Below are 83,038 nucleotides of genomic sequence, written 5' to 3'. Positions count from 1 at the left end.
CTACGGAACTGCCGAGCGGCATTACCGCGACGCCCTCGGCCTTTACCGGAAGACTGGCAGTCCTCTCGGTCAGGCAACTGCCACCCTCGGCTTGGGCGGGCTCGCCCACGTCCGCTCTGACTACGGAACTGCCGAGCGGCATTACCGCGACGCCCTCGGCCTTTACCGGAAGACTGGCAGTCCTCTCGGTCAGGCAACTGCCACCCTCGGCTTGGGTGAGCTCGCCCAGGTCCGCTCTGACTACGGAACTGCCGAGCGGCATTACCGCGACGCCCTCGGCCTTTACCGGAAGACTGGCAGTCCTCTCGGTCAGGCAACTGCCACCCTCGCCCTGGGCGGGCTCGCCCGCGCCCGCGACGATAACGACACCGCCGAACAGCACCTGACTCAGGACGAACGGGCAATGTTGAGTTTGATGGACCCAAAAGCCCGCGCTCGGTATTTGCTGCAGAAGAGAATCAATGAGAAGGAGGAGATGGGCGTACTGCTGAACCAGCTTCAAGCGCTGCGCCATCAGACGGCTATGTCGGTTATCAACAATATTCGTTGACCAGCGCCTCTTCGCTCCGAGAGCTTCCCGGGCATTACACCCAAGCCGACCGCCCCCACCCCCGGCCTGGTATTTCGCGCCCCTGTGGGCGCGGGCGGGTGATGACGCGGGCCCGATGACGTAGGCATGGAGGGCGGCGCGTGTTGTCCGGCCGACGCCAGCCGCGCTGTGCAGCGTAGGCGTATTTGCCTGGGCTCCTACGAGCACAGCAACTACTGATCTTCAAAACGTGATGTCGTGAGGGCTGAACCAGGGCAGGTTGCCGAGAACACGACCCCGATACACCCCCGTTGATCGTGGCTGACCCCTGCATCTGGCACGACAGTGGTATGAACCTCAGCCGACGACAGTCAACCACGACGGCGGGTGCGCCAACCGACCACGCACGCGTATGCCTCGCTGTACCCCCACCGGTCTCAGCCACGCTATGGGGGTGTGTCGTCGACCAGAGCAAGCGGACACGGCCGGCCCGTGACGATGGCCGGAGACCTCAGCTTGGGAAGCTCAGGGCGTCTGGGGCGTACTCCGGGGCTGGCCTCCGGTGTGACCAGGCACCCTGACCGCGTGACTTGATCTGCTACCCGACATCATGATGATCCCGTGTCCGCTGAAACGACGTTCAACTTGATCAGCGTTGGGTTTTCGGCTCTAGGGCTGCTCAATGCTGCCGACGGCTTTCGCCGAACGTTCAAGAGTGTCGCTGCCCCTGGCGATTCGTTCTTCAAGCGCGTGCTCGCAACTGAAGCTGCGATGGTTGAGCGCTGGCGTTCTGGTCTCACCCGTGCCGTTCGCCGCGCATTTCGACGACCCGCTCCAACCATCACAGCCACCCTCGGCACGGCTCTGTCCGTGGAGGCCGCCATGAGTGTCCGTGGCCTCGTTCAGTTCGGGCCCTTGCCAGACGTAACGCAGGAGCCAGCAGCCTTCACGGCAGAGGTTGAGCGTCGGCTGAACCGCGTCTTCCAGTTGGCTCAGGACGTGCAACATGACCTGAGACAGGAGGAGCAGGTCCGAGACAAGGGAGATCAACAAGCTGCTTCGCACCTCGGAACGCAGATCTCGGCGCTCGATGAACAGGCGAAGCGTGATGCCCTCGAAGGCCTACATGAACAGGTGCTCGGTTGGTTCCTCATTGCTGTCGGGCTCATAGCCCAGATTGCGGCCCTCCTCGCCTCGTGAACCCAGATCTTGGCATCGCGTTCGGCGGAGTCTCACTATGCGAGTCAAGTGCCGCCGCGAGCGATCAGTAGCCGAAGAAGTGAAGGGCCGGGTCTCTGACCTGTGGCCGCGCAATCGATCAACGCTGCGACCTGCGACTTAGCTGTCGGTGGTTGTCAGCGTTGGTCGTCGTTGCGTACCTTCCGGCGGCCCCAAGACGGCCCGGAGGGTGCGCAACGCGGACCGACGCCGCGGCTTAGCGAGGGTGAATATCCGTGACCTCATTGAGGCCGGCCCTGAACCTCGGGTATGTGTCCCTCACTTCACGGCGACTTGCAACGAATCGGGCACTCGCAGGTCGCACGCGCGAAGGTGAGTGAGGAGTCGGTTTTCTGAAGACCCTAGCGAGGGCCCTGGCGAGATCCTTGGCGTTGATCACGACAAAGAGTAGGAAAAATATTGAAGCGTCAGCTATAAGGAGAATCCATAAGGGATCCACTAATACCCCCATGAAAAGTGTTCTTAGGGCATCCAGCCTCCTAGTTTGCCAGGCAGTTGAGGTCGCATGGAGGGCGCAACCAGCTCACTCGTGCAGCGCATTCGTGAGGTTGGCTCGCGCCCCCAGCCCGATCACGCGGTCGGTGGAACGACTTTGGGCTGGAGCTGCTTTGGGGCGAGTGATCATGGCCCATTAAGCTGATGGCGAGTCGGGCAGTCTGTGGACCTGCCCGTTAAAGCACGACGTTGGGCCATGATCTTCGAGGCTCGCCCCAAAGTGGCTGCCTAAAGTCGTGGAGCCGACCGCCCCAGCCACGACGTGTTCTGACTTCATGCCCGTATGCCTGCCTCTTGGGCGGGCGCGGGCGGCCGGCGGTGCCGAGCGGGGCGGAGACATGAGTGCGGGCGCCGCCGGTCGCCCGCGCCCGCCCGGAGGAGCGAAGCGACGACGGGTGCTTGAACCCGTAAAGAAGGTTGTAACTCAGTCGGTGCTGCGGGGCTTGAAGTCGTTCGTGCAGGCTGGGAGTTCGACGTCCTGGCGGTGCGCCATTGGCAGGAAGAGCGCTGGTCGGACTGTCCATGTGATGCGTGTGCTGACGTGGGTGATGGACACCGTCCACGGCTCCCGGTGCAAGAGGGCTCGTCTCGTGTCGATGCGGTGGTCGTGGAGTCGTGTCCAGGCTTCTTGGGAGGCGGCCGTGTCGAGGGCCGGTGAGATGGTGCGCAGGATCGCGGCCACCCAGTTGTTCGCCTCGACCGCCGAGTAGGCGTCGAAGGATCCGAAGAGGGTCGGCGGATGTTGTCCGTCCAGCTTTTCTGTCCAGCACTCGCACCAGAAGCCGCTCCTGGTCGTGATCCTCAGCATGGGTGGACTCCTCGGCGAGTCTGTGTGAAGAGCTCCGCGGTGACTGTGTGGCCGCCGTCGCTGTCGTGGATGACGACCCGGTGGGCGATCGCGCTGACCATGCCCAGGCCCCGGCCGTGTTCGGCGTCCTGGTCCTGGTGCTCGGCCTTGGGGGCCGTGCCCGTGCCTCCGTCATCCGTGACCGAGACCGCGACCACCTGCGCCGAGACCGCTACGGCCAGGTGGAAGCTGCCGGACTCCAAGCCGCTGGCCGTGTGGAGGATCGCGTTCGCGCTGAGCTCGCTCACGATCAGTTCGGCGTCTTCGGCAAAAGGGGAGCCGCGCAGGATGTCGCGCGTCCAGCGGCGAGCCCGGCTGACCTCTTCCGGGAAACCTGGGCAAGACAGTCCCCAGACCCGGGCAGTACTCGTATACTCGTGCATACAAGTTCCTTCATGCTGGTAGGCCGCCATGTGCAGCGGGTTCGGACTAGACGAGTTTCACGCCGTCGTGGGCGCGGATGGCCGGCGGAGACGCCGCGTCCAATGCGTCGATGACGCGGATCGCGTACGCCTCGTCGGCGAGTTCGGAGACTTCTTCACGGGTGACCCAGCGCAGGGCACGCGTCTCGTCGCCGGTGGTGGGCGTGCCGTCGGCCGCTTCGCAGCGGAAGACCAGCGAGACGATCAGGCCCGTCATGTTCTTGTAGACGCCGGTGAGGGTCGCGGGAAGCGCGATCTTGACGCCGGTCTCTTCGAGGACCTCGCGCTGAAGGGCTTCGGGGATGGTCTCCCCGCGTTCGAGGATGCCGCCCGGCGGTTCCCAGTGACCGTTGTCGCGGCGCTGGATCAGGAGGGCTCGGCCCCGGTCGTCGACGACGACCCCGGCCACGCTCACGGAGTGCGGGCGTTCTGCGCTCACGTTCCTCGGCCCTCTCGGATGGCTAGGCTCTCCACCGTAGCAACAACACTCACCCACTCGTCTAGATACCTAAAGGAGTACACGTGAGCCCTCTGTCTTCGGGCCTGCTCGGTGATCTCGACCCCACGAGCGATCGTGCGGTCTTTCGCCAGATCGCCGACCAACTACGTGAGGCCATCGACCGCGGGCGATTTCGTGAGGGCGAGAAACTACCCTCAGAGGCCGAGCTGGTCGACCACTACGGCGTCTCCCGCATGACGGTCAGAAACTCCTTCTCCATCCTCCAGGGCGAGGGCCTGGTCCACGCCGAGCACGGCAAGGGCGTGTTCGTCCGGCCGCGCCCGCCCGTTCGACGGCTCGCCTCCGACCGGTTCGCCCGGCGGCACCGCGAGCAGGGGAAGTCTGCCTTCATCGTCGAGGCCGATGCCGTCGGCAGTCACCCGCAGGTCGACAGTCTTGAGGTGAAGGAGGAGAAGGCCAGTCAGGACATCTCCACGCGGCTCGGGTCCGTGCGGCGGGTCCTTGCACGTCGGCGCCGGTATCTCCTCGACGGGCGGCCGGTCGAGTTCGCCACCTCCTACCTGCCGCTCGACATCGCGCGCGGTACGCAGATCGCCGAGCCGAACCCCGGTCCCGGCGGCATCTACGCCCGTCTCGAAGAGCTGGGGCACCGCCTCGACCACTTCGAGGAGGAGATCCGGGCCCGGATGCCCTCGCCCGTCGAGGTGAAGACGCTTCGCCTGGCGGCCGGCGTGCCCGTGATCCATCTGATCCGGACCGCCTTCGACACCGAGGAGCGACCGGTCGAGGTCTGCGACACGGTCATGGCGGCGGACGCCTACGTCCTGTCGTACCAGCTCCCGGCCACGTGAGCGCGGACCGCCTGATGCCTGGTGGGGCTTGGACAGGCGACGACCGCGAGCACAACGATGCATGTCATGAGCGCTGGTTGCGGGTGCAGAATAGGCGCACTGATCAGCCCGGATACCGGGATGAGTGGTTTGACGAGCAGTGCGGCGGTTGCCGGTTCTGGGTCGCGCTGAGCGGCGAGCTGGGGCGGGACTGGGGAGTCTGCACTGATCCTGACTCGACGTTCGACGGGCGGGTGCGCTTCGAGCATGACGGCTGCGATTCCTTCGCCATCCGTGAGGACGGTTCCTTCGGGTGACGTCGCTGGAGGGTAGGGCGGTGCGTGGAGGACGCTTCTCCGAACTCGTACACCCCAACACGCTTACTCGTATAGACGAGTGGGCAAGTTGTGCGGCAGGGTGATCGTCGTGAGCCCGAGAGATCGGGTTCGCAGATCGCATTTTGTATAGACGAGTAGATAGGAGCGCCACTGTGCGCACCATCCGTGTTGAGACCTCCGCCGCGACCGTCCTCCTGACGGAAGCCCTGAGCCGAAGGTCCGCGACCGTCAGACCGGCGAGATCGCCAAAAACGCCGTCAGCGGTGAGGCGCTGATGACCATCGGCGTCGTCTACATCGAGGACGGCGAGTCCTCGCTGATCAAGGTCACCGTCCCGGAAGGCGGTGTCTCCGAGGGGCTGAACCTCGGGGCTCCGGTCTCGCTGCCGGGGCTCATCGCCCGGCCGTGGGAGTCCGTGTTCAACGGGCAGCAGCGTCACGGCATCGCCTACCGCGCCGCCGCCGTCACTCCGGCCGCCTTCCCGGCCTTCATGGGGGCCTCGGCCTGATGTCCGACCTGACGACGCTCCTGGAGGTGGGCGGTCCTGTCGCCGCGCTCGGTGGCGGGGCCGCCTACACCCGGGCCAACCACCCGGGTCTCTACTGGTCGGCGGTCGGCGGTCCGATATCCACCGTCCGCCTCCTCAGCTCGTACGCCTCGGTCATGGAAGCCTGCGGCCTGACCGTCGCCCCCTCCCGACTGCGAGTCCTCGCCGTCAAAGCCACCACCCGCCGTGAGGTCCGGCCCGTACCGCCCCGCCGGGGCATCATCCGGCCGACCACTACCGGCTTACGGCTCCGGCTCCGCCTCGCTCCGGGGCAGGAACCCACCGACGTCGCCGCCTCGGCCGAACGGCTGCGGCACACCTGGGGCGTCCATGCCGTGTACGTCTCCACCGTCAAGCCGGGTGTCGTCGAACTGCGGCTCGTCGGCTTCGACGTCCTGCGCAAGGTACGGATGCCCCGCAAGGTCGAAGGCGGCTTCCTCAAGGTGCCGGTCGCGCTGCGGGAGGACGCCATGCCCTTCATACGGGACTACCGGGCCGTGCCCCACCAACTCACCCTCGGCGCAACGCTCTCGGGCAAGTCCATGTACCTCCGACACCTGGTCGCCGGGCTCGCCCCTCAGAACGTCGCCCTCGTCGGCGTCGACTGCAAGCGCGGGGTCGAGCTGGCCCCGTTCGCGCCGCGTCTGTCGGCCCTCGCCACTGCCCCGGACGAAGCATCCGAGCTGCTGCCCGTCCTGGTCAAGGAGATGGAGGACCGATACGACCTGATCAAGGCCCGACAGGGCATCGCCCCCGATCTCCCCGACGAAGAGATCACCTCCGACATCTGGGGTCTGCCCGAGAGTGAACGGCCCGTGCCCATCGTGCTGTTCGTCGACGAGGTGGCCGAGCTCTTCCTGACCGCCACCCGCAAGGACGAGGAACGGCGCGACGAGATGGTCACCCACCTCATCCGCCTCGCCCAGCTCGGCCGCGCGGCCGGCATCTACCTGGAGGTCTGCGGGCAGCGCTTCGGCGCTGAGCTGGGCAAGGGCGCGACCATGCTCCGAGCCCAGCTCACCGGCCGCGTCTGCCACCGCGTCAACGACGAAGCCTCCGCGAAGATGGCCCTCGGCGACATCGCGCCCGAAGCGGTCCTCGCCGCCTGCGCCATCGCCCCTGAACGCCCCTGCCTCGCCGTCGCGGGCGACACCTCCGGCGGCTGGTCCCGCATCCGCACGCCGTACCTCTCCCTCGGCGACGCCGCCGACGTCTGCCGCGAGACGGCTCACCTGGTGCCCGAGCTGCCCGCGCTGAAGCCCTTCCGGCCCGACGTCCCCGTACGGCCCGTCGAGACCTCGGCCCCCGCAGTCCAGCCGCACCCCGTCACGGACTGACACCCCTCACCTCAACGGTCGGCGTGACCTCCTCGCGCCACGTCCCTACCCCTCCCATGCCTGATCCCGGAAGGAGCCGCCATGCGCGCCCAACTGGCCCGCGTCGACGCGGTGCTCGTACAGGCGCTCATCGCCGCCGCGCTGTCCTTCGCGCACATCCATGACGTCGCCGTCGCGGCCGGACAGGACGGCTGGAAGGCCTGGGCCTACCCCGTCTCTGTCGACCTGCTGCTCGTCGCCGCCTGGCGTCGACTGCGCTCCGGCTCGGCCAAGGGTGCGGCCTGGTGCTGGTTCGTCATCGCGCTCGCCGCGTCCCTCGGCGCGAACGTCGCCACGGCCGGCCTGCTCGACCTCGGCAACGTCCCGGCCTGGCTGCGCATCCTCGTCGCGGGCTGGCCCGCCGTCGCCTTCCTCGGCGGAACCCTCCTCGCCCACTCCGCACCCAAGGCGGCCGACGAAGTCATGACCATCGAGGGCCAGGAGGAGGAGCCCGAATCCGAACCCGAGCCGCCCGCCCCACCCGCCATCGAGGCACCGCCGGAACGTCCCGCCGTCCCGGTTCCGGCCGCCCTCATCGACCACGCCCGCAAGGTCGCCGCCGAGCACCACACCCGGACCGGCACCCCCATGGACGTCCCGACCCTGCGCGCCCGCCTCGGCGTCCCGGCGCCCATGGCCGAAGCCATCGCCGCCCACCTCTAAAGGGAGCTCTGATGACCGCCAACCGCCGCTTCCGCAACGTCACCCGCATCGGCCCCGTGCAGGTCGGCACCGCCTACGACCACCGGGGTCGCGAGAAGCACACCGTCGCCTGCACCGCCCCGCGCTGCAACTTCTCCGCCGACTACGACAGCCGCGCCGCCGCCGAGCTGGCCGCCCGCACCCACCGCTGTCCCGTCCGCTGAAAGGACCCCGTACCCCGTGACCGTCAGTCTTCCGCTCGTCGTCCTCGGCTTCTTCGCCTGGGCGGCCATCAAGTACCTCGGCGTCCGAGTGTGGATCGTCGTCCTGATCACCCTCTTCGGCTTCTGGCTCTCGCGCACCTTCCTCGCCCCCGCCATCGAATCCGGCACGCGCTCCGGCGTGACCGTCATAAACGGCCAACACATCTAGACGAGTAGACAGGAGATCGCAGCAGTGTTCCTGCCCAAGTACCCGGACAACCCCACCCCACCGCCCGCGCACACCCACACCCCGACCGACCCGACCCCCGTCCCGGTCCGGCGCTCGCTCCCCTCGGTGTCCATCGATCAGAAGACCGTCGCGGCCGTCCTCGTCGGCGGAGTCGTCCTCACCGCGCTCCTGGCCGCCGTCGCCGTCACCGCCATCTCGGTCGCCGTCGCCGCCGTGGTCCTGCGCTCCCTGCTCCGCGACCACAACCGCCGCTGACCTGCGGCCAGACCTCCGGGGCGGCGCGACACAGCCACGCATCCGCCGCCCCGGCGGCCCACCCCTCCCGAAGTGCCCGTCAGAAGGAGAACCGCCATCTTCACCCGCGCCACCCCGCCCCCACTCCCAGAACTCAGCAACCTCGCCGCAGGCGGCACCCTGCCCGGTATCCTCCGCCAGCTCTCCGGGCTCGGCGGCTGCACCCACCCGATCCGCCTCGACGGCCACCGCACCGAATACGACGTCGACACCGCCACCGGCGAGATCGGCCGCATCCTCCACCGCCTCGACTCGGGCGACCTCCCGGCCGGCCAACTCCTCGTCCGCTGCAACAACCGCCGCACGACCCGCTGCCCGGCCTGCTCCGAGGTCTACCGCCGCGACACCTTCCAACTGATCACCGCCGGACTACGTGGCGGCAGGGGCACCCCCGAACACGTCGCCACCCACCCCCGCGTCTTCGCCACCTTCACCGCCCCGGCTTCGGCCCGGTCCACAACCGCCGCACCGACGGCCGCCCCTGCCGCTGCGGCACCCACCACGACCAGGACGACGACGCCCTCGGCACCCCGCTCAACCCCGACACCTACGACTACGAAGCCGCCGTCCTCTGGAACGCCCACGCAGGCCCCCTCTGGCGACGCTTCTCGATCTACCTGCACCGGGAAGTCGCCAAGCGTGCAGGCCTCTCCCAGCGCCGTCTCCGCCACCACGCACGCGTGTCCTTCGCCAAGGTCGCCGAATACCAGAAGCGCGGAGCGGTCCACTTCCACGCCGTCATCCGCATCGACGGCCCGACCGGCGGGGACACCCCGCCCCCGGCCTGGGCCACCGCCGAGCTGCTCACCGACGCCATCGACGCCGCCGCATCCAAAGTCGCCGTCGACGGCCCGACCATCGACGGCCGCGCCCACACCTTCGCCTTCGGCCGCCAACTCGACGTCCGCACCATCCGCTCCGCCGACTTCAACGACGGCCAGGAGCTGACCGAACGCGCCGTCGCCGCCTACATCGCCAAGTACGCCACCAAGGGCGCGGAAACCGCCACGGGAGCTCTCGACCGCCCGCTCAAGTTCGCCGCCGAACTCGCCCAGCTCGACCTCAGCGAGCACGCCCGCCACCTGATCCGAACCGCCTGGGCCCTCGGCGCACGCAAGGACCTCGAACACCTCCGCCTGCGCGCCTGGGCCCACATGCTCGGCTTCCGCGGCCACTTCTCCACCAAGTCTCGCCGCTACTCCACCACCCTCGGCGCACTCCGCGACGCCCGCGCTGAATGGCGACGCGCACAGGCAGCAGCCACCACACCCGACAACGCGCCCGAGACGACGTACGTCCTCGCTCACTGGGTCTTCGCCGGAACCGGCCTATCCGACGCCGAAGCCTGGCTCGCCGCATCCCTCGAACCCGCCCCCGGAACGGAAGGAGAGCCCACCCATGGCTGAGCCCCAAGTCCGCACCTTGGCGACTGACCCCTACGACCCGTCCTTGGCCCTCCTGACCGTCGAGGAGGCCGCTCGACGCCTCCGTATCGGCCGTACGACGTGCTTCCGCCTCGTCCTCGCTGGAGAGATCGAGTCGATCACGGTCGGACGGCTCCGCCGAGTTCCGGCCGACGCCGTACCCGCCTATGTGGCCAAGCTCCGCCACCGACCGGCCTACGCGGCCTGAGGGAAGGGACGACATGGCAGAGAAGAACCGCACTCGTCAGCCCAACGGTGCCTCGTCGATCTACCTCGGCAAGGACGGCAAATGGCACGGGCGAGTGACCGTCGGCGTCCGCGATGACGGCAAGCCCGACCGCCGCCACATCGAGCGCAAGACCAAGGCGGAGGTGACCAAGGCCGTCCGCGAGATGGAACGGGCGCGGGACGACAAGAAGCTCAGGAAGCCCGGGCAGAGCTGGACGCTGCAAGCCTGGCTTGAGCACTGGGTCGAGAACATCGCCAAGCCGTACGTCTCCGAGAACACATACGACGGCTACGAGGTGGACGTCCGTGTTCACCTCGCCCCTGGCCTGGGCGCCCACAAGCTCGACCGACTGGAACCGGAGCACCTCGAACGCTTCTACCGGAAGATGCAGGCGTCCGGGAGCTCGGCCGGCACCGCCCACCACGCCCACCGGACCATCCGGGTCGCTCTCGGTGAAGCCGTCCGACGCGGTCACGTCACCACCAACGCGGCCGAGATCGCCAAAGCTCCGCGCCTCGAAGAAGAGGACATCGAGCCTTACACGATCGAAGAGGTGCAGAGCCTCCTCGTCGAAGCGGCCAAGCTCCGCAACAGCGCGCGATGGGTCGTCGCCCTGGCGCTCGGGCTCCGTCAGGGGGAAGCGCTCGGCCTGCACTGGGAAGACGTCGACCTCGCCTCCGGATACGTCCGCATCCGTAAGAACCGACTGCGCCCCAAGTACGCGCACGGATGCGGTCCCAACCCGTGCGGGCGGAAGGCGGGCTACTGCCCCAAGCGGGAGCAGACGCGTCGCGAGCACAAATCGACCAAGTCCCGGGCCGGGCGGCGCACCATCGGGCTGCCCGATCCGTTGATCAAGATTCTCCGCCAGCACCAGGAAGCCCAGGAGCGGGAGCGGATCGCGGCCGGTGTCGACTGGGAGGGCAAGGGGTACGTCTTCGCCTCGCCGATCGGCGGAGCGCTGAGCCCGAACACCGACTTCCACACCTGGAAGCGACTCCTGCGGGACGCGGGTGTCCGGAACGGCCGTCTCCATGACGCTCGCCACACCGCCGCGACCGTCCTGCTGATCCTCGGCGTCCCGGACGTCGTGATCGACTCGATCATGGGTTGGGAGCCTGGTGGAGCGGCCCGGATGCGCGCCCGGTACATGCACGTGACGGGGACCATGCTCCGAAAAGTCGCGCAGCAAGTCGGCGGCGCTCTGTGGGAACTCCCGAAGGCGAACTGAGACGGGCGAAGTCGAGAGCCTCGGCCCATCATGTGCCGGGGCTCTCGACTGCCTAAGGAACAGACGGAGGGTCTCGCAGGGGCGATATGCGCTCTGCGACTGTCAGCGGGTGACGGCCCTGAGAGCGGCCATCAGCGCCACCATCGTCATAACGTCACTCATCGCTACCTGGACCGACGCCGTCAGCGCGGGGCGGAAGGGCACCAGCCCACCGCGCGCCGATGCCACGAGCGGCGTGTGAACGACGACCACCGTCGCGAGCACGAGCATGATCAGGATCATCAAGAACAACCTTCGAGTAGGCGTGCGACCCGCACGTGAGAGGGGGAGCACGCGTGCTCCATCCCTTCCGAGGGCTGCGGGGGTCCCCGACAGCACGGCGAGAATCAGCGATGCGGGGGTTAGCCCCGCAACCCCTGCCTGAGCTGCGTCTTTGTCGCTTCGGTCGTATTGATCCGTTGGGCCCTACACCCTCAGATGGTTAGGTGCGCAACTCCTGGGACGGTGTGCTTCCACACCCGAATCCAGCGCGTTGGCGCATTGGCCGGCCGTGCTCCAGCCGTTGTTGGTAACCGGCGGTGGCATAGAACGTGGGCGCAGCGGATGACCGCTCAGCAAGCACCGGGAGCCCCTGGGCGTGAGCCGGGTACCTGTCCTGGAACCAACTGAGACGGAAAGTGAGACGGACAACGACGAAGGGCCCCGCTGCAAGCAGCGGAGCCCTTCGACATCGTGCCCGGTGAGGCACTGGCGGAGGATACGAGATTCGAACTCGTGAGGGGTTGCCCCCAACACGCTTTCCAAGCGTGCGCCCTAGGCCTCTAGGCGAATCCTCCGCCGCAAACAATACAAGACGTTGAGGAGTGCTCGCGAACTCGTTCCCCCCGCTCAGATCCTGTAGCCTGTGCGAAGCCCCTCACGCGGCGCTATCTGACTGAACTCCCCCAGGGCCGGAAGGCAGCAAGGGTAGGTTGGCTCTGGCGGGTGCGTGGGGGGCGCTTGCGTTTCCGGGCGGCTCGCAGGCTCCGGTAGCTCGGGCGGGGGCGGTGCGGTGGGGTTCGTGCGTGGGGCTCGATGTCAGTGGTCGCCTATAACCTCGTATGCGTGTCGTCTCTCGCGCTGTACCGCCGTTATCGCCCGGAGTCGTTCGCCGAGGTCATTGGGCAGGAGCATGTCACCGACCCGCTGCAGCAGGCGCTGCGGAACAACCGGGTCAATCACGCGTACCTGTTCAGTGGGCCGCGCGGGTGCGGGAAGACCACCAGCGCGCGGATCCTGGCCCGCTGCCTGAACTGCGAGCAAGGGCCCACGCCGACCCCCTGCGGGGAGTGCGAGTCGTGCAAGGACCTGGCCAGGAACGGGCCGGGTTCCATCGACGTCATCGAGATCGACGCCGCGTCGCACGGTGGTGTGGACGACGCCCGTGACCTGCGAGAGAAGGCCTTCTTCGGCCCCGCCCGCAGCCGCTACAAGATCTACATCATCGACGAGGCCCACATGGTCACGTCAGCCGGTTTCAACGCGCTCCTCAAGGTCGTCGAGGAGCCGCCGGAGCATCTGAAGTTCATCTTCGCGACCACCGAGCCCGAGAAGGTCATCGGGACCATCCGGTCGCGGACCCATCACTACCCCTTCCGCCTGGTCCCGCCGGGCACGCTGCGGGACTACCTCGGTGAGGTGTGTCAGCAGGAGGGCATTCCGATCGAGGAGGGCGTGCTGCCCCTCGTCGTGCGCTCCGGCGCGGGGTCCGTGCGTGACTCCATGTCCGTCATGGACCAGCTGCTCGCCGGCGCCACCGACGCGGGTGTGACGTACGCCATGGCCACCTCGCTGCTCGGCTACACGGAAAGCTCCCTGCTCGACTCCGTCGTCGAGGCCTTCGCCACCGGTGACGGCGCCGCCGCCTTCGAGGTCGTCGACCGGATCATCGAGGGGGGCAACGATCCCCGCCGCTTCGTCGCCGACCTGCTGGAGCGGCTGCGGGATCTCGTCATCCTCGCCGCCGTGCCGGACGCCGCCGAGAAGGGGCTCATCGACGCCCCCTCCGATGTCATCGAGCGCATGCAGGCCCAGGCCGGCGTCTTCGGCGCCGCGGAGCTGAGCCGCGCCGCCGACCTCGTCAACGAGGGTCTCACCGAGATGCGCGGCGCCACCTCGCCCCGTCTCCAGCTCGAGCTGATCTGCGCGCGCGTGATGCTGCCCGCCGCCTATGGGGACGAACGGTCGGTCATGGCCAGGCTCGACCGCATCGAGCGCGGCGTGAACTTCTCGGCGGGCCCAGGAATGGCGGGCCCAGGCATGGGGGCAGTGGCGCAGGGGGCACCCGCCATGCCGGCGATGGGCTACGTGCCCGGGCCCGAGGCGCACAGCAGTGCCGCCATGGGCCCGGGAGAGCCGGTTCCGCCCGGCGGCGGGGCTGCCGCGGCCCGTGCGGCCGTTCGCGGCCAAGGCGCCCAGGGCGGCCAAGGCGGCCAGCCGGGGCAGCCGAGTCAGCCGCCTGCCGCGCAGGCTCCTGCTCCCGCTCCTGCTCCCGCTCAGCCACCGGTAGCCGGTAGCCCGCCCGCAGCTCCCGCGACGCCGGCCCCCGCGACGCCTGCTCCCGCTCCCGTCGCGGCCCAAGCCGTCCCGCCCGTGGACGAGGGACCTGCCGCGCCCGCCCCCGGCGCCTGGCCCACCGCCACCGCGGCGGGCAGCGGGCGCCGACCCGGCGGCTGGCCCACGGCCACGCCCGCAGGCGGCGGCGGACGTCCCCCGGCGGCACCCACCCCCACCGGTCCCCAGGCGCCCACCCACACTCCCGCGCCGACTGCGCCGACTGCGCCGACCGCGTCGCCCACATCAGCCGCGCAGGCCGCCGCGTATGCGCCCCCCTCCGGCGGTCTCGACCCCCGCATGCTCTGGCCGAACATCCTGGAAGCCGTCAAGAACCGACGCCGCTTCACCTGGATCCTGCTCAGCCAGAACGCCCACGTCGCCGCCTTCGACGGCACGACCCTGCAGCTCGGCTTCGTCAACGCCGGCGCCCGCGACAACTTCGCGAGCAGCGGCAGCGAGGAGGTGCTGCGGCAGGCGCTGTCCGAGCAGTTCAGCGTCCAATGGAAGATCGACGCGATCGTCGACCCGTCCGGCGGCTCGGCGCCCCCGGCGGGCGGTGGCTTCGGCGGCGGAGGCGGCGGCGCCCCGGGCGGCTACGGCAACCCCGGCAACACCGGTGGTTACGGCGGTGGCTACGGCGGCGGTGGCGGGACGACCCCGTCGGCGCCGTCGGCCATGGCCGCACCCCAGCCCCCGCCCCCGTCCACGCCCTCACCGGCCGCCCCTGCCTCTCCTGCCCAGCACGCACCCCAGTCGACGTCGGCCCCGGCTCCCGCCCCGCCGCGCCCCCCGGCCCCGGAACCGGTGGCCCCCGAGGACGACACCCCTGAGGACGACGACCCCGACCTCAACGAGTCGGCCCTCTCCGGCTACGAACTGATCGTCCGCGAGCTGGGGGCCACGGTGGTGGAGGAGTTCACCAACGAGTAGCGAGTGGAACGTGTAGCGAGTAGAGCGAGCAGACCACCAAAAGCCCCCAAACGCCCCTAAATGCGCCCCAGCCCCGGCCCGGCACCGGCACTCATTTGGAGGAACGCACAAGGCCGTCGCCCCTCCGCCCTCGGAAGCCCGCACAAAACACCGCGGCCCCCGCCGGTTAGGCTGACCCCCGTGAACGTCCTCGTCATCGGCAGCGGCGCCCGCGAACACGCCCTGTGCCGCTCACTGTCCCTCGACCCCGCCGTCACCGCGCTGTACTGCGCGCCCGGCAACGCCGGCATCGCCGAGGTCGCCGAGCTGCACCAGGTCGACGCCCTGGACGGCAAGGCCGTGTCCGCGCTGGCCGTGGAGCTCGGCGCCGAGCTGGTCGTCGTCGGCCCGGAGGCGCCCCTGGTCGCCGGGGTCGCCGACGCCGTGCGCGAGGCGGGCATCCCGGTGTTCGGCCCCTCGAAGGAGGCCGCGGAGCTGGAAGGCTCCAAGGCGTTCGCCAAGGACGTGATGGCCGCGGCCGGCGTGCCGACCGCCCGCTCCTACGTCTGCACCACCCCCGAGGAGGTCGCCGAGGCCCTCGACGCCTTCGGCGCGCCGTACGTCGTCAAGGACGACGGTCTGGCCGCCGGCAAGGGCGTCGTCGTCACCGACGACCTGGCGGCCGCCGCGGCGCACGCGGCCGGCTGCGAGCGCGTCGTCATCGAGGAGTTCCTCGACGGCCCGGAGGTCTCCCTCTTCGCGATCACCGACGGCGAGAGCGTCGTCCCGCTCCAGCCCGCCCAGGACTTCAAGCGCGCGCTCGACGGCGACGAGGGCCCGAACACGGGTGGCATGGGCGCGTACTCGCCGCTGCCCTGGGCCGACCCGGAGCTGGTGCAGGAGGTCCTGGAGACCGTTCTCCAGCCGACCGTCGACGAGATGCACCGCCGCGGCACCCCGTTCTCCGGTCTGCTCTACGCCGGCCTCGCGATCACCCGCCGCGGTATCCGGGTCATCGAGTTCAACGCCCGCTTCGGCGACCCCGAGACGCAGGTCGTCCTGGCCCGGCTGCAGACCCCGCTGGCGGGCGTCCTGATGGCCGCCGCCACCGGCGAGCTCGCCGACCTGCCGGCCCTGCGCTGGAAGGACGACGCGGCCGTCACCGTCGTCATCGCCTCGCACAACTACCCCGACACCCCGCGCACCGGCGACCCGATCACCGGCCTCGCCGAGGTGGCCGCCGAGGACGCCCCGCACGCGTACGTCCTGCACGCCGGGACGAAGTACGACGGCGACGGCAGCGACACGGTCGTCAGCGCCGGCGGCCGCGTGCTGTCCGTCACCGCGACCGGCGCGGACCTCACCGAGGCCCGCGAGCGCGCGTACACGGCCGTCGCGCGCATCGGTCTGGACGGCTCCCAGCACCGCACGGACATCGCCGCGAAGGCGGCGGCCGAGGCGTAGGCACCCACGCCGACCAGGTATTTCCCAGGCCCCGGGCCGCCATGGAACTCCTCATCGAGGACCCATGGAACCCGGGGCCTGATCGTTGCCCAGCGTCATACACCTTTCCCCAAGGCCATTCCATCGAGTGAGCGCTGAGCTATCCGGCTGACGGGGGCCGGAGCGCCAACTAGGGTGCGGCGCAAGCCATCCGGTACTCGTTCCGGCACTTGGCCCACCGGCATTGCGATGTCAGTGGCGGGTGCCACAGTGGGGGAGTGACAACTGCGAAGACAGCCGGGGGAAACAGGACTGCAGGGAGGGGGTGAGGTCCGGTCGTGACCGGTATGGGTGTGGAGGTGGGCGCGCAGGCCGCGCGGGCCCGGGCGCTGGCGGTGCTGCGCATCCGCAGCCGGGCGCTCGCCGTCGCGCTGCTGCCCGCGGCCGCCGCCGTGATCCTGCTCGCGGGCGGTTCCACCGGCCAGTTCGTCGGCCCGGGCTGGGATGCCGCGCGCTGGACCGTGTCCGTCGTCGCACTCGTCGTACTGCTCGCCGCGGGTGTGATCGCCCTGGTCGTCGCCCGCGCGCGCCCCGCTGTCAGTCCCACGGTCGCTGTCGCCGAGGAGGCGGCCCCCGATCTGTACCGCCTGGTCCGTGACCTCGCCGACCGCCTCGACGTCCCTGTGCCCTCCGCGATAGCGCTCACCCCGGACTGCGACAGCTGGCTGGAGGACCGCACCCACCCGGCCCACGGCCCGCCCCCGCCCCGCGACGGAGACGAGATAGCCGGCGCGGGCGGCTCCAACGGCGCTCTCCACCGCCGTGCGACAGCAGCGCCCGTGCTCGTCATAGGCTCCCCGTTCCTGTGGTGGATGCGGGTCGGAGAGCTGCGCGCCGTCCTCGCCCCGGTGGTCGCCGGTACGGGCCCCTCGGCGCACCCGGACATAGCCGCGGCCCGGCGCTTCGTGCGTGGGCTGGACGCGGCGGTGGCCGGCTGTGCCGACCGAGGCAGCCGGTATCCCGTCCTGCGGCCGTTCTGCTCGGGCATCGGCTGGGTCGCCCGGCTGATGCTGCGCGGCTGCCAGGTCCACGCCGGCGAGATGGAGCGGGGCGTGGCCGCCGCGGCCGCCGAACGTGCACAGGCTGTGGACTACGGGCTGCGGATCGTCGCGCAGGAACAGGTGGGCCTGGCGTACGCGGGCTGGGACCGGCTGCTCACACGGGTGGCGCTGCCCGCCTGGCGGATGGGCCGCTGGCCGTCCCGGCTGGACGCGGGAGTCGTCGCCGCCCTGACCGAGCTGTCCCGGCGCGACCGGCTGGCCGAGGGCTTCGCCTCCCGGCTCGGCGAGCGCCCCGCCTGTGACCTGCTCGAAGAGCCCGGCGCCGTCGACGAGGCCGCCTCGCTGCTCGCCGCCCGCCTGTTCCACGGCGGCCCGGCGGAACCCGGCCCGGACTGGTCACCGGTGGCCTGGGAGGACTACCCGGACGAGGTAGTGGACCGCAAGTGGCGCACCGACGCGGCCCGCCTCCACCGAGTCCTGGACGCCCTCGGCGTCCGCCGCACCCCCGGCCCCACGAGCCACCTTGGCCCCACGAGCCACCTCAGCCCCACGAGCCGTCTCGACCCCACAAGCCATCTTGGCCCCACAAGTCACCTCGACCCCACGAGCAGCCTCGACCTCACGAGCTCTGCCCACTCCACCAGCATCACCCACCCCGGGGGCCCCACCCTGGCCCGAGTTCTGGACCACCTGGCGGACCGGCCCGACGCCGAGGAGGAGGACCAGGGCGCGGACGGTCCCCACACGGACACGTCCTACCCGACGGACCCGACGGACCCGGCCGCCCCGCCGCCCGAGCCTCCGTCGGCGGAGCCGCTCGGCACGCCCCCCACGGCCGACTCCGACCCCGCCCGCACTCCCGAAGCCCTCGACGGCGAGGACCTCCTGCCCCCCAACCCCCGCAGCGCCGCCCTTGCCGCCCGGCTCGGTGTCGAGGTCGGCCGGGAGGAGGCGGCGGCCGCGCCCACGGCTCCCGTCGGTCCCCCGACGCCCGGCCAGGGCCCCGACACGGCGCTCTGGAACGACGCCGCGCTCCCCCTGTTCCCCCTCCAGCCCCCGCGCACCGACCGCGAGCTCCTCGCCGATCACGTCACGGCGATGGTCTGCTGCGCCGCGATGGACACGGTCGGCGCGACCCCGGGCCTCGACTGGCTCGACGGCCCGACACTCATGGTCGACGGCGTTCGCGTGGCCGATCTGGCCCCCCGGATCCTCAGCCTCGTCGAGGACGGGGACGCGGTCCCGCTGCGCACCTGGCTCGTGGAGCTGGGCATACGTCCGGAGAAGCCGGTACGGCTCGGCTGAGCGCGGCGAGGCGCGGCGAAGCGGCAGCCCCGCCACCGCGCCGCCCGCCACCGCCACCCCGCCACCGCCACCGCGCCGCCCGCATCGCCACCGCAATGCCCTACCGGAGCACCCTCTTCCACTTTCGGCCAATTCGCAACGAATAGTGACTGTCTGCGCGCGTTATGTGATGTGCTGGGACCGATAGAGCCCATGGCAAGGGCTCGCGACATAAGACAAAACGCGAGACACACGCGAGGCACACGAAGTACGCGAGGCACGCGAGGTACACGAGACGAACGCGCACGGCGGTCACGTACGCACGAACCACCACGGGGGCACGAGGGAGGGGAGAACCATGGCACCCGGACCAGGACCCGGACCAGGACCGGAGCGCATCCGCCGATGGGAGTCGGGAGCACTGGCCCACGCCGTGACCGATCCCTTCGGACAGGGCCCCCTCCCCTGGCTGCGCGGCAGCGAGACGTACTTCGACGACACCGGCCAGGTCGTCCCCTGGTACATGGACCCGGCCCCCGCCTCGGCCCCTGCGCAGGGCGCCCCCCGCGTCCCCGCCCCCCGCACCGCCCCCGGGGCCGGAGCTCCCCGCTCCGCCGACGACGTCCGCCGCCAGATCAAGGGCTTCGTCTCCACCGGCGCGGTCGCCCCCGGCGACGCCGTCGACTTCCACATCACCGTCGACCCGCCCCAGGAATTCAGCGTCGACATCTACCGCATCGGCCACTACGACGGCGACGGCGCCGCCAAGATCACCACCAGCCCGCGCCTCTCCGGCATCGTCCAGCCCCCGCCCCTGACCGCCGACCGCACGGTCTCCTGCCACCACTGGTGGCTCTCCTGGCGCCTGCAGGTCCCGTCGTACTGGAACGTCGGCGCGTACGTCGCCGTCCTCACCACCGTCGACGGCTACCGCTCCCACGTGCCCTTCACGGTCCGCGACGACCACCCCGCCGACCTGCTCCTGGTCCTCCCCGACATCACCTGGCAGGCCTACAACCTCTACCCCGAGGACGGCCGCACCGGCGCCAGCCTCTACCACGCGTGGGACGACAGCGGCCGTCTCCTCGGCGAGGCGGACGCGGCGACGACGGTCTCCTTCGACCGCCCGTACGCCGGCGCCGGCCTCCCCCTCCACGTCGGCCACGCCTACGACTTCATCCGCTGGGCCGAGCGCTACGGCTACGACCTCGCCTACGCCGATGCCCGCGACCTGCACACCGGTCACATCGACCCCACCCGTTACCGAGGCCTGGTCTTCCCCGGGCATGACGAGTACTGGTCGGCGAGCATGCGCCGCACCGTGGAACTCGCCCGCGACAGCGGCACCTCGCTCGTGTTCCTGTCCGCCAACTCCCTCTACTGGCAGGTGGAGTTGGGGCCGTCCCCGTTCGGCGTGCCCGGCCGGCTGCTCACCTGCCGTAAACGCAGGGGGCCCGGCAAGCCCGTCCTGTGGCGGGAGATCGACCGCGCCGAGCAGCAGTTGATCGGCATCCAGTACGCGGGCCGGGTGCCCGAGCCGCATCCGCTGATCGTCCGCAACGCCGAGCACTGGCTGTGGGAGGCGACCGGCGCGGGCGAGGGCGACGGCATCGAGGACCTGGTCGCGGGCGAGGCCGACCGCTACTTCCCGCGCACCCCGCTGCCGTCCCACGAGGACCGCATCCTCCTCGCCCACTCCCCGTACACCGACGGCGACGGCGTCCTCCGGCACCAGGAGACCTCCCTCTATCGCGCCCCTTCCGGCGCCCTGGTCTTCGCCTCCGGCACCTTCGCCTGGTCCCCGGCCCTGGACCGGCCCGGCCATATGGACCCCCGCATCCAACGCGCCACGGCCAACCTCCTGGACCGCATCTGCAAACGCGACTGACGCCCGCGAGCCCGCCCACCCCGCCCGCCCGCTCCGCCCGTTCTCCCGCCCGCGTCCCGACCCGCTCGCCCCACCCGCTGTCCTCGACCAATCCCGATGTACGGGACAATCGATCCCCTAGGACAGAACCACGGGGAGGAACCGTGTCCGGATTCGTAGAAAAGCCCGAGCCCCTTCAGGTGCCGGGCCTGGTGCATCTGCACACCGGCAAGGTGCGCGAGCTGTACCAGAACGAGGCGGGCGACCTCGTGATGGTCGCCAGCGACCGTACGTCCGCCTTCGACTGGGTGCTGCCGACCGAGATCCCCGACAAGGGCCGCGTCCTCACCCAGCTCTCCCTGTGGTGGTTCGACCAGCTCGCCGACCTGGTCCCGCACCACGTCCTCAGCACGGAACTGCCCGCCGGCGCCCCCGCCGACTGGGCCGGCCGCACCCTGACCTGCAAGTCGCTGCAGATGGTCCCCGTCGAGTGCGTGGCCCGCGGCTACCTCACCGGCTCGGGCCTGCTCGAGTACCGGGAGTCCCGCACGGTCTGCGGCCTCGCCCTGCCCGAGGGCCTGGTCGACGGCAGCGAGCTGCCCGCCCCGATCTTCACCCCGGCCACCAAGGCCGCCGTCGGCGAGCACGACGAGAACGTCTCCTACGAGGAGGTCGCCCGTCAGGTCGGCGCCGACACCGCGGCCCAGCTCCGGCAGGCGACCCTCGCCGTCTACGGCCGGGCCCGCGACATCGCCCGCGACCGGGGCATCATCCTCGCCGACACCAAGTTCGAGTTCGGCTTCGAGGGGGACACGCTGGTCATCGCCGACGAGGTCCTCACCCCGGACTCCTCCCGCTTCTGGCCGGCCGACCAGTGGCAGCCGGGCCGCGCGCAGCCCTCGTACGACAAGCAGTTCGTGCGCGACTGGCTGACCTCGGCCGAGTCCGGCTGGGACCGCGCGAGCGAGCAGCCCCCGCCGCCCCTGCCCCAGCACATCGTGGAAGCGACCCGTGCGAAGTACGTAGAGGCCTACGAGCGCCTGACGGGCACCAGCTGGGCGTGACGCCCGACACACAACGAGAAAGGCCCCCGGAGAACCGGGGGCCTTTCCCAATGCCGAGCGGACGACCAGGTTCGAACTGGCGACCTCAACCTTGGCAAGGTTGCGCTCTACCAACTGAGCTACGTCCGCATCGCGCCGTGGTCACCGTGGTGCCGTGGCGCGAGAGCAACTATACCCAACCTCGCTCCCGGGCGAGCCGCACCGCCGCGTGCCGGTTCTCCGCGCCGAGCTTGGAGACGGCCGACGACAGATAGTTCCGCACGGTCCCCTGCGACAGCGCGGCCCGCTCGGCGATCTCCGCGACGGGCGCTCCGTCGGCGGCGAGTTCGAGCACCTCCGCCTCGCGCGAGGTCAGCGGCGAGTCCCCGGCGGCGATCGCGTCGGCGGCCAACTCCGGGTCGACGTAACGGTTCCCGGCGTGCACCGTGCGGATGATCTCCGCGAGCCGCTGAGCGCTGACCGTCTTCGGGACGAACCCGCGCACACCCGCCGCAAGCGCCCGCTTGAGATGCCCCGGCCGGCCATGGCTGGTGACGATCATGGCCTGGCAGCCGGGCAGTTCGGTCCGCAGGGATGTGGCGACCTTCACACCGTCGGCGCCCGGCATCTGAAGATCCAGGACGGCCACATCGGGCCGGTGCGCCCGTGCCATGGCCAGTGCCTCCGGTCCGGTGGCCGCCTCGGCGACGATCACCAGGTCGTCCTCCAGGGAGAGCAGCGCGGCCAGCGCGCCCCGGATGAGGTGCTCGTCGTCGGCGAGCAGCACCCGCACCGGCACCGGCACCGTCATGAAGTGACCTCGCTCACAATGGCCTGGGCGGGTACGGAAGTCTGGGGAGTCCGAGGAATCGCGGGAGTCAGGGGCACCTCGGCCACCACCCGGAACACGCCCGCGCCGGCGAACCCGGCCTCCAGCGTCCCGTCGACCGCCTGCAGCCGCTCCCGGAGCCCGATCAGCCCCGACCCGCCGCTCTCGTCGTCACGCTCCCGCGCCCCGTCGTTCTCCACCGTCAGCACCGCACGTCCCTCCAGCACCCGCAGTGCCACCGAGCACCGCCCGGCGTCCCCGTGCCGCAGCACATTGGTCGTCGTCTCCCGCACCACCCAGCCGAGCGCCGACTGCACCTCGGCGGGCAGCCCGTCCGTCTCGCCGCGCACCTCGCACGCGATCCCCGCCGCCGTCAACACGCCTTGTGCACCCGCGAGTTCGACGCCGAGGTCGGCCTCCCGATAGCCCCGCACGACAGCGCGCACCTCCCGCTGCGACTCCTGCGCTATCCGCTGGACCTCGATCATCTGCTCCACGGCCTCCGGTCGCCCGCGCCGGGCCAGTTGCACGGCCAGCTCGCTCTTCAGGGCGATCACCGCCAGATTCCTCCCCATCACATCGTGCAGATCCCGTCCGAACCGCAGCCGCTCCTCCGCGACGGCGAGCCGGGCCCGGGTCTCGCGGGCCTCGTCGAGCGCGTAGACGGCGTCGAGCAGCCAGACGGAGAAGACGGCCGTGAAGGCGAGGAACCCGCCGCCGAGGAAGACGGCCCCCATGGTGAGCAGGCTGACGGGTGCGGGCGCACCCAGCGGGAACGAGACCGCCCCCGCGCCGAGGGCGAAGCCGCCCACGATCGCGTAGACGCGTCGCCGTTCCCGCACGCCGAGCGCCATGACCCCGGCGCCGATGACCAGGACGACCCCGAAGACCGCGCCCGCGGCGGCGTCCACGTTCTCGCCGCGCGGACCGCGCTCGGCGATCCCGAGGGCCGTCACCGCGATCACGGCGGTGAGCGAGGCGAGCGTCCACAGCAGCCGCACCGGCTGCGGGCGCCGCCCGCGCGTCCAGTCCAGCGCCCGGGACACCGTCAGCATGCAGACGGCGGCGTGCAGGGACACCGCGGCGAGCAGTCCCGCGCCGAGGGCCGGCCCGAGTGCGCCGAGGGCCGGCAACCCGACGCCCAGGATCTCCGTCACACCGAAGAAGTGGAACGAACATCGCGTGTACGTCTCGAACTTCGCCGGTGTGCTCTTCTGCCGCCACCAGCCTCCCGGCCCGCGCATCTCCCCGTAGCCCCCCGTTCTCAGCGCCGCGGCTCCCACCGGAACCACCGCCATACAGCAAACACCGCCAGCACGGTCCAGGCCAGTGCGGTCAACAGGGCGCCCAGGGACTCGTACACCGACAGATCGCCGGTCCAGCCGCCGCGTACCAGGGCGATCACCGGGGACAGCGGCAGCAGTTCGAAGACCGAGGCGAGTCGGTCGGGCAGCAGTTCGAGGGGGACGGTGATCCCGGAGGCGAGCATCGACACGAGCACCATCGGCATGGTGGTGACCTGGGCGCTCTCCACGGTCCGGGTCACCGCCGCCGTGACCGCCGCGAGCGCCGCGCACATCGCCAGGCCCAACAGCAGCCCCAGAACGGCGAGATGGGGAGCCTTGGGGGCCGGTATGTCGAGCAGCACCGTCGAGCCGGCCACCAGCACCAGGGACTGCACCAGCCCGGTGGCGACGACCGGCAGCGCCGCCCCGCCGAGGATCTCCGCATCCCGCAGCTCGCCGGTGCGCAGCCGCTTCAGCACCAACTCCTCGCGCCGGGCGGTGTAGATGGCCGCCAGCGCCGAGTACACCCCGAACAGCAGCGAGAAGCCGATGGCGGCGGGCAGCAGCACCAGGCCGACGCTGAGCCCGGCGTCCTCCACCTCCATGTCCTCGACCACCGTGACCAGGCTGACCGGCAGCGCGAGCGGCACCAGCACGGCCGCGATGAGCGTGCTCTTGCTGCGTCCGAGCAGTGTCAGCTCGGCACGCGCGAGGGCGGCCATCCGGCTCACCGGCGTGGTGACCGCCCGCGTGGCCGCCCGGCCGGTCGAGTCCTTCACCGTCGTCCCGCTCATGCCGTGACCTCCTCGGTCCGGTCGCCCGTCCGGTCGCCGGTCCGGTCGCTGTTCGACGCCTGCCGGGCGATCCCCAGGAACGCCTCCTCCAACGAGGCCGACCGCACGTCCAGCCTGCGCAGCTCGACCCCGGCCCGCTCCGCCCACACCAGCAGCCCGGTCGCCGCCCGCTGCAACTCCCGGGTGCGCAGCCGCACGACGCGCCCCTCGACCTCGTGATCGCACACGCCCAGTTCGGCCAGCGGCGGCAGGTCGCCCACGAAGTACCCCTCGGGCAGTTCGAAGGCGATCCGGGACGGCTGGGCGCCGGTCACCTCGCCGGGTGTCCCGGCGGCCGCTATGCGGCCCTCGTGCAGGATGGCCAGCCGGTCGGCGAGGTTCTCCGCCTCCTCCAGGTAGTGCGTGGTCAGCAGCACCGTCGTACCGGCGTCGCGCAGGGCGCGCACCAGGTCCCAGGTGTCCCGGCGGCCCTCTGCGTCCAGGCCGGTCGTCGGCTCGTCCAGGAACAGCACCTCGGGTTCGCCGAGCACCGCGAGCGCCAGGTCGAGGCGGCGTCGCTCACCCCCGGACAGCTGCTTGACCCGGACGCGGGCCCGCCCGGCGAGCCCGACCAGCGCCAGCGCCTCCGCGACGGGGCGGGCGCCGCTCACGCAGCCGGCCCACATCCGGGCGGTCTCGGCGACGGTCAGCTCGGAGGGGAAGCCGCCCTCCTGGAGCATCACGCCGGTGCGCGGCCGGACGGCGGCCCGCTCGGCGTACGGGTCGTGGCCGAGGACGGCGATCCGCCCGCCGTCGGGCCGCGCGAGGCCCTCCAGCAATTCGACCGTCGATGTCTTGCCGGCGCCGTTGGTGCCGAGCAGCGCGAAGATCTCACCGCGGCCGACGTGGAAGGAGATCCCACGGACCGCTTCGAACCCGCCCCCGTACACACGCCGGAGGTCGGTGACCTCAATCACGTGTTCATTCGTGTCCATGCCTCCAGCGTCCCCGCGGACGGGGACCGGCAGCAGTGCGAGGTGTCACCACTCCGTATGACAAATGTCAGACCAGGGTGGGCGCGCACGAAAAAGCCCCCCGGCAACAGCCGGGGGGCTTGATACAAGAGCGGACGACGAGGCTCGAACTCGCGACCTCAACCTTGGCAAGGTTGCGCTCTACCAACTGAGCTACGTCCGCATTGCCTCCGACCAGCTTTCACCGGTCGGCGCGAGCACCAGCCTACCTGATCCAGAAGACTGGTCAGACCGGCGATGCAGAGCGGGTGACAGGAATTGCACACTGCGCCTTCCCCCTGGAAGGGGGATGTTCTGCTACTGAACTACACCCGCATGTACTCCGTGAGCTGGGCTTTTCGGGCCCCGCCCCTCGGCGTGCTCCAAACTCTAGCCGACCCGGAGGGGTGCAGCGCAAGTCGGTTCGTTCGAGGGGCGGGTGACCGGCCGTCGGCCCGGTGCTCACCGGGCCGGGCTCACGCGGCCGCGCTCACTGCGCGTCGGCGAACGCCTCGTAGATCTTCTTGGGGATGCGGCCGCGGGCCGGCACCTCCATCTTGTTGGCCTGGGCCCAGGCGCGGACCGCCGACGGGTCGGGGGCGACCTCGGTCTGCTTGTAGGCCTTGCCGGACTTCGACCGCTTGCGGCCGGCGTCCACGTAGGGCGCGAGGGCCTTACGCAGTTTCTTGGCATTGGCTTCATTCAGGTCGATCTCGTACGACCTGCCGTCGAGCCCGAAGGCGATCGTTTCCGCCGCTTCCGAGCCGTCGATGTCGTCAAAGAGAGTGACCACGACCTTCTGCGCCACGAATATCGGTCCCTTCGTGCGACAGCTCTGCGATGACGTGCCAAGACGTCGCGGAGATGTCGACTGTTCGCCTGTTATGGGGCAAAGTATCGGCTATTACCAATTCATTTGTACAGTGCCCGGCATTGCAATGTGAAGCCCGACTAAATCTGTCCGCGTGTCCCAGGGCAATAGGGAACGCGGGTGCACCCCGGATCTTTCCCTGAAATTTCCGCGAAGGCACAGGTCCGATACCTGATCGTGATGGCGCTCACGTACTTTCCTACAACTCTACCCGCGTAGAAATTTTGTACGGGTAGTCTGAAGACACCGAAGACACCTGTTGGAAGTAGTCCTGCAGGAGCCTGCTCAGCACCACACCACCGGGAGTGCCAGTGGCACGCGTCGTAGTCGACGTCATGCTCAAGCCGGAGATCCTCGACCCCCAGGGCCAGGCGGTGCAGCGCGCACTGCCGCGGCTGGGTTTCGAAGGCATCTCCGACGTACGTCAGGGAAAGCGATTCGAACTGGAAGTTGACGGACCCGTCGACGAGGCCGCCCTCGCCCGCATCCACGATCTTGCGGAATCCTTCCTCGCCAACACCGTGATCGAGGACTTCACCGTCAAGGTCGAGTCGGAAGAAGCAGTCGCGGGGGCCGCGAAGTGACCGCTCGTATTGGCGTCGTCACTTTTCCGGGCAGCCTCGACGACCGGGACACCCAGCGTGCGATCCGCCTCGCGGGCGCCGAACCCGTCGCTCTCTGGCACAAGGACAAGAACCTCCACCAGGTCGACGCGGTCGTCCTTCCCGGTGGTTTCTCCTACGGCGACTATCTGCGCGCCGGAGCCATCTCCCGCTTCTCGCCGGTGATGGAGACCGTCATCGAGCAGGCGAAGGCCGGCCTTCCGGTCCTCGGCATCTGCAACGGCTTCCAGATCCTCACCGAGGCCCATCTGCTGCCCGGCGGGATGCTCGGCAACGACCACCTCCACTTCATCTGCCGCGACCAGAAGCTGCGGGTGGAGAACGCGGACACCGCCTGGACGGCCGACTACGAGGCGGGCCAGGAGATCCACATCCCGCTGAAGAACATGGACGGCCGGTACGTCGCCGACGAGTACACCCTCGACCAGCTCGAGGCCGAGGGCCGCGTCGCCTTCCGGTACATGGACTTCAACCCCAACGGGTCGCTCCGCGACATCGCCGGCATCACCAACGAGGCCGGCAACGTCGTAGGCCTCATGCCGCACCCGGAGCACGCCGTCGAGCCTCTCATCGGCTCCGGCCGCACCGACGGCCTCCCCTTCTTCACCTCGATCCTCAAGAAGCTGGTCAACGCATGAGCCGGACGCCTCTGGACACGGTCGAGCACGCGGCCGAGACCCCCGACGTCGAGCTGCCCTGGGCCGAACTCGGCCTGAAGAAGGACGAGTACGAGCGGGTCGTGGAGATCCTCGGCCGCCGCCCGACCGGCGCCGAGCTCGCCATGTACTCGGTCATGTGGTCCGAGCACTGCAGCTACAAGTCCTCCAAGGTCCACCTCCGCCAGTTCGGCGAGAAGGCCCCCCAGTCCGATGCGCTGCTCGTGGGCATCGGCGAGAACGCGGGCGTCGTGGACGTCGGCCAGGGCTACGCGGTCACCTTCAAGGTCGAGTCGCACAACCACCCCTCCTACGTCGAGCCCTACCAGGGCGCGGCCACGGGCGTCGGCGGCATCGTCCGCGACATCATCGCGATGGGCGCGCGCCCGGTCGCGGTCGTGGACCCGCTGCGCTTCGGCGCGGCCGACCACCCCGACACCAAGCGCGTCCTGCCGGGCGTCGTCGCCGGCATCGGCGGCTACGGCAACTGCCTGGGGCTGCCGAACATCGGCGGCGAGGTCGTCTTCGACGCCTGCTACCAGGGCAACCCGCTGGTCAACGCCGGCGCCATCGGCGTGATGCGGCACGAGGACATCCACCTCGCGAAGGCGTCCGGCGCGGGCAACAAGGTCATCCTGTACGGGGCCCGGACCGGCGGCGACGGCATCGGCGGCGCGTCCATCCTCGCCTCCGAGACCTTCGACGACGCCAAGCCGTCGAAGCGCCCGGCCGTGCAGGTCGGCGACCCCTTCCAGGAGAAGCTCCTCATCGAGTGCACCCTGGAGGCCTTCGCCGAGAAGCTGGTCGTCGGCATCCAGGACCTCGGCGCGGCGGGTCTGTCCTGCGCGACGTCCGAGCTGGCGTCCAACGGCTCCGGCGGCATGACCGTCACCCTGGACGACGTCCCGCTGCGCGACTCGACGCTCTCGCCCGAGGAAATCCTCATGAGCGAGTCGCAGGAACGCATGTGCGCGGTCGTCGAGCCGGCGAAGGTCGACCGGTTCCTCGAGATCTGCGACAAGTGGGACGTCATCGCGACGGTGATCGGTGAGGTCACGGACGGCGACCGCCTCGAGATCTTCTGGCACGGCGGCAAGATCGTCGACGTCGACCCGCGGACCGTGGCCCACGACGGCCCGGTCTACGAGCGCCCCTACGCCCGCCCGGAGTGGCAGGACGCCCTCCAGGCCGACGACGCCAACAAGCTGCCTCGGCCGCAGACGAGCGAGGAGCTGAAGGACCAGGTCCTGAAGCTGGTGGCCTCGCCCAACCAGGCGTCGAAGAAGTGGATCACGTCCCAGTACGACCACTTCGTGCAGGGCAACACCGTCCTCGCCCAGCCCGAGGACTCCGGCATGATCCGGATCGACGAGGAGACCGGGCTCGGCGTCGCCATCGCGACCGACGGCAACGGCCGGTACGCCAAGCTCGACCCGTACGCGGGCGCGCAGCTGGCTCTCTCCGAGGCCTACCGGAACGTGGCGACGACCGGTGCCAAGCCGCTCGCGGTCTCCGACTGCCTGAACTTCGGCTCGCCCGAGGACCCGGCGGTGATGTGGCAGTTCGCGGAGGCCGTCCGCGGTCTCGCCGACGCCTGCCTCCAGCTCGGTACCCCGGTGACCGGCGGCAATGTCTCCCTCTACAACCAGACGGGCGAGGTGGCCATCCACCCGACCCCGGTGGTGGCCGTGCTGGGCGTCATCGACGACGTCGCCCGCCGCACGCCCGTCGCCTTCCAGGAGGAGGGCCAGCTGCTCTACCTCCTCGGCGACACGCGTGAAGAGTTCGGCGGCTCGGCCTGGTCCCAGGTCGTCCACGAGCACCTGGGCGGACTGCCCCCGAAGGTCGACCTGGAGCGGGAGCGGTTGCTCGCCGAGATCCTGATCTCCGCCTCCCGCGACGGCATGATCGACTCCGCGCACGACCTGTCCGACGGCGGTCTGATCCAGGCGGTCGTCGAGTCGGCGCTGCTCGGCGGCAAGGGCGCGCGGCTGGTCGTACCGGACGGCCTCGACGCGTTCACCCTTCTCTTCTCCGAGTCGGCCGGGCGTGCCGTGGTGGCCGTCCCGCGCTCCGAGGAGCTCCGCTTCAACGACATGTGCGGGGCGCGCGGTCTGCCCGTCACCCGCATCGGCGTCGTGGACGGAGAGACGGTCGAGCTCCAGGGCGAGTTCGAGCTGTCCCTCGAGGAGCTGCGCAAGGCGCACGAGGAGACCATCCCGGCGCTGCTCGCATAAGCGGCAGCTCCACCGGCAGCACTCCGAAGGCCCCGCCCGCACCCACGGACGGGGCCTTCGCCGTCGGCCGGGACAGGTCCAGGGGCTGTCCCGGCCGACCATGCCGCAGACGCGGGGTGTGGCACGCCCTCCCCCCGGCTCCTCGGCACCACCGAGGCCACCGCCGATTTCCTGTGACTTGATCGGCCGGACAGGCCTAGGCTCACCGCCATGCCCCCGGCCAAGAAGCGCACGCGCGCGTACGACCCCGTCAGGACCCGGGCCGCGGTCCTCGCCCAGTTCGGGAACGTGCGCGAGGCGGTCGCCGGCCTCACGCCCGAGCAGTTGGGGCTGCCGACGCGGCTCGCGGGCTGGACCGTGCGGGACCTGGCCGCGCACGTGACCATGGCGGTGGAGACCGTCAGCCGCAACCTCGACCGGGACGAGCCCCCGAAGGCGGAGCTCGCACTCCTGGACTGGCCGTTCGCCACCGCCGCCCGGGCCGCCGGCATCTCCGACGACACCCTGGACCTCGCGGCGGCCCACCCCGACCTGAACGCCCTCTACGCCCGCACCGGTGAGCGCATCGCCGAGGCGCTCGCCGCCGCTCCCGGCGACCGCATCCTCGCCGCCCGCACCGGCGCCATCACCCTCGCCGACTACCTCGTCACCCGGACCGTGGAACTCGCCGTCCACACCGACGACCTCAACGCCGCCGTCCCCGGCCTGGACATCCCGCACGACCGTCAGGCTCTCGCCGCCGCCACCCGGCTGCTCGCCGACGCCCTCGCCGTCAAGGCGCCCGGCGGCGCGACCGAGGTGCGGATCCCGCCGTACGCCGTGGTGCAGTGCATCGAGGGCCCCCGGCACACCCGCGGCACCCCGCCCAACGTCGTCGAGACCGATCCGCTGACCTGGATCCGGCTGGCCACCGGCCGGGTGACCTGGCAGGACGCCGTGCAGTCGGCGAAGGTCGGCGCGAGCGGGGAACGGGCCGACCTCGCGGCCCTGCTGCCGCTCATGTCCTGAAACCGACGCCCGGGCCGAACCCAGGTGGAACCGACCACCCCACCCGTCCCGTCGAACCGGCATGTACAGGCAGAGGCACAGCCCTACGCACACGTACAGGCGGCGCACGACGCTGACCGCCGCCGCCCTGCTGCTTCCGCTGTTCCCGCTGGTCGCGGCCTGCGGCGCGGAGAAGCCGGACGGCGAGCAGCCCGGCAGCGGAGCGGTGAGCGCGGAGCAGCCCGTCACCGGGGTCCGGTGGAACGTCGACAGCGTCATCGTGGACGGCGCCACCCACCAGGCCCCGGACGGCGCGCACCTGAAGATCGAGGACGGCAGGGCGGCGGGCAGCTACGGCTGCAACAACTTCACCGCCAAGGCCGTCGTCAAGGGCGACAGCGTCACCTTCAGCGAGGCCAGGGCGACCAGGATGGCCTGTCAGGGTCAGCCCATGACCTTCGAGCGCACCCTGTCCGCCGCCCTCGCCGAGGGCGCCCTCACCACCGAGGTCAAGGGCGCCACGCTGACGCTCGGCACGGCCGACGGCGACCAGGTCCGACTGACCAGAGAATGAGATCCCGCCCTCCGCCCGCCCCCAATGGTGTGCGACACCTCACTCGCACCCGGGGAACGGCCCTCGCGCGATCGCCGCCGCGGCACGTCCGATCGGCTATCGGATCATCGTGTATCAGGTCTGACCTGCAAAAATGAGTCGATCATGGATAGCGTCGCCGACAAGTGATCCGGTTACCGGCAGGTATCCCCAATTCGGACCAGTGGTCGATCTCGCCTACACTCGGTGGCGTGCCACGTGGTGACGGTCGACTCAGTCATGATCTGCTCCCCGGCGAGAAAGGACCCCAGGACGCTTGCGGCGTCTTCGGAGTCTGGGCTCCCGGTGAAGAGGTCGCCAAGCTCACTTACTTCGGGCTCTACGCCCTCCAGCATCGGGGTCAGGAATCCGCGGGAATCGCGGTCAGCAACGGCTCCCAGATCCTCGTCTTCAAGGACATGGGTCTCGTTTCCCAGGTCTTCGACGAGACCTCGCTCGGTTCGCTCCAGGGTCATATCGCGGTCGGACACGCCCGCTACTCGACCACTGGCGCCTCCGTGTGGGAGAACGCCCAGCCGACGTTCCGGGCCACCGCGCACGGCTCGATCGCGCTCGGCCACAACGGCAACCTCGTCAACACCGCCCAGCTCGCCGAGATGGTCGCCGACCTGCCCAAGCAGGAAGGCCGCATCCCGCGCGTCGCGGCGACCAACGACACCGACCTGCTCACCGCGCTGCTCGCGGCCCAGGTCGACGAGGACGGCAAGCCGCTGACCATCGAAGAAGCGGCCCACCAGATCCTTCCGCAGGTCAAGGGCGCCTTCTCGCTCGTCTTCATGGACGAGCACACCCTCTACGCGGCCCGCGACCCGCAGGGCATCCGCCCGCTGGTCCTCGGCCGGCTGGAGCGCGGCTGGGTGGTCGCCTCCGAGTCCGCCGCCCTCGACATCTGCGGCGCGGCCTACGTCCGGGAGATAGAACCGGGCGAGTTCATCGCCATCGACGAGAACGGCCTGCGCACCTCCCGATTCGCGGAAGCGAAGCCCAAGGGCTGTGTCTTCGAGTATGTGTACCTGGCTCGCCCGGACACCGACATCGCCGGCCGGAACGTGTACCTCTCCCGCGTGGAGATGGGCCGCAAGCTCGCCAAGGAAGCCCCGGTCGACGCCGACCTGGTCATAGCGACTCCGGAGTCCGGCACCCCGGCCGCCATCGGCTACGCGGAGGCCTCAGGCATCCCCTTCGGCGCGGGTCTAGTGAAGAACGCCTACGTCGGCCGGACGTTCATCCAGCCCTCGCAGACGATCCGCCAGCTCGGCATCCGCCTGAAGCTGAACCCGCTGAAGGAAGTCATCAAGGGCAAGCGGCTGGTCGTCGTCGACGACTCGATCGTGCGCGGCAACACCCAGCGGGCCCTGGTCCGCATGCTCCGTGAGGCGGGCGCCGCCGAGGTCCACATCCGGATCTCCTCGCCGCCCGTGAAGTGGCCCTGCTTCTTCGGCATCGACTTCGCCACGCGCGCGGAACTGATCGCCAACGGCATGACCATCGAGGAGATCGGCACCTCGCTCGGCGCCGATTCGCTCTCCTACATCTCCATCGACGGCATGATCGAGGCCACCACCATCGACAAGCCGAACCTCTGCCGCGCCTGCTTCGACGGCGAGTACCCGATGGAGCTCCCGGACCCCGAGCTGCTCGGCAAGCAGCTCCTGGAGACCGAGCTGGCGGCCGGTCCGGCAGCCACGGCCGCGGCCGACGCGATCCGTCGCCCGTAGGCAGCCCGTGCTGTGCTTTTTTTGAATACGTCTGCAGTACGACACGAAAGTTCTCACCGTCATGTCTGAGACAACTGGTGCCAGCTACGCAGCCGCGGGCGTCGACATCGAAGCGGGCGACCGCGCCGTAGAGCTGATGAAGGAGTGGGTGAAGAAGACGCAGCGCCCCGAGGTCCTCGGCGGCCTCGGCGGCTTCGCCGGTCTCTTCGACGCCTCCGCCCTCAAGCGCTACGAGCGCCCGCTCCTCGCCTCCGCCACGGACGGTGTGGGCACCAAGGTCGACATCGCGCGTCAGCTCGGCGTGTACGACACGATCGGCCACGACCTGGTCGCCATGGTCATGGACGACATCGTGGTGTGCGGCGCCGAACCGCTGTTCATGACCGACTACATCTGCGTCGGCAAGGTGCACCCCGAGCGGGTCGCCGCCATCGTCAAGGGCATCGCCGAGGGCTGTGTGCTCGCCGGCTGCGCCCTGATCGGCGGCGAGACGGCGGAACACCCGGGCCTGCTCGGCGAGGACGACTTCGACGTCGCCGGCGCCGGTACGGGCGTCGTGGAGGCCGACCGGCTGCTCGGCCCGGATCGTATCCGCACGGGTGACACGGTGATCGCCATGGCGGCCTCCGGCCTTCACTCGAACGGGTACTCCCTGGTCCGGCACGTCCTGCTGAAGCAGGCGGGCCTCGCCCTGGAGTCCCGGATCGACGAGCTCGGCCGCACGCTCGGTGAGGAGCTCCTGGAGCCCACCAAGATCTACTCGCTGGACTGTCTGGCGCTCACCCGCACCACGGACGTCCACGCCTTCTCCCACATCACCGGCGGCGGCCTCGCGGCCAATCTGGCCCGGGTGATCCCGGACGGGCTGCACGCGACCGTGGACCGCTCCACCTGGACCCCGGCCCCGATCTTCGACCTGGTCGCCAGGACCGGATCGGTCGAGCGCCTGGAGCTGGAGAAGACCCTGAACATGGGCGTCGGCATGATGGCGATCGTGCCCGAGGAGTCGACGGACGTGGCCCTGGCGACGCTGGCCGACCGAGGCGTGGAGGCCTGGGTCGCCGGCGAGATCACCGAGCGCGGCGAGCACCCGACGGGCGCGGAGCTGGTCGGGGACTACGCGGTCTAGGACATAGCGGAGAACCGGTCCTGGACATGGCCAGGACCGGGTAACCGCGCGGGAGCGGTTGACCGTGCAGGCAGCACAAGACCCGGTCGGTGACCGAAGTCACCGACCGGGTGGGTGCTCAGTACAAGGTCAAGCGCCGCGACGGTGTTGCGAGGAGTCCTCGCCGTCATCCTCGTCATCGTCCCCGTACAGCTCGGCGTACCGTGCGTACGGGTCGTCGTCTTGCTCATCGTCATCGTCATCGTCCTCGAATGGCTCAGCATTCGGCGGAATATTTGATGGCGATGCGCCCAGCTCTTCGGCCAGGCGTGAGAGATCTGTCCCGCCGCTGTTGTACTTCAGCTGGCGGGCGACCTTCGCTTGCTTGGCCTTGGCCCGGCCGCGCCCCATGGCTCGACCCCCTCAACGACGGGGCTCGACGGCCCCAGGTTGACACGCGTTCATGATCCAGGACGGCCTCTCCGTGGAGAGCCCGTCGTAGGGCTCCCACGGTACCTGAGCCCACGCCCGTACGGTACGTCGCCCGTACCACGCGCGTGTGCACAGCACCTTTCGAGCGCCCTGTCCTTGCTGGTCAGTGGCGATTTTAACCACTTATCGGCGGGCGACCCGCCGGGAAGAGTGAGAGTTCTCTCTAACTTTCCACCGGCCGGTACCGACGAAACCCCGGGACGAGGCGCTCGGAGCCCTGGACGGACCTCACCAGCCGCGTGCCTGGGCCGCCTCGTGCATCCGCTGTTCGGCGATCCGGTCGGCCGCCGCGGCCGGCGGAATCCCATCCGCCTTCGCACGTGCGAAGATTCCGAGGGTGGTGTCGAAGATCTTCGCCGCCTTCGCCTTGCACCGCTCGAAGTCGAAGCCGTGCAACTCGTCGGCGACCTGGATGACCCCGCCGGCGTTCACCACGTAGTCCGGCGCGTAGAGGATCCCGCGGTCGGCGAGGTCCTTCTCCACGCCCGGGTGGGCGAGCTGGTTGTTGGCCGCGCCGCAGACGACCTTCGCCGTCAGTACCGGCACCGAGTCGTCGCTCAGCGCACCGCCGAGCGCGCAGGGCGCGTAGACGTCGAGCCCGTCCACACGGATCAGCGCCTCCGTGTCGGCGACCGCCGTCACACCCTCCGGGTACCGGTCGAGGATCCGGCGCACGGCGTCCTCGCGCACGTCCGTGACGACGACCTCGGCGCCCTCGCCGCGCAGGTGCTCCACCAGGTGGTGGCCGACCTTGCCGACGCCGGCGACGCCGACCCTGCGGCCCCGCAGCGACGGGTCGCCCCACAGGTACTGCGCCGAGGCCCGCATGCCCTGGTAGACGCCGAAGGCGGTCAGCACGGACGAGTCGCCGGCCCCGCCGTTCTCCGGGGAGCGTCCGGTCGTCCAGCGGCACTCGCGCGCCACGACGTCCATGTCGGCGACATAGGTGCCGACGTCGCAGGCGGTCACGTACCGCCCGCCGAGCGAGGCCACGAAACGGCCGTACGCGAGCAGCAGCTCCTCGGTCTTGATCACATCGGGATCACCGATGATCACAGCCTTGCCGCCGCCGTGGTCCAGACCGGCCATGGCGTTCTTGTACGACATCCCGCGCGCGAGGTTCAGCGCGTCGGCGACGGCCTCGGCCTCGGTCGCGTACGGGTAGAAGCGGGTACCGCCGAGGCCGGGGCCCAGAGCGGTGGAGTGGAGGGCGATGACGGCCTTGAGACCGCTGGCGCGGTCCTGGCAGAGCACGACTTGCTCATGACCGCCCTGATCCGAGTGGAACAGGGTGTGCAGTACATCAGCAGGTGCGCCGGATACGTCGGTCACTGTGGTGACTCCCGGGTAACTAGCGGCGGTCGGGACGCAGGCACCGTAAGGGTGGCGGGGCCTGTGGTCCGAGCGTAGACCTGCGTGGCCCGCCGATCTCGCAGTGTTGCGGATCACCTTCTCCCGAAGTGCCGCCGTGGGACGATTCGCAGGGTTTCCCGATCGGCGGAAGGGGGAGGGAGCAGGCGTGCCCAAGGTGTCCTCGTTGATCGTTCCGTACACGGTGTATCTGCGCGTGTACGAACCGCTGGCCGCCTTCCCCGAACCCGAGCGCACCCACTGGGCGCGCTACGCCCGCCGCCCCGAGCTGCCGTCCTACCAGGACGAGCTGCGCCGCTCGCTGGCCGACCTGCTGGCCACCCCGCCGGTCGCCGTGCCGGTGCACGAGAGCGGCGACGCGTTCGTGGCGGACGTGGACGGCGTGCTCTGCGTCTGCCCCTGGCGCACCCGGCTGCGCGGCTGGCTGGCCTTGGCGGAGCTGGACGAGGAGCTGCCCCGGCCGGTGCTGGAGGCGGCGCTCCCCGAGGTCGTCCGGCTGGAGGCGGCCAAGGACCACGAGCGGTGGCTGGCGCGCAACCCCGACGCCCGTCCGTGGATCCGCACGGCGGTCTGGCAGGTGCCGCTCAACTGGTTCGTGCTGGTCTCCGACGAGGAGCGGGAGTACGAGAAGGGGACGGCGGAGCTGGCCCCCGTGCTGCGCTACCGCACGCCCATGGTGCAGGCGCGCCGCCGGGTGGCCCGCTCGCTGCGCACGCTGCGGGACGCGACGGACGAGGGACCGCTCATCGACGGCCTGGTGGATGTGGGGCGCTGGCTGGAGGAGTTCCACCCGCGTTCGCTGGTGGAACTGGATTACGGCGGCCTGGTGCACGTCCTGCCGGCCGGTGATCTCGAGGACGACCACTCGGCGAAGGACGTGGCCGACGGCATCCAGGCGCTGCGGGTCGGGGACGGCGCGGCGGCGGGCGAGGCGTACGGCCGGCTCGTGGAGCGCTGGCGTTCGGTCCGGGACCGGCGCTCGGCGAACTGATCAGCGCACTGATCTGTGAACTCGTCCGTGAACCGATCCGTGAACCCGTCGGTGAACCTATCTGCGGACCGATCCGTGAACTGTTGTGTGGACCGATCTGTGATCTGACGATGTGACAGATGTGACAGCGCTTACCTTAGTGACGTAGGTCACGGCCGTGGAGCGCTCGAACAGCGTACGGTCAACGGGACTTCACGGAACTGACGGGACGTAGGTCCACGTAGGTCCCGATCCGGGCTTATGTCGCAAGGGTGACGGACCGCACGTACAGGGCCCTTGCGCCGCTTGCCCCTCCTCGTGCCAAAATAGGACAAGGAGTCCGGGGAGGGCTCCTCCGCCTACTTATGCTCCACTGTGGGGGGAAAACTCAGCATTGCACGCTTTGGGGGGTCTGGTGACTCCTGATCGCCCCTGTGACTGATCGTCACAGTGGCGTGACTGTCCGCTATGGCATGGTCCATCGGCTTCCGTCGCCGATGAACACCTGGGGGGCAATTCCATCGGTTTGGCCGACGCGGCTGGACAGATGGTGTAGTTGTAGTGCCGAGGACAAGCCGTTCGTCCTATAACCGACTCGACTCGCGTCCGCCATTTCGGGCAACGCGGGTCAAGGTGCAGAATTTAGAGGAAAGAACCGAGAAGGTTCGGTTCTCCCGAGGAGGCCGCTCATGACCGCTCGCACCCCTGATGCTGAGCCGCTGCTGACCCCGGCTGAGGTCGCCACCATGTTCCGCGTCGACCCTAAGACGGTCACGCGGTGGGCGAAGGCCGGCAAGCTCACGTCGATTCGTACGCTCGGCGGACACCGCCGTTATCGCGAGGCCGAGGTCCGCGCACTGCTTGCGGGCATCCCGCAGCAGCGCAGCGAGGCCTGAACAACTGAATAACCGGGCAACACGTCAGGTCCCCCAACCTGTCCGGACGCCCGGAACCTGGCTCCAAGCGACGTGGGTCCTGCCCCAACAGGCCCCTCGCCCACGGGAACGTCGTTGATCGCGCTGGACTCCGCCGAGTCCAGCGCGATCTTTTTTGTGCGCTTGAGTCGGTCTGCAGGGCCGTATCAGGTCGCTCTGTGCGCAGGCTTGTCGGAGTCTGGGGAGGCTCTGGGAGGGTTCCTGGGGGCATCCTCCGGAGTGGTGCAATTGCACATATAAAATTGACCAGTTGTAGGAGACCGGTAAGAACCTGGGTTTCCAAAAGATATGCCGTGACACCCGTCACATGCCAGAGGTCTTGTCGCCAGTCACTCGCCTGAGCTAATGAAGGCGCGGATGCCCCATCACCCCACGCGGGTACGGCCGTTGACGGCGATCACTCGGGCGAGGGGCCGTCGCCCTCCACGGTCCCCTCAGGGGTCTGTGTACCCGCTGCGGCGCCGTCCATCGCCAGCCGCTGTAAGCGGATGCAGATCGGGCAGTGGCGGGTCAGGTGCCGGTAGGGCGACGCGGCCGACAGATGCGCGCGGAGCAGTGCCCGCGTCTCGTGCCTGACCGGTGCCGCCATACCCCACCTCCACCTGGGCTCCGCGAGGAACGGGCCCTGAGTTCTGGAGTACCGGCGGAATGTGACGCCGTCAAGAGACGGGCGGACAACCAGAAGAGCCCGGATCCGAGGATCCGGGCTCTCGCTGTGGGTCGCGACGTGCAGAGGGCCCGCGCCCCTGGCCGGGATGCGGGCCCTCTGTCTTCACTGCGGTCCTGACGGGATTTGAACCCGCGGCCTCCACCTTGACAGGGTGGCGAGCACTCCAAACTGCTCCACAGGACCTTGCTCTGCGGCACTTGATGTTGCGCTGTGCTGCGAGAAGGACTGTACAGGAGGGTGCGCCCGCTGGTCGAACTCACCCTGCGTACCGGAGCCGTTACGGCACCGCCGCGTCGATCGCCTTCACGATCCGCTTGTCGGAGACCGGGTACGCCGTGCCCAGCGCGTGGGCGAAATAGCTGACCCGGAGCTCCTCGAGCATCCAGCGGATGTCCAGGACCTGCTGCGGAACGGGCCGGCCCGGCGGCAGTTGCTCCAGCAGCCATGCGTACTCGTCCTGCATCTCGTGGACCTTCTCCATACGGCTGGTGTCCCGCTGCACGCCTGTCGGCATCTGCTGCAGCCGACGGTCCGCGGCCACCAGGTAGCGCATCAGGTCGGGGAGGCGGCGGATCCCCGCCCAGGTCACGAAGCCGGGCTTCACCAGGGCGTCCAGCTGGCCGCGGACGTCCGTCAGGTTCGCGAGCAGCACGGGGCTGCGTACGCCCTTCAGACGGCGCTCACAGGCCTGCCAGGCCGCCAGCACCTGCTGGACCGCCCCGACCGTCCGCACGGTCGTGTCGACGATCTCCGCGCGCACCTTGTCGTAGAGCTTGCGGTACGACTCCTCGTCCCACACCGGACCGCCGAAGTCGGCGATCAGCCGGTCCGCCGCCGCCATCGCGCAGTCGTCGAACAGAGCCTGGATCGAGCCGTGCGGATTCGCGGACAGCGCGAGCTTCTGGGGGTTCGTCAACTTCTCGGATGCGAACTTTGCCGGGTTCACCGGGATGTTGCGCAGGATGAGTCGGCGCGTGCCCTTCCACATCGCCTCGGCCTGCTCCGCCTCCGTGTCGAAGAGGCGTACGGAGACCGTGTCGCCGTCGTCCACGAGCGCCGGGTACGCCTTCACCGGCTGGCCGGCGCGGCGGGTCTCGAAGACACGGGTGAGCGTGCCGATCGTCCAGTCCGTCAGGCCCGAACGCTCCAGGGACTCGCCGCCCTGCCGTTCGGCGATGGCCGCGGCGGCCTGCGAGATGGCCTGCCTCGCCTTCGGCTTCAGCCGGAGCTTCAGGGCTTCCAGGTCCTTGTCCTCGGCGAGATTGCGCCGCCGCTCGTCCACGATCCGGAAGGTGATCTTCAGGTGGTCGGGGAGCCTCGACCAGTCGAAGTCGTCCGCCTCGAACGGGACGCCGACCATCCGCTTCAGATCGCGGGCCATCGCGGTGGTGAGCGGTTCCTGCAGCGGGACCGCCTGATCCAGGAAGCGCTGCGCGAAGTTGGGCGCCGGCACGTAGTTGCGGCGGATCGGCTTCGGCAGGGAACGGATCAGCTCCGTGACGACCTCTGCCCGCAGACCCGGGATCTGCCAGTCGAAGCCCTCCTCCGTGACCTGGTTGAGGACCTGGAGCGGGATGTGGACGGTCACACCGTCCGCGTCCGCGCCCGGCTCGAACTGGTACGTGACCCGGAACTTCAGCGGACCCTGCCGCCAGGAGTCCGGGTAGTCGGCCTTGGTGACCGCCTCCGCCGACTCCCGGATGAGCATCTCCCGCTCGAAGTCGAGGAAGTCGGGCTGCTCGTGCCGCTTGTGCTTCCACCAGGAGTCGAAGTGCGCGCCGGACACCACGTGTTCGGGCACCCGCTGGTCGTAGAAGTCGAACAGCGTCTCGTCGTCGACCACGATGTCCCGGCGTCGGGCCCGGTTCTCCAGCTCCTCGACCTCGCTGAGCAGCCGGCGGTTGTCCGAGAAGAACTTGTGGTGCGTGCGCCAGTCGCCCTCGACCAGCGCGTTGCGGATGAACAGGGCACGGGAGGTCTCCGGGTCGATCCGGCCGTAGTTGACCTTCCGCTGGGCGATGATCGGCACGCCGTAGAGCGTGACCTTCTCGTCCGCCATCACGGCCGCCTGGTCCTTCTCCCAGTGCGGCTCGCTGTACGTCCGCTTCAGGAGGTGCCCGGCGAGCGGCTCGACCCACTCCGGCTCGATCTTCGCGTTGACGCGCGCCCAGAGACGGCTCGTCTCGACCAGCTCGGCGGACATCACGAAGCGCGGCTGCTTCTTGAAGAGGGCCGAACCCGGGAAGATCGCGAACTTGGCGCTCCGCGCACCCAGGTACTCGTTCTTCTTGCCGTCCTTCACGTCCTTCATGCCGATGTGCGAGAGCAGCCCGGCGAGGAGCGAGACATGGACACTCTGCTCGGGCGCGTCCTCCTCGTTCAGATGGATCCCCATCTGCTTGGCGACCGTGCGGAGCTGCGAGTAGATGTCCTGCCACTCACGGATGCGCAGGAAGTTCAGGTACTCCTGCTTGCACATACGCCGGAAGGAGGAGGAACCGCGCTCCTTCTGTTGCTCGCGCACGTACCGCCACAGGTTGAGATACGCGAGGAAGTCGCTGGTCTCGTCCTTGAAACGAGCGTGCTGCTGGTCGGCCTGCGTCTGCTTGTCGGCGGGGCGCTCGCGCGGGTCCTGGATGGACAGCGCGGCCGCTATGACCATGACCTCGCGTACACAGCCGTTCTTGTCGGCCTCCAGGACCATCCGGGCCAGCCGCGGGTCGACGGGCAGCTGGGCCAGCTTGCGACCGGTCTGCGTGAGCCGCTTGCGCGGGTCCTTCTCGGTCGGGTCCAGCGCGTTCAGCTCCTGGAGCAGCTGCACGCCGTCGCGGATGTTGCGATGGTCCGGGGGATCGATGAACGGGAACTTCTCGATCTCGCCGAGGCCGGCCGCGGTCATCTGCAGGATGACGCTCGCCAGGTTCGTCCGCAGGATCTCCGCGTCCGTGAACTCCGGACGGGCGACGAAGTCGTCCTCGTCGTAGAGCCGGATGCAGATGCCGTCGCTGGTACGGCCGCAGCGGCCCTTGCGCTGGTTGGCGCTCGCCTGCGAGATCGCCTCGATGGGCAGACGCTGCACCTTGGTGCGGTGGCTGTAGCGGCTGATGCGGGCGAAGCCGGGGTCGATGACGTACTTGATGCCCGGCACGGTCAGGGAGGTCTCGGCCACGTTCGTGGCCAGAACGATCCTGCGGCCCGTGTGCTGCTGGAAGACCCGGTGCTGCTCGGCGTGCGAGAGCCGGGCATACAGGGGCAGCACCTCCGTGCCCTGCCAATTAGCGCCTCCGGCGCGGGGGTACTTCTTCTTCTCCAGCGCGTCGGCCGTGTCGCGGATCTCCCGCTCGCCGGAGAGGAAGACGAGGATGTCGCCCTTGCCCTCGGCCTGGAGCTCCTCGACGGCATCGCAGATCGCGGTGATCTGGTCGCGGTCGGAGTCCTCGGAGTCCTCTTCGAGGAGCGGCCGGTAGCGGACCTCCACCGGGTACGTCCGCCCGCTGACCTCGACGATCGGCGCCTCGCCGAAGTGCCGGGAGAAACGCTCCGGGTCGATCGTCGCGGAGGTGATGATGACCTTGAGATCGGGGCGGCGGGGCAGCAGCTGGGCGAGATAGCCCAGCAGGAAGTCGATGTTGAGGGACCGCTCGTGCGCCTCGTCGATGATGATCGTGTCGTAGGCGCGCAGCTCGCGGTCGGTCTGGATCTCCGCGAGGAGGATGCCGTCCGTCATCAGCTTCACGAAGGTGGCGTCCGGGTTCACCTGGTCGGTGAACCGCACCTTCCAGCCGACGGCCTCGCCGAGCGGCGTCCGGAGCTCCTCCGCGACACGCTCGGCGACGGTGCGCGCGGCGATACGACGGGGCTGGGTGTGCCCGATCATGCCGCGGACGCCACGCCCCAGTTCGAGACAGATCTTGGGGATCTGGGTGGTCTTGCCGGACCCGGTCTCACCGGCGACGATGACGACCTGGTGATCACGGATGGCTGCCGCGATCTCGTCCTTCTTCTGGCTGACCGGAAGCTGCTCCGGGTACGACACGGCGGGCACACGTCCGCGCCGCAGCGTCATCCGCTCCTCGACCTGCGCGACCTCCGCCTCGATCTCGGCGAGGACGGCGGCACGGGCCTCCGGCTTGCGGATCCTGCGCGCGCCTTCGAGCCTGCGCCCGAGCCGGTGCGCGTCGCGCAGGGACAGCTCGGCCAGGCGGGGGGCGATGGCGCCGAAGGCGGGGGTGCCCGGAGCAGAGGCGCCGGGGGCGGGGTGCGTAGACATACGCGATCCAGGATCTCATCCCGGCGAAATTCATGGCGAACCCTTTTGCGTGGGAGCTTGCCCACGAGTGCGCGGGAGCCTGCCGGCGAGCGCAAAAAGGCCCCGATCCGAAGATCGGGGCCTTGGTTGTGGCTGGGGCCGGGGTCGAACCGGCGACCTATCGCTTTTCAGGCGATCGCTCGTACCAACTGAGCTACCCAGCCACGAGGTTTCACGTGAAACCTCAGCGGTCCTGACGGGATTTGAACCCGCGGCCTCCACCTTGACAGGGTGGCGAGCACTCCAAACTGCTCCACAGGACCTTGCTGTTGTGTACGACAGTGTCGCACACGGTGTTGCGTGCCCCCAACGGGATTCGAACCCGTGCTACCGCCTTGAAAGGGCGGCGTCCTAGGCCGCTAGACGATGAGGGCTATCGGCCCGCCTGGGCGCTTCGCAGCGCGTCGGGGACGTCATGAGCATATGGGATGGCGGGGGGTATCGCCAAAACGGTTTACGGGGCCGTCCCGGAAGGGGTTCGGGCGGGTGTCCCGGAGGGGCTGACGGGCGTGCCGGAGGGCGTGCCGGGGGAGGGGCTCGGCGTGGGACTCGGGGACGGGGCGGCGCCCGGTTGGTTCTCCTTCGGGAGGTGGCGGCTGACCTCGGCCGTCGTCAGACCGAGGCCGCCGAGTTTGATCTCGTCCCAGGCCTGGAGGCGGCGGGTGTCGCGGTCGAAGTAGAGGATCGACGCCTCGATCGGGTCCGGGTACTTGCCCTCGACGGCACGCAGACCGCTGCCGCCCGTAGAGCCCTCGACGCGCAGCCTGGTGCCCTTCCTCATGACCTCCATCTCCTCGTGGTGGAGGTGGCCGGCCAGGACGAGGGGCACCTCGCCGTCGGTGCCGCGGGCGGCGGAGGGCTCATGGGCGACGGCCACGTCGACCGGGGTGCCGGCGGACCGCTGGGCGCGCAGGGCCCGGGCCAGACGGGCGCCCGCCGCCTCCTGGGTCTGGGCGGCGCCGGGTTCGGTGGAGCGGTCGGGGGTGAACTGGGGGTCGCCGATGCCCGCGAAGCGCAGCCCGGCGACGGTGACCGCGCGGCCGTCGTCGAGGACGTGCACGTTCTTCATGCCCTCCAGGTAGCGCTGGGTGACGCGGGAGTCGTGGTTGCCCCTGACCCAGACGTACGGCGCGCCCAGGGTGGCGACGGGGTCCAGGAAGCCGTTCTCCGCCGCGCTCCCGTGGTCCATGGTGTCGCCGGAGTCGACGATCACGTTGACCTTGTACTGCTCGACGAGCGAGTCGATGATCTTCCAGCTCGCGGGGTTCAGATGGATGTCGGAGACATGCAGGACGCGGACGGTCGTCGGGTCCGGCTGGTAGGCGGGGAGCGTGGAGGTGACGTCGTAGAGCTTGGTCACGTTGGTGACCAGACGGGCGAGTTCCTGCTGGTAGACGTCGAACTCGGTGACGATGCTGCGCGCGTTGCCCACGAGGGAGGGCGCCGAGGACAGCAGGCCCGAGAACCGGGGTTCCAGCACCGAGTTGGGGTTCCAGGTGGCGTACGCGGTCGCGCCCGAGGCGGTCAGCAGGGCGAGGGCGAGGCCGCCGGCGGCGAGGGCGCGGCGGGGGCGGCGGTAGACGGCGAGACCGAGGGCGGTGGCGCCGGAGACGACGGCGACGCAGGAGCGCAGCGCGAGGTCGAGGGTGCCGTGCTCGACGTCGCGGGCGACCTCGTCCTGGAGGCCGGAGAGGCGCTCGGGGTGGTCGACGAGGGCCTCGGCGCGGACCGGGTCGAGCTGGTCGACGTTCACGTCGAGACGGACCGGGGCGATATGGCTGTCCAGGGTGAGTGCGCCCAGCGGGGAGACGTTGATCTTCGTGCCGCCGGTGACGGACGGGCGCAGCGTCATCGTCGTGTCCATGGGGCCGACGGAGACCCGGACGTTCCCGACGACCAGCAGGCCCAGCCAGGCGCCGGCGAGGACCACGGCGGTCAGGCCGAGGGCGCGCGCCCAGGGGTTGGGCCGGGCGGCGAGTTCGGGGGTGGTGCGTCGGCGGGCGGGGCGGTGGAGGCGGTCCAGGAGTGCGGCGGGGACGCGGGCGCGGGCCATTGGTGCCGTATGCCCCGGTGTGGCTGAGGGTATGCGGACGGTTCACACCCTTCACGCGGGGGTGTCGTGCCCGACAATGGGCCTGTGCTGGAGATGACGCGCGAGGAGTTCGAGGAACTGGTCGCCGAGGCGCTGGACCGGATTCCGCCGGAGCTGACGCGGCTGATGGACAACGTCGCGGTGTTCGTCGAGGACGAGCCGGCGGCGGACGATCCCGAGCTGCTCGGGCTCTACGAGGGGACCCCGCTGACGGATCGCGGCGAGTGGTACGCGGGGGTGCTGCCGGACCGGATCACGATCTACCGGGGGCCGACGCTGCGGATGTGCACGTCACGGGAGGAAGTGGTCGCCGAGACCGAGGTGACGGTGGTGCACGAGATCGCCCACCACTTCGGCATCGACGACGCGCGGCTGCACGCCCTCGGCTACGGCTGAGCCGTAGGGCAGGGGGCGCGTGCCCCGCGCGTGCCCGGCGCGTGTCTTCTTGCGGGCGGGGGGAGTTGGACACGTCGACTCCTTGCGTCTGCCCCGGAGGTGGCCCCGTGCGCCCCTTGTACGTACCCGTTCGTCTGGCCGTGACGGCTCTGGCCGTCGCCGCGGCCGCCGGCTGTATGAGCGTGGGGGACGGGGAGGGCGGCCGGGCCAAGCCCTCGCACTCGGCGGGCCGGCACGGCGGTGAGGCGCCGGACGGGGGTTCGGCGGGCGCCGGCGGCGGGTTCGGGATGGGTGCGGCGGGCGGTGACGGCAAGCGCGGGCACGGCAAGGGCGACAAGGGCAGGGCGAGCGCGTCGGCGTCCGGCTCGGCCTCGCCCTCGGCGGGCCGGAGCGCGCCGGCCTCGCCGGGGGCGGCCGTGAAGCCCGCGACGAGCGATCAGCCGGGGGCGCCGACGCCGACCAGGGCGCAGCCGTCCGCGCCCGCGCATTCGCCGGACCCGGAGCCGCCCGCGCCCACGCCGGAGCCGCCGTCGCCCACGCCGGAGCCGCCGGTCGCCGAACCGTCGTCGTCGGCGCACGAGGAGGGCGGGGGGACGGCGCCGCAGCTGGTGGAGCGGGAGCCCGCCCCGGAGGCCGGTCTCCCGGCCGTCTAGGCGACGGCCGAGAGGCCGCTGAGCTGCGGTGATGGGGTCCAGTTTGCCTTCGGGGGCCAGGGTGCGTATCTTGGTAGATCGTTTGATCCCATTTGCCCGGCGCCACCGCAGAGCGCGCCGTGTGGCGCGTTCTCTCCCTTACCGTGGCTGACCGCATAGAGGCGGTCGTAATGCAATGCGAACACGGAGTTGACGGGCGCGTGCCGAAGAGACTCCGGAAGGTTTCGCATCAGCATGTCCATTTTCAGTACTGATCACGCCGTCGTGCCCGAGAACAACGACGAGGCGATCGAGATCGCGCAGAGCGTCGAGGCCGTTGAGGCCGTCGAGGCCGAGTCCGCCGAGCCGACCGTCACGTTCGCCGACCTCGGGCTGCCCGAGGGCGTCGTGCGCAAGCTCGCGCAGAACGGCGTGACCACCCCCTTCCCGATCCAGGCGGCGACCATCCCGGACGCCCTGGTCGGCAAGGACATCCTCGGCCGCGGCCGTACCGGCTCCGGCAAGACCCTCTCCTTCGGTCTGCCGACCCTGACCCGGCTGTCCGGCGGTCACACCGAGAAGAAGAAGCCCCGCGCGGTCATCCTGACCCCGACCCGTGAGCTCGCGATGCAGGTCGCGGACGCCCTTCAGCCGTACGGCGACGTGCTCGGCCTGAAGATCAAGGTCGTCTGCGGCGGTACGTCCATGAGCAACCAGATGTACGCCCTGGAGCGCGGTGTCGACGTCCTCGTCGCCACCCCGGGCCGACTGCGCGACATCATCAACCGGGGCGCCTGCTCCCTGGAGAACGTCGAGGTCGCCGTCCTCGACGAGGCCGACCAGATGTCCGACCTGGGCTTCCTGCCCGAGGTCACCGAGCTGCTCGACCAGGTCCCCGAGGGCGGCCAGCGCATGCTCTTCTCCGCCACCATGGAGAACGAGATCGGCACGCTGGTCAAGCGCTACCTGAAGAACCCGGTCAGCCACGAGGTCGACAGCGCCCAGGGCAACGTCACGACCATGACGCACCACGTCCTCGTCGTGAAGCCGAAGGACAAGGCGCCGGTCACGGCCGCCATCGCCGCCCGCAAGGGCCGCACGATCATCTTCGTCCGCACCCAGCTGGGCGCCGACCGCATCGCCGAGCAGCTCGTCGAGGCCGGCGTGAAGGCGGACGCGCTGCACGGCGGCATGACGCAGGGCGCCCGTACCCGCGTGCTCGCCGACTTCAAGGACGGCTACGTCAACGCGCTGGTCGCCACCGACGTCGCCGCCCGCGGCATCCACGTCGACGGCATCGACCTGGTCCTGAACGTGGACCCGGCCGGCGACCACAAGGACTACCTGCACCGCTCGGGCCGTACCGCCCGCGCCGGTCGCTCGGGCGTCGTGGTCTCCCTGGCCCTGCCGCACCAGCGCCGCCAGATCTTCCGTCTGATGGAGGACGCGGGCGTCGACGCCTCGCGTCACATCGTGGGCGGCGCGGGCGTGTTCGAGCCGGAGGTCGCCGAGATCACCGGTGCGCGTTCGCTGACCGAGGTCCAGGCCGACTCCGCGAACAACGCCGCCAAGCAGGCCGAGCGTGAGGTCGCCGACCTCACCAAGCAGCTGGAGCGTCTGACGCGCCGCGCCACCGAGCTGCGCGAGGAGGCCGACCGTCTGGTCGCCCGTTCCGCGCGTGAGCGGGGCGAGGACCCGGAGGCCGCGGTCGCCGAGGTGACGGAGGCCGCTGTGGCCGAGGTCGCCGAGGCCGTGGTGGCGTCCGAGCCGGTGGTCCAGGAGCGTCGCGAGGAGCGCCCGGCGTTCCGCGACGAGCGGGGCAACTACGAGCGCCGTGACCGCGGCGGCGACCGGGGCGACCGTGGCGGCTTCCGCCGCGACGACCGTCGTGACGACCGTGGCGGCCGTTCCTTCGAGCGTCGTGACAACGACCGTCCGTCCGGTGGCTTCCGCCGTGACAACGACCGTCCGTCGGGCGGCTTCCGCCGCGACAACGACCGTCCCTCCGGCGGCTTCCGTCGTGACGACCGTCCGTCGGGTGGCTTCAACCGTGACGACCGTCGTGACGACCGTGGCGGCCGTTCCTTCGAGCGTCGTGACAACGACCGTCCGTCCGGTGGCTTCCGTCGCGACAACGACCGTCCCTCCGGCGGCTTCCGTCGTGACGACCGTCCGTCGGGTGGCTTCAACCGTGACGACCGTCGTGACGACCGCGGTGGCCGTTCCTTCGAGCGTCGTGACAACGACCGCCCGTCCGGTGGCTTCCGCCGCGACGACCGCCCGTCCGGCGGTCACCGTGGCAGCGACCGTCCGTTCAACCGCGACCGTCGTGACGACCGCCCCGCGGGCGGCTTCCGCTCGGGCGGCAGCGACCGCCCGTACGGCCGTCGTGACGACCACCGCGGCGGCGACCACCGCGGCACCGGCTCCACCGGCGGCTCCTCCTTCGGCCGCCGCGACGACAAGCCGCGCTGGAAGCGCAACGGCTGATCTGGCCTCAGCTGACTGAACGCCGTGGCCCCCACCGAATTCCGGTGGGGGCCACGGCGTTTCGGTTTCTTCAGCCGCGTTCGGTTATACGATCAACCGACTTGTGAGACGGATGTGAAGGCCGGGGGGCCGTGGACGCCGGAGCGGCGTCCAGCCCGTCTCCGTTCCCGGGGAGGGAATCTCTTGGCTCGCCATGTCTCCGCACGCCTGCGTCTCATCACCGCCTCCGCCGTCCTGACGGCCGGACTGAGCCCACTGCTGCCGTCGACCGCGGTCGCGGACACGGCGGCGGAGACGGTGGTGCCGGCGACCCAGAGCGGCGCGTACACAGGGGCTGCGCTGTACGGAGCCTCGGCCTACGGCGGTCATGACGGCGCCGGCCCCGAGGGCGTGTTCCACACCCTGGAAGGTTCCGGGCTGGTCTGGACACGGTACGCGGACGGCACGTCCGTCAAGGTGGTCCACCCGACCGGCTACACCAGCTACAACACGGCCGGCGGCGACGTCCTCGCCTACCGCTACGCCGGCGACCGCGTCGACCTCTGGAACGCGGCGGACGGCGTCACCCGCACGATCCGCATCCCCGAGGGGCTGTCGCTGGTCACCGCCTACAGCGATCTGGTGGTCGCCTACCGGCAGGTGAAGGACGAGAACGGGACGACCGTCCAGCGCGAGATGCACCTGCTGATCCCGGAAGCCGACGGCGGCACGCGGGACGTTCCGGTGACCCAGGTGCCCGAGGGGTACCAGCTCGGTCAGCCCAAGGGCGGGGACGCCGACGGGCTGCTGTTCGTCGCTGGACGGGCGGATGGACCGTACCTGTGGGTCATGGTCGACCGACGGACCGGAGAGGTGCGGGACGCGACCCCGCCGAGCTCGGAGCTCTACGCGCACGCGGTGGTCTCCGCCGACCATGTGGTGCTGTTCGACGTGGGCGACCCCACGGTCCACGTGTTCTCCCGTTCCGATCTGTCCGCCGCCCCGGTCGAGGTCACGCTGGACAGCGGCCGCACGAACTCTCCGGGGGATCTCGCGGCGGTCGGCGACTGGCTGGTGACCCGGCCCGGTACGTCGGCGGTGATCGCCAAGTCCGTCGCGGGCGGTCCGTCCAGAACTCTGCTGCCCGCGTCGGACCCCGGCATCGCCGGCGCCTCCGACGGCAGCGCCCTTGCGGTGGGCCGCACTGGCGCCGCGCAGGACGACTGGGGCATTCAGCGTATCCAGCCGGGCCCGGACGGCAGCCCGGTCGTCACCCGGGTCAAGCCCCTGCCCAAGCTGCCGCGCAAGATCCAGGGGATCTCGCTGGACCAGGGCAGACTCGTCGTGGCCGATACCAACGATGCCCGCGTCCGCGACACCTATGGGCGGACCGTCGCCGCGACCGGGACACCGACGTTCGGGGCGCGGTCGTTGTTCGACGGGACCCAAACGCGGCTGAGCTCGTGCGCGGTGACGGACGTCGGCTGCTCGCAGCTCTTCGGCACCGCCGACGGGCGGACCGCCTGGCTGCAACGCGAATCGGAGCAGGAAGACCGGATCAGGGTCAACGGGCCGGGGGACTACGACTACTGGCAGCACATCGTCCCCGCCGGTGGCCGGATCACCGATGTCTCCGGCGAGTACCTGATCTACACCACGGCTGACCAGCAGTACGTCTACAAGCTGGACAACAACGCGGCCCCTGCCGTCACGCGCGTCCCCGGCCCCGCCGCGCTCTCGGGCGACGTCCTGTGGACTGTGGGCGAGAGCCCCGGAACGGTGACCGCGTATGACCTGACGGCGAAGAAGAACATCGAGACCCTTGCCATCGACGCCGGCTGCACCCCCACCGAACTCCAGGCGCTGGGCCGCTGGCTGTACTGGACGTGCGAAGGCCGGGCCGGTGTCTACGACCGTACGGCGAGGAAGTCCGTGCCGCTGCCGGCCGACGAGGCCAAGCTCGGCGACGGGTACGTCGTCACCCATGACAAGCAGGCCGGGAAGCTGACGTTGACGACGGTGACGGACGGCACACCCGTCGGCCGGGTCATCGGCGATCTGTCCGACACGGGCGTCTCGCAGCGGGATGTGCGCTGGACGGTCGACGAGTCCGGCGCGAACGCGGCCTATGTGGACGGCGCGGAGCAGGTGCACCTCGTGCCGTCCGGGGTTGCCCAGCAGCCCTTGCGCACGCTGGGCAACGTGCAGAAGGCGGGGATGGTCGACACGGGCCTGACCGATCCGGCCTTCTACCCCCTGACCACCGTGCTGTTGTCGAAGCCGGCCGCGAGCCGGCATCTCACGGTCCACGACAAGGCGACCGGCAAGGTCGTCGACAGCGAGGAAGGCGGCCCCGCGCGCGGCGAGCTGAAGGTCGGGTGGGACGGCGTCAACGGCGCGAAGGTCCTCCCCAACGGCTCGTACACCTGGACGCTGTCGGTCACGCCGGCGGACGGTGTGGGTGCTCCCCTGGTGACACAGGGGACGGTTCAGCTGGTGCACGGCAGTGCGGTGCACCATGACTACGTGGGCAACTCGTGGGGGTTGCCGGACGGCGTCGGGGATCTGCTCACCCTCAGTTCCTCGGGCGCGCTGACCTACCACCGGGGCACGGGCAACGGCACGTTCGTCACGGACGGCAGCGGCAAGGGCTGGGCGACGACGATCAAGGCGGTCCCGGTCGGAGACTTGAGCGGCGACCGCTGCAACGACGTCCTGGTCCGGCTGAGCAGCGGCGCGCTGCGGCTGTACAAGCCGGGCTGCAACGCGTTTCTGGCACCCTCGACGGCGTACACGACGCTCGGGACCAGCGGCTGGAACCAGTTCGACGTGCTGACCTCGACCGGTGACGTCAGCGGGGACGGTCGTCCCGATCTGGTCGCCCGTAACGCGGCGACGGGCGCGGTGTACCTGTACAAGGGCACGAGTGCGGGGCGGCTGGCGACCGGTGTGAAGCTGTACGCCAACTGGAAGACGTACAAGAAGGTCGTCGGGGCCGGGGATCTCAACGGGGACGGGGTCGCGGACCTGCTCGCGCAGGACAAGGCGAACAACCTGTACCGGTTCTACGGCACCGGCCGGGGCACCTTCGGCGCGGGCGTGAAGCTGTACGCCAACTGGGGTCCTTCGTACAACGTGGTCGTCGGCGTCGGCGACATCACCGGGGACGGCAAGGCGGATCTGGTCGCCCGGGACACGGCGGGTGCGCTGTACCGGGTTCCGGGGAACGGGAAGGGGTCCTTCAGCTCGCGGGTGAAGATCGGCGTCGGCTGGCAGGGCTACAAGGGTATTTTCTAGCCAAGTTGTGATGCATGTCACGCCCCCGGCGAGGGAATTGCTGGGGGCATGACAGATGACGGCATAGCGAGTGGGCGGTCTCCCGGGAAACTCCCGGATCCCTCTGATCCTTCGGGGCTCTCGGGGCTCTCGGACGAAGAGCGGCTGGCCCAGCTCGGTTACACGCAGGTTCTCGCCCGCCGTATGTCGGCGTTCTCCAACTACGCGGTCTCCTTCACGATCATCTCGGTCCTGTCGGGCTGTCTGACGCTGTACCTGTTCGGCATGAACACGGGCGGCCCGGCGGTGATCATGTGGGGCTGGGTGGCCGTCGGCCTGATGACGCTCTTCGTGGGCCTGGCGATGGCCGAGATCTGCTCGGCGTACCCGACGTCGGCGGGCCTGTACTTCTGGGCGCACCGGCTGGCGCCCCCGCGATCGGCGGCGGCCTGGGCCTGGTTCACGGGCTGGTTCAACGTGCTGGGGCAGGTCGCGGTGACCGCCGGCATCGACTTCGGGGCCGCGTCCTTCCTCGGCGCGTATCTGAACCTCCAGCTCGACTTCGAGGTGACACCGGAGCGCACGGTCCTGCTCTTCGCCGGGATCCTGGTGCTGCACGGTCTGCTGAACACCTTCGGGGTGCGGATCGTCGCCCTGCTCAACAGCGTGAGCGTGTGGTGGCACGTGCTGGGCGTGGGCGTCATCGTCGGGGCGCTGGCCTTCGTCCCCGACAAGCACCAGTCGACGTCCTTCGTGTTCGGCGAGTTCGTCAACAACACGGGCTGGGGCAGCGGCGTGTACGTCGTCCTGCTCGGCCTGCTCATGGCCCAGTACACCTTCACCGGCTACGACGCCTCCGCCCATATGACGGAGGAGACGCACGACGCGTCCACGGCCGGCCCGAAGGGCATCGTGCGGTCCATCTGGACTTCCTGGATCGCCGGCTTCGTCCTGCTGCTCGGCTTCACCTACGCCATCCAGTCCTACCAGGGCGCGCTGGAGTCCCCGACCGGCGCGCCGCCCGCCCAGATCCTGCTCGACGCGCTCGGCGCGACCGCCGGAAAGCTGCTGTTGCTGGTGGTGATCGGGGCCCAGCTGTTCTGCGGGATGGCGTCAGTGACGGCCAACAGCCGCATGATCTACGCCTTCTCGCGCGACGGCGCGCTCCCCTACTCGCACCTCTGGCACACGGTCAGCCCACGCACCCGCACACCCGTCGCGGCGGTCTGGCTGGCGGCCGGCGGCGCGCTGGTGCTCGGCCTGCCCTATCTGATCAACGTGACCGCGTACGCGGCCGTCACCTCCATCGCCGTCATCGGCCTCTACATCGCCTACGTCATCCCGACGCTGCTGCGCATCCGCAAGGGCGAGGCATTCGAGCGCGGGCCGTGGCACCTGGGCCGCTGGTCCAAGGCGATCGGCGTGGTGTCGGTGGCGTGGGTGGCCGTCATCACGGTCCTGTTCATGCTGCCCCAGGTCTCGCCGGTCACCTGGGAGACCTTCAACTACGCCCCGGTCGCCGTCCTGGTCGTCCTGGGCTTCGCGGGGGTGTGGTGGCAGGTCTCGGCCCGGGAGTGGTTCCTCAACCCCCTGCACGAACGGACGCTGGCCCGGGAGGCGGCGAGAACGCAGAAGACCCTGTAACCGACTCCGGCGTGGCCGTGTCTCCGATACCCGATCGGAGAGACGGCCAGGTCCGGCTATGCTCGGGGAGGCAACATCACGCAACACCGCGTGGGCCCTTAGCTCAATTGGCAGAGCAGTGGACTTTTAATCCATTGGTTGTGGGTTCGAGTCCCACAGGGCCTACCGAAACGCCCCCAGGTCAGAGGTACTTCGAGGTACCTCGGGCTGGGGGCTTCTTTCATTCCATGGGTTCACAAGGTGATGTTCGTTCGAACATCGGCGTGGTAGAAATGGCGCATGGATGTCGCCGATCGTCTCGATCTGACCCTGCGTCTCGTGCAGGGCGCAGAACACGAGCGCGTCTCCGTCGCCGAACTCGCTCAGCGGCTCGGGGTGTCGGAGATGACCGTGCGCCGGGATCTGGACGCGCTGGAGCGGCAGGGGCTGGTGCGGCGGGTGCACGGTGGGGCCGTCGCCGGGCGGGCCCGCGAGGAGGGCGGTGGGTTCGAGGCGCGGCAGGCGTGGCAGACGGCGACCAAGGACCGGCTCGGGGCGGCCGTCGCCGGGCTCGTCGAGCCGGGGGCGCGGGTGCTGCTGGATGCGGGGACGACGACCGTGCACGTGGCGGAACATCTTGCCGCTCGGGGGCCGTTGACCGTCGCCGTGCTCAGTCTGCAGGCGGCGGTGCGGCTGGCCGACCGGCCCGGCATCGAGCTGCTGGTCGTCGGCGGCCGCTCGCGTCCCGGTGAGCGCTCCCTCGTCGGGCCGCTGGCGCTGCGCACCCTGGAGTCCCTGGCCTTCGACGTGTTCGTGATGTCGATCGGCGGAGTGCACGCCGAGCACGGCTGGTCGGAGTTCTCCCTCGAGGACGCGGCCGTCAAGCAGGCGGGGCTCGGCCAGGCCGGCCGTACGGTCGCGGTGGCCGACGCGACGAAGCTGGGCGTGCGCGCGTTCAGCCAGGTCGCTCCGCTCGACGCCGTGCACACCTTCGTCACCGACGCCGCCGCGGCCGACCCCGCCACCCATCCCGGCGGCCCCGGAACCCTGGACGCCCTGCGCAAGGCCGGCGTCGACACCCGCCTCGCCTGAGGAGACGCAGACGTACATGACACCGCTGATGATCCTGGTCGCCGGCCCGTACCGCTCGGGCACCGGCGACGACCCCGTGAAGCTCGCGGCCAACGTGCGGGCCATGAACGAGGCCGCGCTCGTCCTGTTCCGCGCCGGGCATCTGCCCGTCACAGGCGAGGCACTGGCGCTGCCCCTGCTGGAGACGGCGGGCGGCGACCCGGCCCCCGGAAGCGCGCTCTTCGACGAGCTCTTCCATCCCGTCGCCGAACGCCTGTTGGACCGCTGCGACGCGGTGCTGCGCATCGGCGGCCCGTCGGAGGGCGCGGACCGGATGGTCGAGCGGGCCCGCGCCGACGGCAAGCGGATCTACGGCACGCTCGCAGACGTCCCCGCCCCCACTCACCGCCTCGCAGGGAGCCCCGCATGACCGTCGGCATCGACACCCCCGACCCCCGCGGCCGTACCGGGCTCGACCGGCAGGGGCGCGACCTCACCGGCAACGACCGGGTCCGCATCCTCGACGTGGAGGTCCTCGCCTGCGACTGGGCGGTGCTGCGCCGCACCACCTTCGACTACCGGCACAGCGACGGCCACGTCAGCCGCGAGCGGCGCGAGACCTACGACCGGGGCGACGGCGCGACGATCCTGCTCTACGACCCCGACCGGCGGACGGTCCTGCTGACCCGTCAGTTCCGGCTGCCCGCGTACGTCAACGGGCACCCCGACGGCATGCTGCTGGAGACCGCCGCAGGGCTGCTGGACGGCGACGATCCGCAGGAGGCGATCCGTCGTGAGGCGGCCGAGGAGACTGGACGCACAGTCCATGATGTCGAGCATGTGTTCGACGCTTTTATGAGCCCCGGCTCGGTCACGGAACGGCTGAGCTTCTTCGCCGCCCCCTATGACGCCTCCGTCTCCGGTGTCGAGACGGCGGGCGTGGCGGCCGAGGGCGAGGACATCGCCGTCGTCGAACTGCCCTTCGTCGAGGCCCTCGACCTCGTCCGCAGCGGCGCCATCGCGGACGCGAAGACCATCATGCTGCTCCAATGGGCGGCGCTGGACGGCCCGTTCCGGCCGTCCGCGGTCAGCCCACGTTGAGCCCGGTGAGACCGCTGAGCCCGGTGAGGTCCGCCAGCGGCAGCGTGTGCTGGGTCTGCAGGACCTTCGCGCGCAGGTAGCGGACGTTGTGCGGGGTCGTGAACACGCCCGTCGGGACACGGTCCTGGACGTCGATGCCGAGGCCGCGCAGCTGGTCGGCCTTGTCGGGGTTGTTGGACAGGAGGTCCAGGCTCGTGATGCCCAGGGCGCGCAGCATCTGAGCGGCGGCGGTGTAGTCACGGCCGTCCTCGGGCAGACCGAGCGCCGCGTTCGCCTCGTAGGTGTCCAGGCCCTGGTCCTGGAGGGCGTACGCGTCGAGCTTGTTGTAGAGGCCGATGCCGCGGCCCTCCTGGCGGAGGTAGAGCAGGACGCCGCCCGTCCCGGCTATGCGCTCGACGGCCTCGCGCAGCTGCGGCCCGCAGTCGCAGCGGGCGGAGCCGAAGACATCGCCGGTGAGGCACTCGGAGTGCAGCCGGACCAGCGGGGTGGCGCCGGGCGCCGGCTCGCCGAGGACGACGGCGACGTGCTCCTGGCCATCGGTCAGGCCGTGGAAGGTGACCAGTTCGGCGTCGACGGAGTAGCCGTCCTGGAAGCGCAGCGGTACCCGGACGCGGGCGCGCGGGGTGGCGGCGGCGGGGGTGTCAGGCATGCGGGTCTCCCGGTGCGAGTGGGGTCTGTGCGGGCACCTGCGTCCACCTGTGTCTACCTGTTTCAGATTTGAAGCAGAGTGCCGAGAGCGACCCTACCCCATGCTTTAAATTTGAAGCAACGGGATTGTGGCGCGTACCTCATGTGCTCGCGGCCATCGGGTTCCGGTTCGGGTTCCGGTTCGGGTTCCGGTCATGCGGTTCGGCCGTCAGGTTCCCGAACAGGGTGATGAGCGGCGGCGCCACGGCAGTTCCTCCGGGGCGGCCTCGTCGCCGTCCTGGAACCCCAGCACGACCTGCGTGAAGATCTCCTCCAGCTGTCCCACCTGCTCAGGGGTGAGCCGGTCGAAGAGGGCCGAGCGGACCGTCTCGACATGGCCGGGGGCCAGGCTCTCCAGGGCCGCCATGCCCTCGTCCGTCAGAGCCGCGACGGTCCCGCGCTTGTCCCAGCGGCACTCTTCGCGCCGCAGCAGCCCGTCCTTCTCCAGGCGCGTCACCGCGTACGTCAGCCTGCTGCGGGTGATCTTCAGCTGCTCCGCGAGGTCGGTCATCCGCAGCCGTCGCTCCGGTGTCTCGGAGAGGTTGGCGAGGATGGAGTAGTACAGATGGGGCATGCCGGCCTCCTGCTGGAGCTGCCGGTCGATCGCGTCCTCCAGCAGGAGGTAGCCGGCAACGTACGCGCGCCAGGCGCGCTGCTCCGCGGGGGACAGCCAGCGAGTCGTCATACCGCCAGTGTAGGTTTGTTTCAAACTTGAACCAAGGCCCGGTCCGGTCAGGACCGCCGTCGGACCCATCCCGGGGAGTGCGTCGATGCCGTACCCGTACGTCCTGCTGTCCGCCGCCGTCTCCCTCGACGGCTACCTGGACGACACCACGCCCGAGCGCCTGCTCCTCTCCGGCCCCGCCGACTTCGACCGCGTCGACGACGTACGGGCCTCCGTGGACGCCATCCTCATCGGGGCCGGCACGATCCGCGCCGACAACCCGAGGCTCCTCGTGAACTCCCCCGAGCGCCGCGCCGCCCGGGTCGCCGCCGGACTGCCCGAGTATCCCCTCAAGGTCACCGTCAGCGGCTCCGGCGACCTCGACCCGGCCGCGAACTTCTGGCACACGGGCGGCGAGAAGGTCGTGTACACGACGGAGAAGGGCGCCGAGCGGGCCCGCGCGCTCGGCATCGCCGCGGACGTCGTGGCGCTCGGCTCCGAACTGGACTGGCGCCGCCTCCTCGAACACCTGCACGATGTGCGCGGTGTGCGGCGGCTCATGGTCGAGGGCGGCGGAACCGTCCACACCCAGCTGCTCCAGCAGGGCCTCGCCGACGAACTCCAGCTCGTCCTCGCCCCGCTCTTCGTGGGCGACCCGGGCGCGCCCCGCCTCTTCGGGCCGGGCGGCTACCAGGGCGGCCGCCTGCGCCTGCTGGAGACGCGGCGCATCGAGGACGTCGTCCTGCACCGCTACGAGCCCACCGCCCCCGGCGTCGGACCGCTGCCCGCCGCCGCCGACCGGCACTGGCTGGCCCTCGCCTGCGAGCTCGCGGCGCAGTGCCCGCCGTCGCGGACCGCGTTCAGCGTCGGCGCGGTGATCGTCGCCGCCGACGGCACGGAACTCGCGCGCGGCCACTCCCGCGAGGCCGGCGACCCGGTCGTGCACGCCGAGGAGGCGGCCCTCGCCAAGCTCGACCCCGCCGATCCCCGACTGCCCACGGCCACCGTCTACAGCAGCCTGGAACCGTGCGCCCGCCGATCCTCGCGCCCGGCGCCCTGTGCCCGCCTCATTCTCGACGCGGGGGTGCGCCGGGTGGTCACGGCCTGGCGTGAGCCGGACACCTTCGTGACGGAGGCGGACGGAACCGGTCTGCTGACGGCCGAGGGCGTCGACGTCCTTGTGCTCCCGGAGTACGAGGAGCGGGCGAAGGCCCCGAACCGCCACCTCCTCTGACCGCCTCCTCTGACCGCCTCCTCTGGCCCCCTGCTCAACCGTGGTGATTGCAGCCCCGCAGATGGCGTACAGTTGTGTTCAGCGGCGCGGGGTGGAGCAGCTCGGTAGCTCGCTGGGCTCATAACCCAGAGGTCGCAGGTTCAAATCCTGTCCCCGCTACTGAAGGCCGAGGGCCGGAATCCAGAACATGGATTTCGGCCCTCGGTGTTTTCCCCGTTCTCTCGGTGCGCCGTCCGCCGTCACTGCAGGTGAGCGAGTGATCCCCCTCCGCGTAGCGGCTGACATCCTGTCAATACCTGTGTGATCGCTGAGTCTGGCCAACTCGCCCGTTTTTCATCGGTCATGGGTCGAAAGTCCAGGCCAGAAATGTTGTTGATCAAGCGGAAGAGCTTGGAAACCTGACCCCGGGTCTATTAACGTTCGATAACGCAGCGCGGTCGTCCCGGCCGACACAAGAGTCGGCTCCGTGCGCACTGCCGAATCCCGCAAGGGAACCGGGGAACCACCACCTTGGGGTGAATCTCGCGGAAGCCGCCGTGAACTCGCAGAGTCCACGACCGGTTTACGCGCGTAGGAGACCTTCCCGCTCCGAACCCGTCAGCTAACCCGGTAGGCGACGGAAGGAAAGGAGTACGCCCGCGTGGCGTCCAACCGGCCTGTCCCAGAAGCCCCGTTCGTGCCGAGCCAGCGGTCCGCAGAGACCTTGGCCTACGGCAGCGTCCGCACCGACGAGGGCCCCTGGGAGGAGTGGAACCCCACCGCGGATTCCATTCGTCCGGTACGCGGCAAGCACCGTGTCGCCAAGCAGCGCGGCGGCGGGTTCGCCCGCAGCTCCACCGTCCTCGGCGTCGGCGTCATAGCCGCCGTCAGCGCGGGCGGCATGGCCAGCGCCAACACCGGCAAGGCCCCGGTCTCCATCTCCATGCCGGACCTGCCCAACGTGGGCTCCCTCATCTCCGACGACGAGCCCGCCCAGGACGCCGCGCCCGCCCTGGCCGGCTTCGGCTCCGAGGCCGCCGAGGAGACCGGCCAGAGCGCCACCGACGCCGGCGAGGCCCTGCGCAGCCGGATCATGGCGCAGGCCGAGTCGCAGCAGACCCAGCTCGAGACCAAGGCCCAGGCAGCCGCCGCGGCCGCCGCGGCCAAGGCCCAGGCCGACGCCGTCGCCAAGGCCGAGAAGGAGGCGGAGGCCAAGGCCGCCGCCGCGAAGAAGAAGGCCGCCGACGAGGCCGCCAAGAAGGCCGAGGCCGCGCGCCTGGCCGAGCTGGCCACGCAGTACACGCTGCCGACCTCCTCGTACACCATCACCTCGACCTTCGGTCAGGCCGGATCCCTCTGGTCCTCCGGCTACCACACGGGTCTCGACTTCGCCGCGCCGACCGGCACGCTCATCAAGGCCGTCCACAGCGGCACCATCACCGAGGCGGGCTGGGCCGGTTCCTACGGCTACCGCACCATCCTCACGCTGGACGACGGCACCGAGGTCTGGTTCGCCCACCAGTCGTCGATCAGCGTCAGTGTCGGCCAGAAGGTCGGCACCGGTGACGTGATCGGCCGCGTGGGCGCCACCGGCAACGTCACCGGGGCCCACCTCCACCTCGAGGTCCACCCCGGCGGCAGCTCCGAGGGCATCGACCCGGCGGCCTGGCTGCGCAGCAAGGGCCTCAACCCCTGAGGTCTCCCTCCGGGAACCCCTGATCGATTTCTGCTTGCCTCTGCTCGGCCCCCGATCGGCTTTTGATCGACTCCCTGCAGCCCTGACGGCCACCCCCGACGTCAGGGCTGCAGGGCGTTCATGTGTTCTTCGTGTTGCGCATGGAATCGGCGCGCGGTCGGCACCCGTTGACGAAGCATGACTTCTCTTCGCAAACTCGGCTCCTCCGACCTCGAGGTCTTCCCGCTCGCCCTCGGCGGCAACGTCTTCGGCTGGACCGTCGACGAGCCCGCCGCTTTCGCCGTACTCGACGCCTACGCCGCCGCGGGCGGCAACTTCCTCGACACCGCCGACTCCTACTCGGCGTGGATCGAGGGCAACAGCGGGGGCGAGTCCGAGACGATCATCGGCCGGTGGGTCAAGGCCCGCGGCAACCGCGACGACGTCGTGATCGCCACCAAGGTCAGCCAGCACCCCGAGTTCCCGGGCCTGTCCGCCGCGAACATCAAGGCCGCCGCCGACGCCTCCCTCCGCCGCCTGGACACCGACCACATCGACCTCTACTTCACGCACTTCGACAAGACCGAGGTGCCCGTCGAGGAGATCGTCGGCGCGCTCGACGAACTGGTGAAGGCGGGGAAGGTGCGGCACATCGCCGCCTCCAACATCTCGCCCGAGCGCCTCCAGGAGTCCGTGGAGTTCTCCGACCGCGAGGGCCTGGCCCGGTACGTCGCCCTCCAGCCCCACTACAACCTGGTCTCGCGCGACACCTACGAGGGCGGCCTCCAGGACCTCGCCGCCCGCTTCGGCCTCGCCGCCGTCCCGTACTTCGCGCTGGCGTCCGGCTTCCTCACCGGCAAGTACCGGCCCGGTACGACGGTGGACAGCGCCCGCGCCCCCAGAGCCGCTCAGCACCTCGACACGGAGCGGGGCCGACGGGTCCTCGTCGCCCTGGACGAGATCGCGCAGGCCCACGACACTCAGGTCGCCACGGTCGCCCTGGCGTGGCTCGCCGCACAGCCGACCGTGGCCGCGCCGATCGCGTCCGCGCGGACGGTCGAGCAGCTTCCGGCACTGCTGGGGGTGGCGGAGCTGGAGCTGACAGAGGCGGAGATCACGAGCCTTACGCAGGCCTCGGCCTGACTCACCCAGGGGCTCACGGCTACCGCTATTGGTAGGGGTAGGGGTTGGGGGCGGGGTACGGCCCTCCGGGATACCCGTAGGCCTGCCCTGCCGGGTACCCGGAGCTGTGCCCCTGGGGGTACCCGTACGACTGGGGGTGCCCGTACGACCCGTACGACGACCCGTGCGACCCGTGTGACCCGTGTGACCCGTACGACGACCCGTGCGACCCGTAGGCCCCGTACATCGGCCAGGGCGGCGCAGCCATCGGTACGGGTACCGGAGGGGCCGTCATCCGGGCCGCGTGGTCCAGCGCGGGCCGGGCGACGTCCTTGCGGCGCCACAGCTCGTTCAGCAGCTCCCGTTCCCGGACGACGAAGTCGGCGTTCGCCCGCCCCCGTCGGCCGCGATGCCGCAGGAACGCGAGGGACGTCGCGTACGCCTCGTACCGCGCCACCTCCCGCGCCGCCGGCCGGCCCAGGTGGCGGCGGGCGTACACCCGGGCCAGCCGCCGGGCCCGCATCGAGCCGAGCGCGAACGGCTCGGCCGGGGTGAGCCAGCCGGCCGCCGCGTAGGCGGGCAGTTCCTCGCGCACGGTGCGCAACTCACGTTGGCGGGTCCACACCACCAGCCAGGTGAGCAGCCCGAACGCGGGCACCATGATCGCCACGTACACCGCGAAGAAGCCGAACTCGCCGAACGACGAGGAGCCGTTCCACAGGGCGTGCATGCCCATGGCGAGGAGCAGCCCGGCCAGCGGGAGCAGCGCGCGACGCAGTTGCCGACCGTCCCCGGAGAGCGCGGCGATGCCGAAGCCGATGCCGGTCAGGACCGTGAACAGGGGGTGCGCGAACGGCGACATGACGACGCGCACGAAGAAGGTCGCGGCGGTGACGGAGGAGATGCCGCTGTCGCCGGTGAGCTGGTCGGTGCCGAAGGCGGTGCCGAGATAGAGGATGTTCTCGGTGAACGCGAAGCCGGTGGCGGTGATCCCGGCGATGACCACGCCGTCGACGATCCCGGTGAAGTCCCGCCTGCGGAAGAGGAAGACGAGCAGGACGGCCGCGGCCTTGGCGGACTCCTCCACGACCGGCGCTATGACCGTCGCCCCCAGGGTGTCCGCACCGGACGGGTCGGCGGTCGCCATCGCTATCCATCTCGTCGCGAAGCTGTTGGCGACGATGGCTATCAGCGCCGCCGCGCACGCACCCCAGGCGAAGGCGAAGACCAGGTTCCGCCAGGGCCCGGGCTCGACCCGGTCGAGCCACCGGAACACGGCGACGAGCAACGGCACCGGCAGCACGGCGAGCCCGAGCCCGACCAGGAAGCCCTCCGTGCCGGTCTGTTCGCGCACCAGCGCCAGGATGACCAGGCCGGACAGCGCGAGCAGTGTGATCAGCGCCCCGTACCGCACCCATCTGCGCTGCCACCAGTGCGCGTGCCGGAGGACGCCGTCCTCGGGCGCCCCGCCGGGATACGGCGGATGCAGCGGGTAGGGCGGGAACGGGGGACTGATGGCCACGGCATCGACCCTAACGAGGGAGGGGACTGTGGTGGACGGAGTCGGTAGGTCAGTGATCCCCGCGCCGGACGTCCTGTGGGCTTCCCTGCGGGACGCGATGCTGTACGCGCCGGAAGAGCAGATCGTTCACCACATGACCCTTGTCCAGCCCCTGCCCCTCGAAACGGGTCAGCGGCCGGAACTCGGGCCGGGGCGCGAACCCGCCGTCGGCCCGGGTGTTCTCGAAGTCGGGGTGCGCGGTGAGCACCTCCAGCATCTGCTCCGCGTACGGCTCCCAGTCCGTGGCGCAGTGCACGATCGCGCCGGGCTTCAGCCGGGTCGCGGCCAGGTCGAGGAACTCCGGCTGGATGAGGCGCCGCTTGTGGTGGCGCTTCTTGGGCCAGGGGTCGGGGAAATAGACGCGCAGTCCGTCGAGCGAGTCCGCCGGCAGCATCTCGCGCAGCAGGATGATCGCGTCGCCGTTGGCGACCCGGACGTTGGTCAGGCCGTTGTGATCGGCGAGGTTGAGCAGGTTGCCCTGCCCGGGCGTGTGCACGTCCACCGCGAGGATGTCGGTGTCCGGGTCGGCGGCCGCCATCTGCGCGGTCGCCTCGCCCATGCCGAAGCCGATCTCCAGCACGACGGCACGGTCGTTGCCGAACAACTCGGCGAGATCGACGGGATGCCCATCGATATCGAGCCCCCACTTGGCCCACAGCCGCTGCAAGGCGTCCGCCTGCCCGGCCGTCACCCGACTGCGCCGGGGCTGGAAACTCCGGATCCGCCGCTCGAAGTGCGACCCGGCGGGATCGGCCCTGGGCCCGTCGGGGAACCGGGGCTCCCCCTTGGCGCGGGAATGCCGAACGGACTCACCCGGATGGTGCTCGCCGCCGGGAGAGGCCTGGGGGACTTCGGGGGTATTCACGGAATCAGACACAGTGCGAACGATTTTACGGCGAGAGGACAAGTGGGTACGGCGCACGGCCGGCCACGGCACGGGACCCGTAGTCCGCGTAGTCCCTGTAGTCCTCACCCGTGCGGCTGCCACTCGTGGGGGACGGGCGGGCGGGACGCTCGCGCAGTCGCTGGGGTCGCCGCCGTGGGTGCGTGGGCTGGGTTGCGTGGGCTGGGGTGCCGTTCACCTGCCTGCCGGGGTCCCCCGCCCGCTTGCCGAGGCTGCCCATCCGGTGGCCGTGCTGTCTACGGAGGCGACCGTGCTGCTTAAGCGGGGCGGGCGGGATGCCTTCGCGGGGGCGGCCGGGCGCTCACCCCAGTCGTGGGCTGCCCCGCGCGCGGGCGGACCCGCAGGTGTGGCCGCTGCGGGACTCGGCCGCTCAGGCACTTGCCAGCGCGCTCAGCGCCCTACGGGCCACCTCCCGCCCGATCGGCAGTGAGGCCGTTGCCGCCGGAGAGGGAGCGTTCAGGACGTGTACCGCGCGGGGCCCCTCCCGGATCAGGAAGTCGTCCACCAGACCGCCGTCCCGCAGGACCGCCTGCGCTCGTACTCCGGCCGCCGCCCGCACCAGATCCCCCTCCTCCACCGCCGGCAGCAGCCGACGCACCGCGTCCACGAAGGCCCCCTTCGACACCGACCTCCGCAGCTCCCCGATGCCGTACCGCCAGTGCCGCCGCCCCAGCCGCCACACCCCGGGCCACGCCGCCGTGGCCACCGCCTCCCCGGGCCGTACGACGCCCCACCCGTACCCCTCGCGGGCCAGCGCCGGCACGGCATTGGGGCCGATGTGCACGCCCCCGTCGATCCCCCTGGTCAGATGCACGCCGAGGAACGGGAACGCCGGATCGGGCACCGGATACACCAGTCCGCGCACCAGCTCCGGCCGCGCCAGCTCGTAGTACTCGCCCCGGAACGGCACGATCCGCACCTCGGGCTCGTCCCCCGTGAGCCGGGCGACCTGGTCGCAGTACAGCCCGGCGCAGTTCACCAGCACCCGCCCCCGTACGACGTCCCCGCGCGAGGTGCGCACGGCGACCCCGCGCTCCGGTCGCCGATCGACCTGCACGACCCGTGCGCCGTACCGGATCTCCGCCCCGGACGCCTCCCCCAGCCGCCGCGCGACGGCCGTGTAGTCGCAGATCCCGGTCGTCCGCACGCGTATGGCGGCGAGCCCGCGCACCTCGGGCTCGTACTCCGCGATCTGGGCGGCGCCCAGTTCCCGCACCGGAATCCCGTTCTCCCGACCGCGCTGCACGAGCGCGTGCAGCCGGGGCAGTTCGGCCCGCGCCGTGGCGACGATCAGCTTGCCGGTCACCGAGTGCGGGATGCCGTACTCCGCGCAGAACTTCGTCATCTCGGCGGCGCCCCGCACCGCGTACCGGGCCTTCAGCGACCCCGGCCGGTAGTAGATCCCGCTGTGGATGACCCCGCTGTTGCGCCCCGTCTGATGCCGGGCGACGCCGGGCTCCTTCTCCAGCACCGTGACCCGGGTGCCCGGGGCGGCACGCGTGATCGCATACGCCGTCGACAGCCCGACGATGCCCCCGCCGACCACGAGCACATCACAGTCGTAAGCGATCTTCGGCACGTGCACCACCTCCCGGCTTCGATAGTGCACTGCGCCACTGACAACGCCTTCAAACCCGGGTGACGCCGGCGCCCCGAAGGCGCGCGGGGAACCGCGCGACCGGCCACGGTCGACCCGCGCTCCCGAACCGGCACAAGCCAGGCAGACGGAACGGCGGCACCGGCACCGAACGGAGTGCCTACGCCGGAGTCATCAGCAGCGGCCGCGCCCGCTCCCGCAACTCCACCACCCGCGGTTCGTCGCCGTACGGCTCCAGCCGGTGGAGCAGATCCTTGACGTACTCCGTGGTGCGCGCGGAGGAGATGCGCCCGGCGACCTCCACCGCCCGCACCCCCTGCTCGCAGGCCGCGTCGAGGTTCCCCGACTCCAGTTCGGCGACCGCCGAGACGACGAGCCGCAGCCCGTGCGACCGCACGAACTCCTCCGTCGGCTGCGACAGCGCCTGCTCGGTGAACCTCCGCACCTGACGTGGCGCCTTCAGATCGCGGTAGCACTCGGCGGCGTCGGCGGCGAAGCGGTCGTAGGAGTAGAAGCCGAGCCAGGACGGGTCGTGATCGCCGTCACGGGAGCGCTCCAGCCATCCCTCGGCGGCCTTCAGCGCCGCTCCGGCGGCATGCGCGTCCCCCGCGCGGGCATGCGCGCGTGCCTCGACGAGCCGGAAGAAGCTCATGGTGCGGGCCGTGGCCAGCCCCCGGTTGCGTTCCAGGGCGGCCTGCGCGAGATCGACGCCCTCGTCGCCGAACCCGCGGTATGTCGCCTGCAGGGACATGGAGGCCAGGACGTAGCCCCCGAGAGGGACGTCCGCCGCGGCACGCGCGAGCCGCAGCGCCTGGATGTAGTACCGCTGAGCGGCCTCCTGCTGACCGGTGTCGAAGGCCATCCAGCCCGCCAGCCGGGTCAGTTCGGCGCTCGCCCCGAACAGGGCGCGCCCCACTTCGTCGGAGTACGAGCCGAGCAGCAGCGGCGCCGCCTCGACCCGCAGGCACTCCGGGACCATGGAGGAACGCCAGTCGCCGCCTCCGTACTTGGAGTCCCAGCGTCTGGCGTCCTCGGCGGCCTCCCGCAGCTTCTGCACATCGCTGTGGCCGACTTTGAGCGGTGCGCCGGACCCCTCCAGGAGGTGGATGTCGCGCGCCACCGAACTGTCGGCCGGGGTTATCAGCCACCGTGAGGCGGGCGTTGCGTACGCGCTTACTGCGAACGATCCGGCCAGCGACTGCCAGATGCCCCCCGAGCCGGCCCGGCGGCCCGCGAGATCGAGGCGGTAGAGGTCGGTGGCCGAGCGCACGGCCTGGCCGACGTCTCTGGGGAAGGCAAGGCCCACTTCGGGCGCGGGATCCGCGTCCGCCAGGCCGATCTCATGGAGCGGCACCGGGCGGCCGAGCTTCTGACCGATGGCGGCCGCGATGAGGTGCGGCGCGGCGCCCTGCGGCACCATGCCCTTCGACACCCAGCGCGCCACGGACGTCTTGTCGTAGCGAAGAGTCAACCCGCGTTGAGCGCCAAGATCGTTGACGCGTCGCGCGAGTCCTGCGTTGCTGATTCCCGCGAGGGCGAGAACGGCGCCGAGTTTTTCGTTCGGCCCGCGTTGCTCCCTGGACATTGCGCCACCCCTCGACACAGACGGCTGCCGCGCTGGCATAACCATGCGGCATTCGTAAACCCAGCGTAGTTCGCCGCATCCCAAGCGTTAAGGGGCATTCTTCCGGTTGGCGGGATTGTGGTCCGTACGAAAGTGTCGGCTCAGGTACGGACCGTTGCGGTGTGCTCCCGCTGTGTGGCCGTGCGCCCGGCCGTGCGCTCTTCTCCGGCCACCGCGGGAGCGGTTCCATGGGCCGTGCGTGGGTCGGCCCGCTGTACTGGATCCAGTGGGCTGGGGGACACCGCCGCCTTCATCCCCGCGGGCGGCGGAACGGTCCGGGGGGCGAACTCCGCCTCCCGGACCGGCGCGCGCCTTCGAGTCGCGCGCGTGTGTACGGAGCGTGTGCGGAGCCTGCTCGGCACGTTTCCAACACCGAACGTACGCCGGGGATTTGGCCGAAAAGCGACCCTGTGTTCCATGAGTGACAACGCCTCCCACCATGGAAATCGAGGGCGCGCAGGGCGTCCTGGGGGAGCGTACCGGGGGCGCATTCAGGTCGCGGACACCGGGGTGCCCACAGCCGTCCCGGCCGGCGCCGACTCGTTGACACGGGCGCACTCTCCGGATCACAAGCGGCGCAGCCTCCGTCTGCAGCGCGTTCTTCGTGGCAGCATGGTGAACCGTTCGTACGGTGCACTCGGTTGTCCACAGCCTGTGGAGGCGTCGATGCGGTGGTTGGTGGGTTGGAGCAGCACCGCCGCGGGCGCGTTGGGCGGGTCCGTCGGCTACGACGGCCGGCGCGACGGCGGCGCGGCGTACGGGGGCCAGGAGGGCCGAGAGGCCCAGGGGGGCCAAGTCGGCTACGAGGGCGAGACCTTGCAGCCGGTCGGCTCCCAACTCCTGTGGGGAGACCCCGATCCGCTGTGGGCGGTCGGCGACTGGCGCCCCGACGAGGTGCGGGTGGTCAAGGTCGACGCCCAGACCCGGATCGCGGTCCTCGGCACGTGCGGGGCGACCGACGAACAGCTGCGCGTCGGACTGTTCGCCGCGCGCGGAGGGGCACTTCGGCACCTGACGGCCTGGCCGGGCAGCTACACGGCGATCGCCCAGGTCGGCCGGCGCATCACCGTCTGCGGCGATCTGGCGGGCGCGCGCCCGGTGTTCCACACGCCCTGGGCGGGCGGCACGGCGTACGCGACGGCCGCGCTGCCGCTGGCCGACCTCGTCGAGGCCAACCTCGACTTCGGCCACCTGGCGGCCCTGCTCGCCGCCCCCGACGTGCCGGCCGCGCTGCACGACTCCACTCCGTACGACGGCGTGCGTCGCATTCCGCCGGGGCATGCGCTCATCCTTCGCGCCGGGGCGCGCGAGGTCGCCGGGTACGAGCCGGTCGCCTCGCTCGCCGTGGCGGCGCCCCCGGCCGACCCGGACAGCGCGGTCGACGCCGTGCGCGACGCGCTCATCGAGGCGGTACGCGCGCGTCTGTCCGCGCCCCGGCACGTCCCCGACATCGACCCCGGCCCGGTGCCCGGCATGGGACCCGCCGAACGGCGCGCCGCGCGCGGGATGCCCGTTCCCGGCATCGGCGCCGACCTGTCCGGCGGCCCGGCCTCCGGCACGCTGGCGCTTCTCGCGGCGGGCCTGCCCGGCATGCCGGGCACCCTGCTCGGCCACGGCACGGGCGCGGGGGAGCGGCTGGTGGCCGTCACCTTCAACGACCTGGCCGTCGGGGGCCGCGAGGCGGAACTGGAACGGGCCGGCGCCCTCGCGGCCAACCCGCGCCTGCACCACGTCGTCGTGGCCGGCGGCGAGGAGACGCTGCCGTACGCCGACCTGGACGGACCGCTGACCGACGAACCCGGCCCCAGCCTGGTCCTGGCCGCCCGCCACCGCGCGCGTCTCGCAGCGGGCAGCGCGGACCACTTCACGGGTTATGGCGCCCGCCAGGTCCTGGACGCCCACCCGGCCCGCCTGGCGGACCTGCTGATGGACCGCAAGCGCCGCCACCTCGTGCGCCCGGTAGCCGCGCTCACCAAGGCGGACGGCTCCGTGCTCGTCCCCGCGCGCGTGTACGGCGCCGCCCGCCGGCTGGCCCGTACGTCGTACCGCGCGGGTGTGGAGGGTCTCGCCGAAAGACTCCTGCACCGCAGCTTCAGTTTCGACGACCCCTCAGGCGCCGTAGGGGCGTCTCTCGCGGCCCTGACCTGGGGCGGAGCGGGCCCGGCCGCGCGCTGGCTCACGGGGGAGGCGCTGGCTGAAGTATCGGTTCGCCTACAAGGGGCCACGCATCGCACCGGCGTGGGACCGGGCCAGCGTCCGGGCGACTATCGCGCGCGTGCGGCCCTCACCCGGCACGCCATGGACCTGCGCGTCCTGGAACAGGCCGTCGAGATCCGCTCCCAGCGACTGCACGCCCCGTTCCTCGACAACCAGGTCGTCCGCGCGTGCCGTGCGCTCCCCGAGACCCTGCGTGTGCAACCGGGGGCGCGTGCGGCGATCCTGCGCACCGTCCTCAAGGGCGCCGGCGTCACCGACCTCCCGCACGGCTGGGGCGCCCCCTCCCAGGCCTCCGCCGACGCGGCCGCCCGGGCCGGCCTTCGCATGGCCATGGACCCCCTGCTCACCCTCTTCGAAGCCCCGCTCCTCGCGGAGGCGGGGCTGATCGAGGCGAGAGTCGTCCGCAAGGCCCTCAGAGCCGCGGCGGCAGGCGAACCCCTCCCCCTGGACGGCCTCGCCGACCTGATCTCCCTGGAACTCTGGCTCCGCCGCCTCCTCTCCCGCAGAGGCACCTGCTGGACAGGCACCCCGGCCCGAGCCCGCGCGGTACCGGCAGGCATCGCTCCACAGAGACGAGCGGTCTCCTCCGGGGGGTGAGGGCGAGGTCGGCAGCGGTCATGCCCGGCCCCCGCTCACGTGTCCGCCGCCCCCGCTCGGCAACCCGACGGCAAACCTGATGACCCGCGTCCGTGCCCCGGCGACAATGACCGTGTGCGGTACAGAATCCTGGGCGTCACCCAGACAGCGGACGACCAGGGCAGCGCCGTATCCGTCCCCGGCGCCCGGCTCCGCGCCCTGCTCACCGCTCTGGCCCTGCGCCCGGGCCGGCTCACCGCCCCGGGAGACCTCATCGACGAGGTCTGGGCCGCCGACCCGCCCCAGGACGCCCCCGCCGCCCTCCAGGCGCTGATCGGCCGTCTCCGCCGAGTCGTCGGCAAGGACGCCGTCGTCTCCGCCCCGGGCGGTTACCGGCTCGCCGCGACCGAGGACGACGTCGACCTGTTCGTCTTCGAGCGGCTCGTACGCCAGGGCACCCAGGCCCTGCGGCAAGGCGACCCGGCCACCGCCGCGCGCACCCTCGACGAGGCTCTCGCCCTCTGGCGCGGCCCCGCCCTCGCCGACCTCCCCGACCGCACCCCGGCCGCCCGCCCCGAAGCCCTCCACCTGGAGGCGGCCCGCGCCCGCGCCGAGGCGGACCTCCTCCTCGGCCGCGCCCGCGAAGTCCTGCCGCGCCTGACGGAACTGTCCGCCACACACCCCTACGACGAACCGCTGCACGCCCTCCTCATCCGCGCCCTGCGCGACACCGGCCGTGACGCCGACGCCCTCGCCGCATACGAGACCGCCCGCCGCACCCTCGCCGACGGCCTCGGCGCCGACCCGGGCCCGGACCTGCGCGCCCTCCACGCCGAGCTCCTGAACCACCCCGAAAGCCGCCCCCGGACGACCTCCCTCACCGGTCTCGCCCCGCTCCGACTCCCGCCACGGACCGGCAACATCCGTCCGCGTCTTACCTCTTTCGTGGGCCGGGAACCCGAGCTCGACGCCATCCGTTCCGAATTGCACAGGGCCCGTCTGGTCACGCTCACCGGACCGGGCGGCTCTGGAAAGACCCGTCTCGCCGAGGAAGCCGCCGCCGGGCTCCCGCAGGCGTGGCTTGTCGAGCTGGCGCCGCTCGACCGGCCGGAGGCGGTGCCCGGCGCGGTGGTCAGTGCCCTCGGTCTGCGCGAGACCGCATTGATGACCACCGAGCCGGCGACCCCGCAGGGCGACCCGGTCGCCCTGCTCGTCGAGTACTGCGCCCCGCGCAGCCAACTCCTGATCCTTGACAACTGCGAACATGTCATCGACGCGGCCGCCGCCCTCGCCGAGACGCTCCTCACCCGCTGCCCGGAGCTCACGATCCTCGCCACCAGCCGTGAACCCCTGGGCGTGCCCGGCGAGTCGGTCCGCCCGGTCGAGCCCCTCCTCCCCGACCAGGCGCGCCGCCTCTTCACCGAGCGCGCGGCCGCCGTCCGCCCCGACGCGGCCGCCCTCCTGCGGGACGAGGAGGCGATCGCGGAGATCTGCCGACGGCTGGACGGGCTGCCGCTCGCCATCGAACTCGCCGCCGCCCGGCTCCGGCTGCTCACCCCACGCCAGATCGCCGACCGCCTCGACGACCGCTTCCGCCTCCTCACCTCGGGCAGCCGTACGGTCCTGCCCCGCCAGCAGACCCTGCGCGCCGTCGTCGACTGGTCCTGGGACCTGCTCGACGAACCGGAGCGCACGCTGCTGCGCGAGCTGTCCGTGTTCGCGGGCGGCTGGGACCTGGAAGCCGCGGAGGCCGTGTGCTCCGGCCCGGTCGCCGACCTGGTCGGAGCGCTCGTCGACAAGTCCCTCGTCGTGGCCGCCCCGTGCCGGCGGGACGGCGGCGACGACATGCGCTACCGCATGCTGGAGACGATCCACGAGTACGCCACCGAGCGCGCCGCCGAACTCCCGCACCGCAGCGCGGCGGCCGAACGGCGACACCGGGCGTGGGTGCGCGCGCTCGTCGAGCGGGCCGACCCACTGCTGCGCTCCGCCGAGCAACTTCCCTGGATCTCCCGCCTGGAGACCGAGCTGGACAACATCCGCGTGGGCCTCCAGCGCGCGCTCATGGCGGGCGCAGAAGAGGAGGCCGCCGCCCTCTGCCTGGCCATGGGCTGGTTCTGGTGGCTCCGCAACCACCGCATCGAGGGCGCCGAGTGGACCGACCGCAGCCTGCGCCTGGGCGCGGTCCTGGACACACTCCAGCCCATGCGCGAGGGCGACGCCGTCGTCCCCGCCCTTCCCGTCCCCGCCGACCTCGCCGCCCGCATGGCCGCCGTGGACCCGGTCGACGCCTTCCTCGACGAGCCCACCACGACGGACGACGACGCCCACCCCGAGCAGGGGCACCAGCGCCCGAGCGGCCACCGGCACCCGCACCCGCACCGCATGAACCTGCGGATGCAGCACCTGTTCCTGTTGTCCGAGGGGCCGAAGGACGTGGCGGAGAACCCGCGCCGCCGGGAGTACCTCGCCCGCCTGCGCGCCGCCTACGAGCCGGGCGGCCCGCAGTCGGCGCGGATGCCCGGCATGCTCTGGCCGCTGACGTCCTTCCAGCTGCGGGACACGGTGGACGCCCGGGGCATCCTGGACGCGGCCGTCGCCAACTGCCGTGCCCACGGCGGCGACTGGGAGCTCGGCTGCACCCTGATGTTCCGCACGCACATGGTCGTCGACTCGCCCGGCGGACTGCACGGGGTGGACGATGACCTGGCGGAGCTGCGGCTGCTCAGCCTGCGCGTCGGCGACCGCTGGATACGGGCCCAGGTGTGCGGCGCGGCGGGCGAGGCGGCGATGGCGCGCGGCCGCTTCGCGGAGGCGGAGCAGGAGTACCGCGAGGCGCTGCGGCTCGCCCATGAGGTCGGGGCGTACACCGAAGCGCCGTTCCTCATCGCCCGGCTCGGGGAGATCGCCTTCCGGTCGGGCCATGTCGACGGCGCCATGGCGGCGCTGGACGAGGCGAGCAGCGCCGCCGACCGCCACGGCCTGCCGGACGTCCGGGCGTTCGTCCTGCTGATGCGCGGCTACATCGCGCTGCAGCAGGGCGATGTCGCTCACGCGCGCGTGCTGTGCCAAGAGACCCGCGCGGCGATCGGGGAGGGCACACCGCCGCCCCAGTTCAAGGCGGCGCTGGGCATGCTCGACGGCGACCTCACGGCCGTCGAGTCCGGGCCGGAGCACGGTCTGCCGGTGCTCGCCGACACGCTGCGGCAAGCGGTGGCCGACCAGTGCGCCGAGGCGATCACGGCGTCGATCGTGGACACCGCGGCGGACCTGCTGGCCCGGTTCGGCGACTTCCCTCGCGCGGCCCGTCTCCTCGCGGCCGCCGACGGACTGCGCGGCCCCTATCCGCGTCCCGCACCGGAGCACATCCGGGCCGAGCGGACCGAGGCCGCGGCCCGCGAGGCCCTGGGCGCCGAGCGCTACGCGGCCGAGCGCGCCCTGGGCAAGCCCCTGACCGCGACCGACGCCCTGCACGAGCTCACGGAGGCCATGCGCCGCCACCCCTCGGCGGCCGAGCAGCCGCGCGCTCCCCGGCCCTCAGCCCCTACGAGCAGGTGAACCTGGACTCCGCCCAGTCCGCGAGTGCCACCGAGTCCAGGTGACCGTGCGGCTCAACCACCAGGCGCACGCTCGTGCGACCGCTGAGGTTCACATGGACGGGCACGGCCGGGTCGCCGCCCTCGATCACCCCGGACGACCAGAGCCGGTTGTCGTCGGCGTAGACGGAGAAGGAGACCTTGCCGAGCTTCATCATCAGGTCGTCGACGCCGACGAACGCGTCGTAGGAGGTGCACTTCCGGTTCAGGTCGACGGTGACCGAGGAGTGGCCGTACACGGTCACCCCGGGCGCGTACTGCCGGTCCGCGATGGACAGCGCGTTGCGCTGCCACACCCAACTGCTGCCGCGGAGCCGGATCTCGGGCCGGGTGCCGTCGCCGTGGACGTCGAAGGCGAGCTCGCTCAGCTGGTAGACGACCGGGGCGGGCGGAGGCGTCGGCGTCGGCGTGGGGGTCGGGCTGGGCTTCGGAGCCGGTGCGGGCGTCGGGGTGGGCGTGGGTGTCGGCGTCAGCGTCGGGGTGGGCGTCGACCTGGGGGTCGGCGTCGGGGCCGCCACCGGGACGATCGCCGGCGGCTCCGGCTCAGCTTCCTCAACCGGCGCAGGCGTCGGGGTGGGCGTGGGTGTCGGCGTCGGCTCCTCGGGCCGCGCGACCGGCGCCGGTGCGGAGGCCGGCGGTCTGGCCTCCGGCTGCTCGGCCGGGCTGTCGTTGCCGACGAGCGCGAGGGCCACCACGGCGGCCGCCACCGACACCACCCCTGCCGCGATACCGGCCTTCACGGGCGCGCCCAGCCCCTCGGAGGCCGCCGCCCCGCCTCCGGAGCTCGCCCCGCCGGAGGAACCGCTTGCCGCGGCGGCTGCCCCCGCGGCGCCCGCGGCCCCCGCTCCGGTACCGCCGGCGATGAGCGCGAGCGCCTTGGCGTACCCGGCGGCGCCGAACCAGCCGATGACCGCGATCGGCACGACGGCCGGGATGCTGCTGGCGACCTCCTCGATCTGGAGGGCGGCCAGCCGGCACTTGGCACACTCCTCCAGGTGCTTGCGCAGCCCCCGTTCCGCGCGGGTGCGCAGCCGACGGCGGGCGTAGGTGCCGAGCTGGTCGGCGTAGCGGGCGCACTCCTCGTCGCTGGTGAGGGTGGCGCTGACATGGGCCTGGAGGTAGGCCTGCTTGAGGCCCTCGCGGGCCCGGCTGGCGAGCACGCGCGTGCCGTTGGCGTCGAGGCCGAACAGCATGGCGACCTCGCTCGGCGACTCGTCCTCGACCTCCGTGTGCCACAGCACCGCCTGCCAGCGCTCGGGCAGCGAGCGGAAGGCCTGCATGGCCATGGACTGCTCGGCCTCGTGCATCGCGCGCACATCCGCGCCCAGGTCCAGCGTGTCGTCGTCGGACAGCTCCGCGGGTCGGGCGGACTGCGCCGAGAACATCGCGAAGTCGTCGACGAGCTGCTCCCGCTTCGCCGACCGCGTCCAGCCCGCGGCCACCCGTCGGACGGAGGTGAGGAGATAGGCGCGGACGGCGTACTCGGGTCCCGAGCCCCCGCGCACCGCCTGGAGCATGCGGGCGAAGACCTCGGCGGTGAGGTCGTCGGCGGTGTGGGCGTCCCGGCAGCAGGTGCGGGCGTAGCGGCGCACGGCGTCGGCATGTCGCCGGTACAGCTCCTCGTACGCCGTGTCGTCGCCCGAGCGCATCCGGCCGATCAGGTCGGTGTCGGCGGGGGGCACGTCCCGCGGCGGCGGCAGGATCCCGTCGGCACGCCACTCGCGCTGCGCCGGAACAGTGCCCTCCGACGGATACGGATCGGCCTGAGGACCCTCCCGACCGCTCACGCGTCTGCCCTGGTTCGGTACCTGTGGCGAGGTCGGGCCGTCGGCCTTCGCGTCACCGTCACCGGATGAACCGAGTGACTCGTCCTGACCGTCAACGCTCATCGCGGAAAGCCCCCGCCGCCTGCCCAACAACCAGTCCCGACCACCGGGTCAGAGTGCCATATTGGCTTTTGGTCAGTACCCCGTCGGGCGGGCCGTCCACTCGTCCGTGGGGACTTGTCGCAGTCCAGTACTAAGGTTCACCCATACGGGGAAGGTTCAACTGTCGTTCTGTGGGCAGGAGTTGAGCCGGCTGCTCGAAATATCCCGAATGTCCAACCCCTGTCCAGTGCGGTGGACGGGAGGTGGGGGCGGCGCGGCACCCCCCACCCACAGTCACCCTTTCGAGCTCACGAGGACCGGGACCGCAGGCCCTCCAGCAGGATGTCCAGCAGTCGCGCGGAGGCCGCCGCCTGCTGGGCCGGGTCCGGCAGCGAGGGCGCCGCCGTCGCGATGACCAGCAGCACATCCGACACCGACACGTCGACGCGCAGCTCGCCCGCCTCCCGCGCCCGCTCCACGAGCCGGCCCACGACCTCGAGCAGCGCCGCGGCGCCGGTGTCGTCGACAGCGGCCGTCGTGCCGTCCTCCGGGACGAGCCGCAGTTCGCCGCCGCCCGGCTGGGTCCGCTGCTGCGGCACCCGTGCCTCGCCGGCCGACCCGCCCTCGGCGCCGTCCTCCGCGACCCCGACGCGCAGCACCTGCGGCGGCAGCAGCCGCCCGGCGCCGGACGCCACGGACGTCCGCAGGAAGCGCGACAACGCCGACCACGGTTCGTCCTCCTGGCCGAGCGCCGTCCGGGCCTGGTCGGTCAGCCGAGAGGTCTCCTCCTCGGCTATGCGCCGCACCAGGACGTCCTTGCTCGGGAAGCGCCGGTACACCGTGCCGACCCCGACGCGTGCGCGCCGCGCCACGTCCTCCATCGGAGCGCCGTACCCCAGCTCGCCGAACACCTCCCGCGCGGCCCGCAGTACGTGTTCCAGATTGCGCTGTGCGTCCACGCGGAGCGGCGCTGTGCGCGCGCCCTCTCCGCGTCCGTTGCCCATTGCCGTGCCGACCGCACCGACCGCGCCGCCGGTTGCGAGCGTCGGCGCGGACGACCAATGCGAGTTCTGAATGTGCATGAATGATCCCCCGGTAATGACGTCTCCCCCCGGAGACTTTCCCCGCCATAGAAATCCGGGGCGTGGAACACAGGGGACGGCGGCCTCCTCGGGCCCGCCCGTCGCAGACCCGCAGAGCGCTTCCCCCTGACACCCCGTCGACATACGAACATAGTTGAGAGGCAGTCAATTCAGAAGGGGCAGGTTCCGCACGGAGCGCCCCCCGATCGGAGTACGGGTCGTATACGTCCCGATTGAGCCCCATCCCCCACCCCGGCGCACACCCGCTGACCTGCGCTCCTGATCCGTACTCCGGTGTTTCGGCCAACCCGGGGCGCGGCCGACTCGCGGTCACACAAATTGTCGAGGCTGTGGACAAACTCCGGCGGCCGGTGCGTCATGGGGGAGTGAAGGAACGTGCGCGCATTCTCGTTGTCGGCGGTGGCTACGTCGGGATGTACACGGCCCTGCGGCTCCAACGGAAGCTGCAACAGGAACTCGGCCGGGGCGAGGCCGAGATCACGGTCGTCACACCCGACCCGTACATGACCTACCAGCCCTTCCTGCCCGAGGCGGCCGCGGGGTCCATCTCCCCCCGGCACGTCGTCGTGCCCCTGCGCCGCGTCCTGCCGCACTGCCGGGTCGTGGTCGGCGAGGTCACCGCCGTCGACCACGCCAAGCGCACCGCCACCCTCACCACCCTCGCCACCGACGAAGAGGGCACCGGCCCCCAGCAGCTGGCGTACGACGAACTCGTCCTCGCGCCCGGCTCCGTCTCCCGCACGCTCCCCATCCCGGGCCTGGCCGACCACGCCATCGGCTTCAAGACCGTCGAGGAGGCCATCGGGCTGCGCAACCACGTCATCGAGCAGATGGACATCGCCTCCTCCACCCGCGACCCCGCCATCCGCGACGCGGCCCTCACCTTCGTCTTCGTCGGCGGCGGCTACGCGGGCGTGGAGGCACTCGGCGAACTGGAGGACATGGCGCGCTACACCACGCGCTACTACCACAACGTCAAGCCCGAGGACATGAAGTGGATCCTGGTCGAGGCCTCCGACCGGATCCTGCCGGAGGTCGGCGCCGACATGGGCCGCTACACGGTCAGCGAACTGCGCCGCCGCAACATCGACGTCCGGCTGAACACCCGCCTGGAGTCCTGCGCCGACCGCATCGCCGTCCTCAGCGACGGCGCCCGCTTCCCGACCCGTACGGTCGTGTGGACCGCCGGCGTCAAACCCCACCCGCTGCTCGCCGCCACCGACCTTCCGCGGAACGAACGAGGTCGGCTGAAATGCACCCCCGAGCTGACCGTCGACGGCGTCACGCACGCGTGGGCGGCCGGAGACGCCGCCGCGGTCCCCGACGTGACGGCCGACGAGCCCGGCACGGAGACCGCCCCCAACGCCCAGCACGCCGTCCGCCAGGCCAAGGTCCTCGCCGACAACATCACGCGCTCCCTGCGCGGCGAACCCCTCCAGACGTACTCCCACAAATACGTCGGCTCGGTCGCCTCGCTCGGCCTCCACAAAGGCGTCGCCTTCGTCTACGGACGCAAGCTCAAGGGCTACCCGGCCTGGTTCATGCACCGCGCGTACCACCTCAGCCGCGTGCCCACCTTCAACCGCAAGGCGCGCGTGCTCGCCGAATGGACCCTCTCCGGCCTCTTCAAACGGGAGATCGTCTCCCTGGGATCACTCGAACATCCCCGCGCGGAGTTCGAACTCGCTGCCGGTGGAAAGCCTTCTGAGGAGTCTTCCGACGACCCGAAGGGGTCGTCCTGACGGATCCAGGAACTCCACCGGCCGCCCCCACGTATGACGAATGTCGGCCCGGACGGCGGCCACACTGCCAGACTGCTCCCTGCTCATAACCCCTCCCGAGCCCTCCCCCGAGCCTTTTCCCGAGCCCCCTTTCGAGTCCCTCCCGAGCCCCACCCGGCGGGCCACCGCCCGCCCCGCGACCCACGAGGCTGTTTCCCCGTGCTCCACACCCCGGGTGCTGTAACAATGTGCGGCCACCGCCGCGCGGCCCCCGGAGCCCAGGCCGGGCCCGGAGCCGGCCGACGACGACTACACGAGGCAAGGATTCGTGAACTTCACGCGCTGGAGCGCCCGGCTCCCCGGAACGCAGCGCCGCGCCGCCGCGCGAGCCGAGCACCCGGTCACCACCACGGACCGGCGGAGCGAGGGCTCGGTCCCCGCGGCCCGCGCCGAACAACTCACCGACGAGCCGCCCCCGGTGCCCGCGGTCGACGAACTCCCGGTCCGTGAGGTCCTCGACCGGGTCCCGGCCCTCGTCGCCCTCGTCCACGGCCCCGACCACCGCCTCGCCTACGTCAACGACGCCTACGCGGCGGCCTTCGGCGTACGCCCCTGCGGCGAACCGGCCGCCGAAGCCCTCCCCGAACTCCGCGACCTCGGACTTCTGCCCCTCCTCGACCAGGCCCTGCGCAGCGGCAAGCCCCGCACCCTGAAGTCACGCAAGGCGCCCGACGGCCGCTCCTACACGTTCACCTGCACCCCGGCCGCCGAGGACAACGGCAAGGGCACCGTCCTGATCTTCGCCACCGACGTCACCGACCACGCCGAAGCCGCCGAACGCCTCAGAACCAGCGAACGCCGCCAACGCGAGACGGCCGTCACCCTCCAGCGCTCCCTTCTCCCCCAGGAGCTCGAAGAGCCCGACGACCTGCGCATCGCCGCCACCTACCAGCCCGGCGGCACCGAGGCCGCGGTCGGCGGCGACTGGTACGACGTCATCACCCTCGGCGGCGGCCGCACCGCCCTCGTGATCGGCGACGTCATGGGCCGAGGCGTGCGCGCGGCAGCCGTCATGGGCCAGCTCCGCACCGCGGTCCGCGCGTACGCCCGCCTCGACCTGCCCCCGCACGAGGTCCTCCAGCTCCTCGACGGCCTCGCCATGGAGATCGACGCCAACCAGATCGCCACGTGCGTGTACGCCATCCACGACCCGAACGAGGGCCGACTGGTGTACGCCTCCGCAGGCCACCTGCCCATCCTGGTCCGCGACGAGAACGGCACCGTCCTGCGCGCGGCCGAACCCACCGGCCCGCCCCTGGGCACCGGCGGCTGGATGCACGCCTCCGGCTCGATCCCCCTGGGCCCCGGCTCGACGGCCGTCCTCTACACGGACGGCCTGGTGGAGCGCAGGGACGAAGACCTGGACGAAGGCATCGCCTCCCTGGAGCGCGCCCTGGCCGGTGCGACCGGCACCCCCCAGGTCGTCTGCGACCGCCTGGTCCGCTCGGCCGGCGTCACCGCCGACCACGACGACGACGTCGCCGTCCTCGTCCTGCAGCACCCGGCCCGCACCGGCCCCGACGGCGAGCTGTTCCGCAACGCGGCCCTGGAGCTCCTCGGCGGGGTCGAAGCGGCCCCACGCGCGCGTGCCTTCGCCTCCGGCGTCCTCACCAGCTGGCGCTTCCCGGCCGACCTGCACGACCTGGGCGTCCTCGCCACCAGCGAACTCGTCGCCAACTCACTCCAGCACGGCACCCCGCCCATGCGGCTGCGCCTGCGCCGCACCGACCGCCGCCTGATCATCGAGGTCACCGACGGCGACGACCACCTCCCGCGCCGCCGCCGCGCGGAACCGGGCGACGAATCGGGCCGCGGCATCGCCATCGTCGCCACGATCGCCTCCAACTGGGGGAGCAGACGCACCCCGGGCGGCGGAAAGGCGGTGTGGTGCGAGTTCGTCCTGCCGAAGCCCGACGGAACGACCTCCCCCGCGCGCGGCACCTAGGCGAACACGCCCCCCGGTGCTAGTAGCTCCCCATGGCAGACGCAACGGGCTTTCATCTCACGGGAAGCGCCCCCCAGCGCTACGAACACTACGTCGCGCCCCTCATGGCGCCCTTCGTCACCGCACTCGTGGACGCCGCGGACCTCTACCCCGGCGCCACCGTCCTCGACCTCGCCTGCGGCACGGGCTTCGCGGCCCGCGCCGCCGCCGCACAGGCGGGCCCCACCGGCCGGGTCGCCGGCGCGGACGTCAACGAGGAAATGCTCAAGATCGCACTGGCGTGCCACCCGCGCCTCTACCCGGACATCGACTTCACGGCCGCCCCCGCCCACGACCTCCCCTACCCCGACGCGGCCTTCGACGCCGTCCTCTGCCAACAGGGCGCCCAGTTCTTCCCCGACCTCGACGCGGCCCTGACCGAGACGGCCCGCGTCACCCGCCCCGACGGCCGCTTCGCCGCCACGGTCTGGGCCCGCCTGGACGACTCCCCGTACTTCACGGCCCAGTACCGGGCACTGGAGCGGCACGGCACCCCGGAGGCGGCAGCGGGCTACCGGACGGCCTTCATGGCCGCGGACCGCCTCACCAGCGCCCTCGATCGCGCCGGCTTCCGCTCCACCGCCCACCGCGACCTCACCTTCGCCATCACCCTCCCCCCACTGGAGGACTACGTCACCGGCCACCTCTCCGCGATCCCCTGGGGCCAGACGCTCGTCGAAGCCGGCGGCGAGCAGGCCCTCACCAGCGTCGCCGACACGATCCGCACCCACCTCCCCGACGACACGACGACCTTCCCCTTCACGGCGACCCTGGTGACAGCGGTCCGCTGACCACGCGGAAGGCGGCCGTCGTCCCTTCGGACCACGGCCGCCTTCCACACGGCGAACCCTCGGGCGTCAGGCCTCCGCGCCCACAGGCTCCACAGCGGCCCCACCCCTGGCCACCACCCGCTTCCGCACCAGCCACGGCTGATCCTGGACGGCGGTCAGCTGCCGTCCCAGCCGCAGCGCGAGGTAGGTGATCCCCAGCGAGAACAGCAGGAACGTCACGATGTACGGCGCGTGCAGCGAGGCCCCCATCGGCCCGCCCACCGCCGGCCCGACGGCCAGCGCAAGCTGCTTCACCAGGGCGAACGCCGAGTTATACTGCCCCGCCATCCCCTCCGGCGCGAGATCGGCGACCAGCGGCGCGACCGTCGGCGACAGCATCGCCTCACCCAGCCCGAACAACGCGTAGGTCGACACGAACGCGGCCGTCGCCATCGCCTGACTGCCGTGCCCGAGCCCGGCGTACCCGGCCACGACCCACGCGACAGCCCAGAGCAGCCCGACGGCCGCGATCACCCGCGACCGCTTCTGCCGCTCGACGAACTTCAGCACGGCGAACTGCGCGATCACGATCATCGCCGTGTTGGCGGCCAGGGCGCTGCCGAGGGCGGACGTCGAAATCCCGGCAGCCTCGACCCCGTACGCGCTGAGCCCCGACTCGAACTGCCCGTAGCAGGCGAAGAACAGCACGAAGCCCAGCACACACAGCTGCACCATGGCCCGATTGCCGAGCAGCTGCTTCCAGCTCCCCCTGGCGGACCGTGGGGCGTCCCCGACCTTCGGAGCGTGCGGCAGCCGCACCGTCGACAGCACCACGGCCAGCAGCAGGAACATCGCGGCCTCGATGGCGAACAGCAGAGTGAAGGAGGAGACGCGCGTGGTGTCGACCAGATGCCCGCCGATCAGCCCACCCACGCCCAGCCCGAGGTTCTGCAGAAAGAACTGCGTCGCGAACGCCCGCGACCGAGTCTCCGCGGTCGAGCAGTCCACGATCATCGTCGCCAGCGCCGGCTGCATCACGGCCTGCCCGGCCCCGAGCGCGGCCGCGGCGGCCAGTACGGCCGTCGCGTTCCCGGCCAGTCCCAGGCTCAGCGCACCGAGCGCGGCGGTGACCAGGGCGGCGAGCAGGACCGGCAGTGGGCCGCGGTGCACGATCGCCCGGCCGGCGAACGGCAGCACGATCAGCGCGGCCACCGCGAAGACGGCGAGGACGAGCCCCGCCGTCATGGACCCCAGCCCGCGTACCTGCGCCACATAGACGTACAGGTAGGGGACGGTGAAGCCGAGCCCGAACGCGCTGAGTGCGTTGCCCACGTGGATCCGGCGCATCGCTGCGCCCATCGCCCTGGTCACGTTCACCTCTCTCATCTCTCAAGCAGTGCGGTTGGTGATGGTCAGTACTTCTACTGCCTCAGTACTTAGAACCGAAGACTTCGAAGCTAAAGTTCGAACCTAAACTGTACATCTCGAAGGACTTCGATGCGAACGAGCGACGTGCGATAGTGGCCACATGGGCGACACCCCCGGCAGCGCCGGTACGGGCGTCGGCGGCGAGCCGACCCTCGAAGAGCAGATCGCGGCCTACCAGCGCGAGTTCCGGGACCTCGACCCGCAGATCGAGAAGATCGTCTCGGCGCTGTCCCGCCTCAACCGCCGGATGAACGTCGCGTACGGCCGCCAGACCGCGGACCTCGGCATCAGCAACGCCGAGTGGGAGGTCCTCAAGGCCCTCGTCCTCTCCGGCGCTCCCTATCGCCTGGGCCCCAGCGACCTGGCCAAGCGCCTCGGCCTCACGCCGGCCGCGATGACCCACCGGATCGACCGCATGGTCGCCGAGGGACTGGTGACCCGTGAGCGGGACGAGTCCAACCGGGTCCGGGTGATCGTGGAGCTGACATCCGAGGGCCGCGAGAAGTGGCTGGAGGCGATGCGCATGGCGACGGTCTTCGAGGAGGACCTCCTCCAGGACCTCTCCGCGGAGGAGCGCACGAACCTCGGCGAGGTCCTGACCAGGCTTCTGCGCCGGGTGGAGCACGCCCAGCCGGACGCCGGCGGTCGGCTCAGCGACCTCGATTAAAAGATCTTGACAGGGGGCGCTTGACGCCACCGGGCGAGGTAAGTAAAGTTCTCCGGGTTGCCACGGAGCCGTAACGGTTCTTCGGCAGCACCTCCGTCGCACTGGCGACACCACAAACCATCAGCACGATCTCCCCACGGGGTTGAATTCGGCGTGCCCGAATTCAATTCGATTTGGGGCCGGCAGCTCGATTAGGAGCTGCCGATCGGATCCGCTAAGGTTTGAGACGTCGGAACGGCCCAAGGGCCGCGAAGACAACCCCCTCTGACTGGGAATCAGCGCCGAAAGGATCTGATAGAGTCGGAACCGCCGGAAAGGGAAA

General features: G+C 70.8%; 65 protein-coding genes, 10 tRNA genes, 1 other RNA gene, 3 pseudogenes and 1 riboswitch. Of the genes and pseudogenes, 48 read left to right on the top strand and 31 right to left on the bottom strand.

Annotation, left to right across the window (positions count from 1 at the left end; all coding sequences use genetic code 11):
• Both ABZ725_RS09330 and ABZ725_RS09325 read left to right on the top strand, forming a co-directional pair.
• Window positions 1–550, top strand: a pseudogene (locus tag ABZ725_RS09330) (hypothetical protein); the annotation flags it as partial.
• A gap of 600 nt (window positions 551–1,150) precedes the next feature.
• On the top strand, window positions 1,151–1,729 hold the full coding sequence (locus tag ABZ725_RS09325; protein ID WP_358802133.1) for a hypothetical protein: 579 nt from the start codon (window positions 1,151–1,153) through the stop codon (window positions 1,727–1,729).
• Between the two features lie 958 nt (window positions 1,730–2,687).
• Here the strand turns inward: ABZ725_RS09325 and ABZ725_RS09320 are convergent.
• From ABZ725_RS09320 to ABZ725_RS09310, 3 genes are read right to left on the bottom strand one after another with little or no spacing between them, the layout of a single operon-like run.
• Window positions 2,688–3,071, bottom strand: coding sequence for a hypothetical protein (locus ABZ725_RS09320; RefSeq protein WP_358802132.1), 384 nt, complete (start codon window positions 3,069–3,071; stop codon window positions 2,688–2,690).
• Complete coding sequence (locus ABZ725_RS09315; RefSeq protein ID WP_358802131.1) at window positions 3,065–3,493, bottom strand: ATP-binding protein; 429 nt, start codon at window positions 3,491–3,493, stop codon at window positions 3,065–3,067. The genes ABZ725_RS09320 and ABZ725_RS09315 overlap by 7 nt, the downstream gene beginning before the upstream one ends.
• Window positions 3,494–3,539: 46 nt before the next feature.
• Window positions 3,540–3,947: an NUDIX domain-containing protein gene (locus ABZ725_RS09310; protein ID WP_358802734.1), complete on the bottom strand. Its 408-nt coding sequence runs from the start codon at window positions 3,945–3,947 to the stop codon at window positions 3,540–3,542.
• Between the two features lie 107 nt (window positions 3,948–4,054).
• Here ABZ725_RS09310 and ABZ725_RS09305 point away from each other — a divergent pair, with 107 nt between their 5' ends.
• From ABZ725_RS09305 to ABZ725_RS09250, 12 genes and pseudogenes are all read left to right on the top strand, one after another.
• Window positions 4,055–4,843: a GntR family transcriptional regulator gene (locus ABZ725_RS09305; protein ID WP_358802130.1), complete on the top strand. Its 789-nt coding sequence runs from the start codon at window positions 4,055–4,057 to the stop codon at window positions 4,841–4,843.
• 14 nt (window positions 4,844–4,857) lie between these two features.
• Window positions 4,858–5,139 (top strand): DUF3027 domain-containing protein, encoded by a 282-nt coding sequence (locus tag ABZ725_RS09300; protein ID WP_358802733.1) that lies wholly within the window; start codon window positions 4,858–4,860, stop codon window positions 5,137–5,139.
• Between the two features lie 173 nt (window positions 5,140–5,312).
• Window positions 5,313–5,668 (top strand): annotated as a pseudogene (locus ABZ725_RS09295) (hypothetical protein).
• Window positions 5,668–7,044 carry an FtsK/SpoIIIE domain-containing protein gene (locus ABZ725_RS09290; RefSeq protein ID WP_358802129.1) on the top strand — a complete coding sequence of 459 codons (1,377 nt, stop codon included), beginning with the start codon at window positions 5,668–5,670 and terminating at the stop codon, window positions 7,042–7,044. The pseudogene ABZ725_RS09295 and the gene ABZ725_RS09290 overlap by 1 nt, the downstream one beginning before the upstream one ends.
• 81 nt (window positions 7,045–7,125) lie before the next feature.
• Entirely contained in the window at window positions 7,126–7,746 is a 621-nt protein-coding gene (locus ABZ725_RS09285) for a DUF2637 domain-containing protein (protein WP_358802128.1), read from the top strand.
• Window positions 7,747–7,757: 11 nt separating this feature from the next.
• Entirely contained in the window at window positions 7,758–7,949 is a 192-nt protein-coding gene (locus tag ABZ725_RS09280) for a mobile element transfer protein (protein ID WP_358802127.1), read from the top strand.
• Window positions 7,950–7,965: 16 nt separating this feature from the next.
• Window positions 7,966–8,157, top strand: coding sequence for a hypothetical protein (locus ABZ725_RS09275; protein WP_358802126.1), 192 nt, complete (start codon window positions 7,966–7,968; stop codon window positions 8,155–8,157).
• A 24-nt stretch (window positions 8,158–8,181) separates the two neighbouring features.
• A complete protein-coding gene (locus ABZ725_RS09270) occupies window positions 8,182–8,433 on the top strand; it encodes a SpdD protein (RefSeq protein WP_358802125.1) in 252 nt (83 codons plus the stop codon).
• Between the two features lie 72 nt (window positions 8,434–8,505).
• Window positions 8,506–9,003 (top strand): annotated as a pseudogene (locus ABZ725_RS09265) (replication initiator); the annotation flags it as partial.
• A gap of 80 nt (window positions 9,004–9,083) precedes the next feature.
• Complete coding sequence (locus ABZ725_RS09260) at window positions 9,084–9,878, top strand: replication initiator (RefSeq protein WP_358802732.1); 795 nt, start codon at window positions 9,084–9,086, stop codon at window positions 9,876–9,878.
• Complete coding sequence (locus ABZ725_RS09255) at window positions 9,871–10,104, top strand: excisionase family DNA-binding protein (protein ID WP_358802124.1); 234 nt, start codon at window positions 9,871–9,873, stop codon at window positions 10,102–10,104. Before ABZ725_RS09260 ends, ABZ725_RS09255 begins: the two co-directional genes overlap by 8 nt.
• Window positions 10,105–10,117: 13 nt before the next feature.
• Window positions 10,118–11,356, top strand: coding sequence for a site-specific integrase (locus tag ABZ725_RS09250; RefSeq protein ID WP_358802123.1), 1,239 nt, complete (start codon window positions 10,118–10,120; stop codon window positions 11,354–11,356).
• A 102-nt stretch (window positions 11,357–11,458) separates the two neighbouring features.
• Here ABZ725_RS09250 and ABZ725_RS09245 read toward each other — a convergent pair whose 3' ends face one another.
• Entirely contained in the window at window positions 11,459–11,638 is a 180-nt protein-coding gene (locus ABZ725_RS09245) for a hypothetical protein (protein WP_358802122.1), read from the bottom strand.
• A gap of 466 nt (window positions 11,639–12,104) precedes the next feature.
• Window positions 12,105–12,192, bottom strand: a tRNA-Ser gene (locus tag ABZ725_RS09240).
• A 71-nt stretch (window positions 12,193–12,263) separates the two neighbouring features.
• On the opposite strand from ABZ725_RS09240, the gene ffs reads away from it, so the two are divergent.
• The 6 genes from ffs to ABZ725_RS09210 all read left to right on the top strand — a co-directional run bounded on the left by ffs (window position 12,264) and on the right by ABZ725_RS09210 (window position 21,579).
• Window positions 12,264–12,362, top strand: an RNA gene (ffs, locus tag ABZ725_RS09235) — signal recognition particle sRNA small type.
• A 98-nt stretch (window positions 12,363–12,460) separates the two neighbouring features.
• The gene (locus ABZ725_RS09230) at window positions 12,461–14,881 is read left to right on the top strand and encodes a DNA polymerase III subunit gamma and tau (protein ID WP_358802121.1); all 2,421 of its coding nucleotides are present in this window, start codon (window positions 12,461–12,463) and stop codon (window positions 14,879–14,881) included.
• A gap of 180 nt (window positions 14,882–15,061) precedes the next feature.
• Window positions 15,062–16,324 (top strand): phosphoribosylamine--glycine ligase, encoded by a 1,263-nt coding sequence (gene purD, locus ABZ725_RS09225; RefSeq protein WP_358802120.1) that lies wholly within the window; start codon window positions 15,062–15,064, stop codon window positions 16,322–16,324.
• Window positions 16,325–16,650: 326 nt separating this feature from the next.
• Window positions 16,651–18,669, top strand: a complete 2,019-nt coding sequence (locus ABZ725_RS09220) for a hypothetical protein (RefSeq protein ID WP_358802731.1) — start codon at window positions 16,651–16,653, stop codon at window positions 18,667–18,669.
• Between the two features lie 337 nt (window positions 18,670–19,006).
• Entirely contained in the window at window positions 19,007–20,536 is a 1,530-nt protein-coding gene (locus tag ABZ725_RS09215; RefSeq protein WP_358802119.1) for a N,N-dimethylformamidase beta subunit family domain-containing protein, read from the top strand.
• A gap of 143 nt (window positions 20,537–20,679) precedes the next feature.
• Window positions 20,680–21,579, top strand: a complete 900-nt coding sequence (locus tag ABZ725_RS09210) for a phosphoribosylaminoimidazolesuccinocarboxamide synthase (protein WP_358802118.1) — start codon at window positions 20,680–20,682, stop codon at window positions 21,577–21,579.
• A 56-nt stretch (window positions 21,580–21,635) separates the two neighbouring features.
• Here the strand turns inward: ABZ725_RS09210 and ABZ725_RS09205 are convergent.
• From ABZ725_RS09205 to ABZ725_RS09170, 8 genes are all read right to left on the bottom strand, one after another.
• Window positions 21,636–21,708: transfer RNA gene (locus ABZ725_RS09205), tRNA-Gly, on the bottom strand.
• Between the two features lie 40 nt (window positions 21,709–21,748).
• Entirely contained in the window at window positions 21,749–22,369 is a 621-nt protein-coding gene (locus tag ABZ725_RS09200; protein ID WP_358802117.1) for a response regulator transcription factor, read from the bottom strand.
• Complete coding sequence (locus tag ABZ725_RS09195; RefSeq protein ID WP_358802116.1) at window positions 22,366–23,631, bottom strand: histidine kinase; 1,266 nt, start codon at window positions 23,629–23,631, stop codon at window positions 22,366–22,368. The genes ABZ725_RS09200 and ABZ725_RS09195 overlap by 4 nt, the downstream gene beginning before the upstream one ends.
• A 20-nt stretch (window positions 23,632–23,651) precedes the next feature.
• Complete coding sequence (locus ABZ725_RS09190; RefSeq protein WP_358802115.1) at window positions 23,652–24,467, bottom strand: ABC transporter permease; 816 nt, start codon at window positions 24,465–24,467, stop codon at window positions 23,652–23,654.
• Entirely contained in the window at window positions 24,464–25,441 is a 978-nt protein-coding gene (locus tag ABZ725_RS09185) for an ABC transporter ATP-binding protein (protein WP_358802114.1), read from the bottom strand. The genes ABZ725_RS09190 and ABZ725_RS09185 overlap by 4 nt, the downstream gene beginning before the upstream one ends.
• A gap of 129 nt (window positions 25,442–25,570) precedes the next feature.
• Window positions 25,571–25,643 (bottom strand) — tRNA-Gly (locus ABZ725_RS09180).
• An 80-nt stretch (window positions 25,644–25,723) separates the two neighbouring features.
• Window positions 25,724–25,795, bottom strand: a tRNA-Gly gene (locus tag ABZ725_RS09175).
• Between the two features lie 154 nt (window positions 25,796–25,949).
• Entirely contained in the window at window positions 25,950–26,267 is a 318-nt protein-coding gene (locus ABZ725_RS09170; protein ID WP_351910786.1) for an Lsr2 family protein, read from the bottom strand.
• A gap of 374 nt (window positions 26,268–26,641) precedes the next feature.
• Here ABZ725_RS09170 and purS point away from each other — a divergent pair, with 374 nt between their 5' ends.
• From purS to purM, 7 genes are all read left to right on the top strand, one after another.
• Complete coding sequence (gene purS, locus ABZ725_RS09165; protein WP_020131278.1) at window positions 26,642–26,914, top strand: phosphoribosylformylglycinamidine synthase subunit PurS; 273 nt, start codon at window positions 26,642–26,644, stop codon at window positions 26,912–26,914.
• Entirely contained in the window at window positions 26,911–27,591 is a 681-nt protein-coding gene (purQ, locus tag ABZ725_RS09160) for a phosphoribosylformylglycinamidine synthase subunit PurQ (protein ID WP_358802113.1), read from the top strand. The genes purS and purQ overlap by 4 nt, the downstream gene beginning before the upstream one ends.
• The gene (gene purL, locus ABZ725_RS09155) at window positions 27,588–29,846 is read left to right on the top strand and encodes a phosphoribosylformylglycinamidine synthase subunit PurL (protein WP_358802112.1); all 2,259 of its coding nucleotides are present in this window, start codon (window positions 27,588–27,590) and stop codon (window positions 29,844–29,846) included. Before purQ ends, purL begins: the two co-directional genes overlap by 4 nt.
• A gap of 210 nt (window positions 29,847–30,056) precedes the next feature.
• The gene (locus ABZ725_RS09150; protein ID WP_358802111.1) at window positions 30,057–30,854 is read left to right on the top strand and encodes a sterol carrier family protein; all 798 of its coding nucleotides are present in this window, start codon (window positions 30,057–30,059) and stop codon (window positions 30,852–30,854) included.
• A 61-nt stretch (window positions 30,855–30,915) separates the two neighbouring features.
• Window positions 30,916–31,407, top strand: a complete 492-nt coding sequence (locus tag ABZ725_RS09145; protein ID WP_358802110.1) for an META domain-containing protein — start codon at window positions 30,916–30,918, stop codon at window positions 31,405–31,407.
• Between the two features lie 230 nt (window positions 31,408–31,637).
• Window positions 31,638–33,164: an amidophosphoribosyltransferase gene (purF, locus tag ABZ725_RS09140; RefSeq protein WP_358802109.1), complete on the top strand. Its 1,527-nt coding sequence runs from the start codon at window positions 31,638–31,640 to the stop codon at window positions 33,162–33,164.
• Between the two features lie 61 nt (window positions 33,165–33,225).
• Window positions 33,226–34,293, top strand: coding sequence for a phosphoribosylformylglycinamidine cyclo-ligase (purM, locus tag ABZ725_RS09135; RefSeq protein ID WP_351910798.1), 1,068 nt, complete (start codon window positions 33,226–33,228; stop codon window positions 34,291–34,293).
• 129 nt (window positions 34,294–34,422) lie between these two features.
• Here purM and ABZ725_RS09130 read toward each other — a convergent pair whose 3' ends face one another.
• Both ABZ725_RS09130 and ABZ725_RS09125 read right to left on the bottom strand, forming a co-directional pair.
• Window positions 34,423–34,683 carry a DUF3073 domain-containing protein gene (locus ABZ725_RS09130; RefSeq protein ID WP_307164157.1) on the bottom strand — a complete coding sequence of 87 codons (261 nt, stop codon included), beginning with the start codon at window positions 34,681–34,683 and terminating at the stop codon, window positions 34,423–34,425.
• Between the two features lie 309 nt (window positions 34,684–34,992).
• A complete protein-coding gene (locus ABZ725_RS09125; RefSeq protein WP_358802108.1) occupies window positions 34,993–36,096 on the bottom strand; it encodes a Glu/Leu/Phe/Val dehydrogenase dimerization domain-containing protein in 1,104 nt (367 codons plus the stop codon).
• 187 nt (window positions 36,097–36,283) lie between these two features.
• Here ABZ725_RS09125 and ABZ725_RS09120 point away from each other — a divergent pair, with 187 nt between their 5' ends.
• The gene (locus ABZ725_RS09120) at window positions 36,284–37,126 is read left to right on the top strand and encodes a hypothetical protein (RefSeq protein ID WP_358802107.1); all 843 of its coding nucleotides are present in this window, start codon (window positions 36,284–36,286) and stop codon (window positions 37,124–37,126) included.
• Window positions 37,127–37,794: 668 nt separating this feature from the next.
• Entirely contained in the window at window positions 37,795–38,001 is a 207-nt protein-coding gene (gene bldC / locus ABZ725_RS09115; RefSeq protein ID WP_003949541.1) for a developmental transcriptional regulator BldC, read from the top strand.
• Window positions 38,002–38,437: 436 nt separating this feature from the next.
• Here the strand turns inward: bldC and ABZ725_RS09110 are convergent, their stop codons facing one another.
• The 7 genes from ABZ725_RS09110 to ABZ725_RS09080 all read right to left on the bottom strand — a co-directional run bounded on the left by ABZ725_RS09110 (window position 38,438) and on the right by ABZ725_RS09080 (window position 45,072).
• Window positions 38,438–38,629: a DUF6274 family protein gene (locus ABZ725_RS09110; protein WP_351910805.1), complete on the bottom strand. Its 192-nt coding sequence runs from the start codon at window positions 38,627–38,629 to the stop codon at window positions 38,438–38,440.
• Between the two features lie 189 nt (window positions 38,630–38,818).
• Window positions 38,819–38,893: transfer RNA gene (locus ABZ725_RS09105), tRNA-Asp, on the bottom strand.
• Window positions 38,894–38,987: 94 nt separating this feature from the next.
• Window positions 38,988–42,980 carry an ATP-dependent RNA helicase HrpA gene (gene hrpA, locus ABZ725_RS09100; RefSeq protein WP_358802106.1) on the bottom strand — a complete coding sequence of 1,331 codons (3,993 nt, stop codon included), beginning with the start codon at window positions 42,978–42,980 and terminating at the stop codon, window positions 38,988–38,990.
• Between the two features lie 129 nt (window positions 42,981–43,109).
• Window positions 43,110–43,183, bottom strand: a tRNA-Phe gene (locus tag ABZ725_RS09095).
• 24 nt (window positions 43,184–43,207) lie between these two features.
• Window positions 43,208–43,282 (bottom strand) — tRNA-Asp (locus tag ABZ725_RS09090).
• A gap of 38 nt (window positions 43,283–43,320) precedes the next feature.
• Window positions 43,321–43,393 (bottom strand) — tRNA-Glu (locus tag ABZ725_RS09085).
• Window positions 43,394–43,473: 80 nt separating this feature from the next.
• The gene (locus ABZ725_RS09080; protein WP_358802105.1) at window positions 43,474–45,072 is read right to left on the bottom strand and encodes a metallophosphoesterase; all 1,599 of its coding nucleotides are present in this window, start codon (window positions 45,070–45,072) and stop codon (window positions 43,474–43,476) included.
• 84 nt (window positions 45,073–45,156) lie between these two features.
• Here ABZ725_RS09080 and ABZ725_RS09075 point away from each other — a divergent pair, with 84 nt between their 5' ends.
• The 9 genes from ABZ725_RS09075 (at window position 45,157) to ABZ725_RS09035 (ending at window position 55,679) form a co-directional block, all read left to right on the top strand.
• Window positions 45,157–45,507: a metallopeptidase family protein gene (locus ABZ725_RS09075; protein ID WP_351910811.1), complete on the top strand. Its 351-nt coding sequence runs from the start codon at window positions 45,157–45,159 to the stop codon at window positions 45,505–45,507.
• A 107-nt stretch (window positions 45,508–45,614) separates the two neighbouring features.
• Complete coding sequence (locus ABZ725_RS09070) at window positions 45,615–46,160, top strand: hypothetical protein (protein WP_358802104.1); 546 nt, start codon at window positions 45,615–45,617, stop codon at window positions 46,158–46,160.
• A gap of 234 nt (window positions 46,161–46,394) precedes the next feature.
• Window positions 46,395–48,629, top strand: coding sequence for a DEAD/DEAH box helicase (locus ABZ725_RS09065; RefSeq protein WP_358802103.1), 2,235 nt, complete (start codon window positions 46,395–46,397; stop codon window positions 48,627–48,629).
• Window positions 48,630–48,812: 183 nt separating this feature from the next.
• Complete coding sequence (locus tag ABZ725_RS09060; RefSeq protein ID WP_358802102.1) at window positions 48,813–51,905, top strand: VCBS repeat-containing protein; 3,093 nt, start codon at window positions 48,813–48,815, stop codon at window positions 51,903–51,905.
• Between the two features lie 48 nt (window positions 51,906–51,953).
• Window positions 51,954–53,528: an amino acid permease gene (locus ABZ725_RS09055; protein ID WP_358802101.1), complete on the top strand. Its 1,575-nt coding sequence runs from the start codon at window positions 51,954–51,956 to the stop codon at window positions 53,526–53,528.
• 92 nt (window positions 53,529–53,620) lie between these two features.
• Window positions 53,621–53,693, top strand: a tRNA-Lys gene (locus tag ABZ725_RS09050).
• Between the two features lie 114 nt (window positions 53,694–53,807).
• Complete coding sequence (locus ABZ725_RS09045) at window positions 53,808–54,599, top strand: DeoR/GlpR family DNA-binding transcription regulator (protein ID WP_358802100.1); 792 nt, start codon at window positions 53,808–53,810, stop codon at window positions 54,597–54,599.
• 16 nt (window positions 54,600–54,615) lie between these two features.
• Window positions 54,616–55,008 carry a DUF4406 domain-containing protein gene (locus tag ABZ725_RS09040; protein WP_358802099.1) on the top strand — a complete coding sequence of 131 codons (393 nt, stop codon included), beginning with the start codon at window positions 54,616–54,618 and terminating at the stop codon, window positions 55,006–55,008.
• Window positions 55,005–55,679, top strand: a complete 675-nt coding sequence (locus tag ABZ725_RS09035; RefSeq protein ID WP_358802098.1) for an NUDIX domain-containing protein — start codon at window positions 55,005–55,007, stop codon at window positions 55,677–55,679. Before ABZ725_RS09040 ends, ABZ725_RS09035 begins: the two co-directional genes overlap by 4 nt.
• Here ABZ725_RS09035 and ribA read toward each other — a convergent pair.
• Together ribA and ABZ725_RS09025 are read right to left on the bottom strand one after the other, a co-directional pair.
• Window positions 55,666–56,328: a GTP cyclohydrolase II gene (gene ribA, locus ABZ725_RS09030; RefSeq protein WP_358802097.1), complete on the bottom strand. Its 663-nt coding sequence runs from the start codon at window positions 56,326–56,328 to the stop codon at window positions 55,666–55,668. The genes ABZ725_RS09035 and ribA overlap by 14 nt on opposite strands.
• A gap of 207 nt (window positions 56,329–56,535) precedes the next feature.
• Window positions 56,536–57,051, bottom strand: a complete 516-nt coding sequence (locus ABZ725_RS09025; protein WP_351910891.1) for a MarR family transcriptional regulator — start codon at window positions 57,049–57,051, stop codon at window positions 56,536–56,538.
• 85 nt (window positions 57,052–57,136) lie between these two features.
• On the opposite strand from ABZ725_RS09025, the gene ABZ725_RS09020 reads away from it, so the two are divergent.
• From ABZ725_RS09020 to ABZ725_RS09005, 4 genes are all read left to right on the top strand, one after another.
• Window positions 57,137–58,264 (top strand): dihydrofolate reductase family protein, encoded by a 1,128-nt coding sequence (locus ABZ725_RS09020; protein ID WP_358802096.1) that lies wholly within the window; start codon window positions 57,137–57,139, stop codon window positions 58,262–58,264.
• A gap of 85 nt (window positions 58,265–58,349) precedes the next feature.
• A tRNA-Met gene (locus ABZ725_RS09015) sits at window positions 58,350–58,423 on the top strand.
• Window positions 58,424–58,728: 305 nt separating this feature from the next.
• Window positions 58,729–58,897: riboswitch (cyclic di-AMP (ydaO/yuaA leader) on the top strand.
• A 7-nt stretch (window positions 58,898–58,904) separates the two neighbouring features.
• The gene (locus ABZ725_RS09010) at window positions 58,905–59,939 is read left to right on the top strand and encodes a M23 family metallopeptidase (protein WP_358802095.1); all 1,035 of its coding nucleotides are present in this window, start codon (window positions 58,905–58,907) and stop codon (window positions 59,937–59,939) included.
• Window positions 59,940–60,116: 177 nt separating this feature from the next.
• A complete protein-coding gene (locus ABZ725_RS09005) occupies window positions 60,117–61,061 on the top strand; it encodes an aldo/keto reductase (RefSeq protein WP_358802094.1) in 945 nt (314 codons plus the stop codon).
• Between the two features lie 25 nt (window positions 61,062–61,086).
• On the opposite strand, the gene ABZ725_RS09000 is transcribed toward ABZ725_RS09005, so the two are convergent.
• The 4 genes from ABZ725_RS09000 to ABZ725_RS08985 form a co-directional block, all read right to left on the bottom strand.
• Window positions 61,087–62,529: a PrsW family intramembrane metalloprotease gene (locus ABZ725_RS09000; protein ID WP_358802730.1), complete on the bottom strand. Its 1,443-nt coding sequence runs from the start codon at window positions 62,527–62,529 to the stop codon at window positions 61,087–61,089.
• An 82-nt stretch (window positions 62,530–62,611) separates the two neighbouring features.
• Window positions 62,612–63,478 carry a tRNA (guanosine(46)-N7)-methyltransferase TrmB gene (gene trmB, locus ABZ725_RS08995; RefSeq protein WP_358802093.1) on the bottom strand — a complete coding sequence of 289 codons (867 nt, stop codon included), beginning with the start codon at window positions 63,476–63,478 and terminating at the stop codon, window positions 62,612–62,614.
• Window positions 63,479–63,875: 397 nt separating this feature from the next.
• Window positions 63,876–65,084 carry an L-2-hydroxyglutarate oxidase gene (gene lhgO / locus ABZ725_RS08990; RefSeq protein WP_358802092.1) on the bottom strand — a complete coding sequence of 403 codons (1,209 nt, stop codon included), beginning with the start codon at window positions 65,082–65,084 and terminating at the stop codon, window positions 63,876–63,878.
• 178 nt (window positions 65,085–65,262) lie between these two features.
• On the bottom strand, window positions 65,263–66,687 hold the full coding sequence (locus ABZ725_RS08985; protein WP_358802091.1) for an MFS transporter: 1,425 nt from the start codon (window positions 66,685–66,687) through the stop codon (window positions 65,263–65,265).
• A 705-nt stretch (window positions 66,688–67,392) separates the two neighbouring features.
• Between ABZ725_RS08985 and ABZ725_RS08980 the strand changes: the two genes are divergently transcribed.
• Together ABZ725_RS08980 and ABZ725_RS08975 are read left to right on the top strand one after the other, a co-directional pair.
• A complete protein-coding gene (locus ABZ725_RS08980; RefSeq protein WP_358802090.1) occupies window positions 67,393–69,540 on the top strand; it encodes an asparagine synthase-related protein in 2,148 nt (715 codons plus the stop codon).
• Window positions 69,541–69,654: 114 nt separating this feature from the next.
• Window positions 69,655–73,077 (top strand): BTAD domain-containing putative transcriptional regulator, encoded by a 3,423-nt coding sequence (locus ABZ725_RS08975; RefSeq protein ID WP_358802089.1) that lies wholly within the window; start codon window positions 69,655–69,657, stop codon window positions 73,075–73,077.
• Here ABZ725_RS08975 and ABZ725_RS08970 read toward each other — a convergent pair.
• Together ABZ725_RS08970 and ABZ725_RS08965 are read right to left on the bottom strand one after the other, a co-directional pair.
• Window positions 73,064–75,004, bottom strand: coding sequence for a sigma-70 family RNA polymerase sigma factor (locus tag ABZ725_RS08970; RefSeq protein ID WP_358802088.1), 1,941 nt, complete (start codon window positions 75,002–75,004; stop codon window positions 73,064–73,066). The genes ABZ725_RS08975 and ABZ725_RS08970 overlap by 14 nt on opposite strands.
• A 287-nt stretch (window positions 75,005–75,291) precedes the next feature.
• Complete coding sequence (locus ABZ725_RS08965) at window positions 75,292–76,065, bottom strand: helix-turn-helix domain-containing protein (protein WP_358802087.1); 774 nt, start codon at window positions 76,063–76,065, stop codon at window positions 75,292–75,294.
• A gap of 386 nt (window positions 76,066–76,451) precedes the next feature.
• Between ABZ725_RS08965 and ABZ725_RS08960 the strand changes: the two genes are divergently transcribed.
• The 3 genes from ABZ725_RS08960 to ABZ725_RS08950 all read left to right on the top strand — a co-directional run bounded on the left by ABZ725_RS08960 (window position 76,452) and on the right by ABZ725_RS08950 (window position 80,642).
• Window positions 76,452–77,828 carry an NAD(P)/FAD-dependent oxidoreductase gene (locus tag ABZ725_RS08960; RefSeq protein WP_358802086.1) on the top strand — a complete coding sequence of 459 codons (1,377 nt, stop codon included), beginning with the start codon at window positions 76,452–76,454 and terminating at the stop codon, window positions 77,826–77,828.
• A 307-nt stretch (window positions 77,829–78,135) separates the two neighbouring features.
• Window positions 78,136–79,812, top strand: coding sequence for a SpoIIE family protein phosphatase (locus ABZ725_RS08955; RefSeq protein WP_351910903.1), 1,677 nt, complete (start codon window positions 78,136–78,138; stop codon window positions 79,810–79,812).
• 32 nt (window positions 79,813–79,844) lie between these two features.
• Window positions 79,845–80,642 (top strand): methyltransferase domain-containing protein, encoded by a 798-nt coding sequence (locus ABZ725_RS08950; protein WP_358802085.1) that lies wholly within the window; start codon window positions 79,845–79,847, stop codon window positions 80,640–80,642.
• Window positions 80,643–80,708: 66 nt separating this feature from the next.
• On the opposite strand, the gene ABZ725_RS08945 is transcribed toward ABZ725_RS08950, so the two are convergent.
• Complete coding sequence (locus ABZ725_RS08945; RefSeq protein WP_358802084.1) at window positions 80,709–82,007, bottom strand: MFS transporter; 1,299 nt, start codon at window positions 82,005–82,007, stop codon at window positions 80,709–80,711.
• A 142-nt stretch (window positions 82,008–82,149) separates the two neighbouring features.
• Here ABZ725_RS08945 and ABZ725_RS08940 point away from each other — a divergent pair, with 142 nt between their 5' ends.
• Window positions 82,150–82,716 (top strand): MarR family transcriptional regulator, encoded by a 567-nt coding sequence (locus ABZ725_RS08940; protein WP_358802083.1) that lies wholly within the window; start codon window positions 82,150–82,152, stop codon window positions 82,714–82,716.
• Window positions 82,717–83,038 lie beyond the last annotated feature (322 nt).

Origin of the sequence: Streptomyces sp. NPDC006872 (genome assembly GCF_040635845.1) — a bacterium.
GTDB lineage: Bacteria > Actinomycetota > Actinomycetes > Streptomycetales > Streptomycetaceae > Streptomyces.
Note: the sequence above shows the minus strand (reverse complement) of the source record. Positions and strands in the feature narration are given on the sequence as shown.

Coding starts and splice junctions, on each gene's coding strand:
- ABZ725_RS09320 (WP_358802132.1), bottom strand. CDS start 3,071: ATGCTGAGGATCACGACCAGGAGCGGCTTCTGGTGCGAGTGCTGGACA.
- ABZ725_RS09290 (WP_358802129.1), top strand. CDS start 5,668: ATGTCCGACCTGACGACGCTCCTGGAGGTGGGCGGTCCTGTCGCCGCG.
- ABZ725_RS09035 (WP_358802098.1), top strand. CDS start 55,005: ATGACCGTCGGCATCGACACCCCCGACCCCCGCGGCCGTACCGGGCTC.
- ribA (WP_358802097.1), bottom strand. CDS start 56,328: ATGCCTGACACCCCCGCCGCCGCCACCCCGCGCGCCCGCGTCCGGGTA.
- purM (WP_351910798.1), top strand. CDS start 33,226: ATGTCTGAGACAACTGGTGCCAGCTACGCAGCCGCGGGCGTCGACATC.
- ABZ725_RS09040 (WP_358802099.1), top strand. CDS start 54,616: ATGACACCGCTGATGATCCTGGTCGCCGGCCCGTACCGCTCGGGCACC.
- ABZ725_RS09025 (WP_351910891.1), bottom strand. CDS start 57,051: ATGACGACTCGCTGGCTGTCCCCCGCGGAGCAGCGCGCCTGGCGCGCG.
- ABZ725_RS09150 (WP_358802111.1), top strand. CDS start 30,057: ATGCCCCCGGCCAAGAAGCGCACGCGCGCGTACGACCCCGTCAGGACC.
- ABZ725_RS09245 (WP_358802122.1), bottom strand. CDS start 11,638: ATGATCCTGATCATGCTCGTGCTCGCGACGGTGGTCGTCGTTCACACG.
- ABZ725_RS08940 (WP_358802083.1), top strand. CDS start 82,150: ATGGGCGACACCCCCGGCAGCGCCGGTACGGGCGTCGGCGGCGAGCCG.
- ABZ725_RS08985 (WP_358802091.1), bottom strand. CDS start 66,687: ATGTCCAGGGAGCAACGCGGGCCGAACGAAAAACTCGGCGCCGTTCTC.
- ABZ725_RS09005 (WP_358802094.1), top strand. CDS start 60,117: ATGACTTCTCTTCGCAAACTCGGCTCCTCCGACCTCGAGGTCTTCCCG.
- ABZ725_RS09020 (WP_358802096.1), top strand. CDS start 57,137: ATGCCGTACCCGTACGTCCTGCTGTCCGCCGCCGTCTCCCTCGACGGC.
- ABZ725_RS09195 (WP_358802116.1), bottom strand. CDS start 23,631: ATGCGCGGGCCGGGAGGCTGGTGGCGGCAGAAGAGCACACCGGCGAAG.
- ABZ725_RS09255 (WP_358802124.1), top strand. CDS start 9,871: ATGGCTGAGCCCCAAGTCCGCACCTTGGCGACTGACCCCTACGACCCG.
- ABZ725_RS08950 (WP_358802085.1), top strand. CDS start 79,845: ATGGCAGACGCAACGGGCTTTCATCTCACGGGAAGCGCCCCCCAGCGC.
- ABZ725_RS09215 (WP_358802119.1), top strand. CDS start 19,007: ATGGCACCCGGACCAGGACCCGGACCAGGACCGGAGCGCATCCGCCGA.
- ABZ725_RS09045 (WP_358802100.1), top strand. CDS start 53,808: ATGGATGTCGCCGATCGTCTCGATCTGACCCTGCGTCTCGTGCAGGGC.
- ABZ725_RS09250 (WP_358802123.1), top strand. CDS start 10,118: ATGGCAGAGAAGAACCGCACTCGTCAGCCCAACGGTGCCTCGTCGATC.
- ABZ725_RS08970 (WP_358802088.1), bottom strand. CDS start 75,004: ATGAGCGTTGACGGTCAGGACGAGTCACTCGGTTCATCCGGTGACGGT.
- ABZ725_RS09315 (WP_358802131.1), bottom strand. CDS start 3,493: ATGCACGAGTATACGAGTACTGCCCGGGTCTGGGGACTGTCTTGCCCA.
- ABZ725_RS09130 (WP_307164157.1), bottom strand. CDS start 34,683: ATGGGGCGCGGCCGGGCCAAGGCCAAGCAAGCGAAGGTCGCCCGCCAG.
- ABZ725_RS09220 (WP_358802731.1), top strand. CDS start 16,651: ATGGGTGTGGAGGTGGGCGCGCAGGCCGCGCGGGCCCGGGCGCTGGCG.
- ABZ725_RS09055 (WP_358802101.1), top strand. CDS start 51,954: ATGACAGATGACGGCATAGCGAGTGGGCGGTCTCCCGGGAAACTCCCG.
- ABZ725_RS09300 (WP_358802733.1), top strand. CDS start 4,858: ATGCCTGGTGGGGCTTGGACAGGCGACGACCGCGAGCACAACGATGCA.
- ABZ725_RS09065 (WP_358802103.1), top strand. CDS start 46,395: ATGTCCATTTTCAGTACTGATCACGCCGTCGTGCCCGAGAACAACGAC.
- ABZ725_RS08980 (WP_358802090.1), top strand. CDS start 67,393: ATGCGGTGGTTGGTGGGTTGGAGCAGCACCGCCGCGGGCGCGTTGGGC.
- ABZ725_RS09080 (WP_358802105.1), bottom strand. CDS start 45,072: ATGGCCCGCGCCCGCGTCCCCGCCGCACTCCTGGACCGCCTCCACCGC.
- purL (WP_358802112.1), top strand. CDS start 27,588: ATGAGCCGGACGCCTCTGGACACGGTCGAGCACGCGGCCGAGACCCCC.
- ABZ725_RS09280 (WP_358802127.1), top strand. CDS start 7,758: ATGACCGCCAACCGCCGCTTCCGCAACGTCACCCGCATCGGCCCCGTG.
- ABZ725_RS09185 (WP_358802114.1), bottom strand. CDS start 25,441: ATGGACACGAATGAACACGTGATTGAGGTCACCGACCTCCGGCGTGTG.
- ABZ725_RS09200 (WP_358802117.1), bottom strand. CDS start 22,369: ATGACGGTGCCGGTGCCGGTGCGGGTGCTGCTCGCCGACGACGAGCAC.
- ABZ725_RS09145 (WP_358802110.1), top strand. CDS start 30,916: ATGTACAGGCAGAGGCACAGCCCTACGCACACGTACAGGCGGCGCACG.
- hrpA (WP_358802106.1), bottom strand. CDS start 42,980: ATGTCTACGCACCCCGCCCCCGGCGCCTCTGCTCCGGGCACCCCCGCC.
- ABZ725_RS09285 (WP_358802128.1), top strand. CDS start 7,126: ATGCGCGCCCAACTGGCCCGCGTCGACGCGGTGCTCGTACAGGCGCTC.
- ABZ725_RS08965 (WP_358802087.1), bottom strand. CDS start 76,065: ATGCACATTCAGAACTCGCATTGGTCGTCCGCGCCGACGCTCGCAACC.
- ABZ725_RS09110 (WP_351910805.1), bottom strand. CDS start 38,629: ATGGCGGCACCGGTCAGGCACGAGACGCGGGCACTGCTCCGCGCGCAT.
- ABZ725_RS09190 (WP_358802115.1), bottom strand. CDS start 24,467: ATGAGCGGGACGACGGTGAAGGACTCGACCGGCCGGGCGGCCACGCGG.
- ABZ725_RS08945 (WP_358802084.1), bottom strand. CDS start 82,007: ATGAGAGAGGTGAACGTGACCAGGGCGATGGGCGCAGCGATGCGCCGG.
- bldC (WP_003949541.1), top strand. CDS start 37,795: ATGACCGCTCGCACCCCTGATGCTGAGCCGCTGCTGACCCCGGCTGAG.